The organism is Klebsiella sp. RHBSTW-00484, assembly GCF_013705725.1.
GTDB lineage: Bacteria > Pseudomonadota > Gammaproteobacteria > Enterobacterales > Enterobacteriaceae > Klebsiella.
The window spans coordinates 2,922,402-3,037,744 of record NZ_CP055481.1; the positions used below are offsets into that span (position 1 = coordinate 2,922,402).

At 54.7% G+C, this 115,343-nt stretch carries 101 protein-coding genes, 4 pseudogenes and 1 riboswitch (2 of these 106 cut by a window edge); of the genes and pseudogenes, 56 read left to right on the plus strand and 49 right to left on the minus strand.

The features are described 5' to 3' along the window. Positions 1–366, plus strand: the 3' portion of a protein-coding gene (locus HV213_RS13925) for a hypothetical protein (RefSeq protein WP_181486113.1). The gene continues 312 nt to the left of window position 1, outside the view; the window shows 366 of its 678 coding nt (coding positions 313–678); its start codon lies off the left edge, out of view; the stop codon is at positions 364–366. A 40-nt stretch (positions 367–406) separates the two neighbouring features. Here the strand turns inward: HV213_RS13925 and HV213_RS13930 are convergent, their stop codons facing one another. Beyond that, entirely contained in the window at positions 407–1,606 is a 1,200-nt protein-coding gene (locus tag HV213_RS13930) for a sugar transporter (protein ID WP_112214275.1), read from the minus strand. A gap of 205 nt (positions 1,607–1,811) precedes the next feature. Between HV213_RS13930 and HV213_RS13935 the strand changes: the two genes are divergently transcribed. Further along, positions 1,812–2,603, plus strand: coding sequence for a PhzF family phenazine biosynthesis protein (locus tag HV213_RS13935; RefSeq protein ID WP_181486114.1), 792 nt, complete (start codon positions 1,812–1,814; stop codon positions 2,601–2,603). Between the two features lie 9 nt (positions 2,604–2,612). Continuing rightward, entirely contained in the window at positions 2,613–3,401 is a 789-nt protein-coding gene (locus HV213_RS13940; protein ID WP_181486115.1) for a PhzF family phenazine biosynthesis protein, read from the plus strand. Positions 3,402–3,681: 280 nt separating this feature from the next. Here HV213_RS13940 and HV213_RS13945 read toward each other — a convergent pair whose 3' ends face one another. The 6 genes from HV213_RS13945 to HV213_RS13970 all read right to left on the minus strand — a co-directional run bounded on the left by HV213_RS13945 (position 3,682) and on the right by HV213_RS13970 (position 9,744). Continuing rightward, a complete protein-coding gene (locus HV213_RS13945) occupies positions 3,682–4,962 on the minus strand; it encodes an SLC13 family permease (RefSeq protein ID WP_181486116.1) in 1,281 nt (426 codons plus the stop codon). A 16-nt stretch (positions 4,963–4,978) separates the two neighbouring features. Further along, on the minus strand, positions 4,979–5,449 hold the full coding sequence (locus HV213_RS13950) for a NanQ anomerase/TabA/YiaL family protein (protein ID WP_181486117.1): 471 nt from the start codon (positions 5,447–5,449) through the stop codon (positions 4,979–4,981). Next, entirely contained in the window at positions 5,446–6,621 is a 1,176-nt protein-coding gene (locus HV213_RS13955) for a sialidase family protein (protein WP_181486118.1), read from the minus strand. The genes HV213_RS13950 and HV213_RS13955 overlap by 4 nt, the downstream gene beginning before the upstream one ends. A gap of 30 nt (positions 6,622–6,651) precedes the next feature. Beyond that, positions 6,652–7,413 (minus strand): TerC family protein, encoded by a 762-nt coding sequence (locus HV213_RS13960; protein ID WP_181486119.1) that lies wholly within the window; start codon positions 7,411–7,413, stop codon positions 6,652–6,654. Positions 7,414–7,694: 281 nt separating this feature from the next. Beyond that, on the minus strand, positions 7,695–8,579 hold the full coding sequence (locus tag HV213_RS13965; protein ID WP_181486120.1) for a dihydrodipicolinate synthase family protein: 885 nt from the start codon (positions 8,577–8,579) through the stop codon (positions 7,695–7,697). A gap of 19 nt (positions 8,580–8,598) precedes the next feature. Next, a complete protein-coding gene (locus HV213_RS13970; RefSeq protein ID WP_181486121.1) occupies positions 8,599–9,744 on the minus strand; it encodes an iron-containing alcohol dehydrogenase in 1,146 nt (381 codons plus the stop codon). A 176-nt stretch (positions 9,745–9,920) separates the two neighbouring features. Between HV213_RS13970 and dtnK the strand changes: the two genes are divergently transcribed. The 3 genes from dtnK to HV213_RS13985 are packed head-to-tail and all read left to right on the plus strand — an operon-like array spanning position 9,921 to position 12,901. Next, positions 9,921–11,159, plus strand: coding sequence for a D-threonate kinase (dtnK, locus tag HV213_RS13975; RefSeq protein WP_181486122.1), 1,239 nt, complete (start codon positions 9,921–9,923; stop codon positions 11,157–11,159). Then, on the plus strand, positions 11,152–12,138 hold the full coding sequence (locus tag HV213_RS13980; RefSeq protein WP_181486123.1) for a D-threonate 4-phosphate dehydrogenase: 987 nt from the start codon (positions 11,152–11,154) through the stop codon (positions 12,136–12,138). Before dtnK ends, HV213_RS13980 begins: the two co-directional genes overlap by 8 nt. 1 nt (position 12,139) lies before the next feature. Next, positions 12,140–12,901, plus strand: coding sequence for a DeoR/GlpR family DNA-binding transcription regulator (locus tag HV213_RS13985; protein ID WP_181486124.1), 762 nt, complete (start codon positions 12,140–12,142; stop codon positions 12,899–12,901). Positions 12,902–12,914: 13 nt separating this feature from the next. Here the strand turns inward: HV213_RS13985 and HV213_RS13990 are convergent, their stop codons facing one another. After that, on the minus strand, positions 12,915–13,859 hold the full coding sequence (locus tag HV213_RS13990; RefSeq protein ID WP_181486414.1) for an L-lactate dehydrogenase: 945 nt from the start codon (positions 13,857–13,859) through the stop codon (positions 12,915–12,917). 145 nt (positions 13,860–14,004) lie between these two features. Here HV213_RS13990 and HV213_RS13995 point away from each other — a divergent pair, with 145 nt between their 5' ends. Next, complete coding sequence (locus HV213_RS13995) at positions 14,005–14,487, plus strand: GNAT family N-acetyltransferase (RefSeq protein WP_181486125.1); 483 nt, start codon at positions 14,005–14,007, stop codon at positions 14,485–14,487. On the opposite strand, the gene ptrR is transcribed toward HV213_RS13995, so the two are convergent. Further along, entirely contained in the window at positions 14,441–15,319 is an 879-nt protein-coding gene (ptrR, locus tag HV213_RS14000) for a putrescine utilization regulator PtrR (RefSeq protein ID WP_142513863.1), read from the minus strand. The genes HV213_RS13995 and ptrR overlap by 47 nt on opposite strands. Positions 15,320–15,424: 105 nt before the next feature. On the opposite strand from ptrR, the gene sad reads away from it, so the two are divergent. From sad to HV213_RS14045, 8 genes and pseudogenes are all read left to right on the plus strand, one after another. Beyond that, complete coding sequence (gene sad / locus HV213_RS14005) at positions 15,425–16,810, plus strand: succinate-semialdehyde dehydrogenase (RefSeq protein WP_181486126.1); 1,386 nt, start codon at positions 15,425–15,427, stop codon at positions 16,808–16,810. Positions 16,811–17,171: 361 nt separating this feature from the next. Continuing rightward, positions 17,172–18,173 (plus strand): MsnO8 family LLM class oxidoreductase, encoded by a 1,002-nt coding sequence (locus HV213_RS14010; RefSeq protein WP_181486127.1) that lies wholly within the window; start codon positions 17,172–17,174, stop codon positions 18,171–18,173. Continuing rightward, a complete protein-coding gene (locus HV213_RS14015; RefSeq protein ID WP_181486128.1) occupies positions 18,170–19,291 on the plus strand; it encodes an amidohydrolase in 1,122 nt (373 codons plus the stop codon). Before HV213_RS14010 ends, HV213_RS14015 begins: the two co-directional genes overlap by 4 nt. A 24-nt stretch (positions 19,292–19,315) precedes the next feature. After that, a pseudogene (locus HV213_RS33245) lies at positions 19,316–21,580 on the plus strand (NtaA/DmoA family FMN-dependent monooxygenase). Between the two features lie 11 nt (positions 21,581–21,591). After that, a complete protein-coding gene (locus HV213_RS14030) occupies positions 21,592–22,101 on the plus strand; it encodes a GNAT family N-acetyltransferase (RefSeq protein ID WP_181486131.1) in 510 nt (169 codons plus the stop codon). 9 nt (positions 22,102–22,110) lie between these two features. Beyond that, entirely contained in the window at positions 22,111–23,037 is a 927-nt protein-coding gene (locus HV213_RS14035; RefSeq protein WP_181486132.1) for an amino acid ABC transporter permease, read from the plus strand. After that, complete coding sequence (locus HV213_RS14040) at positions 23,021–23,800, plus strand: amino acid ABC transporter ATP-binding protein (RefSeq protein ID WP_181486133.1); 780 nt, start codon at positions 23,021–23,023, stop codon at positions 23,798–23,800. Before HV213_RS14035 ends, HV213_RS14040 begins: the two co-directional genes overlap by 17 nt. Further along, positions 23,797–24,690 carry an ABC transporter substrate-binding protein gene (locus HV213_RS14045; RefSeq protein ID WP_181486134.1) on the plus strand — a complete coding sequence of 298 codons (894 nt, stop codon included), beginning with the start codon at positions 23,797–23,799 and terminating at the stop codon, positions 24,688–24,690. Before HV213_RS14040 ends, HV213_RS14045 begins: the two co-directional genes overlap by 4 nt. 65 nt (positions 24,691–24,755) lie before the next feature. Here the strand turns inward: HV213_RS14045 and HV213_RS14050 are convergent, their stop codons facing one another. Further along, on the minus strand, positions 24,756–26,066 hold the full coding sequence (locus HV213_RS14050; RefSeq protein ID WP_181486135.1) for an MFS transporter: 1,311 nt from the start codon (positions 26,064–26,066) through the stop codon (positions 24,756–24,758). A 186-nt stretch (positions 26,067–26,252) separates the two neighbouring features. Further along, positions 26,253–27,449, minus strand: a complete 1,197-nt coding sequence (locus HV213_RS14055; RefSeq protein ID WP_112214251.1) for an L-talarate/galactarate dehydratase — start codon at positions 27,447–27,449, stop codon at positions 26,253–26,255. Positions 27,450–27,752: 303 nt separating this feature from the next. Here HV213_RS14055 and HV213_RS14060 point away from each other — a divergent pair, with 303 nt between their 5' ends. Then, complete coding sequence (locus HV213_RS14060; RefSeq protein ID WP_181486136.1) at positions 27,753–28,757, plus strand: LacI family DNA-binding transcriptional regulator; 1,005 nt, start codon at positions 27,753–27,755, stop codon at positions 28,755–28,757. A gap of 91 nt (positions 28,758–28,848) precedes the next feature. Further along, complete coding sequence (gene pptA / locus HV213_RS14065) at positions 28,849–29,076, plus strand: tautomerase PptA (RefSeq protein ID WP_142465925.1); 228 nt, start codon at positions 28,849–28,851, stop codon at positions 29,074–29,076. Between the two features lie 130 nt (positions 29,077–29,206). Here pptA and HV213_RS14070 read toward each other — a convergent pair whose 3' ends face one another. Genes HV213_RS14070 through HV213_RS14080 form a run of 3 tightly spaced genes read right to left on the minus strand, consistent with a single transcriptional unit; the run spans position 29,207 to position 33,833 of the window. Further along, positions 29,207–30,811, minus strand: a complete 1,605-nt coding sequence (locus tag HV213_RS14070) for a carbohydrate porin (protein WP_181486138.1) — start codon at positions 30,809–30,811, stop codon at positions 29,207–29,209. A 42-nt stretch (positions 30,812–30,853) separates the two neighbouring features. Beyond that, on the minus strand, positions 30,854–32,236 hold the full coding sequence (locus HV213_RS14075; protein ID WP_181486139.1) for a glycoside-pentoside-hexuronide (GPH):cation symporter: 1,383 nt from the start codon (positions 32,234–32,236) through the stop codon (positions 30,854–30,856). Between the two features lie 25 nt (positions 32,237–32,261). Next, positions 32,262–33,833 carry an alpha-L-rhamnosidase-related protein gene (locus HV213_RS14080; RefSeq protein ID WP_181486140.1) on the minus strand — a complete coding sequence of 524 codons (1,572 nt, stop codon included), beginning with the start codon at positions 33,831–33,833 and terminating at the stop codon, positions 32,262–32,264. A gap of 203 nt (positions 33,834–34,036) precedes the next feature. Between HV213_RS14080 and HV213_RS14085 the strand changes: the two genes are divergently transcribed. Continuing rightward, positions 34,037–34,861, plus strand: a complete 825-nt coding sequence (locus HV213_RS14085; RefSeq protein WP_181486141.1) for a helix-turn-helix domain-containing protein — start codon at positions 34,037–34,039, stop codon at positions 34,859–34,861. Positions 34,862–34,869: 8 nt separating this feature from the next. Here the strand turns inward: HV213_RS14085 and HV213_RS14090 are convergent, their stop codons facing one another. Both HV213_RS14090 and HV213_RS14095 read right to left on the minus strand, forming a co-directional pair. Next, positions 34,870–35,388 (minus strand): ClbS/DfsB family four-helix bundle protein, encoded by a 519-nt coding sequence (locus tag HV213_RS14090; RefSeq protein ID WP_181486142.1) that lies wholly within the window; start codon positions 35,386–35,388, stop codon positions 34,870–34,872. Positions 35,389–35,602: 214 nt separating this feature from the next. Next, positions 35,603–36,184, minus strand: coding sequence for a flavin reductase family protein (locus tag HV213_RS14095; RefSeq protein ID WP_181486143.1), 582 nt, complete (start codon positions 36,182–36,184; stop codon positions 35,603–35,605). A gap of 336 nt (positions 36,185–36,520) precedes the next feature. Between HV213_RS14095 and HV213_RS14100 the strand changes: the two genes are divergently transcribed. From HV213_RS14100 to HV213_RS14120, 5 genes are all read left to right on the plus strand, one after another. Next, positions 36,521–37,225 carry an ABC transporter ATP-binding protein gene (locus HV213_RS14100; protein ID WP_181486415.1) on the plus strand — a complete coding sequence of 235 codons (705 nt, stop codon included), beginning with the start codon at positions 36,521–36,523 and terminating at the stop codon, positions 37,223–37,225. Next, complete coding sequence (locus tag HV213_RS14105; protein WP_181486144.1) at positions 37,222–38,190, plus strand: ABC transporter substrate-binding protein; 969 nt, start codon at positions 37,222–37,224, stop codon at positions 38,188–38,190. The genes HV213_RS14100 and HV213_RS14105 overlap by 4 nt, the downstream gene beginning before the upstream one ends. A gap of 176 nt (positions 38,191–38,366) precedes the next feature. Continuing rightward, positions 38,367–40,022, plus strand: a complete 1,656-nt coding sequence (locus tag HV213_RS14110) for an ABC transporter permease (RefSeq protein ID WP_181486145.1) — start codon at positions 38,367–38,369, stop codon at positions 40,020–40,022. Positions 40,023–40,098: 76 nt separating this feature from the next. After that, positions 40,099–40,944: an N-hydroxyarylamine O-acetyltransferase gene (nhoA, locus tag HV213_RS14115; protein WP_139538192.1), complete on the plus strand. Its 846-nt coding sequence runs from the start codon at positions 40,099–40,101 to the stop codon at positions 40,942–40,944. A gap of 250 nt (positions 40,945–41,194) precedes the next feature. Then, positions 41,195–42,157, plus strand: a complete 963-nt coding sequence (locus HV213_RS14120; RefSeq protein ID WP_197975051.1) for an IS110 family RNA-guided transposase — start codon at positions 41,195–41,197, stop codon at positions 42,155–42,157. 126 nt (positions 42,158–42,283) lie between these two features. Here HV213_RS14120 and narI read toward each other — a convergent pair whose 3' ends face one another. The 6 genes from narI to HV213_RS14150 form a co-directional block, all read right to left on the minus strand. After that, entirely contained in the window at positions 42,284–42,964 is a 681-nt protein-coding gene (narI, locus tag HV213_RS14125) for a respiratory nitrate reductase subunit gamma (protein WP_110276573.1), read from the minus strand. After that, a complete protein-coding gene (gene narW / locus HV213_RS14130; protein WP_181486146.1) occupies positions 42,961–43,656 on the minus strand; it encodes a nitrate reductase molybdenum cofactor assembly chaperone in 696 nt (231 codons plus the stop codon). Before narW ends, narI begins: the two co-directional genes overlap by 4 nt. After that, positions 43,656–45,200: a nitrate reductase subunit beta gene (narH, locus tag HV213_RS14135; RefSeq protein ID WP_181486147.1), complete on the minus strand. Its 1,545-nt coding sequence runs from the start codon at positions 45,198–45,200 to the stop codon at positions 43,656–43,658. Before narH ends, narW begins: the two co-directional genes overlap by 1 nt. Then, positions 45,197–48,937, minus strand: coding sequence for a nitrate reductase subunit alpha (locus tag HV213_RS14140; RefSeq protein WP_181486148.1), 3,741 nt, complete (start codon positions 48,935–48,937; stop codon positions 45,197–45,199). Before HV213_RS14140 ends, narH begins: the two co-directional genes overlap by 4 nt. Before the next feature lie 137 nt (positions 48,938–49,074). Continuing rightward, positions 49,075–50,463: a NarK family nitrate/nitrite MFS transporter gene (locus HV213_RS14145; RefSeq protein ID WP_181486149.1), complete on the minus strand. Its 1,389-nt coding sequence runs from the start codon at positions 50,461–50,463 to the stop codon at positions 49,075–49,077. Between the two features lie 188 nt (positions 50,464–50,651). Further along, positions 50,652–51,227 carry a TetR family transcriptional regulator gene (locus HV213_RS14150; RefSeq protein WP_181486150.1) on the minus strand — a complete coding sequence of 192 codons (576 nt, stop codon included), beginning with the start codon at positions 51,225–51,227 and terminating at the stop codon, positions 50,652–50,654. Positions 51,228–51,346: 119 nt separating this feature from the next. Between HV213_RS14150 and HV213_RS14155 the strand changes: the two genes are divergently transcribed. Both HV213_RS14155 and HV213_RS33250 read left to right on the plus strand, forming a co-directional pair. Then, a complete protein-coding gene (locus HV213_RS14155) occupies positions 51,347–52,837 on the plus strand; it encodes an MFS transporter (RefSeq protein ID WP_181486151.1) in 1,491 nt (496 codons plus the stop codon). 168 nt (positions 52,838–53,005) lie between these two features. Further along, on the plus strand, positions 53,006–54,286 hold the full coding sequence (locus tag HV213_RS33250; RefSeq protein ID WP_228288613.1) for a lysozyme inhibitor LprI family protein: 1,281 nt from the start codon (positions 53,006–53,008) through the stop codon (positions 54,284–54,286). Between the two features lie 41 nt (positions 54,287–54,327). Here HV213_RS33250 and yddG read toward each other — a convergent pair whose 3' ends face one another. Beyond that, the gene (yddG, locus tag HV213_RS14165; RefSeq protein WP_181486152.1) at positions 54,328–55,206 is read right to left on the minus strand and encodes an aromatic amino acid DMT transporter YddG; all 879 of its coding nucleotides are present in this window, start codon (positions 55,204–55,206) and stop codon (positions 54,328–54,330) included. Positions 55,207–55,577: 371 nt separating this feature from the next. Here yddG and fdnG point away from each other — a divergent pair, with 371 nt between their 5' ends. From fdnG to fdnI, 3 genes are read left to right on the plus strand one after another with little or no spacing between them, the layout of a single operon-like run. Next, entirely contained in the window at positions 55,578–58,625 is a 3,048-nt protein-coding gene (fdnG, locus tag HV213_RS14170) for a formate dehydrogenase-N subunit alpha (RefSeq protein WP_181486153.1), read from the plus strand. Positions 58,626–58,636: 11 nt separating this feature from the next. Next, positions 58,637–59,521, plus strand: a complete 885-nt coding sequence (gene fdxH, locus HV213_RS14175) for a formate dehydrogenase subunit beta (protein WP_181486154.1) — start codon at positions 58,637–58,639, stop codon at positions 59,519–59,521. Beyond that, a complete protein-coding gene (fdnI, locus tag HV213_RS14180; protein WP_181486416.1) occupies positions 59,514–60,170 on the plus strand; it encodes a formate dehydrogenase-N subunit gamma in 657 nt (218 codons plus the stop codon). Before fdxH ends, fdnI begins: the two co-directional genes overlap by 8 nt. Positions 60,171–60,212: 42 nt before the next feature. On the opposite strand, the gene HV213_RS14185 is transcribed toward fdnI, so the two are convergent. The 4 genes from HV213_RS14185 to HV213_RS14200 form a co-directional block, all read right to left on the minus strand. After that, positions 60,213–60,536: a CcdB family protein gene (locus tag HV213_RS14185; protein WP_181486155.1), complete on the minus strand. Its 324-nt coding sequence runs from the start codon at positions 60,534–60,536 to the stop codon at positions 60,213–60,215. Further along, entirely contained in the window at positions 60,536–60,709 is a 174-nt protein-coding gene (locus tag HV213_RS14190; RefSeq protein ID WP_181486156.1) for a type II toxin-antitoxin system CcdA family antitoxin, read from the minus strand. The genes HV213_RS14185 and HV213_RS14190 overlap by 1 nt, the downstream gene beginning before the upstream one ends. 199 nt (positions 60,710–60,908) lie before the next feature. Continuing rightward, entirely contained in the window at positions 60,909–61,727 is an 819-nt protein-coding gene (gene ppk2 / locus HV213_RS14195; protein ID WP_181486157.1) for a polyphosphate kinase 2, read from the minus strand. Between the two features lie 107 nt (positions 61,728–61,834). After that, on the minus strand, positions 61,835–62,272 hold the full coding sequence (locus tag HV213_RS14200; protein ID WP_181486158.1) for a VOC family protein: 438 nt from the start codon (positions 62,270–62,272) through the stop codon (positions 61,835–61,837). Between the two features lie 265 nt (positions 62,273–62,537). On the opposite strand from HV213_RS14200, the gene araJ reads away from it, so the two are divergent. Beyond that, complete coding sequence (araJ, locus tag HV213_RS14205) at positions 62,538–63,689, plus strand: MFS transporter AraJ (protein ID WP_181486159.1); 1,152 nt, start codon at positions 62,538–62,540, stop codon at positions 63,687–63,689. Between the two features lie 15 nt (positions 63,690–63,704). Here the strand turns inward: araJ and HV213_RS14210 are convergent, their stop codons facing one another. The 6 genes from HV213_RS14210 to HV213_RS14235 are packed head-to-tail and all read right to left on the minus strand — an operon-like array spanning position 63,705 to position 70,818. Continuing rightward, on the minus strand, positions 63,705–64,796 hold the full coding sequence (locus HV213_RS14210) for an alkylhydroperoxidase domain protein (RefSeq protein ID WP_181486160.1): 1,092 nt from the start codon (positions 64,794–64,796) through the stop codon (positions 63,705–63,707). Between the two features lie 9 nt (positions 64,797–64,805). Then, the gene (locus HV213_RS14215; RefSeq protein WP_181486161.1) at positions 64,806–65,795 is read right to left on the minus strand and encodes a putative FMN-dependent luciferase-like monooxygenase; all 990 of its coding nucleotides are present in this window, start codon (positions 65,793–65,795) and stop codon (positions 64,806–64,808) included. Next, positions 65,792–67,396 (minus strand): dipeptide ABC transporter ATP-binding protein, encoded by a 1,605-nt coding sequence (locus tag HV213_RS14220; protein WP_181486162.1) that lies wholly within the window; start codon positions 67,394–67,396, stop codon positions 65,792–65,794. The genes HV213_RS14215 and HV213_RS14220 overlap by 4 nt, the downstream gene beginning before the upstream one ends. Next, positions 67,393–68,244 carry an ABC transporter permease gene (locus HV213_RS14225; protein ID WP_181486163.1) on the minus strand — a complete coding sequence of 284 codons (852 nt, stop codon included), beginning with the start codon at positions 68,242–68,244 and terminating at the stop codon, positions 67,393–67,395. The genes HV213_RS14220 and HV213_RS14225 overlap by 4 nt, the downstream gene beginning before the upstream one ends. Continuing rightward, complete coding sequence (locus tag HV213_RS14230) at positions 68,241–69,185, minus strand: ABC transporter permease (protein ID WP_181486164.1); 945 nt, start codon at positions 69,183–69,185, stop codon at positions 68,241–68,243. The genes HV213_RS14225 and HV213_RS14230 overlap by 4 nt, the downstream gene beginning before the upstream one ends. Positions 69,186–69,195: 10 nt before the next feature. Then, the gene (locus tag HV213_RS14235; protein ID WP_181486165.1) at positions 69,196–70,818 is read right to left on the minus strand and encodes a TIGR04028 family ABC transporter substrate-binding protein; all 1,623 of its coding nucleotides are present in this window, start codon (positions 70,816–70,818) and stop codon (positions 69,196–69,198) included. Between the two features lie 663 nt (positions 70,819–71,481). On the opposite strand from HV213_RS14235, the pseudogene HV213_RS33730 reads away from it, so the two are divergent. The 4 genes and pseudogenes from HV213_RS33730 to HV213_RS14255 form a co-directional block, all read left to right on the plus strand. Further along, a pseudogene (locus HV213_RS33730) lies at positions 71,482–71,562 on the plus strand (RHS repeat-associated core domain-containing protein); the annotation flags it as partial. Between the two features lie 344 nt (positions 71,563–71,906). After that, entirely contained in the window at positions 71,907–72,473 is a 567-nt protein-coding gene (locus HV213_RS14245; RefSeq protein ID WP_181486167.1) for a hypothetical protein, read from the plus strand. A gap of 224 nt (positions 72,474–72,697) precedes the next feature. Then, positions 72,698–73,222 carry an RHS repeat-associated core domain-containing protein gene (locus tag HV213_RS14250; RefSeq protein WP_228288614.1) on the plus strand — a complete coding sequence of 175 codons (525 nt, stop codon included), beginning with the start codon at positions 72,698–72,700 and terminating at the stop codon, positions 73,220–73,222. Positions 73,223–73,225: 3 nt separating this feature from the next. After that, positions 73,226–73,681, plus strand: a complete 456-nt coding sequence (locus HV213_RS14255; protein WP_181486168.1) for a hypothetical protein — start codon at positions 73,226–73,228, stop codon at positions 73,679–73,681. A gap of 41 nt (positions 73,682–73,722) precedes the next feature. Here the strand turns inward: HV213_RS14255 and HV213_RS33255 are convergent, their stop codons facing one another. Continuing rightward, entirely contained in the window at positions 73,723–73,827 is a 105-nt protein-coding gene (locus HV213_RS33255) for a SymE family type I addiction module toxin (RefSeq protein WP_228288615.1), read from the minus strand. Between the two features lie 922 nt (positions 73,828–74,749). On the opposite strand from HV213_RS33255, the gene HV213_RS14265 reads away from it, so the two are divergent. After that, positions 74,750–75,349 carry an inorganic diphosphatase gene (locus HV213_RS14265; RefSeq protein ID WP_181486169.1) on the plus strand — a complete coding sequence of 200 codons (600 nt, stop codon included), beginning with the start codon at positions 74,750–74,752 and terminating at the stop codon, positions 75,347–75,349. 200 nt (positions 75,350–75,549) lie between these two features. Next, positions 75,550–76,503: a bifunctional helix-turn-helix transcriptional regulator/GNAT family N-acetyltransferase gene (locus HV213_RS14270; RefSeq protein WP_181486170.1), complete on the plus strand. Its 954-nt coding sequence runs from the start codon at positions 75,550–75,552 to the stop codon at positions 76,501–76,503. Positions 76,504–76,553: 50 nt separating this feature from the next. Here HV213_RS14270 and HV213_RS14275 read toward each other — a convergent pair. After that, positions 76,554–78,193, minus strand: a pseudogene (locus HV213_RS14275) (ABC-F family ATP-binding cassette domain-containing protein). Between the two features lie 315 nt (positions 78,194–78,508). Next, a complete protein-coding gene (locus HV213_RS14280) occupies positions 78,509–79,441 on the minus strand; it encodes a DMT family transporter (protein ID WP_197975061.1) in 933 nt (310 codons plus the stop codon). Positions 79,442–79,562: 121 nt separating this feature from the next. Here HV213_RS14280 and HV213_RS14285 point away from each other — a divergent pair, with 121 nt between their 5' ends. Beyond that, complete coding sequence (locus tag HV213_RS14285) at positions 79,563–80,954, plus strand: aminotransferase-like domain-containing protein (RefSeq protein WP_327021800.1); 1,392 nt, start codon at positions 79,563–79,565, stop codon at positions 80,952–80,954. A 59-nt stretch (positions 80,955–81,013) separates the two neighbouring features. Here the strand turns inward: HV213_RS14285 and HV213_RS14290 are convergent, their stop codons facing one another. After that, positions 81,014–82,711 (minus strand): NAD-dependent malic enzyme, encoded by a 1,698-nt coding sequence (locus tag HV213_RS14290; protein ID WP_181486173.1) that lies wholly within the window; start codon positions 82,709–82,711, stop codon positions 81,014–81,016. Positions 82,712–82,895: 184 nt separating this feature from the next. Next, positions 82,896–83,036, minus strand: a complete 141-nt coding sequence (gene sra, locus HV213_RS14295; RefSeq protein WP_181486174.1) for a stationary-phase-induced ribosome-associated protein — start codon at positions 83,034–83,036, stop codon at positions 82,896–82,898. A 129-nt stretch (positions 83,037–83,165) separates the two neighbouring features. On the opposite strand from sra, the gene HV213_RS33575 reads away from it, so the two are divergent. Next, positions 83,166–83,297, plus strand: a complete 132-nt coding sequence (locus HV213_RS33575; protein WP_327021801.1) for a hypothetical protein — start codon at positions 83,166–83,168, stop codon at positions 83,295–83,297. 6 nt (positions 83,298–83,303) lie between these two features. Here the strand turns inward: HV213_RS33575 and HV213_RS14300 are convergent, their stop codons facing one another. Beyond that, positions 83,304–84,155, minus strand: a complete 852-nt coding sequence (locus tag HV213_RS14300) for a Vmh family MBL fold metallo-hydrolase (protein WP_181486175.1) — start codon at positions 84,153–84,155, stop codon at positions 83,304–83,306. A 114-nt stretch (positions 84,156–84,269) separates the two neighbouring features. On the opposite strand from HV213_RS14300, the gene HV213_RS14305 reads away from it, so the two are divergent. The 6 genes from HV213_RS14305 (at position 84,270) to HV213_RS14330 (ending at position 91,080) form a co-directional block, all read left to right on the plus strand. Further along, a complete protein-coding gene (locus HV213_RS14305) occupies positions 84,270–85,175 on the plus strand; it encodes a LysR family transcriptional regulator (protein ID WP_181486417.1) in 906 nt (301 codons plus the stop codon). Further along, positions 85,172–85,660 (plus strand): GNAT family N-acetyltransferase, encoded by a 489-nt coding sequence (locus HV213_RS14310; protein WP_181486176.1) that lies wholly within the window; start codon positions 85,172–85,174, stop codon positions 85,658–85,660. The genes HV213_RS14305 and HV213_RS14310 overlap by 4 nt, the downstream gene beginning before the upstream one ends. A 72-nt stretch (positions 85,661–85,732) precedes the next feature. After that, a complete protein-coding gene (locus tag HV213_RS14315; RefSeq protein ID WP_181486177.1) occupies positions 85,733–86,164 on the plus strand; it encodes an OsmC family protein in 432 nt (143 codons plus the stop codon). A gap of 114 nt (positions 86,165–86,278) precedes the next feature. After that, the gene (locus HV213_RS14320) at positions 86,279–87,148 is read left to right on the plus strand and encodes an oxygenase MpaB family protein (protein ID WP_181486178.1); all 870 of its coding nucleotides are present in this window, start codon (positions 86,279–86,281) and stop codon (positions 87,146–87,148) included. 196 nt (positions 87,149–87,344) lie between these two features. After that, positions 87,345–88,265, plus strand: coding sequence for a cation diffusion facilitator family transporter (locus tag HV213_RS14325; protein ID WP_181486179.1), 921 nt, complete (start codon positions 87,345–87,347; stop codon positions 88,263–88,265). 514 nt (positions 88,266–88,779) lie between these two features. Further along, on the plus strand, positions 88,780–91,080 hold the full coding sequence (locus HV213_RS14330; protein WP_181486180.1) for an FdhF/YdeP family oxidoreductase: 2,301 nt from the start codon (positions 88,780–88,782) through the stop codon (positions 91,078–91,080). 43 nt (positions 91,081–91,123) lie between these two features. On the opposite strand, the gene HV213_RS14335 is transcribed toward HV213_RS14330, so the two are convergent. Next, positions 91,124–91,741, minus strand: coding sequence for a LysE family translocator (locus HV213_RS14335; RefSeq protein WP_181486181.1), 618 nt, complete (start codon positions 91,739–91,741; stop codon positions 91,124–91,126). Between the two features lie 85 nt (positions 91,742–91,826). After that, positions 91,827–92,627 (minus strand): annotated as a pseudogene (locus HV213_RS33580) (AraC family transcriptional regulator). Between the two features lie 163 nt (positions 92,628–92,790). Here HV213_RS33580 and HV213_RS14345 point away from each other — a divergent pair. Further along, entirely contained in the window at positions 92,791–93,684 is an 894-nt protein-coding gene (locus tag HV213_RS14345; RefSeq protein ID WP_181486182.1) for a LysR family transcriptional regulator, read from the plus strand. On the opposite strand, the gene HV213_RS14350 is transcribed toward HV213_RS14345, so the two are convergent. The 3 genes from HV213_RS14350 to HV213_RS14360 all read right to left on the minus strand — a co-directional run bounded on the left by HV213_RS14350 (position 93,681) and on the right by HV213_RS14360 (position 96,445). Beyond that, entirely contained in the window at positions 93,681–94,289 is a 609-nt protein-coding gene (locus HV213_RS14350) for a class I SAM-dependent methyltransferase (RefSeq protein WP_181486183.1), read from the minus strand. The two genes, HV213_RS14345 and HV213_RS14350, sit on opposite strands and share 4 nt — an antisense overlap. Positions 94,290–94,393: 104 nt before the next feature. Continuing rightward, positions 94,394–95,803, minus strand: a complete 1,410-nt coding sequence (locus HV213_RS14355) for an MFS transporter (RefSeq protein WP_181486184.1) — start codon at positions 95,801–95,803, stop codon at positions 94,394–94,396. A 387-nt stretch (positions 95,804–96,190) separates the two neighbouring features. After that, positions 96,191–96,445, minus strand: a complete 255-nt coding sequence (locus HV213_RS14360) for a hypothetical protein (protein ID WP_181486185.1) — start codon at positions 96,443–96,445, stop codon at positions 96,191–96,193. Positions 96,446–96,606: 161 nt separating this feature from the next. On the opposite strand from HV213_RS14360, the gene mgtA reads away from it, so the two are divergent. From mgtA to mgtU, 3 genes are read left to right on the plus strand one after another with little or no spacing between them, the layout of a single operon-like run. Next, entirely contained in the window at positions 96,607–99,339 is a 2,733-nt protein-coding gene (gene mgtA / locus HV213_RS14365; RefSeq protein ID WP_181486186.1) for a magnesium-translocating P-type ATPase, read from the plus strand. A gap of 18 nt (positions 99,340–99,357) precedes the next feature. After that, positions 99,358–99,450, plus strand: a complete 93-nt coding sequence (gene mgtR, locus HV213_RS14370) for a protein MgtR (RefSeq protein WP_110276517.1) — start codon at positions 99,358–99,360, stop codon at positions 99,448–99,450. A gap of 10 nt (positions 99,451–99,460) precedes the next feature. After that, positions 99,461–99,547, plus strand: a complete 87-nt coding sequence (mgtU, locus tag HV213_RS33735) for a magnesium transporter protection protein MgtU (RefSeq protein WP_369685506.1) — start codon at positions 99,461–99,463, stop codon at positions 99,545–99,547. A gap of 34 nt (positions 99,548–99,581) precedes the next feature. On the opposite strand, the gene HV213_RS14375 is transcribed toward mgtU, so the two are convergent. From HV213_RS14375 to HV213_RS14385, 3 genes are all read right to left on the minus strand, one after another. Next, entirely contained in the window at positions 99,582–100,592 is a 1,011-nt protein-coding gene (locus tag HV213_RS14375; RefSeq protein ID WP_181486187.1) for an ABC transporter substrate-binding protein, read from the minus strand. Positions 100,593–100,600: 8 nt separating this feature from the next. Next, entirely contained in the window at positions 100,601–102,730 is a 2,130-nt protein-coding gene (locus HV213_RS14380) for a TonB-dependent receptor (protein WP_181486188.1), read from the minus strand. Positions 102,731–102,996: 266 nt separating this feature from the next. Further along, on the minus strand, positions 102,997–103,869 hold the full coding sequence (locus HV213_RS14385; RefSeq protein ID WP_181486189.1) for an arginase family protein: 873 nt from the start codon (positions 103,867–103,869) through the stop codon (positions 102,997–102,999). A 149-nt stretch (positions 103,870–104,018) separates the two neighbouring features. Here HV213_RS14385 and HV213_RS14390 point away from each other — a divergent pair, with 149 nt between their 5' ends. After that, the gene (locus HV213_RS14390; protein WP_181486190.1) at positions 104,019–104,600 is read left to right on the plus strand and encodes a TetR/AcrR family transcriptional regulator; all 582 of its coding nucleotides are present in this window, start codon (positions 104,019–104,021) and stop codon (positions 104,598–104,600) included. 63 nt (positions 104,601–104,663) lie between these two features. Here the strand turns inward: HV213_RS14390 and katG are convergent, their stop codons facing one another. Both katG and HV213_RS14400 read right to left on the minus strand, forming a co-directional pair. Further along, complete coding sequence (katG, locus tag HV213_RS14395) at positions 104,664–106,841, minus strand: catalase/peroxidase HPI (RefSeq protein WP_181486191.1); 2,178 nt, start codon at positions 106,839–106,841, stop codon at positions 104,664–104,666. Positions 106,842–107,106: 265 nt separating this feature from the next. Continuing rightward, positions 107,107–108,039, minus strand: coding sequence for a LysR family transcriptional regulator (locus HV213_RS14400; protein ID WP_181486192.1), 933 nt, complete (start codon positions 108,037–108,039; stop codon positions 107,107–107,109). Between the two features lie 99 nt (positions 108,040–108,138). On the opposite strand from HV213_RS14400, the gene HV213_RS14405 reads away from it, so the two are divergent. The 8 genes from HV213_RS14405 to HV213_RS14440 form a co-directional block, all read left to right on the plus strand. After that, positions 108,139–108,573, plus strand: coding sequence for a DMT family transporter (locus tag HV213_RS14405; protein ID WP_181486193.1), 435 nt, complete (start codon positions 108,139–108,141; stop codon positions 108,571–108,573). A gap of 9 nt (positions 108,574–108,582) precedes the next feature. Beyond that, the gene (locus HV213_RS14410) at positions 108,583–109,044 is read left to right on the plus strand and encodes a DMT family transporter (protein ID WP_181486194.1); all 462 of its coding nucleotides are present in this window, start codon (positions 108,583–108,585) and stop codon (positions 109,042–109,044) included. Between the two features lie 59 nt (positions 109,045–109,103). Further along, a riboswitch (ZMP/ZTP riboswitch) is annotated at positions 109,104–109,183 on the plus strand. A gap of 19 nt (positions 109,184–109,202) precedes the next feature. Continuing rightward, a complete protein-coding gene (locus HV213_RS14415) occupies positions 109,203–109,835 on the plus strand; it encodes a LysE family translocator (RefSeq protein WP_181486195.1) in 633 nt (210 codons plus the stop codon). 215 nt (positions 109,836–110,050) lie between these two features. Beyond that, positions 110,051–111,970, plus strand: coding sequence for a penicillin-binding protein 2 (gene mrdA, locus HV213_RS14420; protein WP_181486196.1), 1,920 nt, complete (start codon positions 110,051–110,053; stop codon positions 111,968–111,970). Between the two features lie 104 nt (positions 111,971–112,074). Then, positions 112,075–112,812 carry a glutamine amidotransferase gene (locus tag HV213_RS14425; RefSeq protein ID WP_181486197.1) on the plus strand — a complete coding sequence of 246 codons (738 nt, stop codon included), beginning with the start codon at positions 112,075–112,077 and terminating at the stop codon, positions 112,810–112,812. Positions 112,813–112,951: 139 nt separating this feature from the next. Then, a complete protein-coding gene (locus HV213_RS14430) occupies positions 112,952–113,944 on the plus strand; it encodes an alpha/beta fold hydrolase (protein ID WP_181486198.1) in 993 nt (330 codons plus the stop codon). An 81-nt stretch (positions 113,945–114,025) separates the two neighbouring features. Beyond that, positions 114,026–114,766 (plus strand): response regulator, encoded by a 741-nt coding sequence (locus tag HV213_RS14435; protein ID WP_181486199.1) that lies wholly within the window; start codon positions 114,026–114,028, stop codon positions 114,764–114,766. Then, positions 114,763–115,343, plus strand: the beginning of a protein-coding gene (locus HV213_RS14440) for an ATP-binding protein (RefSeq protein WP_181486200.1). 763 nt of this gene lie beyond the right edge of the window; 581 of the gene's 1,344 nt are visible here — the first part of the coding sequence; the start codon lies at positions 114,763–114,765; the stop codon falls past the right edge of the window. The genes HV213_RS14435 and HV213_RS14440 overlap by 4 nt, the downstream gene beginning before the upstream one ends.

A 115,343-nucleotide genomic window follows, 5' to 3' on the forward strand; every position in this document is an offset into this window, starting at 1 on the left:
TTTGGCGATACTTACTATAAAAACGATCTTTACAATGCGCTGGTAATATCAACGGATACTAGTTTTACAGTCGCACAATCGCTAACTATGAGCGTCGCGTTATATGTGGATTTGTTTCCCGCGCTGGCAATTCAAGGCACGCCTAATACGCTCTACTACTTTGATTTAACGCAGGTGAGATACTTTTTAACGGTAACAAATCTTACGTCAGGTGCGGTGCTACCCAATATGATTATGCAGGCCAGCTTTTATGCAACGTCTTCTTTGGCCGCAACTATGACGACGCCAGTGATGCTGGTTTTCAGCCCAGGGGTGACGAATCTTCAGTATGAACTGGGCGGAAACCTGATATTTAGCAAAAAATAAACCGGGCTGTTTTACCAACCCGGTTTGTTCATTCTGGCCATCAAGAATGATGCGGTTGCTGATCTTCCAGTGAGACCGGCCAGCGGCGGAAAATCATCACCGCCCACACCAGCGCCACGAGGGCCGGGATTGCGCCGACATAGCCAATTGACGCCATCGACAGATGAGTACTGACCTGGCTGCCGACCAGCGCGCCCGCGCCGATACCAATATTAAAGATTCCCGAGAACAACGACATCGCCACATCGGTGGCATCCGGTGCCAGCGCCAGCACTTTCACCTGCATCCCAAGGCCGATAATCATGATTGCCACGCCCCAGAAGACGCTGAGCAGCATCAGGTGATTGGCATTATGCGATGCCGGTAACAGCAGTAACAGACACGCCAACAGCAGGCCAATTGCGGCGTTAATCAAGCCGGATGCGTGGCGGTTGCCAAGCTTACCAAACAGGATACTGCCGACAATGCCCGCACCACCGAGGGTCAGCAGCAGCACGGTGGCGAAATTACCGCTTAAACCAGCGACCGTCTGAATGAACGGTTCAATATAGCTGTAGGCGGTGTAGTGCGCGGTCACCACAATCACCGTCAGTAAATAAATGCTGAGCAGCGCCGGGCGACGGAACAGTACTGGCAGACTTTTTAACGAACCGGAATGCTCGCTCGGCAGTTTTGGCAGCAGTTTGATCAGGCAAGCCATGGTTATCAGCGCGCCCACCCCAATGACCAGGAAGGTGGTACGCCAGCCAAAATATTGCCCGACGATGCGCCCAATCGGGATACCAAAGACCATCGCCAGCGCGGTACCGGTGGCAATCAAGCTCAAAGCCTGAGCGCGTTTACCTGCAGGGGCCATACGGATAGCCAGCGCCGAGGTAATTGACCAGAACACCGCATGGGCGAAAGCGATGCCAATACGGCTGATGACCAGAACGTTAAAGTTCCATGCCAGAAACGACAGCACGTGGCTGGCAATGAACAGAATAAACAGGCCAACCAGCAGACGACGGCGCTCCATCTTGCTGGTCAACAGCATAAAGGGCAGCGACATCAGGCCGACGACCCAGGCGTAGATGGTCAGCATGATCCCGACCTGTGCCGTTTCCATGCCAAAACTGTCGGCGATATCCGACAGCAGGCCCACGGGCGCAAATTCGGTGGTATTAAAGATAAATGCCGCAATCGCAAGCGTGACTACGCGAAGCCACGCGACCTTGCGTGAAACCGTGTCTGTAATCATAAGTTCAGGGCTGGTTACTAAGAGGAAAGAAGTGGCACGATCTTAAAACGATTGCTGCTGAAAATACAATCATTTTGTGACGTGTGTCTCATTTTTGTTTTGGTAGGGTAAAAGGCGCTAACAGATTAATTTCTCTATAGAACGTGTGCATTTACTGCATTTATGTCATGTTATCGATAAGTAAAAAAAATGAAAGGACAGGATTATGCAGGAAATTAACTTTTATCTGGTCGATGCGTTCAGCGACCACAACTTTGGCGGCAATGCGGCGGCAGTTTGCCCGCTCACCGAATGGTTGCCGGACGAAACGTTGTTGAAAATGGCGCAGCAGCACAATCAGTCGGAAACTGCGTTTTTTGTCCGTACTGATGAAGGATATGAGCTGCGTTGGTTTACCACCTTGCATGAAATTAATCTCTGCGGCCACGCGACGCTGGCAGCTTCGCACGTCATCTTTGAGTACCTCGACCATCCGTCATCGACAATTGTCTTTAGTACCCGTTTTGTTGGCGAGCTCCGCGTGACGCGCAGCGGCGACTGGCTGACCCTGGATTTCCCTGCCTGGGCGACGACGGTCGTCGAACAGCCGCCAGCGGACCTGCTTGCCGGTCTGGGGCTAAGCGAAGCGCAGGAAGTACGCGTGGCTCGCGATTACCTGGTGATCTTACGCGATCGTCAGCAGGTAGAATCGGTACAACCGGATATGCACCAGCTTCAGCGCCTGGGTAAAATGATTTGTATTAGCGCCGCAGATGATGAGTATGATTTTGTCAGCCGCTTCTTCTGCCCGGGGGAGTCGCTGTGGGAAGACCCGGTGACCGGCTCGACGCATAGCATGTTGATCCCGTATTGGGGCGAGAAGCTCGGTAAAATGGAGATGCAGGCGCGGCAGGTATCCGCTCGCGGCGGCGATCTACGCTGCCAGTGGCAGGGCGACCGGGTGCTGATTGGCGGCCAGGCGACAACCTATTTAATCGGTACGATAACGCTGCGTTAAGGAGAACCGATGACAGAGGTTCCTGTATATCTGGTTGCGGCTTTTAGCAAACAGCCTTTTGCTGGTAACCCGGCAGCGGTATGTCTGCTTGACGAATGGTTGCCGGATGAGTTGCTGTTGAAAATGGCTCAGCAGCATAATCAGTCTGAAACCGCATTTGTGGTCCGCGAGAGCGATGGTTTTGCGCTGCGCTGGTTTACCACTCGTAACGAGGTCAATCTCTGCGGGCACGCCACGCTTGCCAGCGCACACGTGATTTTTCATCACCTGGATTTTCCCGACGCGGTGATTCACTTCGCCACGGCTTCCGGTCTGTTGACCGTGAGTCGTGACGGCGATTGGCTGACCCTGGATTTCCCCGCCGGCGAAACTGAAGAGTGCGAGCCGCCAGCCGATATGCTCTCCGCGTTAGGGATCGATAGCTATCTGCATGCCCGCAAGGGGCGCGCCTGGCTTATCGAACTGGCCTCTCGAGAACAGGTTGCCGCCGTGCGGCCGAACATTTCCTCGATGATCCCCGGCGAGCATAAGGTGACCATTACCGCCGTAGGTGATGGCAATTATGATTTTGTCAGCCGTTTTTTCTCCCCTGGCGAAGCAGTATGGGAAGATCCGGTGACCGGCTCGGCGCATACCATGCTCATTCCTTACTGGAGCGTGAAGCTTGGCAAAACCCAAATGCTGGCGCGGCAGATTTCCGCGCGCGGCGGTGATATTCGCTGCGAGCTGCAAGGGGAAAGAGTATTAATGAGCGGTCAGGCGGTGTCGTATTTAAGCGGCGCCATTATGCTGCGCTAAATAAGCGATAGCGGGTGATGAAAATAAGACGGGATCGGCACATAAATTATACCGATCCCGCGCCCGTAGGGGTTACGGGCAAAAGAGTGCTGCGTACTCAACGAAAAACCAGAGCCACTAGCGGGTGTTATACCCTAAATAATTCGAGTTGCAGGAAGGCGGCAAGTGAGCGAATCCCCGGGAGCTTACTCAGGTAAGTGACTGGGGTGAACGAATGCGGCCAACGCACATGCAACTTGAAGTATGACGGGTATATACGACAACTGCTCTTATTTGATAATTACATCGGAAATATCACGATAGCGCCGACGCATAATGCCAGAATACGAATTAAGTACATCGGCACGGAGAATATCCAGAACTCTGGCAGCTTATATTTTCCCATTCCCAGTATCATCGCCGGCATACCGTCAATTGGCATATAGCCGCCGTTCCAACCTGAGATCACCACAGCAATGGCGGCAGCGGTCGGGTTGAGGCCGAGGCTGGTACAGGCGGCGATAGCAATAGGCGCGAAGATATACACCGAACCCATGTTGGAGCCGGTAAAGGTGGAGCAGGTACTGGTCAGCAGAGCAAAGATAAAAATAAACAGGAACGGCGAAACGTTAGCGCCGAGAACGCCTGCTACCGCATCACCCACCATCGCCGTAAAGCCGGTGCCGGCCAGCGCATCGGCGACGCCGATAACCCCCGCCATCATCAGAATAACCGGCGCGCCCATATGATCGCGCACCTCTTTGAAGTCGACGACGTTAATCATCATCACAAAAGCGGCGGCAAGACCCGGAACCACATAGGCAATATTACCCAACTGATTCATCAGCATCATACCGACAACGCTGATGGCAAATGCCCCCACGGTGCAGTACTCTTTCCACGCGGGCAGGGTGACGACTTCCTCTTCCCGTACCGACATCGCTTCCTCAGACGCATCGGCAATCGGGTGATCGGGTAAAAAACGATACGAGATCAGGCACCAGGCCAGAAACGCCAGCGACATCACCAGATTCACCAGCGCGAATTTCACCATCGAAACCTCTTCGGTGATTCCTGCTGTTTGCAGCACGGTGGCGGTGACGCCAAAAAGCAGCGCGACGTTAATCGGAATTAATGGATGGTTGGTCGCAAATCCCAACGGCATCATCAGCTTCGAGGTCGGTAGCTTTTTGCTGTAAGGGATTGTCGAAACCAGCGACAGAATCAGCACGTAGTAGCCGGTTGAACCGGTACCCGCCAGACTCGCGCCAATCATCACAATCACCAGCAACAGCGCATAGCTCTTGTAGCTGCCTTTATTGACCAGGCTCACCATAGAGGATTTCACGTTGCCGATGAGGCGCGTTTTCTGGAGCGCCGCCATCACCACCATAAACCCGGCGATCATAATCACGCTGGAGTTCACAAAACCGGCAAAGGCCTGCTGAACGTTTGATAGCCCGGTCACCACCAGTAAAAGACAGGCGAGCAGCGGTGGTGCGCCAAAGGCCATCTTGTCCGACATGATCAACACGATCATCAGCACCAGGATGCCCAGCGCCAGAATCATTTCCATTGTCATTTTTCTATCTCCTTATTTACCCTTCCAGCATTTCACGCGGCACTTTAAAGACCGCTTTGCGCACCGTGGCTGGCGCGTCAACCGCGCACAGCGCCTGATGGGGCTCGCCAGGCAGGAAGACTGCAAAATCACCGGCACGCAGGGTGATGGCTACCGGATGCTGGCAATCACGGGCGATAAACAGATCCGGTTTGCGCTCTTCATCGTCATCCTGCGCGACGCAGAGCATTCCCGCGTTAATCACCTCGCAGCCCGACAGCATCACCTGAATATCGGCCCATTGATGGTGATATTCGGTGTGGCGCTGTGCGGCAGGTTGGGTATGCGCCTCGCCGATATTGCAAAACCAGCCACAACCCTCCGGTTGCCAGCGTCCGTCTTCCCTGGCGCTTAGCGCCTGTAACGAAGCGTCCGGGTGCGACAATATTTGCCACAGCGCGGGGGGAAGCCCTGCCAGCGGCAGGGCGCCAAGATTTCCGACGATCATCGGGCGGACTCCTTCACCCATTGCGGGGAAACGTGCACGTATTTAATCGCCTGACGGAACCAGGTGTAGGCAATGTGCAGCGAACCGTCCGCGCCTTGCTTGATGCTCGGGTAGGAGAACTCGCGGTTACGTTTATCCAGCGAGTTATTGGTCATGCAGTAGCCGTCACCTTCATCGAGGTTACGCTGCCACGGCCAGGTTTTACCGCCATCGGCAGAGATAGCCACGGTCATCGGCGCACGCGGTGCGCCCCAGAAAGCGGTGCGGCCATTGGTGGCTTCCGGCTCTTTGCGGCTGTTATCGCCATCGTCGATTTCATCGTAAAGCGACGCACGACGTTCCAGCGCCCCGGCTGCGCTCATGTGGTTAAACACCAGTGCCAGTTCGCCGCTGGCAAGAGTGGTCACCTGGATCGAGGAGTTGTTGTTAGGCAGCTCGGTCGGTTCCGGTACTGACCAGCTTTCGCCATGGTCTACCGACTGGCTGTAGTAGATATTGTCGGCCCAGCGGCTGCGGAATAGTGCGACAAGCGTGCCGCCTGGCAGGGCGGTGATATTCATATGCACGCAGCCGAGGCTTTGCGGTACTTCGACGTCGCGCCAGGTTTTGCCCTGGTCGGAGGAAATTTTGACGGCGCTGATATCATCGTTGCCAACCCATTTTTCGCCCGGCTGAGTGCGGCAATAAAACACCGGTAGCAGCCAGTTGCCGTTCTCCAGCACCGTAATCGGCTGGCGAATAAAAGTACCGGGTTTGTCGAGTAGGGTGGCAATCTCGCCCCAGGTCTGGCCCAGGTCGGTCGACTGGCGATAACGCACGATGGCGGTGTCCTGGTTGCCGGAGATCTGCGCGGTCCACAGCAGCCACAGCACGTTATCCGGAGCCAGGAACAGTACCGGGTTCTGCTCGGAGCGGCTGGCATCAGTGGACAGTTTCACCGCATCGCTCCACTGACGGCTTTCCGGGAGCAGGCGCGAGCCCCAAACGGAGATGTCGGCAACGCCTTCCTGGGTACCGCCAAACCACACGCACATCAGCGAGCCATCCGGCAGCGGCAGCAGGTTAGCTGCATGGTTTTGCGGGCAAGATGACGGCAGCATCGCGGTTTCCACACGCGCATCTTGTTCATGCTGACAAATCATCCCGTCACGAATTGCGGTTACTACAGACATATTCATACTCCATTATTATTCAGTAGGGTTTTATTTATTGAGCTGTAATGAGTCGTAAGCTTCATCCTGCTGCGAAGCCTTAATGATTTTTTTAGTGCGAACGATATTTAATGTTTCTACGGTCAGGGAGAAGAAAATAGCAAAATAGAGATATCCCTTCGCAATATGGACTTCCAGGCTATCGGCAACCAATAATGCGCCGACCAGCAACAAAAAGGTTAATGCCAGCATTTTCATGGTTGGCGTGTTATTGACAAAATCACCAATGGTTTTAGCGGCGAACATCATTATGCCCACGGCAATAATCACGGCGGTAATCATGATGAAAATATGTTGTGACAAACCGACAGCGGTGATCACAGAGTCCAGGCTGAAGACAATATCCAGCAGCATGATCTGAACGATAGCGCCTGCCAGCGAGATCTGGCCCTGGCTGCCGCCATGCGACTCCTCTTCCTGCATCAGTTCGCCGCGGATCTCCTGCAGCGATTTGTAAATAAGGAAACAACCGCCAACAAATAAAATGATTGTGCGAACTGAAACGACAAAATTCGCAATGGTAAATAGCGGAACCGTAATGTGCGCAAGCCAGGCAATCGACACCAGCAATAACACGCGCATTACCATCGCGCCGCCTAATCCCAACTTTCGGGCCATATTTTGCTGATGTGGCGGAAGTTTTGCCACCACCAGCGAGAGGAAAATAATATTATCGACCCCGAGAATAATTTCCAGAAAGGTGAGCGTAACCAGCGTCAACCATATTTCAGGGTCAAGCATCCATATAAACATTTAAAATATCCCTTACGCTACGATACCCGTCATACTTCAAGCTGCATGTGCGTTGGCTGCACTCGCTCATCCCAGTCACTTACTCCAGTAAGCTCCTGGAGATTTGCTCTCTTGCCGCGTGATTCGCCCCTACGGGACTCACCCTTTTAGGGCCAGCGCAAGCGCTGTTCAAAACGGTTAACCGTTTTGTCCTGCAACTCGAATTATTTAGGGTATATAATCTTGAATCTTGTCGGTGCTGCTTTTCGTTTAAAACAGCACCGGAGTTATTTCTGTTATCGTCAGGAAATATATTTAGCAATAACCTGTTTAATTTGCTCACACTGCGCTGGCGTAAAGCTGACCGCATAGCGGCTATCGCCAACCTCATGGCCCATCAGCTGCAATGCTTTTTTCACTGCTGCCGGGGAGAACGCCACTTTATAAAGATCGGTACGTAGTCCGGTCACGCTCTCCTGAGCCAGGCGGGAGCCGTCAACATCGCCCGCGTTAAAGTTTGCCCAGATGGCGTTGATCTCTTTCGGCGCGACGTTGGCCAGCCCGGAAATACAGGCGGAACAGCCGTCAACGAAGCCCTGGTGGATCAGCGAGTCAGGACCGTTCAGCACGTTGAAATCGGCAATATCCTGCACCGCATCAAGGAAGCCCTTCAGGCTTTCGTAGCTGCCAGCGCTATCTTTGACGCCGATAATGTTCGGGTGTTTTGCCAGCGTGCGCGCGGTCTGCGGTTCGATGGTGTTGCCAGTACGTGCCGGAATGTTGTAGAGAAATACCGGAACGCTCAGGTCGTCAGCGATGGCGGTGTAGTGGCTGATAAGCTCATCTTGCTTCAGCGGCACAAACCACGGCGTGATCACCGAAACCGCATCGACGCCCAGCTTTTCAATCTGCTTACCCAAACGAATGGTTTCGCGAGTCGACACTTCGCCAATATGCGCCACCACGTGGGCGCGCCCGGCCACTTCTTCAACGCAGGCTTTGGCAACCGCGACTTTTTCCGCTTCATTCAACACAAAAAACTCGCCGTTGGTACCGCCGCAAAAAATACCGTTTCCTGCGGCGAGCTGACGTTGGACCTGCTGCTTCAGCGCCGGAATATTCACTGCGCCATCGGCGGTAAAAGGGGTCACAATGGCGGTCAGTACGCCAGTAATTGCATTGCTCATTCTCATTTCTTCCCTGGTGTTATTGTTCTGGAAATAGGGTGCGATAAACCGCCTGGACCTGATCCTGGCTCACGCTGCACGGCGCGTTATTCATTAAACGTTTGACGTTAAGCGCCGCTTCGCTCAGCTCAATGATGCTCTCCTGCGGTACGCCCAGCGCGGCAAGGTTATCCGGTAGCTGCAGGCGTTTTACTAGTGCGGCAAGCCACTCAACCAGCGCATGAGATTTCTCTTCCTCGCTGAGGGTCTGGTCGGCGTCGGGGATCAAATCCCAGACTTGCGCAAACTTCGCTACCGCGTGCGGACGCACCACCTTCATACAAGGTGCCAGCAGGATGGCGTTAGCCACGCCGTGCGGCAGGTGGTATTTGCCGCCAAGCGGATAGGAGAGGGCGTGGACCAGATGGGTGCCCGCATGGTTAATTGCCACGCCGCCATAATATGAGGCCCACAGCATTTCCAGCTTCGCGGTCAGATTCTGCGGCTCGGTCACCGAAAGCTCGATATTGCGTACCAGTTTGCGCAGGCCAATCAGCGCCGCGTTATCGCTAACCGGGTTAGCGACGGTTGAGGTAAAGCACTCAATCAGGTGGCACAGTGCGTCAATGCCGGTCGAAGAGGCGATATGCGCGGGCATGCTGGTGGTCAGTTCCGGCAGCAGGGCAACATAATCCGGCAGCAAAACCGGCGAGATAATCCCCACCTTGGTGTTCTGTTCCGGGATCGCCAGGATCGCGTTCGGCGTGGCTTCCGAGCCGGTGCCCGCCGTGGCAGGAATTAACAGCGACATCACTTTTTGCTGCGGCTTTTCACCTGCCAGCAGCGCGTCCAGCCCCGGCGAGCAAGGATGCAGCAAAACGGAGAGCAGTTTGGTCACGTCGAGGACGCTACCTCCGCCGATACCGACCACTAATTCCGGCTGACTTGCGCCAACGAGGTTCTGGATCTGCGCCATATCATGCTGGCTCGGCTCGGCAGGGACCGCATCAATCACCTGTACCTGACGTCCTTCACCTTCCAGAATCGCGCGGATTTGCTGAGCAGCGTCAAGTTTGCCGACGTTGGCGTCGGTGATCAGCAAAATGCGCTGTTTACCTGCCAGCAACGGAACCAGGGCAGTAAACGCGCCCGCGCCGCTAATCACAGTGCTGTTAATGGTTGCCACTTCCTTTCTCCTGTCTTATGAATGATTAAATTTAATCATCCGTTATTCGGGTCACTCACATTGTGGGTGAAGTTATAATTTATACGGCGGTTTAATAACTTGAGCTTGCTCACATTTAATCAATTGTGATTGAATATAATCATAAACAGTTTCGAACAGCGAGAAAAGGGAAAACGATGGGCAGCGGTGATAACAAGGTGCTGGTGCTGGCAGATGACTTTACCGGTGCCAATGACGCAGGGGTTAGCCTGGCGGAGACTGGAATGCGGGCGGAAGTGGCGTTCAGCGCCAGCTATCAGGGAGAAGCGCAGGCGCTGATCCTCAATAGCGATAGCCGTGCGCAGCCCGCTGTAGAGGCGGCGCGGCGGGTCACGCATTTACTACAGGCGGTTTTGCCGCGTTTGCAGCCGCGCTGGACGGTAAAAAAAATCGACTCCACGCTGCGCGGGAATCTTGGCGCAGAACTGGACGCAGCAATGACGGCGCTCAACTGCCCGATCGCGGTGCTGGCTCCTGCCTTCCCGGCGGCAGGTCGGGTGACGCGGCAGGGTAAGTGCTATGTGCACGGCTTGCCGGTTGATGAGACTGAGTTTGCAACTGACCCGAAAACGCCGGTTAGCAGTGCTGATATCGCCACCGTGGTGGCACAGCAAAGCAATGCGCGCTGTTCACGGGTGACGGTCGATACGCTGGGGGCTGCGCTGGCGCAAACCGTAAACGCAGCAAGCGTGCTGATCGTGGATGCAGAAGAGAACGCCCAACTGGACGCCATTATCGCGGCAGTGGCTGAATCTACGCAGCGGGTGCTGCTGGTGGGGTCTGCCGGGCTGTGCGACGCTCTGGCGCGAAACCTGGCCACCGCGCCGCACGGGCCGCTGCTGGCGGTCGTTGGCTCGATGAGTGAAATCGCTCAACAGCAAGTCGCATGCCTTGAGAAGCATCCTCGCATCACACGGGTAGAAATTGATGTCGCCATGGCCTTTGGCGGCGACGCAACGGCAGATGCCCGGCGCATTGCCGCGGTGTTGAGCGAAAACAATCATTGTGTGGTTACCACTCGTCCCGATAGCGAGGCGCGAAAGGGGATTGAAGCCCTGTGCCAACGGCATGGGGTCGATCGCACTTCCCTCGGCGAGCGTATTTGCGCTTATCTGGCGCGCGTCAGCGAACTGGCCATCGCGCAAAGTCAGCCGGGAGCGCTCTATTTATCCGGCGGTGATGTGGCTATCGCCGTCGCGCAGGCTCTGGGAGCCAGCGGATTTCATATTACAGGTCGCGTGGCGCAGTGCGTGCCGTACGGCAATTTTCTGGGTAGTAGCTGGCAACGGCCGGTAATGACCAAGGCAGGCGGATTCGGAACACAAACCACCCTGCTGGAAGTCGTGAACTTTATTGAGGAGAAAATGAGTGACTAACATCATTGCGGTAACGATGGGAGACCCGGCAGGCATTGGCCCGGAAATTATTATCAAATCCCTGGTTGAGGGGAAACTGAACGGCGCACCGGTTGTGGTGGTGGGCTGCGCGCAGACGCTGCGGCGGATCCTGGCGATGGAGATCACTCCGCGCGCCGAGTTGCGAATCATTGATAATCCCGGACAGGCACAGTTTAGCCCCGGCACCATTAACGTTATCGACGAACCGCTGGCCGACCCGGAAGGGTTACGCGTCGGGGAAGTGCAGGCGCAGGCGGGCGATTTGGCCTACCGTTGCATCAAGCGCGCGACCGAACTGGCGATGGCCGGTGAGGTTTTTGCGATTGCTACCGCGCCGTTGAACAAAGAAGCGCTGCACCTGGCAGGACACAATTTCCCGGGGCATACCGAGATGCTGGCCCATCTGACGCAGACCAAAGATTACGCGATGGTGCTGTATACCGATAAGCTCAAAGTTATCCATATTTCCACCCACGTCGCGCTGCGCAAGTTTCTCGATACCCTGAACCAGCCGCGAGTCGAAACGGTGATTGGTATCGCCGATAGCTTCCTGCGTCGGGTTGGCTTTAGCAATCCGCGCATTGCCGTCGCAGGCGTTAACCCGCACGCCGGGGAAAACGGTCTGTTTGGTGATGAAGAGATTCGTATCGTCGGCCCGGCCGTTGAAGCGATGAAAGCCAAAGGGTTGAACGTGACCGGCCCATGCCCGCCGGATACGGTATTTATGCAGTGCCACGAGGGACTGTTTGATATGGTGGTGGCGATGTATCACGATCAGGGGCACATTCCGCTAAAACTGCTCGGGTTTTATGATGGGGTGAATATCACTGCCGGACTGCCGTTTATTCGTACATCCGCAGACCACGGCACGGCGTTTGATATTGCCTGGACAGGTAAAGCTAAGTCTGACAGCATGGCTACCTCTATTGAGCTCGCCATGCAAATAGCACAGGAATAACATGAAGGGATATAACCGGTTAGAGCAGATTATGGATTATCTGAAGAGCCATAATCTGGTGACAGTGGATCAGCTCGTGGCGGTGACCAACGCGTCGCCGGCAACGATTCGCCGCGATCTGATTAAACTCGATCAGGAAGGGGTGATTAGCCGTACTCATGGCGGCGTGACCCTTAACCGGTTTATTCCTTCCCAGCCGACGACGCAGGAAAAATCCCAGCGTAGCCTGCAGGAAAAATACGCCATCGCCAGCGCGGCGGCGGCGTTAGTCAAGGCCGGGGATGCCATTGTCCTCGATGCCGGGACGACGATGATTGAACTCGCTCGGCAAATTACTCATCTGCCGCTGCGAGTAATCACCAGCGATCTGCATATCGCTCTGTTTTTATCCGAATTCAAGCAAATCGAAGTGACCATTATCGGCGGGCGTATTGACGACAGCAGCCAGTCCTGCATTGGTGAACACGGTCGCCGACTGCTGCAAAACATCTGGCCCGATCTGGCTTTTGTCAGCTGCAATGGCTGGGATCTGGAGAAAGGCGTCACTTCGCCAACAGAAGAAAAAGCGGCGCTCAAGCGCGATTTAATCGCCAATGCCCGGCGGCGAATTCTGCTGGCGGACAGCTCGAAATACGGTGCCTGGTCGCTGTTCAACATCACTCATCTCGATTCGTTAACCGATATCATCACTGATGATCACCTGCCGGAAGAGACGCGCGAGATGTTAGCGCATATTCATCCCCGACTGCTCATTGCTGACTAGCCGGGAGCGCGGATTACGGCAAACGGGCGATATTGGCTTTAATCACCTCAATAGAGTGGCGGAATTTCTCCGCTTCGTCGTCGGCTAATTGCAACTCAATAATCTGCTGCACGCCGCTTTGCGTCAGCACCGCAGGAACGCCCGCCGCCGCGCCGCTCACGCCATACTCGCCATCAAGAATGCACGACACCGCCAGCGCACGATGGCTGCCGGTGAAAATATTGCGGCAGATCTCAGCGATGGTCCCGGCAACGCCATATTCGGTGCAGCCTTTACCCGAATAAATTTCAAACCCCAGCTTGCGCACTTTTTCGGCAATCAGCTCCCGGTCCAGCGCTTTGCCGGTATGTTTTTGATAAACGTCACCGATGGCTGAACCGTAGACCGCCGAGTGCGACCATACCGGAAACTGGGTATCGCCATGTTCGCCGAGGATAAAGGCATCGATACTTTGCGCGCCGATGTCCAGCTCCTGGGCCAGCACCCGGCGCAGGCGAGTGGTATCCAGCCAGACGCCGGTGCCCAGTACCTGATTACGCGGCAGGCCTGAAAGTTGCCACACCTGCCAGGTGATAATGTCGCAAGGGTTAGTGGCAATCAGAAAGATGCCGTTGAAGCCGCCGTTCATCATCTGCGGGACGATACTTTTGACGATTTTCGCCGTGTTGGTCAGTTCGTCCAGGCGCGTCTGGCCCGGTTTGAGAGCGCCGCCGGAAACGGTGATCACCGCGATATCGACATCGGCGCAGTCGCCGGCTTCCCGTGTGGATATCGTCATCATTCCCGGCATGTAAGCAGCTGCATCACTGAGGTCCTGAGCGTGGGCTTCGGCGCGGGCTTTGTTCAGATCAACGAGGATCAGCTCCTCGCAGATATTCTGGTTCAACAGGGCATAGGCCGCAGAGGCGCCGACGTTTCCGGCCCCGATAATCATCACCTTACGCGCTTTGGTATTCATCATTTTTTCCTGATAACAGACATCGTGCCGCAAAATTACTGCGCCTCAAGGGGTTAGCGCAAGAGGGGGCGGGAGCTATAAGTTAAAGCTATGGCGGTTCAGCGTACGCCTCGCGTTACAGTGCGCTTAAAAAAGGAGCTTATTTATGTATACCATCGCCGCGACCCCGCTGGACCACCCGGAATTGAACGCCTTGATCGCCCAACTGGACGTCTACCAGCAGGCGCTTTATCCGGCCGAAAGCAACCATCTGATAGATCTTAGTGCGCTGCCGCCTGAATCGGTGATTGCGCTGCTGATCCGCGACCCTCAACAGCAGGCTGTTGGCTGTGGGGCAATTGTGCTGGGGGAGGAGGGCTTTGGTGAGATGAAGCGGGTATTTATCGACCCGACCCATCGCGGTCAGCAGCTTGGCGAGAAACTGCTGGCGGCGCTGGAAGAAGAGGCTTTACGGCGCGAGTGCCACACCGTGCGTCTGGAGACCGGCATCCATCAGCATGCGGCCGTGGCGTTATATACCCGTAATGGCTATCAGACCCGCAGCGCCTTCGCGCCGTATCAGCCGGACCCGTTAAGCATCTTTATGGAGAAACTGCTGCTTGTCGATCTTCGTTCAGCAGTTCTATAAACGCTTCAAGTTGACGGGTTTTCGCCCCGCGACGCCACACCAGACAGGTCGTTAGCCATCGCCACTCTTCGGCCAGCGGCCAGGCGGAGACCTGCTGATGGCCTGGCATGCTCTCCAGCATGCTGCGCGGGATCAGCGCCAGCCCGGCCCCAGTAATCACGCAAGCCAGCATCCCGTGATAGGACTCCATTTCGTGAATTCGACCCGGCGTGGCGCGATCGGCATGGAACCAGCTTTCAAAATGACGTCGATAGGAACAGTTGGCGCGAAACGCGTAGACGCTGGCTCCGTTCACTTCGCTGGCACGAGCAATGGGCGGGTGGCCCATTGGTGCTACGATCATCATCTCTTCCGGGAACACCGGTAACCCTTCAAGCCCCGGATGTACCACCGGACCGTCAACAAAGGCCGCGCTAAGATTGCCTTCAAGTACGCCGTCGATCATGGTGCCGGAGGGGCCGGTGGAGAGGGCAAGATGAATCTTTGGGTAGCGCTGATTAAAGTGCGCCAGCGTAGTAGGGATGCGCACGGCGGCGGTACTTTCCAGCGAACCGAGCGAAAACAGCCCCTGGGGTTCATCCCCGGCAACCACCATGCGTGCCTCATCAACGAGAGCCAGAATTTGCTGACTATAGCGTAAAAAACTGTGCCCGGCGGGCGACAGGCGCAGGCGCTGGTTTTCGCGGATAAACAACTCGACGCCGAGATCTGCCTCCAGTTGGCGAATACGGGTCGTCAGGTTTGACGGCACGCGATGTACCTTTTGCGCGGCCTGAGTGATGCTGCCGGTAATAGCGACGGCGTTGAACATCTCGAGTTGGGTCAGATCCATAGCATTCTCTTTTTGTGAAAATGTTGCTTAATATTATTCATTTTTAATGAACGGTAGGGTAAGCCAGAATAAGGTCACTTCGCAATCAACACAGAGAGAAAAACGATGAATTTATCTGCAACTCATGCGGTTTCCGTGAATCCGACGACAGGTGAAATGGTGTCGTCTCTGCCGTGGGCGACCGAACAGCAAGTCGATTCAGCGATTGCCCTTGCGGACCAGGGTTATCGCCAGTGGCGCAACGTCAGCGTGGCGAACCGCGCGGCGGCGCTGCGTAACGTCGGCAGCGCGATGCGTATCCGCGCTGAAGAGTTGGCGCAAATGATTAGCCTTGAGATGGGCAAGCCGATTGCCCAGGCGCGCGGCGAAGTCGCTAAATCAGCCAATCTTTGCGACTGGTATGCCGAGCATGGTCCGGCGATGCTTAGTACCGAAGCGACTCTGGTTGAAGACAATAAAGCGGTGATTGAATTCCGCCCGATGGGTCCCATTCTGGCTATCATGCCGTGGAACTTCCCGGTGTGGCAGGTGCTGCGCGGTGCGGTACCGATTCTGCTGGCAGGTAACAGCTATTTGCTCAAACATGCGCCGAACGTGATGGGCAGCGCGGCGATAATGGGTGAGATCTTCGCACAAGCGGGCGTCCCGGCTGGCGTGTTTGGTTGGGTTAATGCTACCAACGACGGCGTTTCACAGATTATTAACGATTCGCGTATTGCCGCCGTGACCGTCACCGGCAGCGTGCGGGCCGGGAAGGCTATTGGCGCGCAGGCCGGTGCGGCGTTGAAAAAATGCGTGCTGGAGCTGGGTGGCTCCGATCCGTTTATCGTGCTGAACGACGCCGACCTCGACGAGGCGGTAAAAGCCGCGGTGATTGGTCGTTATCAGAATACCGGGCAGGTCTGCGCCGCCGCAAAACGCTTTATCGTTGAAGCGGGGATTGTTGACGCCTTTACGCAGAAATTCGTCGCCGCCGTCGCCGCGCTGAAAATGGGCGATCCGCGCGATGAGCAGAACTATGTTGGGCCAATGGCGCGCTTCGACCTGCGCGATGAGCTGCATGAGCAGGTGCTTGCAACCTTAAAAGAAGGCGCAACGCTGTTGCTGGGTGCGGAGAAAATCGAAGGTGCGGGTAACTACTATGCGCCAACGGTGCTGGGGAACGTCACCGCCGAGATGACCGGTTTTCGTCAGGAGCTGTTTGGCCCGGTGGCGACCATCACCGAAGCACGAGACGCCGACCACGCACTGGCGCTGGCAAACGATAGCGAGTTTGGCCTCTCTGCGACGGTTTATACCACCAGCGAGGAGCAGGCTCAGCGTTTCGCCAGTGAGCTGGAGTGCGGCGGAGTGTTTATCAACGGCTACTGCGCCAGCGATGCCCGCGTGGCGTTCGGCGGGGTGAAGAAAAGCGGATTTGGTCGTGAGCTATCCCACTTCGGCCTGCACGAATTCTGCAACGTGCAAACCGTCTGGAAAGATCGTCGCTAACCTCCAGAAAACCCCCGGCTCGCGCTGCGCTCAGCCGGGCTACGGGTTCACAATCGCCTGTGGACCGGTAGTCCAGACAGGTGCGCCAGCACCGCCTCCGGGAAAACAGATTGCAATGTTGCTGCAGATATCTCCCCCGGCTCGCACTGAGCTCAGCCGGGGTACGGGTTCACAATCGCCTGTGGACCGGTAGCCCGGACAGGTGCGCCAGCACCGCCTCCGGGAGCTTTTGACCTTTCCCAATGGTACTCCGTACCCCCGCATATCTAATTTCCGGCAGAGCACATGTAAATAAATTGTTTCTCAGCGGCCGCGACCGCTTCTAATAATGCAGACATGTTAATTCACATGAGCCTGCTAAATGTCTTATCGAATCAGTATCCTGGATAAAAGCCCGCTGGCAGCCGGGGAAACGGCAGCACAGGCGCTAGCGCGTACATTAACGCTTGCGCAACAGGCGGAAGCCTGGGGCTATCACCGTTTCTGGATTGCCGAACACCACAATACCGACCAGCTCGCGAGCCCGTCGCCGGAGCTGGCGATCGCCTGGATCCTCGGACAAACCCGTAAAATTCGCGTCGGCTCTGGCGGCGTCATGCTGCAACACTACAGCCCGTACAAAGTGGCGGAAAATTTCAATATGCTCGCCGCCATTGCGCCGGGGCGCGTTGATCTTGGCGTCGGCAAAGCACCCGGCGGCCTGCCGCTCTCCACTCGCGCTTTACAACAAGGGCTTAATCCACAGGAAAAAGGCTCATTCGCTGATCAACTTGCGCAACTGGATAACTGGCTATCGCTAACCGATGCCGATGGTGAAGAGAGCGTGCGCGCCACGCCGATCCCGCCGCGTCGTGCCGATGGCTTTCTCCTGGGAGCCAGCCTTGAGAGCGCACAGCTGGCGGCACAGCTTGACTGGAACTTTGTCTTTGCCGCTCATCTCAACGGCGATAAAAATCTGCTGCGCGACGTGCTGACTCGCTGGCGTGAACTCAGCCGTCGCGAGGCGATTGTCGCGGTTCAGGTGGTGGTCGCTGAAGATGCCGCCACGGCAACCGAACTGGCGAAACAGGTAGAAGTGTGGGGCGTTGAGCTGGAAAACGGCCAGCGGGTGAGCGTTGGCAGCGAAGCGCAGGCGGCGGCGTTTGCCCGTCAGGCGGGCAGCAGGCCAACGCGTATTGCCCGCCGGGAATCTGCCGTGTTGTTTGGTACCGCGGAAGAGGTGAAAGCGCAGCTCGATGCGCTCCAGTCCGCCTGGAACATTGACGAATTTATTATCGACACCCCCATTACCGACGGCGCGGCGCGTCTTAACTCCTTACGCCTGCTGGCCCAGGCGCATCTGAGCGCGGAGGTGCAGCCATGAGCTTTGACGAGCAGTTAATTCGCTGGCGGCGCGAGCTGCACCAGTTCCCGGAACTCTCGTTGCAGGAAGTCGACACCACTGCGCGTATTCGCGACTGGCTGCAAAGCGGTGGTATCAACTTGCTGCCTTATGATCTGAAAACCGGCGCGGTCGCCGAAGTCGGTTCCGGCGATAAGGTGATTGCTCTGCGTGCCGATATCGACGCATTGCCCATTGAAGAGGCAACCAGCGTAGCGTTTCGCTCGCAAAATGCCGGGGTGATGCACGCCTGTGGGCATGATATCCATACCAGCGTTATTCTTGGCGCGGCCCTTTTGCTTAAACAACGCGAAGCGCAGCTTGCGGGACGAGTCCGCATTCTGTTCCAGCCAGCGGAGGAAAACTTCGGCGGCGCGAAGACCCTGATCCGCGCGGGCGTGCTGGAGGGCGTATCGGCGATTTTCGGTATGCATAATGAGCCGGGCCTGCCGGTCGGTGAATTCGCCACCCGTGGCGGCGCGTTTTACGCCAACGTCGATCGCTTTGTGTTTAAGGTGACCGGTAAAGGTGCGCACGCCGCACGGCCCCATGAAGGCAAAGACGCTATCCTGCTGGCCAGCCAGCTAGTCACTCTGCTGCAAAGCGTTGCCAGCCGCGAAGTGAATACCCTTGATTCCGTGGTGCTTAGCGTGACGCGTATTCAGGGCGGCAATACCTGGAACGTGCTGCCGGAAAGCGTTGAGCTGGAAGGGACGCTGCGCACCCACAGCAGCGAAGTTCAACAGCGGGTAAAAGCCCGGGTTAGCGAAATCGCCGCCGGGTTCGCCAGCGCCTTCGGCGCGCAGATCGACGTGTTCTGGTATTCCGGTCCGACCGCACTGGTGAATGACGAACGCTGGGCTGCCTTTGCCAGCGACGTGGCCGATAAATCTGGCTACCGCACGCACCATGCGGATTTACACCTCGGCGGTGAAGACTTTGCCGTTTATCTCCAGCATATCCCCGGCGCGTTTGTCAGCATCGGCAGCGCCAGCGAATTTGGTCTCCACCATCCGGCGTTTAATCCGGATGAGCGTTTAATTGCCCCGGCGGCGCACTATTTTGCCCGCCTGGCGGAACAGGCACTTCAACAACTGTAGATTTTGACAAGGGAAGGGTTAACGATGTCTGAACAACGGCAACTGCGCATTGGCACGATATTACATGGCGCATCGGGAAATATGTCAGCATGGCGTCATCCGGCTGCGCTGGCGGACGCCAGTATTAATTTCGATTTTGTTAAGCAAACGGCGCTAAAAGCGGAAGAGGGCAAGCTAGACTTTATTTTTGTTGCCGACGGTTTATATATTAATGAAAAATCGATCCCACATTTTTTAAATCGCTTCGAACCGCTGACGGTATTATCCACCCTGGCGGCGGTGACTTCGCATTTAGGCCTGGTTGGTACTCTGTCGACCTCCTACAGCGAACCCTTTACCACCGCGCGCCAGTTTGCCAGTCTCGACCACCTGAGCGGCGGTCGCGCAGGCTGGAACGTGGTGACCTCGCCGCTGGAAGGCTCAGCGAAAAACTTCTCCCGTGCGCAGCACCCGGACCATGCCCTGCGCTATCGCATCGCCGATGAATATTTGCAGGTGGTGAAAGGGCTATGGGACTCCTGGGAACAGGATGCTTTTGTGCGTAATAAACAGAGCGGGCAGTTTTTTGATAAAAATAAGCTGCACACTCTCGACCACCACGGCGATTTCTTTAAAGTCGCCGGGCCGCTGAATATTGCCCGCACGCCGCAGGGGCGTCCGATTATCTTTCAGGCCGGTGCCTCCGATGACGGTAAAAAGCTGGCGGCGACCCATGCTGATGCTATTTTCACCCATCAGGAATCGCTGGCGGAAGCACAGGCTTTTTATCGCGATGTGAAAAGCCAGCTTGCGGCGCATGGTCGTCATGAGAATACGCTACATATTTTCCAGGGCGTCAGCGTGATTGTGGGCGATAGCGCCGAAGACGTGGAACAGCAATATCAAACCACCGCCGCGCTGGTATCAATTGACGATGCGCTGAATTATCTCGGTCGCTATTTCGAGCACCACGACTTTGCCCAGTATCCGCTGGATGAACCCTTCCCGGATATCGGCGACCTCGGGCAGAACAGCTTTCGCAGCACCACTGATGAGATTAAACGCAACGCCCGCGAGCGCAGCCTGACCCTACGCCAGGTGGCGCTGGAAGCCGCCAGCCCGCGCCCGCGTTTTGCCGGGACCGCCGAAGAGGTGGCCGATGGTTTGCAACTGTGGTTTGAACAGCGGGCGGCGGACGGTTTTATTATCCAGGGCGGCACGCCGGATACCTTCCCGCGCTTTGTGGATCAGGTGGTGCCGATTCTTCAGCAGCGTGGGTTATTTCGCCACGACTATCCCGGCACCACGTTGCGCGAAAGCTTAGGGCTGGCTGAGCCCGTGAATCAATTCCAAAAACAATAATAGAGAACACTCGCTATGCAGAAAAAATCATTCTTACTGGCGCTTGCGCTGGCCGTTAGCACCTCATCGTGGGCGCAGAACGTCAATATCAACGGCACCGGCGTGAGCCTGGAAGCCAACAAAACGCCGATTCATACGGCGAAAAACCCGCAGGCCATCGCGCAGTTGCCGAAAGGCCTTCACCTGGCCGTGCCGGGCAAACTGACCGTCGCGGTGGCGGCGCTAAACTCGCCGCCGCTGACCGTTTTCTCCGACGATAACAAAACCCTGCTCGGCAGCGAGGTGGATATCGCCCGCCTGGTGGCCGATAGCCTCGGGCTGGAGCTGAACGTGGTCCCCACCTCTTGGGAAGACTGGCCGCTCGGCGTCGCCTCCGGCAAATATGATGCCGCAGTCAGCAATATTACCGTCACCAAAGAGCGCAAAGAGAAGTTCGACTTTGCCACCTACCGCAAGGATTCGCTCGGCTTTTACGTGAAGAGCACCAGCCCGCTGAACAAAATTGAAAAAGCGGAGGATATCGCCGGGCTGCGGATCATCGTCGGATCCGGCACCAATCAGGAAGCGATCCTGCTGGCGTGGAATGCGGAAAACGTCAAGAAAGGGCTGAAGCCGTTTACCCCGGTGTATACCAAAGATGATGCCGCCCAGACACTGGCGCTGCAATCCGGGCGTGCAGATGCGTTCTTCGGTCCGAACGTTATTGGCGCGTGGAAAGCAGCGCTGACCGGCAAAACCAAACTGGTGGGTAGCGTTGACGGCGGCTGGCCGAAGGCGGCGCATATCGCGGTAACGGTGAAAAAAGGCAGCGGCCTGGTAGAGCCAGTACAGACGGCGCTGAACGGCGCAATTCAGAGCGGCGACTACGCCAAAGTGCTGAACCGCTGGGGCGAAGGGGTGGAGAGCATTCCACAATCTGAAATTAACCCGGCCGGACTTGGCGACTAACAGGAGGCGTTATGCGCGATATCTTCCGCGATGTGTCTCCGGAAACGCCGGAGCTACAGCCGATAATTGAGGGGCTGTTTGGCGAATACGCCTCGCGTTACGGTGATTATTTTTCCCGTGATGCCGAAGTCGAGCTGACCGAGTGGTACCTGGCTCCGCAGGGGCTATTTATTGTGCTGGAGCGCGACGGCGAAATTATTGCCACCGGTGCGTATAAGCCAAAAGATGCCAGTACCGCAGAAATCAAGCGGATCTGGACCCATCGAGGTCTGCGCCAGCAAGGACTGGCGGGGAAAGTTGTGCAAGAGCTGGAGCGCCGGGCGTTGCTTGCAGGCTATAGCCACATCTACCTGACCACCGGTTTTCGTCAACCGGAAGCGGTACGGCTCTACCTGAGCCAGGGCTATGAGGCGCAGTTTGACCTCAATCGCGACCCGGAAGAGTACAGCCTGCCGCCGTTTGATGGTCGGCTGCGCTTCACGAAAGCGCTGGCGGTCAGCGCGCTAAGCCAGAGCGCTTAAGGAGCCAATATGCATAACCCGGAAACGATTAAGGTTGTCCCCGCACGCTATCCGCTGCGGGCGGTTGGCGCGGTGCTGGCGCTGCTGGCGCTGGCAGTGGTCATTCAGTCCGTTGCTTTTAACCCGCGCTGGGAGTGGGGCGTCTTTGCCCGCTGGTTCTTTGACCCGGTGATCCTCGAAGGGTTGGGGCAGACGCTGCTGCTGACTTTACTCGGTACGGTGCTGAGCGTCATTTTAGGCGGACTGCTGGCGCTGGCCCGACTCTCCAGCTCATGGCTGCTGAGCAGCCTCGCCTGGGGTTATATCTGGCTGTTCCGCTCGCTGCCGCTGATCGTGGTGCTGATTATTCTCTACAACTTCTCTTATCTCTACGACACGCTGTCGATTGGCATTCCGTTCACCGGCATTAGCTGGGCCAGCTATGAAACCATCAACGTACTGGGGCAGTTTTCCACCGCCGTGGTTGGGCTAACGCTGGTGCAGAGCGCTTACACCGCCGAAATTATTCGCGGAGGCTTCCTTGGCGTCGATCACGGTCAATATGAAGCTGCGGCGGCGCTGGGGCTTCCGGCCAGCCGTCGCACCCTGCGCATTATTCTGCCGCAGGCGCTGCGCACTATTTTACCGGCCGGTTTTAACGAAATTATTAGCCTCGCCAAAGGAACGGCGATGGTCTACGTGCTGGCGATGCCGGAGCTGTTCTACACCATCCAGATGATCTACAACCGCACTCAGGAAGTGATCCCGCTGCTAATGGTTGGGGCCGCCTGGTATCTGGTGATCACCAGCGTGCTGTCGCTGATTCAGTATCTGGTCGAACGCGGCCTGGCACGCAGCGAACGCCGTTCAGCGGTCAATAGTGCACGCAGCAGCCGTCGCGTTGAACCCGTTCGTCGCCCACAACCGCAGGAGCCCGTTCATGCCCAACTCTCATAATGGTCATATTTCCATTACCGGCGTCAGCAAATATTTCGGTCGCCATAAAGCGCTCGATGACGTGTCGCTGGAAATTAAACCTGGCACGGTCACGGTGATCCTTGGGCCGTCCGGTTCGGGAAAATCGACGCTGTTGCGGGCGATTAATCACCTGGAGCGTGTCGATGAAGGCTTTATCCAGATTGATGGAGACTATATTGGCTACCGTCGTAAAGGCGATAAGCTGTATGAATTGAAAGAGAAAGATATCCTTCGTCAGCGGGTTAACGTCGGTTACGTGTTTCAGAACTTCAATCTGTTCCCGCACCTGACGGTGCTGGAAAATCTGATTGAAGCGCCCATCGCCCATAAACAGGTAACCCGCAAAGAGGCCATTGAACGCGCCTATGAACTGCTGGATGTCGTGGGGCTGCGCAATAAAGCCGACGCCTGGTCACGGCACCTTTCCGGCGGTCAGCAGCAGCGCATCGCCATTGCCCGCGCGCTGGCGCTCAAACCGCGAGTGATTCTGTTTGATGAACCGACCTCCGCGCTCGATCCCGAGCTGGTGGGGGAAGTGCTGGATGTGATTAAAAAACTGGCGCGCTCCGGTACCACTCTTGTTGTGGTGACCCATGAAATCGGCTTTGCCAAAGAAGTGGCGGATCAGGTGGTGTTTATGGTCGACGGCAAGATTGTCGAGCAGGGCAGCAGCGATGAGGTGCTCAACCATCCGCAGCATCAGCGCACGCGGCAATTTTTATCGAGGGTACTACCGGCATGAGAAATGGATTTTTTGCCCTGACACTTTTCACTCTGTCTGCTGGTACGCAGGCGGCAATCGACCTGCGCGCCAATGAGCAGCCGCTGCCGGTGACGCGCGATGAACAGGCAATCGCGAAGATCCCGGTAAACTATCGGTTCGTTGAACCTGGAACGTTGACGGTCGCTATTTCAGCGCTCAATTCGCCGCCTCTGGCGCTGCTGGCCAGCGATAACCGCACGCGTATCGGTAGCGATCCGGATATCGCCAGGCTGCTGGCCGGGAGTCTTGGGTTGAAGCTGAAGCTGGTCCCCACCGCCTGGGAGGACTGGCCGCTGGGGATCACCTCCGGGCGCTACGACGTGGCGCTGGTCAATATTGCGGTGACCGAGCAGCGTAAAGAGAAGTTTGATTTTGCCACCTACCGCGTCGACTCGCTGGCGTTTTCCGTGAAATCCACCAGCGATATCGCCCGTGTAAACGGTCCGGCGGATCTTTCCGGCAAAAAGGTGATTGTCGGTTCCGGGACCAATCAAGAACGAATTCTACTTGGCTGGAATGCCGAAAACGAAGCCGCCGGGCGCAAACCGGCGCTGCCCGTCTACTTGACCGATGACGCTTCCGGCAACCTCTATATTCAGTCCGGGCGGGCGGATGTGTTCTTTGGTCCTCAGTCGGTGGCGGCTTACAAAGCGGCGCTAAGCGGCAAAACTAAAGTCGTGGGGCTGGGGCCGAAAAAAGCTTACGTCGCCACTACCACCAAAAAAGGCAACGGACTGGTCTTTGCGCTTCAGGCCGCGCTGGATGGCGCTATTGCTCGCGGAGAGTACCAGAAGGTGCTGGCTCGCTGGGGCGAGCAGGGCGAAGAGGTGGCGCAATCGCAGGTTAATCCGCCGGGGATAACTTACTAAAAAAACCGCTGTTCCGCAGGAGTGTGATGCGAAACAGCGGGGGCGAATTCTCGCCAGGTCTTAAATTAAGCGGTACGCGGGGTCAGGGTCAGGCGGTCCAATGGCCCGACGATAAACAGATAGGAGAACAGGCCCAGCACGCCCATGGAACCGACGTACAGGATGGCGTAATCAAACGACTGGGTTTTAGCAAGGATCACCCCAATGACCAGCGGGGTGATGATGCTTGCCAGGTTGCCGCACATGTTGAATACGCCGCCCGCGATGCCGAGCATCTCTTTTGGCGAGGTGTCGCTGAGCACGCACCAGCCCAGGTTGCCAAAGCCCTTAGCAAAGAATGCCAGGCTCATGGCAGCGATCACCACCACTTCTGAAGAGGTGTAGTTGGCGACGACAATCACGCAGGAGAGCAGCATGCCGCAGATCACCGGTAGCTTGCGGGCGGTGGTCAGGCTGTAGCCGCGCTTCAGCAACCAGTCCGAGAACACGCCGCCCAGCAGGCCTCCGATAAATCCGGCAATCGCCGGGATACTGGCGACAAAACCAACCTTGAGGATCGACATACCTTTGGCCTGGTAGAGGTAGGTTGGAAACCAGGTGAGGAAGAACCAGGTAATCGACGTGACGCAGAACTGACCGATATAGACCCCGATCATCATGCGGTTGACGCAAACGCTTTTAATTTGCGCAAGGGTTAATTTCTGCTGTGTTTTTTTGCTGCCTAATTCCGGCTCGCCGCCTCCTTCACGAATATAATCGAGCTCCTGCTGATTTATTGCTGGATGATGTAACGGGTCTCTGACCTTAATCAGCCAGAATATCCCCAGCACGACGCCAATAGCGCCAATATAATAAAAGACATAGTGCCAGCTGAGATTGTGCAGAATAATCGTCATCAACGGCGTAATAATGCCCAGTGAAATATACTGCGCGGCTTGATAAACCGAAGTCACGAATCCACGTTCTTTATTCGGGAACCACTGAACGCTTAAGCGACTGTTGGCGGGAAAGGCTGGTGCTTCGATGGCACCCATCATCAGACGCAGGATCACCAGGACTACCAGCGGGCTGGCGAACATAAAGATAGTGCCCTGGAACATCGTTACCACTGACCAGCCGATCAGCGCGCAGCCGTAGACCAGACGCGAGCCATATTTATCCAGCAGCCAGCCGCCGGGTATTTGCATAATAACGTAGGAGATACCAAATACCGAAAAGGCCAGACCCATTGCCTCCGGGTCAAAACCTAACTCTTTACTCATAATTGGCGCGACGACGGACAGCGTTGCCCGGTCAGCATAATTAAATACGGTGGCCAGAAATAAAAATAATAATATACCGTAACGCACGTTGCTGCGTTTTATTTGCTGTTGCATTTTAATCAACTCCTTTGCAGGGTTGTGTATTTTGGGTACAGCCAAAAAGAGGTTTTTCCCCGGCAGGGCTACGGGTTTTCAGTCGTCTGCGGGCCGGTAGCCCGGACAGATGCACAGCATCGCCTCCGGGAAAATGTTGTTTTCTCCCGGCGCGGCGCTTGATGCGCCGTCATCCGGGAAAATCGATTATGGGCGTTTACCAAACTCGCAGCTTTGCTGGGTCCAGCGGCGGGCCTGTTCGCTCAGGGTAAAGCCGAGACCGTGGCGCTCAGAAACCCACATCCGGCCATCGCGTAGCTCAAGCTGCTCATTAAATAGCGGATTCAGCCACTCGAAGTGCTCCAGCCACGGCTCCAGCGGATAGGCGGCGGCAAGGTGCAGGTGGACTTCCATCGCAAAGTGCGGAGCCAGCTTACGGCCATGCTTCGCCGCCAGGTCCATAATCTTCAGGAACGGAGAGATCCCGCCAACGCGTGGGGCATCTGGCTGCACAAAGTCGCTGGCATTACCGAGGATCAACTGTTCATGTTCGCGGAAGCTGGTCAGCATCTCACCGGTCGCAATTGGCGTATCCAGCGCGGCGGCGAGCTGCGCGTGGCCTTCGACATCGTAAGCATCCAGCGGCTCTTCAATCCAGATAAGATTGAACTGCTCCATTTTGCGTCCCATACGGATGGCGGTTTCGCGATCCCACTGCTGGTTGGCGTCCACCATCAGCGGGAAATCATCGCCCAGCACTTCGCGCACCGCCGTCAGGCGACGGATATCTTCAGCCGTGTTTGGCTGGCCAACTTTCAGCTTGATCCCACCAATGCCGTTTTCACGGGAGATAGCGACATTTTTCAGCACCTGATCCAGTGGCGTATGCAGGAAGCCGCCGGAGGTGTTGTAGCACTGCACGGAATCGCGATGCGAGCCGAGCAGTTTCGCCAATGGTAACCCGGCGCGTTTGGCTTTCATGTCCCACAGCGCAATATCGATAGGGGAGATGGCCTGCACCGCCATACCGCTACGACCAACCGAAGCACCAGCCCATAGCAGTTTGGTGTAGATCTTGTCGATATCGTTCGGGTCTTCACCGAGCAGGTTATCGGCAATCTCTTTGGCGTGGGCGTAAATGCCCTGGCCGCCTGCACGCTTGGAATAGCTAAAGCCAACCCCTTCAAAACCGTCGCGGGAGCGGATTTCGGCAATGATAATCGCCACTTCGGTCAGCGGTTTTTGCCGTCCGGTGAGGACCTTGGCATCGCTGACGGGGGTCGCCAGCGGCAGGAAGGCCAGCGACAGTTTGACGTGTTCAATGCGATCGCCGGTTTCAGCGGCGGTTTTGACGCCGGAAGCTTTGGCGTAAGTCACGGACTCGGAATTAGCGCTAGAGGTCATGGTAAGTTCCTTTTGGATTAAAAATGTTTGCGCTAACATTTTTAATCCTGATTTTGTTTTTGTGCCACGACGTTGATTTTAATTTGTACAAATGATCACAATTAACGGTTCTTAATGGTAAAATTATGCAATGCATATCACGTTCCGAAGAGATTTGTGAATATTCACAATGCATAATGATAGCGATAACATTTTATTTTGCAGGCCGTTGATTCTATTGAGGATGCGCGGGAGCAGGCTGGCAATTGCGTAGGGCTTCATCAATAATGCCCACAACAAACGACTCAACACGGGGACTTAGTCGTGAAAAGCAGAAAACCGACGCGTGCACCGACGCTGGATGATGTTGCCCGTACCGCCGGGCTGTCGTCGATGACGGTCAGTCGGGCGCTGAATACGCCGCAGCTGGTCAGGCCGAAAACGGTAGAAAAGGTGATGCAGGCGGTGCAGGCCACGGGCTATATCACCAACGCGCTGGCCGGTGGCCTGGCGTCACGGCGCAGTAAACTGGTTGCGGTGGTGGTACCGCAAATCAACAACAATATGTTTGTCGATACCATCCAGGCGCTGAGCGATACCCTGGCGGCGCGCGGTTACCATATGCTGCTGTGCGTGGCGGGCTACAGTCGGCAGACCGAAGCCGAGCTGGTGGCAACCCTGCTTTCGCGACGCCCGGACGGCGTGGTGTTGACCGGGATCCAGCACGCTCCGGCGCTAAAGAAAACCATTCTTAATGCCGCCACGCCGGTGGTGGAAATTTGGGATTTGACCCCGACGCCGCTGGATATGCTGGTGGGCTTTTCCCATGAAAAAGTGGGCGAGACCATCGGCGAGTACTTGCTGGAAAAAGGCTATCGTCGTCCGGGACTGCTGTGGGCAGGGGACTCGCGTGCGACGTTGCGTAAACAGGGGCTGTGCGCCCGGCTGGCTAAAAATGGCCTTGATGATGTACCGCAGGTTGAAGTACCGCTTCCGGCGTCGCTGGCGCTGGGACGCAGCGGGCTGGCTGAGCTGCTCGATTCCTCCGAGTTTGACGTCATTGTTTGCAGCTCCGATACCCTGGCGCAGGGGGCGATTATGGAAGCCGAAAGCCGCGGTCTGCGCGTACCGGAAGACCTGGCGGTGATCGGCTTTGGCGATCTGGATTTCGCCGCCAGCAACCGTCCTGCGATTACCACCGTCAGCGTTGACCGCCACGCCATCGGTGAGCAGGCGGCAACTTTGTTAGCCGACCGCATCGAAGGCAGCGGAGAAGAAGAGGTGATTGTTGATATCGGCTTTCACCTGGTGGTGCGGGAGTCGGCGTAGATTTGTTAAAGGGGGAATGGGGTATTGCAGAGCAATGTTAAGGCCCCCCGGTCTGTGATAGCTTTATCGTTCTGACAATAAGGAGCCTGCTATGCCACACGTAGATATTAAATGTTTTCCCCGCGATCTGAATGATGAACAAAAAACGGCGCTGGCCGCCGATATTACCGAAGTGTTGGTTCGCCATCTGAGCAGTAAAGACAGCTCGGTGAGCGTGGCCCTCAAGCAGATTGAACCGAGCGACTGGCAGCAGGTCTGGGACAGCGAAATCGCCCCGCAGATGGAGCAGTTGATTAAGAAACCGGGTTACAGTATGTAACTGCGCTTCCTTCCCGGAGGCGATGCTGCGCATCTGTCCGGGCTACCCACCTTCAGCCGTCTGTGAACCTGTAGCCCGGGCCAGGCGCTTTGCGCCGCGCCCGGGGGGAAGACCGCACCGTGCTGCTGTATCAGAACCAAATCTCCGTCTGCACGCCGAAGTTCCAGTTACCGCCGGCGGTAAAGCCTTTGCTGCCGAAATCGTCGTTAATCGCGTAACGATCCAGGTCTTTATCCCAGTTCATCCACGTCACGAAGAAACGGATCTCCGGGCGCGCTTTAATATCAAACACATCGCCCACTTTGAACGTCGGGGCGAAAGTCAGCTTATAAAAATCGCCGCTCACCGCCTGGTATTGATGTACGCCGTCGTTGTAACGATAGCTTCTCCCGTTTGGATTGAGGTCCATATACTGCCAGGAAGCCTCATACAACAGGGCGAAGTTGCGGGTGATCCCCTGAGACACCCGCAGGTTGAAGGTGGCCCAATCATAACGGTCGCCATCGCGGTAGCGGTCTTCGCTGTGCTGGGCGATAACCGATGGAGCCAACTGCCAGTTTTTCCCCAGCGGCAAAATTCCGTATGATGCAAAGCGCAAGGATTTTGCATTCTCGGTGAGATCGCCATCGCTGCCGGGCTGACGTGCTTCGGCCCCAAGGCCGCCGCCGTACTGTAAGGCGCTTTCGGATACCCCCGGTGCCAGGCCGTAGAACTGCTGCTTATCGTGATAAGCCAGCATCGCGTAATAACCGCTCTTCGCCGTATTATCGCTACGCAGGGCATAGCTACCGGTGGTCGAGGTGTTATCCTTCAGGTCATCGTTGCCCTGGGCAGTCATCGCCGTGGTCATCAGCTGCCAGTTTTTCCAGAAGTGGTTCGCCGTGAACATCAGGTTCTGAATATCGTTGTCTTCGTAGTTATCGCTACCCAGATCGCCGAAGTTACGTGCATAAACCGAGTAATCACCGCGCAGATGGCTGCCCCAGGCCACGTCGTTGATGCCGCCGCCGGTACCACCAAGGAACATAATGTCGCTATCGGTAAAGTGAATATCGAAGTTATCGCGGTCGAAACGCTTGCCCGCCCAGATGGAGGCGCTCTTAAACGGCCCGGAAAAATCAGCGAAGTTGCCCATTTCAACGTACAGCTGGCGTACGTTAAGGTGGTGGCTGTCGTTATCCTGCACCCACGGGTCCGGATTGGTCGCGCCATCGGCGAGCATGGTTTTAAAGTGCGCCCATGACCCGTCGCTGAAGGTCATTTTCTTGCCGAAACTCAACTCCACATAGTTATCTTTTTCATTGCCGAGACGGCCAACGTGGGCATCGCCATTGAGCGAACTGGCCGGGGAGATCCCAGGACCGCCGCGCGCGCCTTTACCGTGGCTATCAACCAGCATCCCGGAACGGGCGTAAGCGTTAAATTCAAAGCCGTCGGTAAGGCTGGATTTTGCCAGCTGTTTGTCGGTGGCCTGCTGTTTTTGCTCGGTCGCTGCGGTGCGCTGGCTCAGGCCCTGTACCTGTTTTTCCGCTGCCGCCGCGCGCTGTTCTGCGGCGCTGGTGCGTTGTTCAGCCTGCTGTGCCCGACGGTTGGCTTCTCCCGCTTCTTGCTCCGCATGATTAAGCCGGGCCTCCAGCTGCGCCAGCCGTTGTTCGATGGTGAGAGGCGCTGCACTCGCGCCCCAGGCCGAAAAAAGGGCGCAGCAAACCGCTGCGCTAATCAAAGAGATACGCATACGAATCCTTATTTTTCCAGAAGTAGTGCGGTGTTGTACGCCTTACAGGGCGTGGTTTTCTCCAGATACCGACGAAGTGTCCGACGGTGCGCGGCGTCCGGCGTCGAGGTCGGCGCGGATCTGCTCGTACTGGTCGTCCAGGCGATAGAAGCGACCAATCCACAGCATCGAGGCGACAATCAGCAGTGCCGGAATGTAGAGATAACAGGCTTTAATCGCCAGCATCGCGCTGTCGCTTTGCGCCTGGTTGGCGATATAGCCGCCGGAAGAGAGCAGCACGCCGGTAATCGCCCCCGCGCCTGCCATGGCGACTTTGCCGAGGAATCCGTTGATCGAGGTTAAAATCCCGGCGGTATTGATACCGGTTTTCCATACCCCGTAATCCACAGGGTCGGCCTGCATCGAGAAGTAGATCGCCGTGCGTTGCCCTGCGCCAAGCGACAGCACGACGGCACCGGCAATGAGCCCCCAGCTGTTGACGCCCGCCGCCATCATCATGCCCATACCGATAAGGTTAATCGCGCTGGCAATCAGATAAACGTGGCGTTTTTTCATGCGGCTGGCGAGCAGCGGCACGGTGAGGGTGCCGAGTAGTGGAACAAAAGTGGAGATCCCGGCAACGATCGCCGTCAGATCGTTATTGCCGACGTAATAGTGGAAGAAGTAAACCAGCGCCCCGGTCTGGAAGAAGAACGCACCCCACATCAGGAAAATATTAATGGCGAACACAAACCACGGACGGTTGGCGCGCAGGCTGACCCAGGCGCGTTTTAAGGTCATGCGTTCCTGAGTAATGCTGATATTTTCTTTGACGTTACGAAAACTCACCAGCAGGAAAAAGGTGGCAATCACGCCGAAAATCACCGCGGTATAGAAGAAACCGTGTTCCTGATTACCTTTGCCCAGCGCGCCGACGAGCGGTAGGGTAGCGACCGCAACAATCGTCGCCCCAAGCGATCCCAGCAGAATACGCACCGCTGACAGGGTCGTGCGCTCCCGCGAATCGTTCGTCAGAAACGGCAGCATCGCGCAGAACGGAATGTTGACGATGGTGTAGAGAAACGACAGGCACAGATAGGTGATAAACGCATAAATCAGCTTACCGGTGGTGCCGAAATCGGGCACGTAGAAGGCCAGAATACACAACAGCCCAAAAGGCACTGCACCAATCAACAAGTACGGACGACAGCGACCCCAGCGGGTGGTGGTGTTGTCGATAACCAGCCCCATCAGTACGTCGGCAACGCCATCTACCAGACGCGTGACGAGGAACATCAGGCCGACATAATAGGCAGGAAGGCCCATCACGTCGGTGTAAAAGAACATCAGATAAAGAGAAATCATCTGCCACACGAGGTTGCAGGAGAGGTCAGCGATGCCGTAGCCAACGCGCTGCCGCCACAGGGTAAAAGTTGTTTCTGCCATAAAATGAACTCGCTAATCGTTGTTGTTAAAGTCCGTACTGGCGAATAAACCAGGCCGGGGTACAGCTCCACGCATGGCAATAACTGTTTATCAGTTTGCTGCCATAAGGGGAAAACTCAGGGCGCGCCGGGTCAAAAATTTCCCAAAAGGTGTCAGCGCCGTAATCGACCATTGCGCCCCAGTAGGCTTTGATCTGCGCAATCGCCTCCTCGCGCAGCCCGCACTGCAAGAGGGCGGCGATATAGTGGTGGCGCAGATAGGGCGTGTTCATGGCGATAGCGGGGGGATTTTTCTCCAGGTTACGCATAATCTCCTGGCGCTGCTGAGGAGTACCGATTTCCGCCAGTACCAGCCAGATTTGCGAAGCCCACGAGACCTGTCGATGTGCGCCGCTAACGTAAAAGCCTTGCTGTTGGTCCCAGAGTTCACTTAGTGCCGCCGCTTTGAGCTGCTGTAAGCGGGTTTTGTAAGTTGCCGCGAGTTCAGGCTCAAAGCGTTCAGCCAGCCAGATGGCACGTTGCAGGCAGTAAATCAGCACTCCTTGTGCGGAGGCCTGTTTATTCAGCGACTCTTGCCAGTCGATAAATACCCACCAGTCGTCGCTATCGCGCACAAGGCCTGAGTCGTCGCAGCGGGTTAGCGCCAGTTCAATCTGACGCTTAGCCGTGGGCCACAACTCGTGAGCGGTGGCAATATCCTCAGCGCTTTGCAGATAGTTGTAGAGAACATCGACAAAAAACAGGGAGTAATCAAACAGGAAGGTGTCATCAGCAATGACATCCGGCTGGACGAAAACGTTGGCCGACACCATGCCATCTTCACGGGTATGCCCGGCGAAAAGGTACAGACAGCGACGCACAAGATCGTGTCGGGCAAAGGTGACATCGTTAACCAGCGCCTGCAGGCGTAAATCGCCGAGCCACAGGCGGCGATCACGTTTGGGGCCGTCTTCGAAGACTTCCTGCATGCAGTTTTGCAGAGTCAGAACGGCAATCTGGTCGATCTCTTGCAGTTGCGGATCGGCGGAGATGCTCGCTGGACAAGTTTGGGTAGCCGAGGTCACTGCGTTCACCTGTATCTGGTCGAAACGCAAGCGGAATTTACTCGATACCGCTTTGACCTCGATTTTCAGGAAGCGGAAGCAGTAGCGGCGCGGCAGGTCAAGCTCTGCGGGCAGTACGTCAAGCCACAGATCCTGCTGCTGTAGCCAACTGCTGCTGAGCCAGCCCTGGTATTCGCTGAAGGGTTCGCAGACTTCGCTGAGAGTTTCGCCAAAGGTGAGTTGCAGGTGTGCGGGGGCGTCCGGCGGGCTTCCTGCGCTCTGGCAGAGCAAATGCAGGTAGCCGACGTAGTGGCTGCCAAAATCGATGATAACGCTATCGCCGCTGGTCAGTTCGCGCTGATAAAAGGCCTCCAGGGTACTCACCGTTTCGGCACGCCAGCCAAATAGCGCGCGGGAGTCGGCCCGGGCTTCTATCACGGCGACAGGCGGGTGTAGTTCGCTGCGCAGCGCGGGCCGGAGCGCCTCAGCGGTGCGTAAAAAATCCTGGTGACGGGTCATCTTGACCTGAGAATTATGCTGAATAGCCTGTGACATACTGCGTCCTCTGTGTTTATTTGAGTGCAGCATAAGATGCCGCTGCCTGCGGCAACCACTCTGGCAATGCCAAAGCGTTTGAGAAAATGGCAATGATGGTGGGATGGGGAGGTTGGCGATCACAATTCCATAAATCTTGCTCGTGACGACCGCCAAAATGCATTATCTTGCCACTGCGCCGTATGCCGTTTTGGACTTAATAAATGATGATGTTGACCGTTGAGTATTATTTCACCCATCCGCAAGATAAGCTGGGGATGTACGCCAGCGACCCGGAAGATAATAGCCATGAGCATAGTCACGAGTTTGCCGAACTGGTGATTGTTGAAGAGGGACACGGTTTACACGTTATTAATGGTCGGCCTTTATATATTCAACAGGGCGATGTTTTTTACGTTCAACCGGGCGATGTGCATTATTATGATGAGCTGGGGACGCTTAAGCTGATTAATGTGTTAATTAATCCGCTGGTTGAGTTTCGATATTTACAGCATCTTGATGCATTATTACAGACGTTCTCGGCGCAGCAGGCTTCTTGCTACGGTTGGCTGGCCCCGGATACCCGTCATATCTGCCGGGAGCTGGTTGAAAAGATATTCTCGGCTGAATGCCAGCAGGCTGAAAATAGCGCACTGCGCGAAGCTGCGTTTTTCCAGCTTGTTACCACCATTTTGCATGCGGAATCAGAGGCCGAATATAGCAATACAAAGTATAAGCTACATAAGTTGCTTACCTGGTTACAGGAGCACTGTTTTGAGGAACATAATTGGCAGCAATTGGCGGAGAAATTTCATCTGACTACGCGAACCGCTTTTCGCCATATTAAAGAGGCCACCGGGCTGACGCCGGATAATTATTTAAAACGCCTGCGCTTAGTTTCGGCCCGCGTAAAATTACGCGAAACCGATATGACGATTACAGAAGTGGCTTATTTATGCGGTTTCGCGAACAGTAACCACTTCACCACCTTATATAAAAAAGTGTTTGGCCTGACCCCTAGCGAAGACCGGCGTCGTTTGCTGCGCTGAGACAAAGATTATGTCAACGGCACATTTTGTTCCTTTGCCCATTTGCGCAAACGACCACAGGCGTTGGCATAAGGTGACGAGGTGTTGAAGGAGATCATCCGCCCCAGCGTCCATTTGCCATACCACGGTTGGCCGTAAAGCGTGTTGTCATCCCGCGCTTCGATGCAGGCGACAATCTGCTGTTTCGCCTGATGCAGGGCAGTAAGCAGAGCAGGGTAATTCAGCGATGGATAATCGGCATAGAACTTCTGCGCCAGTAGTCCGAGCTGGTTCCATTTAAAGCCGGTTTCCGGGAAGTCGATAGGCTGCCGGCTTTCGTCAAGAGTTATCCATTTGAGCACCAGTTCATTCCATCCCAGCAGATAGCAGACCAGATCGCGAACGCTCATCATCGTACCCTGTGCGTGACCAGCCAGAGTCTTTTCGTCCGTTTTATCTTCGGGAATATGTGCCAGGTAATCGGCCAATTTAGCGAAGTTTTTTTCGATGGCTGCCAGTAGCTGATCCTGGGTTTGCGGTACGCTCATAGTGAGTTCCTTTCTAAGTGACATGATTCCCCGGAGGCGATGCTACGCATCTGTCCGGGCTACCGGTCTTCAGACGTCTGCGAGCCCGTAGCCCGGGCCAGGCGCTTTGCGCCGCCCCCGGGAAGAAGAGCGCAGGGTGTTGCCGAATTATCCCGGAGGCGATGCTGCATATCTGTCCGGGCTACCGTTCTCAACAATCTGCGGTCGGCAAGGTTTACTCTTCTGGGGTATTAGCCTGTACGTGGCGACCGCTGGCGACAAAATTGCCGGTGCCGAGATGATGCAGTGTATTGATCTTATCTTCGTCGAACTGCCAGCGACCGGTAACAAACGCGCGCTCATCGGCAGCGGCGGAAACCACCTCGCCAAACAGGGTATCGTACTGCTCCTGGGCCGCGGTTGGCGGCAGCAGGCGGCACTCCATCCACGCCAGACATTTCTCTTCAATCAGCGGCAAACCCAGCACCGGGCCTTGCACCACCGGAATGCCATAAGCGTTAAATTTATCCTCATCGCGCCCGCTGATGCTGCCGACCGCGTAGGTCCAGCTTGCGGCCTCCACGCCGGGGACGACGATGCCGAAGGTGCCGTTGCGCTCAATAATTTCCCGCGTCCAGGCGCTTTTATCCACCACGATAGCCAGCCTCGGCGGCGCGAACTCCACCGGCATCGACCACGCGGCGGCCATGACGTTACGGCGTTGAGACTGGGCGTCATAGCTGGTTATCAGAATGGTCGGGCCATGATTAAGCAGGCGACTGGCGTACTGGAGTTCCACGTGGCGAAAACGGCTCATATGCGTTCCTTGGTAAATGGGTCTGATGCCTGACCACACGTTAATCCGCAATGAAAATGTAATCAATACGTCATACAGGCTCCCTATAGTCGGCACCGCGATACCCTAAATAATTCGAGTTGCAGGCAGGCGGCAAGTGAGCGAATCCCCTGGAGCTTACTTTGGTAAGTGACTGGGGTGAACGAATGCGGCCAACGCACATGCAACTTGAAGTATGACGGGTAAAAGTCCCAAAGAGGATCACAATATGTTAGCTCCCCTGAATTTATCTCAGGTGAGCGCGGCCCGGCGGATGTTGACCGCGGGTAGAGCATCGCTTTCCCAATGGAGAGGGCGATAATGCGCGCGCTTACCAGCATTAAACTCGACGGCGTTTCCTTCGCCTTCGGCACTCATACCGTTCTTAATCAGATCAGTCTGCATATCGACGCGGGCAGCATCGTTGCGCTGCTGGGGCCTTCGGGCTGCGGCAAAAGCACGCTGCTGCGCTTGCTCGCTGGGCTAACCGTACCTGCTTGCGGTGAAATTCACTTCGGCGATCGTCTGGTGGCGAAAACCGGCTGGGGAATGCCCCCGGAACAGCGCGATCTCGGTATGGTCTTTCAGGATTATGCTCTGTGGCCGCATATGACTGCCGCGCAGAACGTGGCTTTTCCGCTGCGTATGCGCGGTGTAGCGCGTCACGAACGGCAAAAGCGCGTCGAGGAGGCGCTGGCGATGGTCGGTCTCAACGGCTTTGCTGACCGCAAACCGTCGGGGCTTTCCGGCGGTCAGCAGCAGCGCGTCGCCCTGGCCCGCGCCATTGTGGCAGAACCCCGCGTGCTGCTGTTTGATGAGCCGCTCTCCAACCTCGACAGCGAACTGCGCGAGTCGCTATGCGTGGAGATGAGCCGCCTGCTGCGCCAGTTGGGTATTACAGCCGTCTACGTCACCCACGACCGTCGTGAAGCCGAGCTGCTGGCAGACAAGATTGTGCATTTATCTGCGGGCAGCATTGCCGCCGTCCGCGCCGTTACTTCATCCTCAGGGGAACCCGCATGAAAACCGTTATGACCATTAAGACAGGAGTTGCGCTCGCGATTATGTTATCGACCACCATGATCTCCAGCGCCCACGCGCTGACCGTATACACCGCCGGTCCGGGCTCTCTGGCGAAAAGTCTCGCCAGCGGCTATGAGAAGAAAACCGGGGTGAAGGTGAATATTTTCCAGGCCACTACCGGCAAGGTGATGGCGCGTCTTGAAGCCGAACAGGCGAACCCGCAGGCGGACGTGCTGATCTCAGCTTCCTGGGACACGGCGGAGGATTTGCATAACCGCGGCTGGCTACTGGCGTATCAGAGTGCTAATGCCAATAAGGTTCCGGCGAATCTGAAATCCGCTGATTACGTCGCTCAGGGTATTTCGGCGCTGGGGATCGTCTGGAACACCAAAAGCGGCACACCGGAGCCGAAAGAGTGGCGCGACCTGACCGAAGCCGCGTTCAAAGATAAAGTCACCACGCCGGACCCGGCGCTCTCCGGCGCGTCGCTGGATTTGCTGATCGGGTTACAGAATGGCATGGGTGATAAAGCCTGGGCGCTGTTTGACGACCTGAAAAAGAACGGCATGGTGGTCAGCGGGCCGAATGCCCAGGCGGTAACGCCGGTGATGCAGGGGGCAAAAGCGGCGGTCTTCGGCGCGGTGGACTATGTCTCTTACGGCAATATTCATCAGGGTGAATCGCTGAAGGTGATTTTCCCGGCCAGCGGTACGGTTATTGCGCCGCGTCCAATGATGATCCTCAAAACCAGCCAGCATGCAGACGATGCCAAAGCTTTTGTTGACTATGTCCTGTCGCCGGAAGGCCAGACGCTGGTCGCCGATGCCTGGTTAATGCCCGCCCGTAGCGATGTTAAGGCTAAGCGTCCGCTGCTCAATGAGCTGAAAATTCTGCCGACCACCAGCGATGGCAACAGCGAACGTAGCGCGGTCCTTTCACGTTTTAATTCGCTCTTCGCGCAGTAAACCGATTTCCCCGGGTTGCGAAACGTTGCTCGGCCAATGTAGCCCAGTCATACAGTAGCGCAATCGGGAAGATGCAACGCTGAGGCATCAGGGCCCGGCGCATCTCCCGGAGGCGGCGCTGGCGCACCTGTCCGGGCTGCCGGATCGCAGACGGGGATCGTTTCCAGGAAAAGACCGTGAAACAGAAACTTATTTCGACGGGAACGCTAACGGCGCTGCTGGTGCTGGTGGCGTTACCGCTCTTTTTTATCGTCCTACAGGCGATATTCCCCCAGTTTAGCGCCGGTTCGCTGGGCGGCGCGTTTAGCGGCGTATCGACGTTGATTGCCGACCCGCAACTGCCGACGATGCTTGGCGGCACCCTATGGGTGGCCTGCGGCGTGGCGCTGATGAGCGTGATTATCGGTTTGCCGCTGGGCGTGCTGCGCGGATTGTTTAATTTACCGTTACCCCGCCTGTGGGATCTGCTATTTCTGATCCCCTTTCTTACGCCACCGTATATTGCCGCGCTGTCATGGATGCTGGTACTGCAAAGCAACGGCTATCTGCAACAGCTGACCGGCTGGGATCTGAACGATCTGCTGTTCAGCCGCAGCGGGATTGTGCTGGTGATGACCCTCAACATCTTCCCGGTAGTCTATTTTGCGGTCTCGCGCAGCCTGCTGGCGAGCGGTCAGCGGCTGGCGATAGTGGCGCGGGTGCACGGAGCCAGCGCCTGGCGGGCGTTCTGGCATATCACGCTGCCGATGCTTTCTCCGGCGCTGGCGGCGGGGATGCTGCTGGCGTTTACCCTCGCCATTGAAGAGTACGGCGTTCCGGCGGCGCTCGGTTCACGGGCGGGGCTGGTGATGCTCACCGTCGGGATAGAGAAAAAACTCGCCGACTGGCCTATCGACCTGCCGGGCGCGTCGCTGCTGTCATTGCTGCTGATTGCGGTAGCGCTGCTGGCCTGGTGGCTGCAAAAGCGGCTGGTTGGCGATAAAGAAGTGACCAGCGTAACCGGCAAGCCGGGAGAGAATAGCGGGGCGGATTTAGGCTGGCTGACGCTTCCGGCGGTGTTGTTTATGGCGGGCATCGGCGGGCTGGCTGTGCTGCTGCCGGGGGCATCGATGGTGCTGACCAGCCTGATGGGGACGCTGTCGGGTGGTATTCATGCCGACAATTTTACCTTCAGGCATTTCGAAGCGCTGTTTGCCCAGCAGGGCGATGCGCTGTCGGCGCTGGGGACCAGCCTTTCGCTGGCGCTGGCTTCAGCGTTGATCGTCGGTTTGGTCGGTATGCTCGCCGCCTGGCTGGTATTGGTGCAGAAAATCAGGGGGAGTGCGATTGTCGATGCATTATCGCTGATGCCAGCAGCGCTGCCGGGCGTGGTGGTCGGCGTTGGGCTGATTCTGCTGTGGAATCAGCCGTTCTGGCCGGTTTCTCCCTATAACACCTGGTTTATGCTGCTGCTTTCTTATTGCTGTCTGCTGCTACCGTGGCCGGTGCGCTATGTCGGCAGCGCGCTGCGCCAACTCGGTAATAATCTTGAACCGGCGGCGCGGGTGCATGGCGCTACGCCATTGCAGGCGCTACGTTTGATCGTTCTGCCGCTGGTGTTTCCGGCGCAGCTGGCGGCGATGCTGATGGTGTTTGCCGTGGCTTCCCGCGAGCTCGTGACCTCGCTGCTGCTGGCTCCAGCGGGGACGCAAACCGTGGCGGTGTTTATCTGGCGTCAGTTTGAGCAGGGCTCGGTAGGGCAAGGGATGGCAATGGCTTCCCTGACGCTATTTACTGGCCTGGCTTTAATGCTCAGCGCGCTGGCGTTGATGCAGCGGGGCACGCGTGAATAAAGACGAACGCACGAAATCGCTGGTCTGGTGGGAAAAACAGGCTATAAATATCGGACACCGATTGCTGGAGGCATTGATGAGTCCATTTTTAAGCGCCTATTTTTCTCGTCTGGGCTGGACGGGAACCCCTGAAGTATCGATTAACACCTTGCGCGAACTGCATATCCACCATAACGGCGCGATCCCGTTTGAGAACCTGGATGTGTTGCTGCCCAGAGAGATGCATCTCGACGATCGGACGCTGGAAGATAAGCTGATTCATGGCCGTCGCGGCGGTTACTGCTTTGAACAAAATGGTCTGCTGGAGAGAGCGCTGCGCGAGATTGGCTTTAACGTGCGCAGCCTGCTGGGACGGGTGGTGTTGGCGAACCCGCCGCATATGCCGCCGCGCACTCATCGGCTGCTGCTGGTGGAAGTTGAGGGCGAACGCTGGATTGCCGATGTCGGCTTTGGCGGTCAGACCCTGACCGCGCCGATTCGGCTGCTGGCGGATGTTGAACAAACCACGCCGCACGGTGAGTATCGCCTGATTTATGAAGGGGATGAATGGGCGCTGCAGTTCAGCCATCACGGTCACTGGCAGTCGATGTACCATTTTGATTTGGGTCGTCAGTACGCTTCTGACTACGTGATGGGCAATTTCTGGTCGGCGCACTGGCCGCAGTCGCACTTCCGTCACCATCTGCTGATGTGTCGCCATTTACCGGACGGAGGCAAGATGACGTTAACCAATTTCCACTTTACCCATTGGGATAAAAACCATGTGGTCGAAAAGCTGGACTTACCGGACGTTCCCGCGCTGTACGAAGCGTTGCAAACACGTTTCGGCCTCGGCGTTGACGATGCGAAATATGGCTTTAGCGAAGCGGAGTTAGCGGCGGTGATGGCGGCGTTTGATACGCATCCGGAGGCGGGGAAGTAGGTTTTGACGTTTTACCCTCACCCTAACCCTTATGTCTTGACCTTCTCCGTTCCGGCGGAGAAGATCCCCGACTGATCATCGGGAGGTTACCGGTGAGCATCACCCAGCCCTGGAGCCCCTGAGCCCGCGGGAGAGATTATGCCCCGGTAACCTGTTTCCCTGTCGCCTCAAGACCGAACGGTATCCTGTGCCCTGAGCACCCACATATAAGGATGGTCCGGCGATAATATTCATAAGGTTACGGAGTACCATGATGAATCTTGTCCCTGTCGGCGTTGATATCGCCAAACTCAAATTCGACGTTGCTGTCCTGCTGCCAAACCAGAAGTACAAAACCAAAAAATTCGCCAATACCCCAGCCGGATGCCGCGAATTTCTGAACTGGCTGGCGCGTTTTGGTCACTGTCATGTCTGCATGGAGGCAACAGGTTGCTACAGCACTGAACTGGCCACCCTGCTGGCCGATAATGGCTGCTGCGTCAGCCTTGAAAACCCGGCACGTATCCATGCGTTCGCAAACACTGAACTGACCCGCAATAAAACGGACAAAAGCGACGCGGCGCTGATAGCGCGCTACTGCGCTCTGTATCAGCCGGCCCCCTGGCATCCTGCGCCGCTGAGCGAACGACAACTGACGGCTCTGGTACGCCACCTGCGTAACCTGGAAGAGATGCGTCAGATGGAGATGAACCGCCTTGAGGCAGCAGATGAAGTCATCGTTCCTTCCCTGAATGAACACGTTACGATGCTGGATGAGCTGATTGAAGAAACCCGCAATAAAATCAACCGGCATATCGATGATAACCCAGACCTGAAGCGGGACCGGGAGCTACTGAAAAGTATCCCCGGAATAGGAGACATGCTGAGTGTGAGCCTGCTGGCGTTCGCAGGAAATCTGCGACGGTTCAGCAACAGCAAGGCACTGGTGGCGTATGCTGGTTTGAATCCTCGTCGTTGTGAGTCAGGGATGTGGAAAGGGAAAAGCAGGCTGTCGAAAGTGGGCCATGCAGAGCTGCGTAGCGCACTGTATATGCCAGCGGTAGTGGCAGGAAGATGCAATAAGGTGGTGAAAAACCTGATGGAAAGGCTTGCAGCCCGGGGTAAGACAGGGAAAGAGCGAGTGTGTGCAGGAATGAGGAAATTACTGCAGCTGGCTTATGGTGTGGTGAAATCCGGGCATGAATTTAACGCTGAAATACCACTTGCAGGATAACCGGCAAGACGGTATCTCTCCCTGGAAGGGAGAGGGGATCGTACGGTGCGGAGTTTGAGTTCTGCGCCGGTCTGCCTTTCTCCCTCTCCCCGCATTTGGGGAGAGGGTCGGGGTGAGGGGAAAGGCTCAACGCCTTGAACGTACCACCTGATAGCGGCGGGTGAAATACTCCACCGGGGCGCTCCAGACGTGAACCAGGCGGGTGAAGGGAAATATCAGGAAGATGGTCATCCCAAGCACCAAATGGACACGATAAATCCACGCCACGCCGTCAAGATGCGCCGACGCGCCGCCGTGGAAAGTCACGACCGCCTGCGCCCAGTCCACCAGTTTTAGCATTTCGCTACCGTCCGGGTGCTGCGCGGAGAACGGAATCGTCGTCAGGCCGAGCGCGCACTGAATCAGCAGAATGCTCAGAATCAGGATATCCGCGGTAGTGGAGGTGGCGCGAATGCGCGGATTCGTCAGACGACGAACCAGCAGCCCGATACCGCCGACCAACGTCAGCACACCGCAAACCCCGCCAAGGATCATCGCCATCAGCTGCTTCTGCGACATCGGCAGGAACCATGAGTAGACCCAGTGTGGCGTCAACATGCCGAAGAGATGGCCGAAGAAGATCCCGAGAATGCCGATATGGAACAGGTTCGACCAAAGCACCATCCCGCGCTTATCCAGCATCTGGCTTGACGAGGCGCGCCAGGTGTACTGTCCGTAATCGTAGCGCAGCCAACTGCCGATAAGGAAAACCGTGCCGCAGAGATAGGGGTAAATATCGTAAAAGAAGACGTTAAGGTACTGTATCATTTCGGGCCTCCGGCACGGACGTCGACATACTGCGGTGCCACGTCCTGGCTAAAGCGTCGTTGATAAGACTGCATTGGGGAGCTGTCGCAGGCGGTGGCGTTATCTTCGATAAACTTCACCTGCTCCTCTTCCCACACTGCATCCAGCGCCTGGCGGGTATCGTCACGCTTTTCTCCCGCCACCTGCTTCGTGACACTGTCACTATTTAACTGACTATCAGCCAGCGACAGCAGTTCGTCAAACAGCCGATAGTATTCGCACTCCCTTTGCTTAAGCCGTCCGCCGAGCAGCGCCAGAATCGGCGCGACGTTCTGTATGCCTTCGCGGGCTTCGTTCTCCGGTAAGATGCTCAGATACTCCAGATAGAGCGGCAGGTGGTCCGGCAGTTCACGGCTGCTTAGCTGCAAACCGGCCTGTTCATACTGGCCCATTAAATCAACCATCGCCTGGCCGCGATCGCGGGATTCGGCGTGGACGTGTTCGAACAGCAGCAGCGAAGTAGCACGCCCGCGCTCGAACACTTCGCACCATTCGGCCTGTCGGTCGAGGAGCTTCGCCGCCAGCAGCGGCCCGACGAAAGGCAGCAGCGCCGGAGCATCGGCGCTGACCAGCGTCAGCGCCTCCTCACTGTTCTCCCACAGCACCTCGTCCGGATACTCCAGCAGCAGGCCGATGACTTTGAGGATCTGCATTATTCTCCCTCCCCGTGTTTGCGCACGCCACCGATGTCAATGGCGTCGATGCGCCGACTGTTGAAGAGGTTGAACTTGGTATCCGACCCATGGCAGCCATCGCCGAAGGTGAAGCCGCAGCCGTTTTTCTCCGGGAAAGCGTCTTCCGCCATTTCGCGGTGGCTGGTCGGGATCACAAAGCGGTCTTCGTAGTTGGCTATCGCCAGATAGCGGTACATGTCTTCAACCTGTTCCACGCTTAAGCCGACTTCTTCGATGGCGCGGGTATCGGTGACGCCTTCCACTGTCTGGGAGCGTTTGTAGTGGCGCATCGCCATCATGCGTTTCAGGGCACGCAGCACCGGGCCTGTATCGCCCGCACTGAGCAGATTGGCGAGGTATTGCACCGGAATGCGCAGGCTTTCTACCGCCGGGAGAATATTGCCGTTGTTCGGCAGGCCGCCGGCGTCGGCCACCGACTGAATCGGCGACAGCGGCGGCACGTACCAGACCATCGGCAGGGTGCGGTATTCCGGATGCAGCGGCAGGGCCAGCTTCCAGTCCATCGCCAGCTTGTAGACCGGGGATTTCTGCGCTGCGTCAATCACGTTATGCGGAATGCCTTGCTTCAACGCCTCTTCGATCACCGCCGGGTCGTGCGGATCAAGGAACACGTCGCACTGGCGTTCGTAGAGATCGGTTTCATGTTCGGTGCTGGCCGCTTCTTCGATGCGGTCCGCGTCATACAGCAGCACCCCGAGGTAACGGATGCGCCCGACGCAGGTTTCGGAGCAGACCGTCGGTTGTCCGGATTCGATACGCGGGTAGCAGAAGATGCATTTCTCCGACTTGCCGCTTTTCCAGTTAAAGTAGATTTTTTTGTACGGACAGCCGCTGATGCACAGTCGCCAGCCGCGGCATTTGTCCTGGTCGATCAGTACGATACCGTCTTCTTCACGCTTGTAGATGGCGCCGCTCGGGCAGGTGGCGATACAGCTTGGGTTGAGACAGTGTTCGCACAGGCGCGGCAGATACATCATGAAGGTGTTTTCGAACTGACCGTACATCTCCTTTTGCATTGCGGCAAAGTTCTGGTCGTGGGCACGCTTTTCAAACTCGCCGCCGAGCAGCTCTTCCCAGTTCGGGCCCCATTCAATCTTGTTCATACGCTGGCCGCTGATCAGCGAACGCGGGCGGGCGGTGGGCAGATGTTTACCTTCAGCCGCATTGTGCAGGTGTTGGTAGTCGTAGGTGAACGGTTCGTAATAGTCGTCAATGCCCGGAATCAGCGGGTTGGCAAAGATTTTAGACAGTACGCCGACACGGTTGCCGAGACGCGGAGTGAGCTTGCCGGTAATGCTGCGAACCCAACCGCCTTGCCATGCCTCCTGATCTTCCCAGTTTTTCGGATAGCCGATGCCGGGCTTGGTTTCGACGTTGTTAAACCACGCGTATTCCATCCCTTCACGGCTGCTCCAGACGTTCTTGCAGGTAACCGAGCAGGTGTGGCAGCCGATGCATTTGTCGAGATTAAGAACCATGCCGACCTGTGAGCGTATTTTCATTTTTTCGCCTCCTGTACCTGATCGCGACCTTCGTCATCCAGCCAGTCAATATTTTTCATTTTGCGGATCATGATGAACTCATCGCGGTTGGAGCCGACGGTGCCGTAATAGTTAAAACCGTAGGCCAGTTGGGCATAGCCGCCGATCATATGCGTCGGTTTCGGACACACGCGGGTGACCGAGTTATGGATCCCGCCGCGCCGCCCGGTGACTTCCGAGCCTGGAATATTCATCAGGCGTTCCTGAGCGTGATACATCATGGTCATGCCCGGCGGTACGCGCTGGCTGACTACCGCACGGGCGGTGAGCGCACCGTTGGCGTTAAAGGCTTCAATCCAGTCGTTATCCTCAATGCCCAGCTCTTTGGCGTCGGTTTCGCTAATCCATACAATCGGCCCGCCGCGCGACAAGGTCAGCATCAGCAGGTTTTCACTGTAGGTGGAGTGGATGCCCCATTTCTGGTGCGGCGTCAGGAAGTTAAGCGCTTTCTCCGGGAATCCGTTAGGGGGGATCTCCTTCATATGGCTGACGCTTCGGGTGTCGATTGGCGGGCGATAGGCCACCAGGCTTTCACCAAAGGCGCGCATCCAGGGATGATCCTGATACAGCTGCTGGCGACCGGACAGCGTACGCCAGGGGATCAGTTCATGAACGTTGGTGTAGCTGGCGTTATATGAAACATGCTCGCTTTCCAGGCCTGACCAGGTCGGGCTGGAGATAATCTTGCGCGGCTGGGCCTGAATATCGCGAAAGCGGATTTTTTCATCCTCTTTATTCAGCGCCAGATGGGTATGTTCACGCCCGGTAAATTCGCCGAGCGCCTGCCAGGCTTTCACCGCCACCTGACCGTTGGTTTCCGGGGCGAGAGAGAGGATGACTTCCGAGGCGTCAATGGCGCTATCAATGCGCGGACGGCCTTTCGCCGGGCCATCGAGCTTGACGTAGTTAAGCTTGCCGAGGAAATCGACCTCGCTCTGGGTGTTCCACGAAATGCCTTTGCCGCCGTTGCCCAGCTTGTCGAGCAGCGGGCCGAGAGAGGTGAAACGCTCGTAGGTGGCCGGATAGTCACGTTCAACGACGGCAATCGACGGGGCGGTTTTTCCGGGGATTAAATCGCATTCGCCCTTGCGCCAGTCGAGTACGTCAAAGGGTTGCGACAGCTCCGCCGGGGAGTCGTGCTGCAGCGGCACCAGCACCACATCGGTCTCTTTGTCGAGATGACCGATGCAGACTTCGGAGAAGGTTTTGGCGATATCTTTATAGATTTCCCAGTCACTTTTCGCCTCCCACGCCGGGTCAACGGCGGCGGAGAGCGGGTGGATAAACGGATGCATATCCGAGGTGTTCATATCGTCTTTTTCGTACCAGGTGGCGGTCGGCAGGACGATATCGGAGAAAAGGCAGGTGCTGGACATGCGAAAATCGAGGGTCACCAGCAGGTCGAGCTTGCCCTCGATGGCGGCGGTCTGCCACTCCACCTCTTCGGGCTTCACGTCATCGGTTGCTCCCAGCTCATCGCCCTGAATCCCGCTGTCGGTACCCAGCAGATATTTAAGCATGTACTCGTGGCCCTTGCCGGAGGAGCCCAGCAGGTTAGAGCGCCAGATAAATAGGTTGCGCGGGTGGTTTTTGCCGTTATCCGGCTGCTCGCAGGCAAAGCGAATATCGCCGGACTTTAGCGCCTGAGCGGTAAAGTCGGCCGGGGAAAGACCTGCGGCGGCGGCCTGCTGTTTGATGGTGAGCGGGTTGACGCCCAGCTGCGGCGCAGAGGGGAGCCAGCCCATACGCTCGGCGCGCACGTTAAAGTCGATCAAGTGACCGCTAAATTTGCTGGCGTCCGCCAGCGGCGATAACAATTCCTGGGCGGTAAGTTTTTCATAGCGCCACTGGCAGGCGTGATTGTAGAAATAAGAAGTGCTGTTCATCTGGCGCGGCGGGCGGTTCCAGTCGAGGGCGAACGCCAGCGGTAGCCAGCCGGTTTGCGGGCGCAGCTTCTCCTGGCCGACGTAGTGCGACCAGCCGCCGCCGCTCTGACCAACGCAGCCGCAGAACACCAGCATATTGATCATCCCGCGGTAGTTCATATCCATGTGATACCAGTGGTTGACACCGGCTCCGAGGATAATCATCGAGCGACCGTGGGTTTTATGTGCGGTATCGGCGAATTCCAGGGCGATCTGCTCGATATGTTGGCGCGGTACGCCGGTGATCTGCTCGGCCCACGCCGGGGTATAGGCTTTCACTTCAGCAAAATCTTTTGCCGCGTTGGCGTCCTCTAAGCCGCGATCGAGTCCGTAGTTGGCGAGGATCAGGTCATAAACGCTCACTACCAAGCCAGTTTCGCCATTGGCCAATGGCAGCTGTTTGACCGGGAGCTGATGAATCGTCACTGGATCTTGTTTGACGCTACGAAAGTGCGGATTTTCGTTACCGCCGAAGTAGGGGAAACCAACCGAAACGACGCTATCGCGGCTGTCCAGCAGCGACAACGTTAATTCGGTCTCTTGCCCGGCAGCCCGCTGCTCAAGATTCCATTTACCTTTTTCACCCCAGCGGAAGCCAATTGAACCGTTAGGCGCGACCAGCTCGCCTGCGCTGTTATACGCCACGGTTTTCCATTCCGGATTGTTGCTTTCGCCCAGCCCGTCAACCAGATCGGAAGCCCGTACCATACGCCCCGGCACGTAGCTACCATCTTCGCGCGGGTCGAGCATCACCAGCATCGGCATATCGGTATAGGTGCGACAATAGTTGAGGAAGTAATCGCTGGGGTTATCAAGGTGAAACGCTTTAAGGATCACGTGCCCCATCGCCATTGCCAGCGCGCTGTCGGTACCCTGTTTTGGGGCCAGCCACTGATCGCAAAGCTTGGCGACTTCCGAATAATCCGGGGTAATGGCGATGGTTTTTGTGCCCTTGTAACGGACTTCGGTAAAGAAGTGGGCGTCCGGCGTGCGGGTCTGCGGGACGTTGGAACCCCAGGCGATAATGTAGCTGGAGTTGTACCAGTCGGCGGATTCCGGGACATCGGTTTGCTCGCCCCAGGTCATTGGCGATGCGGGAGGCAGATCGCAATACCAGTCGTAGAAGCTCAGGCAGGTGCCGCCAAGCAGCGACAGGTAACGGGTACCGGCGGCGTAAGAGACCATCGACATCGCCGGGATCGGCGAGAAGCCAGCGACGCGGTCCGGGCCGTAGTTTTTAATCGTCCAGACGTTGGCGGCGGCAATCAGCTGGTTCAGTTCTTTCCAGCTGGAGCGGATAAACCCCCCTTTACCGCGCACCTGTTTGTAGCTGAGGGTTTTGACCGGGTCCTGCATGATACTGTCCCAGGCCAGCACCGGATCCGGATGCTGAGCCAGCGCCTCGCGCCATAGCTCGATCAGCCGCTTGCGCGCCAGCGGATACTTCAGGCGGTTAGCGCTGTAAAGATACCAGGAGTAGCTTGCACCACGCGGGCAGCCGCGGGGTTCGTGGTTGGGCAGGTCCGGGCGGGTGCGTGGGTAGTCGGTTTGCTGAGTTTCCCAGGTGACCAGCCCGTTCTTAACGTAAATCTTCCAGCTGCATGAGCCCGTACAGTTTACGCCGTGCGTTGAGCGGACAATCTTGTCGAACTGCCAGCGCTGACGGTAGCTATCTTCCCAGTCGCGGTTGGTGTTGTACACCTGACCGTGACCGTTGGCAAAGGTCTCGCCTTTCTGCTTAAAGTAGCGAAAGCGATCCAGTAGTTTACTCATGACATTTCTCCTGCTTCGATAATGTACGGCATCGTGCCATTGCCGGATGGCGATGCTTGCGCATCTTATCCGGCCTACAAGATCGCTCGATCCCGTAGGCCGGATAAGGCGTTAGCCGCCATCCGGCAAATTTCTCGTTATTTTTTTGCCGGTGTGCGTCGGCCATAGACCAACCACGTCACCAGCACACACACGACGTAGAAGACAAAGAACACTTTCATCGCCCCGACCGGAGAGCCGGTCATCGCCAGCGACGTACCGAAGGCTTTCGGGATAAAGAAGCCGCCAATCGCGCCGATGGCCGAGATAAACCCGAGCGCCGCCGCGGTATCGGTCACCGCTTCATGCTGGGCCTGTTCGTCGCTGCCGCCGCGCTTCTTAACGCTCTCGATAGTGATCTGACGGAAAATTACGGCGATCATCTGGAAGGTGGAGCCGCTGCCGAGACCGGCGGTCAGAAACAGCCCCATAAACACCACGTAAAAGGCGAGGAAGCTGCCGGAACCGGAGCCAGGCAGGGTGAGGAACAGCAGGCCGGTAAATAGCGCCATCAGGATAAAGTTGATCAGGGTGACCCGGACGCCGCCGAGACGGTCGGAGATAATGCCGCCGAATGAACGCGCCAGCGCGCCGATAAAGGGTCCGAAGAAGGCCAGCTTAAGAATATTGACGTCCGGAAACTGCGTTTTCGCCAGCATTGCAAAGCCGGCAGAAAAGCCGATAAAAGAACCAAACGTCGCCAGATATAACAGGCTTAACAGCCACATATGCGGGCGCTTCAGGACCGGGAGCTGATCGCGAACCGAAGCCTTTGAGCTGGCGATATCGTTCATGCCCACCCAGGCAGCAATGGTGGCGATGACCAGCAGCGGTACCCAGATAATAGCCGCGTTGCTTAGCGCGAGGATGGAGCCATCTTCCTGGGGAACTCCGTGAACGCCGAGGAACGCGAATATCGGCAGGAAGATCACCGCCGGAGCAATCATCTGCATCACGCTGACGCCGAGGTTGCCGAGCCCGCCGTTCACCCCCAGCGCGCTGCCCTGTTTGGCTTTGGGAAAGAAAAAGCTGATATTTCCCATGCTGGAAGCAAAGTTGGCACCAGCAAAACCGCACAGCAGGGCAATGGTGATAAATACCCAAAATGGAGTAGCGGTATTTTGAATAGCAATTCCCAGCCAGATGCAGGGCACCACCAGAATAATCGTGCTTAATACTGTCCAGTAGCGCCCGCCAAATATAGGCACCATAAAGGAGTAGGGTACGCGTAATATTGCTCCGGAAAGTGAAGGCAGGGCGGTTAATAAAAAGAGTTGATCGGTGGTGAAATTAAATCCGACTTTATTGAGATTGACCGCGACGGCACTAAATAACATCCACACGCAAAAGGCGAGTAGCAGACAAGCCACGGAAATGCAAAGATTCCTCCGCGCTATTTTCTTGCCCTTATTTTCCCAGAATGCCGCGTTTTCTGGTTTCCACTCTTTTAAAAGGTAATGATTCTTCTTCTCATTTTCTGTCGACATATTGCCCTCGAATGAACAGTATTCAGTGAAAAGAATAAATAAGTAAAAACAGTAAATTAAGAAAATACTGTATGCAGAGGTGGTTTTTTTATCCGTTGTAATGATTGAAGAATAGATAAGAAAAGCGCGTCATAAGAAGACGCGCGAATAATCGGGGGGGATTATTTGTTACAGAATGTAACGTTGAATTAAAATAACTCCATCGATATATAATGGTTTATATAACGGTTGAAGGTGGCATCATCAATTTCCTGCATCCCCAACGCGTAAATACCATCGAGGCCGCAGACCAGGGCGATCAGCCGCCAGGCGATACTTTCCGCGTTGTCCTTGGGCTGAAACTCACCCGCCTCGATTCCGCCCAGGATAATCTTCAGCGTCTCTTCATGCCACATGCTCATGGTTAACAGGTATGCGCCTTTGATATCGCTGTCGCTGTCGGCCAGCAGCTGTGCTTCGCGCCATAAGCGAATATAGGGCTCAAGCCTGCCGTCATCGCTCCCGACCATTGAAAACAGGCGCTCGCGCCAGCTGGCATCATTGCTGACCAGCGGCATATCGAGCATTTCTCGGATCAGGCGCACAAAGGTATGGGCTTTTAATTCGCCAGTGGAAGTGAAGTGGTGATGCAACTGCCCGGCGGCAACGCCAGCCTCAGCCGCTATCTGGCGGACGGTCATCGCGCCCAGTCCGCCTCTTAGCGCCACGCGCATGGCTGCCAGAACAATGACTTCCCGACGCGCATCGCGATTTAAATAGCTCATAACGTTCCGTGACCCCTGTTTTTTTGGCGATAGTAACAAAAAGTTGGACACTCGTTCAACATTGCGGCAGGATCGCCATCCTGGACAAATGTCCAATTTCAACATTGAGGAAAAGTAGTATGTCTCGGCAATGGTTGACGCTGATGGCGATTTTGTTGGTTTATATTCCGGTGGCGATTGACGCCACGGTACTGCACGTGGCTGCGCCGACGCTAAGCGTGGCGCTGGGAACCAGCGGCAATGAGCTGCTGTGGATTATTGATATCTATTCGCTGGTGATGGCCGGTATGGTGCTGCCGATGGGCGCGCTGGGCGATAAAATCGGCTTCAAACGGCTGCTGCTGCTCGGTAGCGGTATTTTTGGCGCGGCATCGCTGGCGGCGGCGTTTTCACCCACGGCAGCGACGCTCATTGCTTCCCGCGCGCTGTTAGCGGTAGGGGCCGCGATGATCGTCCCGGCAACGCTCGCCGGGATCCGTAGCACCTTTTCGGAAGCCCGCCATCGTAACATGGCGCTCGGCCTGTGGGCGGCGGTCGGTTCCGGCGGTGCGGCATTTGGCCCGCTGGTTGGCGGCATGCTGCTGGAGCATTTCTATTGGGGCTCGGTATTCCTGATCAACGTACCGATTGTGCTGGTGGTGATGGCGATTAATGCCAAAGTGGTCCCACGCCAGCCTGCGCGGCGCGAACAACCGCTCAATTTATTCCAGGCGTTGATCCTTATTGCCGCCATATTGATGCTGGTATTTAGCGCCAAAACGGCGCTGAAAGGGCAAATGGCGCTGTGGATAACCGGGCTGGTGGCGATTGCTGGCGCAGCGATGCTGACCTGGTTTGTGCGTAAACAGCTCTCGGCGGCACGCCCAATGGTCGATATGCGTCTGTTTACCCACCGCATTATTTTAAGTGGTGTGATGATGGCGATGACGGCGCTGATCACCCTGGTCGGTTTCGAGCTGCTGATGGCGCAGGAACTCCAGTTTGTGCATAACAAAACGCCTTTTGAGGCCGGGTTATTTATGCTGCCAGTGATGGTAGCGAGCGGGTTTAGCGGGCCGATTGCCGGGATGCTGGTGTCACGATTAGGGCTGCGCGAGGTGGCGACCGGCGGCATGTTGCTGAGCGCCCTGAGCTTCCTCGGCCTGTCGATGACCGATTTCAGCACTCAGCAGTGGCAGGCCTGGGGGCTGATGACGCTGCTGGGCTTCAGCGTCGCCAGCGCGTTGCTCGCCTCCAGCTCAGCGATTATGGCTGCCGCGCCGAAGGAGAAAGCCGCAGCGGCAGGAGCCATTGAAACCATGGCCTACGAGCTGGGTGCAGGCCTGGGGATTGCGCTATTTGGCCTGATCCTGACTCGTAGCTACACGTCGTCAATTATTCTGCCGACGGGCGTGGACGGCGCGGCGGCAGAGCAGGCGTCATCATCGATTAGCGAGGCGATTAAGCTGGCGCAGTCGATGCCCGCCATTCCGGCGCAAAGTCTGATTGAGGCGGCGAAGACGGCGTTTATCAGCTCGCACAGCATCGTGCTGGCGACGGCCGGCGTCCTGCTTTTACTGCTGACGGCAGGTATCTGGCGCAGCCTGGCGAAAGCGCCGGAATTGAATTAATTTCTTTTGCCGGAGTTATTCTCCGGCTTTTATTCATCCAATCTTCTTTATTTTTTCTGATTCTTCTATGTGGAGATGCGTTGTGCTGTCGTTTACCACCTGAGTATGTTAATTAATGTTCCGGATACCGTATGAGAAAGTGGCAGAGAAAGGTAAAAGGAATTCACAATGATACTGACGTGCTTTAGTCGTAACGCAAAAAAGTTAACCTGCGGTGCTGGGTTATTTATAGCATCGCTTCCGGTATATGCTGCAGGGTTTGATTGTTCAGCTCAAAATCTTAATAAGACAGAATTAACGATATGTAATGATACTTATCTTTCAAGTGTGGATAATGTTTTAAACCTGTTTTTTACTTCGGCACTTAATAATAGCATTAATCACGGCACATTGTTCAGGGAACAGCGCCAATGGGTGAAAGAAAGAAATCAGTGTGGGGATGATATTTCTTGTATAAAAGAAAAGTATGTTGCCAGAAATAAAGACTTAACCGCGATTTTACCTTTTCGGAACGTCGATGACGTTTTTGATCGTGATGGCGATTTGCTCGACCCGCCCATGGCGCAGAATTTGCAAAATAAAAACGGTTTTACCATTACCGAGGATCGCTGGCGGGTTAAGGTAATCGTACCAGAATGGGTTATCTCATCACGGAATTATAAACTGGATGACTCTGACTGGCGAGTGCTGACGCACAGAGTGGTGAACGGTGATCTGGTTATCTATTTTCTTGTCTCCGGAAGAGAGAACGATAAGCAGGTAAACAATATTATTCGCGTTGAAAACGGCTGGAAGTCACTGATTGTTGCTCATTACGAATATTCATACCGTGACGATGTGATGATTAAATACGACCCCGGCAGTACGGATAGTATCGTCTATTCCATTCTTCAACGCCCCGATCCAGAGCTGGTCGATAGCACCGATTATACGGTAGAGACTTACACTCTTGATCCCACCAGTGGCAAGGTGGAAAAAACGCAGAGCACCACGCGCAGCGAGGCAAGCTTAAAAAAAGAGGCATGGGTGGGCTACTGCGAAACTCAGGAGTGCACCAGTCGGGTAGCGTCTCCGGATGGGAAATGGCGCCTGGCGTCGCGCGATGATTATGACGAAGGGATGTTCTATTTCCCGGCAGACAGGCCGGATCAGGGGATTAATGTATTTCTGGCGCAGGGGGATACTTCAAAGGGTAATGATTTCGGATATATGCGCAACTATGCCTGGGGCGATGAGAATTCATTTTATTTTGATAACGACGGCGGTTATGCCTGCATCTGGAAAACAGACATTAAAAATAAAACCACTCAGCGTATATTACCGGTGGAAGGGATGTTGCAGCCTTACTATCTGAATTATAACGATGAGGATATGGTCGTTGCCTCATACCGCTCTTATTCGGAACGAGATAAAAAGCACCATTACGAGATTTATATCGCTAAAAAATAAAGTCCCGATGGCGGCGAAAGATATCCGCCGCCACGGGCAGCTTAGCGCCGGGTCGCCTGCCAGCAGAGCAGGGACCCGATGCACACCATCCCGGCACCCTGCCAGAATGACCACGACAGCGCGGCGCTCAGCAGGACCGCCGCCAACGCCGACGAGAGTACCGGGGTAAAGTAAGAAGCCGCAGCCAAAAGGCTAACATTACCGTGCAGGATCCCGACGTTCCACGCCGCATAGCCCAACCCCAGCGCGATCGAAAGGGTGATAAGTTTAATGATCACCGGCCAGCTAAAGACCATCGGTGGCTGCTCGCTGAACAGGAATTTCAGCCACAGGGTCAGGGCGGTGAGCAGGACAAACAGAGTAATGCCGTTTTTGCCTTTTGCGTATTTGGCGGTGACCGTGCAGTAGGCCGCCCAGATAAACGCGCCGACAAAGGCCAGAATATAGCTCAGTGGACTGGAGACTACGTTGCTGATTATTTCATCGATATTCAGACCGTGCTCACCGCCTAATACCCAGGTAACGCCAAATAACGCCAGTAACAATCCGGGGATCACCAGCCAGCTGCTTTTTTGCCCGTTAAACAAGATGGCGAATAAAATCGTCAGGCTGGGCCACAGGTAATTGACCATTCCTACTTCAATCGCCTGCTGGCGGGTTCCGGCTAATCCTACCGACAGCGCCAGGCAAATTTCATAGCTGACGAACAGCAGGCTACCTGCCAGTAAGTAGGGACGGGGGATTTGGCGTATTTGCGGGAAGCCGACGGTAAAGATCAGCAAAATACCGCTCAGACTGTAGATCATCGCCGCGCCGCCCACCGGGCCAAGCCCTTCACTAACGCCGCGTATCAACCCGACCATCGTACTCCAGAGAATAATGGCGGCGAATCCAATCAGCGTAGCTCTCTTCTTTTCCATATTTAACCTGATATTGCTTCAAATGCAGTCGGGTTTTATAACACTTTTTATTGGCTTCAGGGGGATATTTTACTTAACGCTTAATACTAATGGGGTAATGAATTTCGACGTTCCTGACTATTAAGGGGGCATGCGTTTTGGACATTGATTTGACGCAAATAAAACAGGGGGATTACTGTTAGTTTCCCTCCACGATGAATAAGAACCTATCCCATTAGGCTATTTTATTCGCCATTTTGTCGCTGGGCAGTGCTCAAAATCCTCACGTACTCTGTGTACGCTCCGGTTTCTGCGCGCAGTCCAACGCCAAACTGACTTCAACAATTACGCCTACTGGGATAGGCCCAGAACATCCCGCATGGAGGGGAATAATGGACGTCAGCCGCAGAAAGTTTTTTAAAATCTGCGCAGGCGGTATGGCCGGAACAACAGTTGCTGCATTGGGTTTTGCACCCAAAATGGCGCTGGCTCAGGCGCGCAACTATAAATTGCTGCGTGCGAAAGAGATCCGCAACACCTGCACATACTGTTCCGTGGGCTGCGGGCTATTAATGTATAGCCTGGGCGACGGCGCGAAAAACGCGAAAGAATCGATTTACCATATTGAAGGGGACTCCGATCACCCGGTTAGCCGCGGTGCGCTATGCCCGAAAGGCGCGGGTCTGCTGGACTACGTCCATAGCGAAAACCGTCTGCGCTATCCGCAATACCGTGCGCCGGGTTCAGATAAATGGCAGCGTATCTCCTGGGATGAGGCATTTACCCGCATCGCTAAACTGATGAAAGCCGACCGCGACGCCAACTTTATCGAGAAAAACGAACAGGGCGTCCCGGTGAATCGTTGGCTCTCCACCGGGATGCTGTGCGCCTCGGCGGCCAGTAATGAGACCGGTATGCTGACGCAGAAGTTTGTGCGATCTCTCGGCATGCTGGCGGTAGATAACCAGGCGCGCGTCTGACACGGACCAACGGTAGCAAGTCTTGCTCCAACATTTGGTCGCGGTGCGATGACCAACCACTGGGTTGATATCAAAAACGCTAACGTCGTGGTGGTGATGGGCGGTAACGCCGCTGAAGCCCATCCGGTGGGATTCCGCTGGGCGATGGAAGCAAAAAACAACAACGATGCGACGCTTATCGTCGTCGACCCGCGCTTTACGCGCACGGCGTCGGTGGCTGATATCTATGCGCCGATTCGCTCTGGTACCGACATTACTTTCCTGTCGGGCGTTCTGCTGTACCTGATTCAAAATAACAAAATCAATGCGGAGTACGTTAAACACTACACCAACGCTAACCTGCTGATTCGTGAAGATTTCGGTTTTGAGGATGGCCTGTTCAGCGGCTACGATGCTGAAAAACGTCAGTACGATAAATCTTCGTGGAACTATCAGTTCGACGAAAACGGCTACGCCATGCGCGATGAAACTCTGCAACATCCTCGCTGCGTGTGGAACCTGCTGAAACAGCACGTTTCCCGCTATACGCCAGAGGTGGTGGAGAACATCTGCGGCACGCCGAAAGCCGATTTCCTCAAAGTGTGCGAAGTGCTGGCCTCTACCAGCGCAGCGGACAGAACCACCACCTTCCTGTACGCGCTGGGCTGGACGCAGCATACCGTTGGGGCGCAGAACATCCGCACCATGGCGATGATCCAGCTGCTGCTTGGCAATATGGGCATGGCGGGCGGCGGCGTGAACGCGCTGCGTGGTCACTCCAATATCCAGGGATTAACCGACTTAGGTCTGCTCTCGACCAGTCTGACTGGTTATCTGACGCTGCCATCTGAAAAACAGACGAGCCTGCAAAGCTACCTGGCGGCGAATACACCAAAAGCAACGCTTGCCGATCAGGTGAACTACTGGAGCAACTATCCGAAGTTCTTCGTCAGCCTGATGAAATCCTTCTATGGCGACGCGGCGCAGAAAGAGAACGACTGGGGCTTTAACTGGTTACCTAAGTGGGACCAGGCTTACGACGTTATCAAGTATTTCAATATGATGGATAACGGCAAAGTCACCGGCTATATCTGCCAGGGTTTTAACCCGGTGGCTTCGTTCCCGGACAAAAACAAAGTTGTCCGCAGTCTGAGCAAACTGAAGTACATGGTGGTTATCGATCCGCTGGTCACCGAAACATCGACCTTCTGGCAAAACCACGGCGAGTCTAACGACGTCGATTCCGCCGCGATTCAGACTGAAGTATTCCGTCTGCCGTCCACCTGCTTTGCCGAAGAAGATGGCTCGATCGCCAACTCCGGGCGCTGGTTGCAGTGGCACTGGAAAGGTCAGGATGCGCCGGGCGAAGCGCGTAACGACGGCGAAATTCTGGCCGGTATTTACCACCGTCTGCGTGAGATGTATCGCACTGAAGGCGGCAAAGGCGTCGAACCGCTGCTGAAGATGGGCTGGAACTACAAACAGCCGGATCATCCGGAGTCGGAAGAGATCGCCAAAGAGAACAACGGCTATGCACTGGAAGATCTATACGACGCCAACGGTGTGCTGCTGGCGAAGAAAGGCCAACTGCTGAACAGCTTCGCGCTGCTGCGTGATGACGGTAGCACCGCTTCGTCTTGCTGGATCTACACCGGGAGCTGGACCGAACAGGGCAACCAGATGGCCAACCGCGATAACGCTGACCCGTCAGGGCTTGGCAATACGCTGGGCTGGGCATGGGCGTGGCCGCTCAACCGCCGCGTGCTGTATAACCGCGCCTCGGCGGATATCAACGGTAAACCGTGGGATGCGAAACGGATGCTGATCCAGTGGAACGGTAGCAAGTGGGTCGGGAATGATATTCCGGACTTCAATACCGCGCCGCCGGGCAGTAAAACCGGGCCGTTTATCATGCAGCAGGAAGGTCTTGGCCGCCTGTTTGCGCTGGATAAGCTGGCTGAAGGGCCGTTCCCTGAGCACTACGAGCCGATGGAAACGCCGCTGGGTACCAACCCGCTGCATCCGAACGTCATCTCCAGTCCGGTGGTGCGCTTGTATGAAGAAGATGCCCTGCGTTTAGGTAAGAAGGACAAGTTCCCGTACGTCGGTACCACTTATCGTCTGACCGAGCATTTCCATACCTGGACTAAGCATGCGCTGCTCAATTCGATTGCGCAGCCAGAACAGTTTGTCGAAATCAGCGAAGGTCTGGCGAGCGCGAAGGGGATTGCCAATGGCGATCGGGTGACGGTCAGCAGCAAGCGCGGCTTTATTCGCGCGGTGGCCGTGGTAACCCGCCGTCTGCAAACGCTCAACGTTAATGGTCAGCAGGTGGAAACCGTCGGGATCCCGCTGCACTGGGGTTTTGAAGGCGTGGCCCGCAAAGGTTACATCGCCAATACCCTGACGCCGAACGTGGGTGATTCCAACTCGCAAACGCCGGAGTACAAGGCGTTTCTGGTCAACATCGAGAAAGCGTAAGGAGCGAATGAATGGCGATGGAAACTCAGGACATCATTAAACGCTCCGCCACCAACCCGATCACGCCCGCGCCGCGCGCGCGGGATTTTAAGGCGGAAGTGGCAAAGCTGATTGATGTCTCCTCCTGCGTGGGCTGCAAAGCCTGCCAGGTGGCCTGTTCCGAGTGGAACGATATCCGCGATGACGTTGGGCACTGCGTCGGGGTTTACGATAACCCCGCCGATCTCAGCGCTAAGTCCTGGACGGTGATGCGTTTTAGCGAAACCGAGCAGAACGGCAAGCTGGAGTGGCTGATTCGTAAAGATGGCTGTATGCACTGTGAGGATCCGGGCTGCCTGAAGGCTTGCCCGTCTGCCGGGGCGATTATTCAGTACGCTAACGGTATCGTCGACTTCCAGCAGGAGAACTGCATCGGCTGCGGCTACTGCATCGCAGGGTGTCCATTTAACGTCCCGCGCCTCAACAAAGAGGATAACCGGGTCTATAAATGCACGCTGTGCGTTGACCGGGTCAGCGTCGGCCAGGAACCGGCCTGTGTGAAGACTTGCCCAACCGGTGCTATCCATTTCGGCACCAAGAAAGAGATGCTGGAAGTGGCGCATGAGCGGGTAGAAAAGCTGAAGAAACGCGGCTATCCGCACGCTGGCGTTTACAACCCGCCGGGCGTCGGGGGTACGCATGTGATGTACGTACTGCATCATGCCGATCGGCCGGAGTTGTACCATAACCTGCCGAAAGAGCCGCAGATCGATACCTCTATCAATCTGTGGAAAGGGGCGTTGAAGCCGCTTTCCGCCATCGGTTTTGTCGCCACCTTTGCCGGGCTGATTTATCACTACATCGGGATTGGGCCGAACAAGGAAGTGGATGACGATGAGGAGGAGCATGATGAGTAAATCGAAAATGATTGTGCGCACGAAGTTTATCGACCGCGCCTGTCACTGGACGGTGGTGATTTGCTTCTTTCTGGTCTCGCTATCGGGAATTTCGTTTTTCTTCCCGACCCTGCAATGGCTGACCGAAACCTTCGGTACGCCGCAGATGGGACGTATTCTGCATCCGTTCTTTGGCGTGCTGATTTTCGTCGCCCTGATGTTTATGTTCGTGCGTTTCGTCCATCACAATATCCCCGATAAACAGGATATTCCGTGGCTGAAGGGAATTGTCGAGGTACTGAAGGGCAACGAACATAAAGTAGCGCGGGTGGGGAAATATAACGCCGGGCAGAAAATGATGTTCTGGACCATTATGAGCATGATTTTTGTCCTGCTGGTGACCGGGGTGATTATCTGGCGGCCTTATTTTGCCCACTATTTCCCGATTCAGGTGATTCGCTATAGCCTGCTGATTCACGCGACCTCGGCGATTATTCTTATCCATGCGATTCTGATCCATATGTATATGGCATTCTGGGTTAAAGGATCGATTAAAGGAATGATCGAAGGGAAGGTGAGCCGCCGCTGGGCGAAGAAGCATCACCCGCGCTGGTATCGCGACGTGGAGCGTATGGAAGCGAAGAAAGAAAGTCGTGAAGGGCTGAAGTAAGCCTTAGCTATGGTTCCCCGCTCCGGTGATTACGGAGCGGGTCTACGTGTTAGTGATGAGCGCATCAATTGCGGAAATGACGGTGGTTCTTTCTTTACGTAAATTACAGACTAAATACTTTTCATCCAACCTCTGTTTCGCCACGCTGGTTATTCCAGGTGTGTTGAGGAATAGCTTCTGAAACTCGAGGTTTATTAGTGGCGCGGCGGCGTGATAATGACCTGCCATGTGCATATGATGACTTAGTGGAAGAATTAACCTCGACGATAAATCATCATAGTAATCATGTTGGATCACCATAAGATAAGGTAGTAATTCATTTGTCCTCGAGGATGGATTACGATAAACATCAAATTGTGCGGCCATTAAATCCCTCCGAAAAACGGGTCTTCCGACAGTAAACCGGCGCGTGCGGTAAATTCATTCATGGCTTTTATGAATTCCCGGTTCTGCTGGCGGATTTCCGCATCAACAATGGATTGCTGCTGATAGGGCTGCTTAACCGTTACAATATGCTGATTGGCCTGTTTTTTGTTCATCGCGTTGCTTTTCATTAATAGACTCTTTTCTGTTGATAGCCTTATTATCACTCCACCAAACTTAGAAATAAACGCTATTATTAACTTTGTTTTTTATTTTGCGAGACGGCTTCCAGCGTAAAGCAACAGAATGAAATATTAACGGTTATCGTAATACCCCTCTGCACAGGGAGAACTCTGCGCAGAGGTGAGGGAAAAATTAATATTTTTCAGCAATAAAGCGGAAGGGGAAATTGGTTGCTTTGACTTTGCCTATTTTGCGTTTTGGTAAGGTAACGTGTTCCACGGGCAGAGACTCATAGGGTATTTGTGAAAGCAAATGGGTAATAATATTCAGGCGCACGCGTTTCTTATCCTCCGAGCGAGCAACAAACCACGGCGCCCAGGCAGTATCCGTGGCGGCAAACATCGCATCGCGGGCTTCGGTATAGTCGTCCCAGCGGTTGAAAGACTTAATATCCATCGGCGAGAGCTTCCAGATTTTGCGTCCGTCGTCGATCCGGTCGCGCAGACGGCGCTCTTGCTCTTGCGGGGTTACCTCCAGCCAGTATTTAAGCAAGATGATCCCGGACTCCACCATGCCACGCTCCACCATTGGCGCGCCTTCGAGAAACTTTTGCACCTCTTCGGGGGTACAAAACCCCATCACGCGTTCAACGCCAGCGCGGTTGTACCAACTGCGGTCGAAAATCACAATCTCGCCAGCGGCGGGTAGATGCTTGATATAGCGCTGGAAATAGAGCTGACTCTTTTCGCGCTCGGTTGGCGAAGGTAAGGCGACGACGCGGAAAATTCGCGGACTGACTCGCTCGGTTATCGCTTTGATTGTACCGCCTTTACCGGCGCCGTCGCGGCCTTCAAAGACGATGCACACCTTCAGCCCTTTATGCACCACCCAGCGCTGTAACTTCACCAGATCAACGTGTAGCCGACGCAATGCCTTTTCATACTCTTTATTATCGAGCGGAGCGACCTTCATGGCCGTATCGGACGCTTTGCCGCTGTTTTTTTTACCCATCTCGATTCTCCGTGCTGCCGTGATATCTCTTTGAAGTGTAATCGTTGAGCGGCAAGGCGGCGGGAAATATTGCCCGTTATGATACGGCCGGGCGACCGTGTCGTCGTTCAGGCAGGAAGCCCGCCATTGATGACCTGAAGGCCGACCTGTTGCCCCCATGAAAGCTCGAGGGTATTGCCGTCAGGGTCTGCGAAGAAGGCGAAATACCCGACCGGATCGCCCGCCTGTTCAGGTTCCCGGCGTAAGACGCCTTCGCGTCGCGCCTCGACGACTTTGTTGTCAATCTCCTGCCGGGTGGCGCAGGCGACGCCGAGGTGGCCGAAGGGACCCAGCGGAGTATCGGCCGGTTGGTCGCTCTGCACCAACACCAGCGCGAAGGGGCGGGTACGGTCGCTGAGCCATGCCACCTTACGCGCTGAGGGCAAGTCAGGCTCGCGCTGGTGGATAACCGTCATTGCGGTATAACGAGTATAAAAATCAATGCTGCTTGCCAGGCAGCGAACGGTAAAAGCGACATGGGTGAAGCCGACATCAACAGGTTGCATGCTTTTCTCACTCTGTGAATTGCTGAGGGAGGACACTCTACAACCTTAAGTTAAGTTGAGATCAAGGGGGCGTTTAACCGTTTGAGCCCACTGATTTTTATAGCGGGTCGCTGGTATTTAAACCATTTTCACGCGGCCCGTCCGGGCTTCGCATGAACGAATCGAGCTGTTATATGGATAAAACCCCCGCCGCGCGTTTTTATCTGGTTTGCTGGTGCTGAATAGTCAATAATGCCGGCCGTCTTTTCACTCCTGTAACAGATGTATGAAAAAAACAATTTTTTCATTGGCGCTGGGCACCTTCGGACTCGGCATGGCGGAATTTGGCATTATGGGCGTATTACCTGAAATCGCTCATGATGTCGGCATATCCATTCCCGCCGCAGGCAATATGATCTCTTATTATGCTTTTGGCGTGGTCATCGGCGCGCCGATTATGGCGTTATTCTCCAGCCGCTTTTCGTTAAAGTCGGTCATGCTGTTTTTGGTGGCCCTTTGCGTTATCGGCAATGCCATATTTACCTTGTCCGCCAGCTATTCGATGCTGGCGCTGGGTCGCCTGATCTCCGGCTTCCCGCACGGTGCATTTTTCGGCGTGGGGGCCATCATCCTGTCGAAAACCGCTCCGCCGGGGAAGGTTACTGCGGCGGTAGCGGGGATGATCGCCGGGATGACGGTCGCCAATTTACTGGGGGTTCCCGCCGGGACCTGGCTTGGACACCAGTTCAGCTGGCGCTATACCTTTTTGGCGATTGCGGTATTTGACGTTGCGGTTCTGGTCTCTATTGCCTGGTGGATTCCCACGCTGTTTGATAAATCAACGGCGCGCTTGAGCGAGCAATTCCATTTTTTGAAATCTCCCGCACCGTGGCTTATTTTTGCCGCCACCATGTTTGGTAATGCCGGGGTATTTGCGTGGTTTAGCTATATTAAGCCGTTTATGATTAACGTTTCCGGTTTTGGCGAGAGTGCCGTCATATTTATTATGATGCTGGTGGGCCTGGGAATGGTATTAGGCAATTTGTTCAGCGGTAAAGTTTCCGTTCGCTATAGCCCGTTACGTATTGCCGCCGTCACGGATGGGATTATTGTCGCCACTTTATTATTGATATTTCTGTTCGGTGAAAATAAAGCTGCATCATTAGCGCTGGCGTTTATTTGCTGCGCAGCGCTTTTTGCCCTGGCAGCGCCACTGCAAATTCTGCTGCTGCAAAATGCCAAAGGCGGCGAGATGCTGGGGGCGGCGGGAGGGCAAATCGCCTTTAATCTCGGCAGCGCCATTGGGGCGCTGTTCGGTGGGATGGTGGTGACGGCCGGTTTTGGCTGGAGTTCCGTTGCTTTACCGGCCGCGCTACTCTCGTTTTTGGCACTCAGTTCGCTGCTGATTTATGCCCGCTATCAGCAGCGTTTGGTCTGATTGATTCCGTCGTGATTACGCCTGCCACGGCTCGCCGAGGGTTAACATTAAACGGTTAGCCCAGGCGAAAAAGGCCGCCGATTGCAGCAAATCCAGCTGTGCCAGCGTATCCAGTCCCTGTTGTTCAATTGCCGTCAGGTGGCGGGTGGCGAGCGCTGGAGGGGTAACGGAAATCGCGGCGGCGAAATCGATTTGCGCCTGCCAGCGCGGCGTCTGCCCGTCGCTCAGCTTTTCTCCCGGCGTCACTGCCAGCAGCGTTTCAACTGCCGTTTCATCTTTCGCCAGCTGTGCGGCCTTGCGAGCGTGCACCGAGGCGCAGTAGATGCAACCGTTGATTTTGCTCGCTACCGTCGCCGCCAGTTCTCGTTCAGCACGAGGCAGGCCGCCGGGGGTATAGAAAATCCCTTTATCGGTTAATGTGCGCTGTTCCAGTACCGGTTGGTTGCGCGCCAGCAGGCGGAAATAGGGCGAATCGCTATGACCGAATTTCGCCAGCAGCGCTTGTTCATCCGGCGTAAATTCCGCCAGCGGTTTGGCATCCAGCCACGGCTCCCAATGCAGCTCATCGCGGGTGAAATGTACCGGCGCACTCTTACCGCTGACGGTCTGCGGCGCGGTGTGCCAGAAGCCCGCTACCACCGGAGTTTCCGCGACGGCGGTGGGTTTTCCGTTAAGCAGGCGTAGCCCATTGACCAGCCGACTCTGGAAGCTGACGAAGGCGATAAGCTGAGCAAGCGTCACAATACCGCGCAGGCTCCATCTGGCGCGGATCAAGGCCTCCAGCGCCGACGGTGTGGCTTCCACCGGGGTAAATGTTAACAGTCGGGCGAAGGCCAGCGCCGGGGTCAGTCGAGGTGACGTGGGGTCGGCAATGCCAAAACCGGCATAGTGGGCGGCCAGCGCATCGGCCTGGTGCAGTTTCGCCACCTTTGCAGCAATGGCAAAACGCTCGTCCAGCGGAAAATCGTTATCCTGCTGACTAAACAGCACTTCGTAACTTCCCTGCGCGTGGCGGGTTGCTGCCTCGCGCACAGCGCGCGCCGCCGCTAAAGCGGAATCCGGGGCAATCTCTGCCAGTTCAGCCAAAATATCCTGACTTAACGTCATGGTGACTCCTTATCGTATCTGCGGGGCAATATGCTGAGCGATCAGCTCAATGGAACGAAGCGTGTCGCGGTGCGACGGTTCAATGGAGTGCACCTGAAACGAAATATCAGTGACCCGCGATAGCGCGCTATCCTGCGCCAGCGAAGCGGCAACGTGCTCTGCGTCGCCAACGTGGGCGTCAAGCTGGGATAAATAATCAGTGACAGTGTCACCAATGATCTCATGACCTGCGGCCCGATGCTGCGCGGCCTGCTGGCGTAAACCGGGTTCCGCTACTTCCAGCGCATACGCCTGACTATCGGCGACGAACGCCGTACGCGAGGCGAGTATTCGTGGCTCAACGCCTGCAGGCAGCGCTGCAAGGTAAGCATCAATAATTGGATTTTGAATAGCATCCAGCGGCAGCGTGGGTTGTCCTGATGGGCGCGGTTGCGTTCGCGAGAGCATTAATCCGTGCCCGGACTGAGCCGCGCGAACGGCGCCTTCAATGGAAAATGTCGCAATCCAGATGCGTTTGGCAAGCTGCGGCGCCTGAGGGTAAAGATGGTTATCCGGATGCGATAGCGAATCGCCGCGCCAGGCGCTTTGGATCAAATGCAAATGCTCGCTAAATACCGTGCTGCGCTGATCGATTGTCAGTCCGAAGGGCAGGAACGAGGTGGGGGTTCCGCCTGAGCCGAAGCCCACTTCCAGCCGACCATCAGCTAGCAGATCCAGCACTGCGGCATCCTCGGCTACCCGCAGCGGGTTTTCCATCGGCAGGGTGATAATGGCGGTTCCCAGACGAATGTGCTCGGTATGCGCCGCCACGTGGGCGAGAAACACCAGCGGCGACGGCAGACCGCCTTCATATTCATGAAAATGGTGCTGGGCAATCCAGGCGCTATCGAACCCCAGGCGCTCGGCGTGGCGAATTTGCTCGGTTGCCAGCCGATAGCGCTCTTTCGACGTGGCGTTATCTAACAGGCGGGTGAAAAATCCCAGTCGTTTGCGGGTCATGCGACCTCCTTGCTCGGCGATGAAAACCAGGGAATAGCGGCGATAAGCTCGCGGGTATAGTCATGCTGTGGGGCGGCAAACAGTCGGCTGACTTCGCCGTGTTCAACCACCCGGCCAGCCCGCAGTACCGTGACGCTGTGGGCGATACGGCGTACCGTCGCTAAATCATGAGTAATAAACAGATAGGTCAGCCCGAGCTGTTGTTGAAGCTGTTGCAGCAGGGCCAGAATTTGCGCCTGTACGGTGATGTCCAGTGCGGACGTTGCCTCATCCAGCACGAGGATCGTCGGCTCAAGGATTAAGGCGCGGGCGATGGCGACCCGCTGGCGCTGGCCGCCGGAAAGTTCCCGGGCGGTGCGCGAGAGCAGTTCCGGGGCTAACGCCACGCGGGCGGCGACCGTTTCCACGCGTTGACGTCTTGCTTCGACATTCAGACGGTCAAAGTTTTTTAACGGCTCCTCAATAATCTCAAATAGCGTTTGTCGCGGATCCAGTGAGGCAAAGGGGTTCTGGTAGACGAACTGGATTTTGCGTCGTAGCTGGCGCAGAGCCTCGCGACTGAGATGCCCGGCATCAATACCATCGATAGAGATGTGACCAATATCAGCCTTTTCAAACCCCAACAGGATCCGCGCGAGGGTGGTTTTGCCGGAACCGGACTCGCCAACCAGCGCATGAGTGCTGCCGCGTTTAACCTCGAAACTCACCGCGTCCAGCGCTTGTAAATATGAATGACCCAATGAGAAACGTTTGCTGATGCCCTCAACGCGAATTGCCGGGGTCGCCAGGATACGTCCGGAGGTTGGGGCTATGGCCTGCGTCGATCCCTGGAGATCGCTGAGCAACTGGCGGGTATAGGCATGCTGCGGCGTGCGCACCACATCGCCGGTTGCGCCTTGCTCCTGAATCTCTCCGTGGCGGAAGACCAGCAGGCGGTCGGCGCGTTCTGCCGCCAGCGCCAGGTCGTGAGTGACAAACAGTACCGCCGTGCCGGACTCCCTGCGTAATGTATCGAGCAGGTCAAGAATGCGTTTTTGTACCGTGACGTCCAGGGCGCTGGTTGGCTCATCGGCAATGATTAAATCAGGCTTCAGGGCGATAGCGATAGCAATCAGTACCCGCTGCTTCATACCGCCTGAAAGCTGATGGGGGTACTGATCAAAGCGTTGTTCCGGGTGGCTCAAACCGACTTTAGTCAGCAGCGCCAGCACCTGCTCTTTGCGCTCCGCGGCGCTACTTTTTTGATGCAGGCGCAGGATCTCACCCACCTGCGTGCCGATCGTTTTGACCGGGTTAAGGGAGTTTCCCGGATCTTGCGGGACCAGGCTAATCCGCGCACCGCGCAGGCTATCGAGGCGCTTTGCAGACCAGTTGCTGATATCCTCACCGTTAATGCTGATACGCCCGCTATCCCGGCGCGCGTTATCTGCCAGCAGGCCAATAATCGCCTGAGCGGTAGTGGTTTTTCCGGAGCCGGATTCCCCGACGAACGCCAGCATTTCGCCGCGTTTAACGTTAAAACTGACGTTGTGCACCACTTCGCGCCATTCACGCTGTGAACGATAGCTAATACGCAGGTTCTCTACGGTTAAAACATTCATCGGCGTTCTCCGCTAAATTGCTGGCTAATGCGGTTGGCGGCAAGCACGACGGCGACGACCGCAATGCCGGGAAGGGTGGTTAACCACCAGGCTGTGGAGAGGTAGTTGCGGCCTTCGGCGATCAGTAATCCCCACTCTGGTACCGGCGGCGGCGTGCCGTAGCCGAGAAAGCTGAGGGTCGAGAGCGCGAGAATCGCCTGACCGAACTGAAGGGTGGCGAAGGCCAGAACGGCGGTGAGTGAGTTGGGCAGAATATGCCTCCAGAAGACGGCGAAAAAGGTGCCGCCGCTGCCGTATGCGGCTTCAACGAAATCGCTGTGGCGTACGCGCACCACTTCCGCTCGCGCCAGACGGGCAAAGCTGGCTATCGCCGCGATGCCCACCGCCACGGCAGCGTTGAGCGTGCCGAAGCCGAGGAGGATAATGACCGTGAGCGACAGTAATAAAGAGGGGATCGCCAGCAGAACATCGACCAGGCGCATAACCACCGATTCAACACGTCCCGCTAGCGCCCCGGCTAACGTGCCCAGCGCGGTACCGACGATCAGGCCAATCGCCACCGCCGCCAGCGCGGCACAAAGCGAATGCACTGCGCCGTAGACAATTCGGCTCCAGAGATCGCGGCCCAACTGGTCGGTTCCCAGCCAGTGACCGGCCTGCGGAGCTAAACGCTGTGCGCCGGGAAAACCTTCCAACGGGTTATAAGCGGTAAACAACTGCGGGGCTGTAGCCATCAATATGGCAACGCTCATCACCGTCCAGGCTAGCAGTAAACCGGGCTGCAAGCGCAGCGAGCGCCAGTTTGTCGTTCTGCGACGAGCAGCGGTGGCGTAATCAACCAGGCTCATACTGCACCTCCGATAACGGTTTTCAGGCGCGGATCGAACAGTGGCATCAGCAGATCGACCAGCAGATTAATTAGCACGAAGCCAAGGGCGGAAATCATCACCACCGCCTGAAGCACGGCAATATCCTGATTGTTAACGGCCTGTTGGGTCAGCAAACCGAGTCCACCGCGCCCAAACACGGTTTCGGTAATCAGCGCTCCGGCGATCAGTTCCCCCAACAGCAGACCCGCAATATTGAGCACCGGCAGCAGGGCGTTGCCGATGACGTGCCGCCACAGGACGCCGGTCTCACTCATTCCTTTGGCGCGGGCGACGGCGACAAACGGCAGCGCGGCGACCTGATCCAGACTGCGCATCAGGATTTGCGCCAGCGGGGCCGAAATCGGTATTGCGACGGCGACGATCGGCAGGATCAGGCCTTCAATCGGACCCGGATTAATAACCGGGATCCAACGCAGCTGGAACGAGAAAAGTTGAATCAGGGCTATCCCCAGCCAAAACGTCGGCAGCGAGATAAACAGCACCGGCAGTGATTGTAGAGAGTTGCTCAACCAGCGCAGGCCCGGCAGCCGTGAAGCAAAGGCGAGGGCGAAAGCCAGCAATACCGCCAGCACAAAGGCGGGCAACGCCAGGCTTAACGTCTCCGGCAGATTGCTGGCGATAAGCGCGCTGACCGACATGCCCGCCTGTAGCGAATAGCCAAAATCTCCCTGCAACATGGCGAACAGAGTATGAAAATACTGTTTCCACAAAGGGCTGTCGGCACCATAGGCGATACGCATTTCGGCGATTTGCTCAGGGCTGAGTCCGAGGTCCGGATTCTGAAACTTGATCAGTACAGCATCCCCCGGCAGCACCTGTAGCAGCACGAAAGAAAGGGTAAACGCCGCCCACAGCACCAGTAATCCCTGGCCTGAACGCCGTAGAAGATAGTGGCTCATCGCATGCTCCTTAGTGCTTTTCCAGCCACGCGCCGTAGAACGACGGGCGGCCTACCGCTTCAAAGCTGACGCCTTTGACCCACGGCGCGCCGGCAAAGACCTGAGGTTCTTCAAAAATGGGGATCACGTAGGCGTTATCGAGCAGATAGCGCTGGGCATCACCGGTTAGCTGGAGACGTTTTTGCGGTTCGACTTCGGCAGAAATGGCGGTCAAAAGCGTGTTGAGTTTATCGTCGCGGAAGCTTTGTACCTTGTCGCTGGAGCCGCCTTTTTGCAGCAGCGCGTCGCGGTTATTGGGGAAGAACATGCTTTTGACCACGTCCGGGTCGGCGCGACCCACTTCAGATACGGTGAGCGGGGTTTTCTGCGGGTCGAGGTTATCCAGCGTATGGCTGCCGGCATCACCGGCTTTTACCGCCAGCGCGACGCCAACCTGACGCCACTGCTGGGCGATCAGTTGCAATACTTCCTTGTTTTGCGGCTGCGGCAGCGATTCATAGACGGTTAATGCCAGGCGCTGCCCATCCTTCACCCGAATGCCGTCGGCGGCCGGTTTCCAGCCAGCGTCATCAAGCAGTTGTTTTGCTTTGGCCTGATCGAACGCCAGTTTATCGCTGAGATTAACGTAGCCCGCCGCCGTGGTGGAGATGACGGAGGTGGCCTGCGGATAGTTGGCGGAGAACAGGGTTTCAACTACCTGTTTGGCGTTGGTGGCATGCAGCAGCGCCTGACGGACGCGCAGATCGGCGACCAGCGGGTTATCCGGGCGGAAGCTAAGGCTGTCGTTAACACCGCGCGTCGGAGCTGCATAGATTTTAAAGCCCTGATCGGTCGCTTGTTTTTCATCATAGGCCTGGACCTGGCGGATAAAATCGGCCTGGCCTGCTAATAGCGCGCCAATGCGCACGCTGTCTTCCGGCGTCACGATATAGGTTATGCCGTCGAGATTCGCAGGCCCCTGCTGGGCAAGGTTTTTTGGCCCCCATTGATAATCTTTACGCGCCACCAGGGTGAGTTCGCGCCCCGGCTTTTCATCTTTAACGGTAAACGGCCCGGAGCCAATAATATGGCGGGCGTCGCCCAGCTCTTCAAAATTACGTGCGAGGGTGCTGATAGAGACCAGCCCGGAGCCAATAGTGGCGGTGCCCTGCAGAAATCCCGGTGACGGTTTTTTAAAGTAAAATTTGACCGTCAATGGGTCGATAACTTCGCTGTGGTCGTAGTTATTAATCACTTCAGAAACCGGCAGGCGATGCGTTTTATTTCCCAGACCGTAGGTGTCGAAGTTTTTAGCTACCGCATTGGCATCCAGTGGCGTGCCGTCAGAGAACGTGACGCCAGGGCGAATCTTAAAGGTATATTCGGTTTTATCGGCGTTAGCACTCCAGCTTTCGGCAATCCACGGTTCGACTTGTAATGTTTCCGGGTTTTGCCAGGTGAGCTTATCGGTTATTTGATTGAGAATACCGCCGTTGGGATAGAACCCTCCGGCTGGCGGATAAAGGTTGGTATGCGGTTGCTGCTCCAGATAAATTAGCGTGCCGCCTTTAACCGGCGCGTCGGCGGCCCACACGGAAAAGGTACCGGTTAAAAAAAGTGCCGCCAGCGCGAGCAGGCGAAAACGGGTTTGCATGGTGAATTCCTTTGTTATCTATTGTGTTGCCATCATCGGGCGCGCGTTTTGACAAAGGAAATAAGGATTTACGCTAAGCATTTGCATAAAAAGCATTTATACCCGTCATACTTCAAGTTGCATGTGCGTTGGCTGTATTTTCTCTTTTGTCGTCTGGATTATTTGGTAATTGGCATTTAACTGGTGAAATAAATCTGATCAGATCTGATCGTTGGATTGTTATATACGTACCCGTTTAAATAAGCGTTCAGAAAGATTCAATAACTTTCCCTGCTTATTATTCCTTAATTTTTATTTAGTACGCTAAAAATGACGTTCTGTTCTGCCTTGTTACCATCGGAATATATCCCCGTGCAAACCAGCCCTGTCTGGTCTCAAATTCTGCCTCAGCCAACAACCCTTAGAGAGCAGCCTCGGGCTGCGTGAGTACCCTATGGGTATAGTTAGTATGGCAGATACTGACAGAGCGACCTTAATAACATTATGCATATTGTCTATAACATTTTGTGGTTAACATACTGATTAGATAGTAAAATAATCATTGTGCAGATAGTTTAATTTATCAGGGTGTGGCGGTAGCGTATGAACTATGATGCGGTGGTTTCTGGAGTGTACGAACAGAATCGATAGTATGAACAACCGAGCGGGTAGATTTGTTGTGCGGATCCGATAGGGTTAATGGGGGGAATAAACCTCTACCAATATGCACCGAATCCGTTAAGCTGGATCGACCCGCTTGGTTTACAGCGACTTTGTGCATTCGGGAATAAAAGTGGTCCGAAAGGTATTCGTGAGAGTGACTTAGCCCCTAATGAGCACGGTTTACTTCCATCACAGACTGGGAAGGCCCGGCCTCAAGGTAAATCAGTAACGAGAACACCTCAAGAGTCTAAATTAAAAGGCCATTATCACTCATTACCTGAGGATGTTAAAATGCCGGATGGGTTGGATATTAAACATGATGGTCGTGATATGCCTGGGGGATATATGTCACCAGGTCATTCTACGATATACCCAACCAGAGATATGACTCCAGATGAGTTCAATGTTCTATTTAATTCATTGCCATGGGAGTATGGTGGTAGGATATGAATGATTTCTTAGAAAAATTTATTGATATTGAGAATGATATTAATAAAGAAACGAGGTTTTTTATCCAATCTGTTCAACGGAAAGGTATCACTTGGGCGGAATATGAATCCCAAGAAATGATTCTAAATGGATATTATTATAGAGTACGTAATCTTTTATCTGAGTATGATCCTGATTTGATTGTGCTATTGTATTCCGATGATGCTGAAATTAGAAGGATATCTTTGAAGGTCATTAAAGATGGATTGGTGGATTTATCGTCTTCAAACATGGCTATTGAAAAGCTAATATATATTTCTATCGTTGGTAACGAAGAGGAAAAAAGATTAGCAAAAGATATTATAGTCTTTAGGGAATGGTTTGTTAGGTGTGAGCAATTGACTGAGAAGATTGTTTCTAAATTATACCATCAAAACATTGACTATTATTTATATAAGGATATTGGTGAGTTTCTTCTTATTACAAAAAATATACCATTGCTGATAAGTCATATTAAAATAGGTATGAATAGTAAAGATGAGGAAATTTTTGAATTAGCAAGTGAATATTCTAATATAGTGTAAATTGTATGAATAATGTATAGTTATGGAAGGTCTTTACGTAATTAACTTTTATGGCTGCGATGTGTCTGGAGTATGATATTTTTGTGTTTAACCTACTGATTAGATAGTAAAATAGGTATTGTGCAGATAGCTTAGTTTATCAGGGTGTGCGGTAGCATATGAATTATGACTCAGTAATTTCAGGAAAGTATGAACGAAACCGGTAGTATGATCCGCCGATAGAGTTGATTCGTTGCCCTGACCCGATAGGGCTGGCGGGGGGGATAAATACGTATGCTTATGTACATAACCCGAACAGCTTTATAGATCCGCTGGGGCTGGCTGGGTGTAGCGTAGGAAAAGTAACTGGCGATATTAAAACTCTGAGGGAAAAAATCCGTTTAGCTAGAAATGGCGATGTTTCCGCTCAAGCAGAAATAGCGTACGCCAAGTACATGAGAAGCAAAGGCAATCATGTTCATTTTAACACCCCGCCTAATCGTTCAGTATCAATGGCTGACTTTACTATTAATGGAGTGCAAGTTGATACTAAACTTCTTAGTGGTATAGGTGGCAATGCGGCTAAAAACGTAACAAAAGGTGTAAAACAGGTTGGTGATAATGGAATTGTTCAAGTCATCAGAAGTTCAGACTCGAAAAACACATTGGGCCAATTTGAAGAGTTCTTCGGTGGATTTAAGCCTAATAATCCATCAGTGACGGTTGATGTAATAGATCAATCTGTATTGGCACCATTCTGGAAATTTTAGATCATGATAACTAAATCAAATATTCTAATAGATTATAAAAGTAAAAGTGAGCTGGAGGAAAATTTAAAGAAATTGACCTCTTGCTTTGATATTGATTTCTCTATTTCAGAGTATGACTATTTCAATATTGACGAATATAAAGAGTATGTAAAAGACAAAGAAAACTACGTTCATGATGACATAAGATTTATTGACACTTTAAGTGATGTTGATTTTTTATATGAAATAGAGTTGGGAACATCTCTTTCATCGATTGAAAGTAATTATCTCCCTGTATTAACTGATTTTATTGCTCAGTCGTTGTCATTTAAATTACGTTGCAATACAATAAGTGGGTTTAATTCACTGAATGGCGAGGAAGGATGCCCTGTAACATATTTTTCAAATGGGAGGGATGTTATAAGTTTTGCAGATTATGACTCATCAATATGGAAAAAAGTAACTTGGATTAAATCATAACATTTAAAGCCGGGAAGCTCCTTTCTGGATCTTCCCATTTTTTACCTATTGCCATGCCAACATATTACCCTGCCGACTTGAATCACCACCTTGCCGGGCATCACGCTGATCGTCAGTGGTTGCCCGGTCAGGCCGCACTGTGTCAATCAGCCCACGCCAGATGCAGTTCGCCGTTATCCCGTATCCAGTCCACCCGGATATGGGGAGACATCTATATCTCAATCAGGTTGTATCTACATTACCATTTGATTTACAATTGTTTTGTGCAGATAAAACTATCAAGGTAGAGCGGTACGTAAGTACTACGATGCAAAGCCTTGGGTTAATTACAGACGAAATTGATGTTACGATCCGCAGACAGGCTGTTACCTGACGCCGGACCCGATAGATACCGTCTTGGCTCTCATTTGGCAAGCAGCATATTTGCATCAAAGGGCTGGCGGGGGGATTAAACCTCTACCAATATGCGCCTAATCCGCTGTCATGGATCGATCCGCTTGGATTAAGTAAATTCGCTCCCAAAGATCCTGGGCTAGCTGAATTGATAGAGGCAATTGAATCAAAACTACCAGGCACTGTGAAACAAGTTGAAATCGGAATCGCCAGACCTAATGGACTTTGTATACTGACTTAGATATTGTAACTGATACCCATGTTATTCAGGTTAAAACTGGTGACGGCAAAGGAGGTGAGATTATCAGGATCTACCCCACTTGATTTATCATGGTAGTATGCTGATTTATATCATAATGAAATTTAGGCCATTACGAAAAGCTGGGTAATAAATAATTTCCGGCTTTTTTGTTATTTGATCTCCGCTACATCCCGTTGTCGCTCCTGTTGCGATTAATAACCGGAACATCCCCGGTGTTATTCAGCGTCTGGTAATTAATCGATAGTGTCAGGGCGTTGTCTTTAATTGCACTATCGGCCCGTAGGTTTAATCATTCATCGGTGGAAGAGTCTATATCTCCGTCATCGTAATGAAAAATTAACGTCATATTTTATTCATCTAAGCCCTTTATCGTGTTGTTTTTCAATTTCTTATAACGATAGAGCGACAATACAATGCATCTGGTAAAAACTATCCTTGCCGCAGGTCTTCTGTTTACTGCTGCCGCTCAGGCGCAAAACGTTCTGGATTTTCCGCAGCCGAAAAACAATCCCGAAGAGTTTTATGCAGTAACTGAAATTCCGGCGGGCGGTATTATTAAATATGAGACGGACGCCAAAACCGGTTTTCTGATTGCCGACCGTTTTCAGTCAATGCCGGTGGCCTATCCGGCTAACTATGGTTCGTTGACCCAGTCGCTGGCGGGAGACGGTGACCCGTTGGACGTGGTGTTTTATACCCGTGCGCCAATGGCTCCGGGAACGCTGATCAAGCTGCGCGCGATTGGCGTGCTGAAGATGATTGATGGCGGCGAGAAGGACGACAAAATTATTGCCGTTCCGGCGAGTAAAATCGATCCGACCTACGATGACATCAAAAACGTGAGCGACCTGCCAAAAATTGAGCAGGAGCGCCTGGAGGCGTTCTTTCGGGTTTACAAACAGCTGCCGGATGGCCGCAAAAAAGTAGAGCTGAACGGGTTTAACGATGCCGCCGCCACGAAGCAGGAGATTAAAGCGGCATGGGACGCCTGGAAAGAGAAAAATCCACAATAGATGAATAAACAGGCACCATCCGGTGCCTGTCGATTTTTCTGCGTAGTACCAATATTCGTGTAGATAAATACGCCAGTATTCAGGCAATCAGCCCTGCCATGATGCTGGAGCATCTGCCGTACGTCCAGCATCACCCATTGACAGCATATGTAAGAAGATGGTTGTATCATGCAACCATTTATTAAATCAGCTGAACTGAAATGACGATATCCTCGCTTGTTGATGAAATTCGAACCGCCTCCCGCCTGATGGTGCGCGAGCTGGGCTTTATGAATACCACGCTTGCCGCCACGGATTATTCACCTTCTGCGGTCCACACTTTACTTGAAATCTCGGTTCGCGGCGCCATGACGGCTGCTCAGTTGGTTCAGATTCTGGGTCTTGAAAAATCGAGCGTCAGCCGAATGCTTTCCCGACTGCTTGCAGCCGGAGAGCTACAGGAAAAACCCGCTACTCACGATGGGCGTTTTAAGCAGCTTGAGTTAACAGCAAAAGGCGTGGCCACCGTCAGCAAAATTCACGCCTACGGAGCAATGCGGGTCGTTAATGCGCTGGCGTATTTGACCGACGACCAAAAACAAAACGTTGCACAGGGCCTCACAACCTGGGCTTACGCGCTAGAAAAATGCCGTGATGCTGAGGCCGTCGCCCCGGAAAAAGAGATCAGCATCCTCACGGGTTATCGACCGGGCATGATTGGCCGCATTGCGCAGATGCACGGTGAATATTATGCAAAGCATTATGAATTTGGTCACTTTTTCGAGGGGAAGGTCGCCAGCGGGCTGGCGGAGTTTTCTGGTCGTCTTGATACGCCGTGCAACCAGATTTGGCTGGCGGTGCAGGGCGAGAGGATTGTCGGGTCGGTGGCGATTGACGGTCAGGATCTCGGTAATAATGAGGCGCATCTGCGTTGGTTTATTCTTGACGATAGCTGTCGGGGGAGCGGAATCGGCAGACGTCTTTTGAGCGAAGCTATGGCCTTTTGTGACGGTCAGGATTTTTCGACAGTGCAGTTGTGGACGTTCAGCGGACTGAATGCCGCGCGCAGGCTTTATGAATCCTTTGGATTCACACTTCATAAAGAGTGGCAGGGGGATCAGTGGGGCAGAATGATGACTGAACAGCAGTTTACTCGGGTAAAGCAGTCGACATAATCACAATAAATAATCCCCCGGCGCAGTTATTTCACGCCGGGGGAAAACTATTAACTTAACACTGTGTTGATGGTGGCAATCTCCTCACGCCATTGCGCTTGCAACTGCGGTTTTTGATGTTTTGGCCTACGGGTCAGATCGTCAGCCAACAGTTGCTCCAGCATGACTAGCCGTTCCAGCAGCGTATCGTTATCCTCTTCAGGTTCGATGGTGAGTGCTGTCGCGGTCTGCGCCATCGGGCGACGAACGGCGGCGCGCAGATTTTCATAGACTTCATCGGCGCTGTTCCATTCGCTAAGCCCGTGTTCATCAATAAGCCAGAAGCGGTTGCAACTGTTGTCGATTAATTGCCGGTCATGACTGACTAACAGCAGACCGCCGGGATAATCGCGCAGCGTTTCTGCCAGCGCCGCTTTGCCATCAATATCTAAATGGTTCGTTGGTTCATCCAGCAACAACAGGCTATAGCAGGCCAGCGACAGGCCAACAAACAGCAGTCGAGAACGTTCGCCACCGCTTAGGGTACTTACTCTTTGCCCGTGACGCACCCAGTTGAATCCGGCGGAAATCAGCGCTCGCTTGCGCACTTCCGGTGCCGGTTCAAAAGCCTCCAGTGCCTCAAGAAGAGTGAAGTCATCGGCAAGCTGATGCAGGGTCTGGTCGTAATAACCCGGCTTCAGTCGCGGATGCAGACGTAAACCGTGCTCCGTTGTGTTCTGTTGCATATGCCGCCACAGCAGACGCAGTAGTGAGGATTTACCGCAGCCGTTGCGCCCCATAATCGCCACCCGGTCGCCGCTTTTCAGGCGAGCCAGGCCCGCAGCGCGTCGCCGTACAGCGCCAGCCGCCATGGCGTTCCGGCGGTCAGATCGGTTTGGTTCTCCTTCAGGCGCTGTACCTGTTTCTCCATCTGCTTGGCTTTGCGCGAGAGATCTTCGTTATCGTACGTCCGGCCCCAGATAGCTAATCGTTTGGCACTGGCGGCGACGCGGTCGATCTCTTTTTGCTCCGCTTTATGACGCAGCGCGTCGCTGGCGTCCTGCTCTTCCAGCGCCTGACGGGCGGCGCTACAGGGCAGGGAGAAGGCGTGCAAGGTGTTGTCACGCAAGATCCAACTCGCATTAGTTACAGCATCCAATAACGGGTTGTCATGCGACACCAGAACGAAACTCCCCTGCCAGGTTTGCAAGAAGCTTTCCAGCCACAGGAGGGTTGGCAGATCGAGATGGTTTCCCGGTTCATCCAGTAGCAGCAGATCCGGTTGCTGAATCAGCGCCCTGGCGAGCAGTAGTCGGGTATGCTGACCACCGCTCAGGGTTGACGCCTGCTGTTGAGTTTCCGCTGGCGTAAAGCCCATCTCCGCCAGCAGTCGTTCCGCTTGCCAGCGCTGACTTTCGCGATCGACAGCAGTGAGTTTTGCCAGCACAACGTCTAGCAGGGGCTGTGCTAATAGCGTACCCGGGAGATGTTGTTCTACGCGCGCCATCAGGCAATGATTAGCCAGCGCCACGTTACCTGAAGTGGGGGACAGCGTGCCGTCGAGCACCTGTAGCAGGGTACTTTTTCCGCAGCCGTTATAGCCAATCAGGCCAATGCGGTCGCCTTTTTTCAGGGTAAAGGAGAGGTTGGTGAACAGCGGGCCAAACGCCGTATCAACATGAAGAGATTGTGCAGTTAGTAATGTGCTCATTGTGAACTTACTCAAGAGTTACAGGCATAGAAATGCCTCGTCAAACATCGCTGACGATAACCCGGTAAGCCCGAGGGAAGGGATTTAGTCTTTGGTTTCTTCGCTCAAGCTGAAGTTATCGCAGCACGATACCGATAACGCTTGAGCTGGTGCGATCGCCAAATGCACGTGAAAAAAACATTTCACAGTACGACATGGGATCCTCCTTTTCTATTCAGTTAGTTGATGGGTGCAGGCAGTGTAGGGGGAGAAAGGGTTTTTGGCTAGGGGTGAATAAAGATAATAGCCGTCTTATCGTTATATGTAGACGTATACTCACCTTTCCCTACATTTAAGCTGGCTTAGCAGTTTCTCTATAGGGAATTTGGTGATTGCAAATCCGACAAGCAATAATGCGGTAAATATGACAAGCTCGATTGAAATGAGGGTTCCTTCATACCACGCGCCAATAGCGATGGCAAAAACAGGAAAGATAATGAAGATGAATGACAGTATTATGGGATTCAGCTTTTTGAGCAGAAAAAAGTACACAATGAACCCGCCTGGTGAAGCAGCCAGACCAAGATACAATAACGCCGCCCAAGATCTTTCGCTCACGGTAAAAATGTCAGGTTGCTCACTTAAGAATCCGGCAATAAGGAGCCCTATGCCAGCGATTCCAATAGGCAATGTATTAAAGGTGATAACACCAATTCTGGCATTTCGTCGTTTAGTGACGATATAGACTAAAGCATGCATTATAGCGGCAGCTAATATCGCTACTACGCCAGTCCACTCCGTATAACTTAAATGCAACCCCTGCGAGCGAATAATCATAAATAAGCTAAAAAAACCAATTATTATGCCAATGAATTGTGATGGCAATACTCGCTCATTTAAAAAAAGACAGGAGAACAATAAAATAAATACGGGCATTGTGCTGAATAACAGCGAGCTTAGTCCGGATGAAACATATTGCTCGCCATAGTTCAAAAGATAATATGGCACACAAAAATAGCTAACGGTAACAAATATAAAGAAAGTGCGATGCTGACGTGGGAAAAATAATGGTTCCCGACGCATTATGGCAAAAAATAAAAAGAGGGGGAATGCAATAACAAACCTGATCCCCGCAGCGGTCAGGGGTGGCACGCTTTCAACGGCGATCTTAATCCCGAGCCATGTTGTTCCCCAACTAAAACACACCATGACGAAGAGAATAATAGTCAACAATTGTTGCCAGCGATTTCTGCTTGCTATTATGTCCATAGAAATTATCAACCTCATTATGGGTTTGTATTAATCGAAGAATAACCGTTATAGTGATGCCATGCGACTGGATAAAAGGATGCGATGAAAAATTATGGCAGTCAAAGGAAAAATTGACACCGTGTCAATAATAAAGACATTTATGGTTGAAGGCTCGGGAGTAAAATATAAATTGCTCGCTCAGGGAATTGAGTCGGCTATTCGTGATGGAAGTATTGCCCCTGGAACAAAACTGCCGCCGCATCGCATCCTTGCAGATAAAATTGGCGTGACCGCAGGTACCGTAAGTCGGGCCTATAGTGAACTTGAACGGATGGGCTGGGTTGTTGCGCGGACAGGCGACGGTACTTTCGTGTGCGAAAAAAACCAGACACGACCTCAGGATAGCGGTTTTCGTAATTTTGTGGATCGTCCTGATATTCAAAATGATATGAGTCGGAATATGTATATTCCCGGCCCTGAAGCAGAAATGCTGGCACAGAGCTTACGCAAACTGGCTGATGATTCCGTGTGTTTGCAGGAGTTGATGTGTTACACCCCGGAAGTTGGGCTGCTGCGTCATAGAGAATCGGGAGCTAAATGGCTCTCTTATGGCGAGTTTCAAGTCAGTTCTCAGCAGGTGATTTGCGTCAATGGTAGTCAGCATGGCTTGCTTGTGGTGCTGATGGCGACCCTCCGTTCAGGAGACACGCTGGTGACAGAGAATCTGACTTATCCAGGGCTTATCAGTGCCGCACGGCATCTGGGTATCCGGGTTCTCGGCCTGGATATGGATGACGAAGGTCTGTTGCCGGAATCTCTTGAGGAGGTCTGTCGGAGAAATCGTGTCGCCGCACTATACTGCACGCCAACTCTCCAGAACCCTACAACTGCAGTGATGTCAAAAGCCCGGCGTCTGAACATCGCCCGTATATGTCGTGAAAAAAACCTTATTGTTATTGAAGATGAAACGCATGCAGCATTGCTGCCCCAGCGCCCACTTCCGATTAGCCACTTTGTGCCGGAGCGGGGGATCCTGATTGGTGGGATGAGCAAAACCGTATCGGCTGGATTGCGCGTTGGTTATGTTTGTGCGCCGGCCACGATGGTGGGTCGAATTTCTGCCGCCGTGCGTAATTCATGCTGGATGGCAACACCGTTAATGCTGGAGCTTGCCAGTCGGTGGATTGAAAGCGGCACTGCGCAGGAGATGCTGATGCAGCAGAGCGATGAAATTAAGCGACGCCAGTCAATGATCGTCGATCTTCTTCAGCCCCTTTATTACCGCACGCATTCCAGTAGTCCGCATTTCTGGATAGAGGTACCTGCGCCATGGCAGGCGGACGACATTGAACGAAGTTTGCGTGAACAGGGGCATCTTGTTTCCACTGCGCAGAATTTCAGTATCGGTCGGGGAGCGTTAGCGCAATATCTACGCATTAGCGTAAGCAATTCACCGAATAGCGATCGGGCGCTGCGTGCAGGGGTTATCGCGGCGGTTGGAATGCTACAACATGGGCCGAATAGTGGTTAATGGCACGTTGACGAAAAGAGAACGCCGGGCCTCAACGTCAGACCCGGGAATGCTATAGGTTAAATAGACGTACGGCGATAATTCCGGTATTCCGGCTGCCAGAAGTTATCGGCAATCGCCTGCAGCAGCGCTTCCGCTGACGTTTTCACCGCCACGCCTTGCTCCTGGGCGATTTTGCCCACCGCAAAGGCAATAGCCCTTGAGACAGTCTGAATATCCTTCAGCTCCGGCAGAACCGGACCCTCACCGTTATTAACCAGCGGTGAGTGTTTCGCGAGAGTCTCGCTGGCGGCCATCAGCATCTCGTCGGTGACGCGGGATGCGCCGGAAGCAATAACGCCAAGCCCGATTCCTGGGAAAATATAGGAGTTATTGCACTGGGCGATAACGTACTGCTTGCCTTTGAGCGTCACCGGCGCGAACGGACTGCCGGTGGCGACCAGCGCTTCGCCGTCGGTCCAGCTAAGGATATTCTGCGGCGTTGCTTCCACGCGGGAAGTTGGGTTCGACAGCGGCATCACGATCGGCCGCGGGCAGTGCTTATGCATCTCGCGGATTATCTCTTCGGTGAACAGCCCCGGCTGACCGGAAACGCCGATCAGAATATCTGGTTTGACGTTGCGTACCACGTCAAGCAGCGACAGCACATCGTTAGTGGTATCCCACCCTTGCAGAGACTCGCGCTTTTGCACCAGTTTGCTCTGGAACGGCAGCAGGTTCGGCATCGCGTCGGTCAGCAGACCAAAACGGTCAACCATAAATACGCGTTTACGGGCCTCTTCTTCGCTTAAACCTTCACGTTGAATCTGCGCCACGATCTGCTCAGCGATACCGCAGCCTGCGGAACCGGCACCAAGGAAAACAATTTTCTGCTCGCTCAACTGGCTGCCCGCGCCGCGGCTGGCGGCAATTAGCGTGCCGACGGTCACTGAAGCGGTACCCTGAATATCGTCGTTAAACGAGCAAACTTCATTGCGGTAACGGTTAAGCAGCGGCATGGCGTTTTTCTGCGCGAAGTCTTCGAACTGCAGCAGCACATCCGGCCAGCGGGCTTTTATCGCCTGAATAACGTCATCAACGAACTGGTAATACTCGTCGTCGGTGATACGCGGGTGACGCCAGCCCATATACAGCGGATCATCGAGTAATTGCTGATTGTTGGTACCGACATCCAGCACTATCGGCAGGGTGTAGGCTGGGCTGATGCCGCCGCAGGTGGTGTAGAGCGAGAGCTTACCGATAGGAATGCCCATCCCGCCAATACCCTGGTCGCCGAGACCGAGAATACGCTCGCCATCGGTCACGACGATCACTTTGACGTTATGGTTCGGCACGTTTTGCAGGATATCGTCGAGGTTATTACGGTTCTGATAAGAGATAAAAACGCCACGGGCGCGACGATAGATCTCAGAGAAACGTTCGCAGGCAGCACCTACCGTCGGAGTGTAAATAACCGGCATCATCTCATCGAGGTGGTTGCCCACCAGGCGGTAGAACAGCGTTTCGTTGGTATCCTGGATGTTGCGCAGATAAATATGCTTGTCGATCTCGGTCTTAAATCCCTGATACTGGATCCACGCGCGTTCGGCTTGTTCTTCGATGGTTTCGACCACTTCTGGCAGCAGTCCCAGCAGGTTAAAACTGCTGCGCTCTTCCATGCTGAAGGCGCTACCTTTGTTGAGTAACGGAAACTCAAGGAGAACGGGACCTGCGTAAGGGATGTAAAGAGAACGGTTTTTCTTATGAGTGAATTGCATCGCACTAACTCCTTGGTGATCGCTTCAGCCCAGGCGCGGCGACAGGCGAGGGGCTGGCAGGGAATTGCAGCGGGCAGAGTATAGAGCAGATGGCATCAAAGAAGGGTAAACATGCAGTCGATAGTCTTAAAAAAACACCATCCTGCATGCAGGACGGTGTTTCTATCATCACTCAGCTGAAAAATTAATCACCGCGGCGTTTGCGACCGGTAGCATGGATGTGGTTTAGCGTGGTTTCCGCATCGCCTTCCAGCAGCACTTTTTTCTGCTGGGAAAGCTTATAGTTCAGACCGAGAAGATGACGTGCCTGATGGTTCGATTTCATTCTTACTCCTTTATCCTGTTCTGGTTTCAAGGACAAGCCCGATGTAAATCGGACGAAATTTAACCCTAAGTACGCCGCCCATTTTTGGTGCGGCGATAATCAGCGTGGTGCATATTGTCAGGATTAGCAATGTTGCCGCGACAGATTAAGAACAGTCTCTTTTGGATTGCGGATAGCGCTATCTATCAGCTATTGCCCGGCGGCGCTTCGCTTGCGCGGGCCTACACCAGCCGCCATCCGGCACAAATACCCCTACAATAGCCAGAACTACCACTTCATCTCGCCGGTATTCACTTTGGCGCTCAGCTCCAGCGAGCTCTCTTCTGCGAGCCCCGGCCAGCGCTGCTTCATCGCCTTAATCACGCCAGCGGAATCTTTATGATCCTTTAACGACTGCTCAAACTGCGTCAGGTAATCGCGGGTGAAGACAATCGCGCGGTCACCTGCTGGCGGCGTGCCAAGATAGTGGCCCGGAATCACCTGCTGCGGATGCAGTGAAGCCATTTCGTTGAGCGTATTAACCCACTGCTGGCGGCTTTCGACGCTTTGTGTGTCCGCCGTCCAGACGTGCATTCCCCATGCCACGCCGGTTCCGCCGAGAATCGCCTTATTCGCCGGGATCCACACGAAAGCGGCGTAGTTCTGCGGCTGGCGGATTTCGACCTTTTCACCATCGATGGTGAACGTGTTGGCTTCGATGACCTGTGGCACATAAACCTGCTTCGGCGCACCGTCCTTCATCTGCGGGCCCCAGTACGCCAGTTTGGCTTCTTTGGTAGCATTAATATGTTTGACCACTTCAGCGGTCGCAACCACTTTGGCTTGCGGGAACGCTTTGACCAGCGGCTCAAGGCCAAAATAGAAATCCGGATCGCCGGAGGTGATCACGATACGAGTCAGTTTCTTACCACTTTTTTGAACCATCTCGACCAGCTTCTCACCATCCTTCACGCTGAACTGGGCATCGAACAGTACCGCTTCATGCGGGCCGGTGGCGAGGGTGGAGTTGACGGCAAAAATGCCGTTTTCCTGTGGGTTGTAGGTTTGCAGCGTCAAAGGCGCAGCCAGTACAGTGGTGCTGAACAGGGTGGTAGCGATGGCAAGGACAGATGATTTCATGCGCGTTTTCTCTTTATCAGGTGAATGAATGCTATTTTACGCATTTCATGATTTGCGAATATTCCTGAAAAAAGAGATGCTGAGTTTCATAAATCGTGCAGATGGAATCGAATGATGGATCGGGTGATCGCCGCTCAGGTGTATATACGTATTTGTGAACTGGGGAGTTTGAGCGCCGCCGCACGAGCGTTGGGGATGTCGCGCCCGATGGTCAGCCGCTATCTTGAGCAGATGGAGCAGTGGGCCGGAACCCGGCTGGTACACCGTTCAACCCGTAAGCTGACGCTAACCTCCGCCGGGGAAAAGGTACTGCAAAAAACGCGCACGCTCACGCAACTGTCGGATGAAATCGCCGGACAAACCGAGCGCGCGGTCCCCAGCGGTACGCTGCGCGTAGCCTGCGCGCACTTCACCGCTATGCAGCTCATTTCTCCGCTGTTGCCCGATTTTCTTGCCCGTTATCCGCAGCTTCGCCTTGAGCTGGACATCAATAATCATCCGGTGAGCCTGATTGGTGAACGGATTGACGTTGCGATCCGCATCACCGATAACCCGGAGCCGGGAGCTATCGCTCGTCGTCTTGGTGTTTGCCGTTCGGTGCTGTGCGCTTCTCCGCGTTGGCTACAGCAGAATGGACCACTGCACACGCCGGATGATTTATCTCGTCACAATTGCCTGCATTACAGCCATTTCGCCAGTCAGAGCTGGCAGTTTACTGATCCACAAGGCGATAGCGTGGCGGTGGCGGTTTCCGGTAATCTCAGTGCCGGGATCTCCTCTCTCTTGCTGGAGGCGGCTGTGGCCGGTTGTGGCATCGCGATGCTTCCGGAGCTGGAGGCGCAGCGGGCGCTTAACGGCGGGGCGCTAAGGCAGGTTTTACCGGCTTATCAGCCAAAAGCGCTAAGCGTGTATGGGATTTATCTCTCACGCGATTATCAGCCCAGCGCGCTGCCACTGTTTCTGGAAGAGATTCAGCAACGACTGGCGCAACCCACGGATCTTAAAGGAGTAAATGGATGATTTTGTTTCGCCCCATGTGCGAGGATGAGTACCCGGCTTACCTCGATTATTTTATCCCCGATTACGCGGCGGAAATTGCCGCAAACTACGGGCTTTCGCCGTCGGCGGCTTTAGCTCAGGCACAGCGGGAAATCGCCGAAGATTTACCCGATGGCGTTAACACCGGCGGCCAGGTTCTGCTCTGTTTACTCAATCATGTTGAGGGCGTGGAAACCCGAATTGGCTATCTCTGGTATAAACCGGACGTGAAAATGCGCTCTGCGTTTATCTGTGATTTCTATATTTCCCCCATTTTTCAAGGGCAGGGATTGGGCAAGCTGGCGATGACCGCTTTTGAACGTGAACTTGCCAGCAAAGGGTTTATGCAAATTAAACTGCGCGTCGCCGGGGATAATCAACGCGCTCGCCATGTCTACGAAGCCACCGGATTTCGCGTTACCGGCATTAATATGAGCAAAAATATCCCGTTGGATTCGTCTGATTAAAGGATAGTGCGCTGCCTGAAAGAGAAATGGCTTCTATACTTTATTTCTTTAATGTCAAAAAGGAGCGATATCATGGCAATCCATAAGAAAGGTCAGGCGCATTGGGAAGGGGATCTGAAAAGCGGTAAAGGAACTGTCTCCACCGAGAGCGGCGCGCTGAACCAGCAACCTTATGGCTTTAACACCCGCTTCGAAGGCGTGAAGGGGACCAACCCGGAAGAGCTGATCGGCGCGGCCCATGCGGCCTGTTTTTCGATGGCGCTGTCGTTGATGCTCAGCGAGGAGAGCTATACCGCAACCTCAATTGATACCGTGGCTGTGGTGACGCTGGACAAATCCGGCGGCGGTTTTGCGATTACCAAAATCGCGCTGCAGAGCAAAATTGTGCTGCCAGGCATCGAGGCCGATGTGTTTGACGGCATCATTCAAAAAGCGAAAGCCGGTTGCCCGGTTTCGCAGGTGCTTAATGCTGAGATAAGCCTCGACTATCAGCTTAATCCATAATTCCCCGCTGCCCGCATCAGGCGGGCACTCCCTCCTTTAACGCCACGGCTGGCAAATGTCACTTGCGTAGATTAATGCTATCTTTTCCGCTTACGGAAAGGAGCAAGTAACGCAATGGCCAGTGTACGCACAATGATTGAAGCTCAGGTTTTGGGCTTAACCGGCATGGCGCTCAAAGAGATCGATTTTGAACACCCTAAAGGCGAGCCGGGGCTGTTTGGCCCGCAGTCGGCCATCTGGCAGGTTCATGGGGATTTCACGTCCATGCTGTGCGGCGGGGTCAGCGCGTTGCTATTGCAGATGCTGCATCCTCTGGCGCTGGCAGGCGTCTGGGATCACTCGAACTTCCGCGAAGATATTTTTGGTCGCCTGCGCCGCACCAGCCAGTTTATTTCCGCCACCACCTTTGGTACCACTGTCGACGCCGAGCGGCTGATCGCCAAAGTGCAGGGGATTCATCTGCGCGTGAGCGGTCAGGATAAAGACGGTACGCCTTATCAGGCCAGCGATCCCGCACTGCTCACCTGGGTTCACGTCGCCGAATGCAGCAGCTTTATGGCTTCCCATTTGCGTTACAAACGGACCGTCGTCAGCGCTGCCCGGCAGGAACAGTATTATCAGGAAGCCGCCGAAATCGCCCGCCGTCTGGGGGCACGCGACATCCCGGTCACGCCGCGGCAGGTTGCCGATTATTTGCAGGATATGCGACCAGTGCTGCGCTGCGACGAACGCACGCAGGAAGTGGCTAACGTGCTGTTATCAACGCGGTTGCCGGGCCGCCTGAGTCAGCCGGTCGGGCGGATGATGATGCGCGCCGGTATCGACCTGCTGCCATCCTGGGCGCAGGAGAAGCTTAATTTGCCGATGAGCGCAATGCAGCGACATAGTGCGCGAATGACCGTACACGGTGTGGCTCGCGTCCTGCGCGCTTCGGTACGCAATGGCGCTTATCATTGCGCGATGAGACGGATGAATGAATATTAATTATTCGGGAGTGCGAAGCGTTGCATAAATATAGCTAAGGCTATTATTGTTGAGACTATATTTTATAAAAAAAATTATTCGCATTTAAATATTGACGGTATTATAAAAATTTAAATATTGGCTTAACGGCAGCATGTTGTTCAGGAAAAATTAAAAAAAATCGTGTACGTTGTCTCTCTTTCAATAGAGGTGTTCAATGACGATGAAAACTCAGGTTGATGATAAATATCATCAGCGTTCCACGGTCGCACGTAAAAGTACGCTAATCAGCGTGGTGGTAAATCTTTTTCTATCCAGCCTCCAGGTGCTGGTAGGGATATTTTCCGGCTCACAGGGTTTGATAGCCGATGGGATTCACTCCTTTTCCGATCTGATCGCTGATTTTGTGGTTCTGCTAGCCAATAAAAAAAGCCGCAAGCCTTCGGATAGCGATCACCATTATGGCCACTGGCGTTATGAGAATGGTGCTTCAATGGTGATTGGCGCACTGTTGTTGCTCGTTGGGTTGGGTATGCTGTGGTCTGCTTGCAACAAACTGCTGCACCCCGAATCCATTCAGGATGTTCATATCATCGCCCTGTGGGTCGCTCTTGCCGCGCTGGTCGCCAAAGAAGTTTTATTTCGCTATATGCTGGCGGTGGCGAAGCGAATTCAGTCTTCGATGCTGATTGCCAATGCCTGGCACGCTCGTTCCGACGCTGCATCGTCGGTGGTGGTGGCGGTTGGTATTATCGGTAACCTTGCCGGGTTCGTATGGCTTGACCCGGTTGCCGCGCTGGTTGTCGGCGTGCTGGTCACCCGCATGGGGTACTCGTTTGCCATTGATTCACTGCATGACTTAATGGATCGCGCTGTGGATAGTGATACCGAACAGCAGATACAAACGACTATTCTGGCGACGCCCGGCGTCATCGCACTGCATGACCTGAAAACCCGCCGCGCCGGGGATTTAATCCTGGTGGATGTACACGTTGAGGTGGCGGGGAATTTGTCCGTTGTTGAAGGGCATGATATTGCGCTATCGGCCCGCTCGCGGGTATTAAAAAATCATAACGTACTTAATATGATGGTTCATGTCGACCCCTGCCAGCCGGTAATTAAGCCTATTCTAACTTAGCCAAAGGGGTAATTTTATTTTCATTCTGTCCTCATGGATTTTTTATTTTCAGCGCAAGATGACCGACGGAATAAAAAGGGGCCAAGATTCAGCCGCTATTTTTCATCGCTGATCAAGAGCGGATCTGGCGTATCGTCGTGTATTTGAACAATATAACAACCCCGTCTGGCTAATAACCCTAAATAATTCGAGTTGCAGGACAATACACTAGTGCTTGTCCTGGGACTCGATAGTGGAAGACCTGTTTGGCACCACAGCTAACGATCTGCCACTTAAGGCGATGTGGTCGCTCGTTATTACAATTTGGCCTGACTGAGCAAATGAAACTGTATGTTTATTAATCGTTAAATAAGTTAAATCTAATGCGTGATAGATAACATTGATTATACAGTTGCCGCCCTGATTGTTATGCTTTCGTTAACAAGACGCCCGTTATACTTGCTGGTTGCGGGCGATAAGAAATAATGCGGCGCGTCACCTGCAATCCGCCGCCGAAAGCGTATCAGGAGTCAATATGAGTAACAAAAGACGCGTCGTTCCGGGCGTCCATCCCTATGATGGTCCGGCGGGAGGCTGGGGAGCATTAAAAGCCACCGCCATCGCCGTTCGCACGCAAATGGATGCGCTTGATGCCCCCGCAACGCTACTGCGCACCAACCAGCCGGATGGTTTTGATTGCCCCGGCTGCGCCTGGCCGGACAAAGAGCATAAATCGACGTTTCAATTCTGCGAAAACGGCGCGAAAGCGGTCACCTGGGAAGCCACCAGCAAACGCGTCACTGCGGAGTTTTTGGCGGCCAACACCGTCACTTCGCTGCTGGCGAAGAGCGATTTCGAACTGGAAGGCTACGGGCGCTTAACCCAGCCTTTGGTTTACGATAAGGGCAGCGATACGCTACGTCCGCTCGCCTGGGAAGAGGCGTTTGCCCGCATCGGCGAAATCCTCAGCGCGATGCAACCCAACGAAGTGGAATTCTACACCTCCGGGCGCGCTTCCAATGAAGTCGCTTACTTATTCCAGCTGTTTGCCCGCGAATTTGGCACCAATAACTTCCCGGACTGCTCCAATATGTGCCACGAATCGACCAGCGTCGGCCTGCCGCAGTCTATTGGCATCGGTAAAGGCACGGTTTCGCTGGATGATTTTGAGAAAACTGAACTGGTTATCTCCATCGGTCATAACCCCGGCACCAACCATCCGCGCATGATGGGCACGCTGCACGAACTGGCGCGCCGTGGTGTCCCGATCATTGTTTTCAACCCGCTAAAAGAGCGGGCGCTCGAACGCTTCGCCGATCCGCAGAACGTTATAGAGATGGCGACCTACAGCTCGACCAACATCGCCTCCACTTATTTCCAGGTTAAAGCGGGCGGCGATGCGGCGGCGTTAAAGGGCATTGCGAAGGCGCTGCTGCGGTTGGAAGAAGAACAGGGCGAAGTACTGGATCGGGAGTTTATCGCCGAACATACCCTGGGCTTCACTGACTTTGCGCAGGATCTGCACGCCACAAGCTGGCCGGATATTGAACGCGAGTCGGGCCTGACGCGCGACAGTCTTGAACGCGTGGCGCTGGCTTATGCCAAATCGAACGCCACCATTATTACCTACGGGATGGGCATCACCCAGCATAACAAGGGCACTTCGAACGTACGCCTGATTGCCGATCTGCTGTTGATGCGCGGCAATATCGGTAAGCCAGGGGCCGGGATCTGCCCGCTGCGCGGCCACTCCAACGTGCAGGGCAACCGCACCGTGGGCATTACCGAAAAACCGAGCGCCCAGTTCCTTGCCAACCTGCAACGGGTGTTCGGTTTCACGCCGCCGCAGGAGCATGGCCACGATGCGGTAAAAGCGCTACAGGCGATGATCGACGGTGAAGCGAAAGCACTGCTGTGCCTTGGCGGTAACTTCGCGGTGGCGATGCCGGATCACGAGCGCGCTTTCCCGGCGGTGCGAAGTCTGGATCTAAGCGTGCATATTGGCACCAAGCTTAACCGCTCGCATCTGTTGGTGGCGAAAGAGACCTTTATTCTGCCGTGTCTGGGGCGTACCGAGCTGGATATCCAGCAGACGGGGCGTCAGTCGATTACCGTGGAAGATTCGATGTCGATGGTTCATGCCTCGTCGGGCAAGCTAAAACCGGGTTCACCGCAGTTGCGCTCTGAACCGGCGATTGTTGCCGCGATGGCCATGGCGACCCTGCCGGAGAGTAAAATTGACTGGCTGGGACTGGTCGCCGATTACGACAAGATCCGCGATCTGATCGAGCAGACTATTCCCGGTTTTGATGATTACAACCAGCGTATTCGCCATCCCGGCGGCTTTCGAATGCCGCTACCACCAACAGAACGTATCTGGCCGACGCCGACCGGCAAAGCGATGTTCTCGGTTTTCCACGGCGTGCACGAAAACCAGCAAGTTGATGGTGACGATGTGATGCGTCTGGTTACGCTGCGTAGCCACGATCAGTACAACACCACGATTTACGCCATGGACGACCGTTACCGCGGCGTCTTTGGACGTCGCGATGTGCTGTTTATGAATGAGCAGGATATGGCGGAGCAGGGGTTCGAGCACGGCGACCGGGTGGATATTCGCTCCGCGCTGCCGGGTAATCACCAGCGGCTGGATGATATCACGCTGGTCGCCTACAGCATTGCGCCGGGCACCGTCGCGGCTTACTATCCCGAAGCTAACGTCCTGGTGCCACTGGATTATCTCGATAAAGAGAGCGGTACGCCCTCTTATAAATCGGCGCCTGTTCGCTTGACGCTACGCTCGAAAGAGATCCGTACGCTGGAAGGGATTCGTTAGGTCAATATTCGCCCACGGCGTATTTACCGCCGTGGGCGCTCCGCTACTTTTGCGCCAGAATAAGCTTGATACCCAGCCCGACAAACCCGGCGGCAAAGCTCACTCTGAGCCCCTGTAAGACCCTGGGGCGCGTTAGCACATATCCGCGCATCGCCGCTGAAAATGCGCCATAGAGCATGAAAATTAGCAGCGTCATCAGCATAAATATTCCGCTTAATATCAGCATCTCCTTGATCGGGGAAGCCGAGTTGCTGTGGATAAACTGCGGCAAAAAGGCGAGAAAAAAGAGCGGCAGCTTGGGGTTAAGCAGATTGATCAGGATAGCGTGGGTAATCACCTGGAGTAGATTGCGTCTCTCGCCGTTTTCCACGCTCAGGCTACTGCGCTGGGTGAGGGTGGCCCACGCCAGATACAGCAGCCAGGCGACGCCCGCATATTTCACCAGTTCGAATGCGCCGGGCGTGCTGTGGAGAATCGCCGCGAGCCCGGTTATCGCCGCAAGCATATGCGGAATAATGCCCAGCGTGCAGCCGAAGGCCGCGGCAAAACTCATGCGCCTTCCCGCCGATAAACCGGTGGCGATGGTGTAAAGCGTCCCGGTGCCGGGGGCGATAACCACAATAAGTGAAGTCAGAAGAAACTCAGGGCTGATTAACGACATAACGTAGTTCCTGGCGTAAAAAATAGAAGGCCTGAGTATTTATGAAAGCGTCGCGTCGGTATTGAACAAAATTGCACTCCGCCAGCTAACGGAGCGCCTGATAGCGTCCTGGCGTCATGGCAAACTGTTTTTGAAAGGCTCGGGTGAGATGGCTTTGATCGGCAAAACCGGCCATCAGTGCGGTGTCAGCGGGTGAATGGCCAGCAGCTAACAGACGGCGTGCCAGCCGCACGCGGGACTGTATCAGGTAGGCGTGCGGCGTGATGCCGGTTTCGCGAGCGAAGCCGCGGATCAATTGAAAGCGGCTGATACCGCTCAGGGCGGCGAGAACGTCGAGAGAGATTTTCTCTTCAGGGGCATCATCAATATATTATCTGGCCAGCGCAACAGCCGGAGAGTCGCATTTATCAGGCGACCTGGTGCAGAGATGAAAACGGGTGACCCGCATCAGGCATTGCAGCAGCGCCTCTTCCATTGCAATATCGTCGGTCACAAGGGCGGTAATCTCGCTAAAAAGCCGTTGCATAAGCCCGCGCAACTGCGGGTCCTCAACGACCGGGCGCAGGAGAATATCTTCGGCCTTCCTCTCTCCCTGAAATTCGCCAGCAACCCGTTCAGGGTTGAGATAAACCATCTGCCAGCTGCGGTGGCCATCCAGCGGAATGCCATCGTGCATCTCCCCCGGGTTGACCATAATGATATTTCCGGCGGCGGCCTCGATTTTACCAAGATGGCTCCACGAGCGCTGTGCGCCCTGAGAGAAAATGCCGATACCGAATTGATCGTGCGAATGGCGCGAAAAGCTCTGTTCCGTGACTAACGACATGGCTTCCAGCCCCGGCAGAGTTAGCCGGTGCTGCTGAACGTGATGAAGGCGAGTTTTCAACGGTTTCTCCTGCCAGTGCATGGCATGAGTGTAGCCCTGTGAACGCGGGACCAGCAACAGCCGAACGGCGCTTGAATTTCGTCAACGCTGCACATAACATTTAACTAACATTTTCTGCTGTGTTTACAGCACAATGAGAAAGCGCAAACACACTGGATAACTGATGGATATCAAACAGCTTAAATATCTGATTGCGCTCGACCGGACGCGTCATTTCGGCCAGGCCGCGGCGGCCTGTCATATCACTCAGCCCACGCTTTCTATGCGTATTCGCAACCTTGAAGAAGAACTTAATTTGACGCTGATCCAGCGTGGGCAGCGGTTTGAGGGATTTACCCCGGAAGGGGAACGTATTCTGGCGTGGGCACGAGCGCTGCTGGCAGCGCACGACGGGCTGGAAGCGGAGGCGGCGATTTGTCGCGGGCAGATGGTAGGTCAGTTAAGAGTCGGAATGGTGCCTTTAGCCAGTCTTAATCCGATGCAACTGATAAAACCGCTGGCGGATAAATACCCAGAGCTACAGTTCAGCCTGCTATCGATGACTTCGGAGCAGATCATCGATGGTGTCAGCCGCAACCAGCTGGACCTGGGGATCTGCTATCTGCATCACGTCGATAGCCAATTGTTTAACGTGCTCTGGCTGCCAGATACCCGTATGGGTCTGCTGCACGATAAGCGGCATTTTCAGTTCGACGACGCGATCCCTGACTGGGAGACGCTGGCCGCGCTGCCGCTTGGGTTTCTGACCAAGGGTATGTATTACCGTGAATCAATTGAAATGAGTTTTAAAGCCAAAGGGCTGGCGCCAAAGTACGTTTTTGAAAGCGACTCCACTTTTCAAATTATTCAGGCGGTGCAGGCCGGGATCTGCTGCGCGATTATGCCGCTCAATAACGGTCTTGAAGCGTTAAGTGATAACCTGGAAATTCTGCCAATGACGGAGACGGAGGTCGATTCGATGCTGGCGCTGATTATGCGTAACAAAGAGCCGGTGTCGTCGCTGGCGGAAAAATGTTTTGCCGATGCGCAGCGGATTTTTGGCGAGTCGGTAAGCTAGCCGCGCTTAGCCGCCAGCCAGACCGTGCGGCCACCGCACTGCGGGTCCTCCACGCTATGTTTCACCACCTTAAAAGCATATTGTTGCAGCAATGCCTGATACTCCTCCGATGCCAGGCTCGAGTGGTAAAGCGGCTCGCCAGCAAACAGCCCGATCGCCTCGCCGTTGCTGGTACCGGTATTAAACATCAACGCCGCACCGTCATCAGCATGGGTGGCGAAGAGGCTAAACATCCTGCGCTGATCGGTCCGCGGAAGATGGAAAAAACTGTCCCACGCCAGCACGCCATCAAACTTTTCTGTTAGCGCCAGTTCGCGCATATCTCCGGTTAACCAGCGGCTGGCGGGGAATTTCTGCTGACACAGGGCAATCATTGACGGCGAAGCATCAACACCCGTCACGCGAAAACCCTGGCTGAGCAGATATTCGGCAATCGGCGAGGCATTGCCACAGCCAATATCCAGGATTGCTCCTCCAGGCTTGATGATGCTAAGAAATCTGTCCAGCCACGGCTTTTCAAACAGGCTGGTAGAGCGCAGGGTCTGAAACGTGGCCCACTGCTTTTCATACAGCGCGACGATGTTTTTTGCTGAAGGATGATCCATTTTTTCCTACCTGATTAGCGACTACTCGCTCTTAGCCTGCCATCTGCGACTGGGTAAATTTAAGCCTGACGTGTGTTCTGTCAGGCATTAAGTGGCGCTCGCTATCAGATATCTTCCAGACTAATTCCCCGGGTTTTTGGACCAAAAATTCCCACTGACAGCATCACCATCAGCATACTGGCGACGATAAAGCTGATGACGCCTGGCGTACCGGCATATTGCAAAATAATGCCGATCAGAATACTGGTGATCGCCGTCGACAGGCGGCTGAAGGAGTAGCAGAAACCTACCGCCCGTGCGCGAATACGGGTCGGGAACACTTCAGCCTGATAGGCGTGGTAGCTGATGGTCAGCCAGGCGTTGGACCAGGTGATCATAAATCCGCAAATTACCAGCAGCGCCGGGCTGTTTTGTAGCGCAAACAGGGTGCCGAACACCACGGTCATCAGCGCCGAGAGAACTATCTGCCATTTGTTTTCGAAGCGATGTACAAAGCGGGTGCAGAAAAGGCAGCCAATCGGGTAGGCCAGCGTAATAAAGAACGCATACAGCAGGCTATGGGTGATGCTTGCCCCCTGGCCGGAAAGCAGCGCGGGCAGCCAGTTACCAAAACCAAAGAAGCCGATTGCCTGGAAGAAGTTCATCACCATCAGCATGATGGTGCGTTTGCGGTACTGCGGAGCCCAGATCTCTTTGAAAGCACCCATTTTGCGCTGAGACGGTTGTTTTTCGACATGGTGGCGAGGGGAAGGAGAAACGCCGCAGCGCTGTTCCATTTCGCACATCACCTCGTGCGCCTCTTCATGACGGCCTTTTTCATCCAGCCAGCGCGCTGACTCCGGCAGCTTTTTGCGAATAACCCAAATTACCAGGGAGCAAAGAGCACCGAAGATAATCACCCAGCGCCAGCCGGTGAGGCCGAAAAGGGTGATCGGCACCAGCATCCATGACATCAGCGCCACCGCAGGTACCGATAAAAACTGGATAAAGAAAGCGAAAGCGAAGGCTTTGTTGCGCAGATGCGTCGGTACCCATTCGCTTAAATAGGTGTCGATGGTTACCAGCTCAATACCGAGGCCGATCCCGACCAGAAAGCGGCAGAAAATTACCCCTTCGGCGCTGTTCTGCAACGCCATAATCAATGAAAAAATGCCGTACCAGGCGAGGGCAAACATAAAGGTGTGGCGTCGCCCCAGTTTATCCGCCAGCGGTGCAAGCAGGCTGGCACCGATAAACAGCCCCAGAAAGGTGGATGAGGCGAAAGCCGCCTGGTCGGAGATACCAAAGATGCCGTTCTCGCCAGTATGGAAAATATCCTCTGCCAGCAGTCCGGTACTGATATACCCGGTCTGAAAAAGATCGTACAGTTCGAAGAAGCCGCCCAGCGCCAGCAGGGTGATAAAAGACCACAGGCCGATGGAGGCGGGCAGCGCATCGATACGAGCGGTTAAGCTGGCGTGGGCTTGTTCTGGGGAGGCGAACGTGGCGTCGCCCAGAACCTGGGTGGTAGACATATTATTATTTTCCTCAGATAAAATGTTTGCCTGCTAATGTTAATTGATTGTTAATAGTTTTAAATTTTTAATCGCTTCTCTTAACGACGCTGTGCAGCGGAAAATGTTGATGAAATGTGAAAGTGTTCGTGAATACGCTGGTTTTAAGCGAAACAGGCGGCAGGATTTGAAGCAAACCACCGGGGGAAGCGGAATGGGGGCCTGAGTTCTTTTTCTGTAACGTCAAATGATCAAATAATTTTAGCTATTAGATAATTCTAAACAAACCATCACCAGAGCGACATTTTAACTTTACTCAAATAGTTGAGTGACTATAATGAGCACAAATTCAATCAGGAGAAATATGTTGGACAGTCACCCTTACTTAAACATCAAGGCAAGCTGACGCTATTTCTTCTGCGCTGCTTGCCACCCGGCGGGCAGCAATCCTTCTGTTATTGACGATTGCATCCCATATAAAGTAAACGCAGCGCTGCTGCGAGGATAATCGTTATGTTCATGTTTAAAAACACGCTGTTTCCTCCACCACATCTTCGACGCTAATCGCCTGTCAGGGCGAGGTTTTGTCGCGTTATCGTTAAAATTGGCAGTTTTTTTCTTCCCGTAAAACGGAAGGATGCTTGCTGCTTTTTTATATTTCACTAACGCTTTCTTAATTCAATTACCCTGCGAATGATCGCATAAGGAGGGAATGATGGATATTCCCATAGGCCTAAAGTAATACGCGCTTAATAGCAAAAGAAATACATTATGCATAGATATTTTATGCAGGGACAAACACGTTTTAAATTTGGGGAACAATCATGACTGACATGAAAATAGAAAACCGGAAAGTAAACCGGTCTGCGTCAGAAAATGATAAGCAGCATAAAAAGAGCTTCGCAATTGAGACTGAGGCGTTTAACAGCCCGGACCATACGCTGGCGCGGCTAAACAGCAGCCGTCAGGGGCTGACAACGGAAGATGCCTTTGAGCGGCTTGAGGATTATGGCCGCAATGAGGTTGCGCATGAACAGGCACCTCCGGCGCTGATCCAACTTCTGCAGGCATTCAATAACCCGTTTATCTATGTCCTGATGGCGCTGGCCGCCGTCAGCTTTGTGACCGATTACTGGCTACCGCTGCGTAACGGCGAAGAGACCGATCTGACCGGAATTATCATTATTGTGACGATGGTCAGTCTGAGCGGGTTATTGCGTTTCTGGCAGGAGTTTCGCACCAACAAGGCGGCACAGGCGCTGAAATCGATGGTTCGCACTACCGCCACGGTGCTGCGTCGCGGGCCGGGCAATATCGGTCCGGTTCAGGAAGAAATTCCTATTGAAGAACTGGTGCCGGGCGATGTGATTTTCCTCGCAGCGGGCGACCTGGTTCCTGCGGACGTTCGCCTGCTGGAGTCTCGGGACCTGTTTGTCAGCCAGTCGATTCTCAGCGGCGAGTCGCTACCGGTTGAGAAATATGACGTGATGGCCAGCGTCTCCGGCAAGGACAGCGATCGGTTACCTTCGCCGAACAAGGATAAAAGCCTGCTTGAGCTGGGCAACATCTGCCTGATGGGTACCAACGTCACCAGCGGCAGGGCGCAGGCGGTCGTTGTGGCGACCGGAAACCGCACCTGGTTTGGTTCACTGGCGAAATCCATCGTTGGAACCCGTACCCAGACGGCGTTCGATCGCGGAGTGAACAGCGTCAGTTGGCTGCTGATCCGCTTTATGCTGGTGATGGTGCCTATTGTGTTGCTGATCAACGGATTCAGCAAAGGCGACTGGGTCGAGGCGTCATTGTTCGCCCTGGCGGTCGCGGTGGGCCTGACGCCGGAAATGCTGCCGATGATCGTCAGTTCAAACTTAGCGAAAGGCGCTATCGCCATGTCGCGACGCAAAGTGATCGTCAAGCGTCTGAACGCCATTCAGAACTTTGGCGCGATGGACGTATTGTGCACCGATAAAACCGGTACCCTGACCCAGGACAATATCATTCTTGAGCATCATCTCGATGTGAGTGGTGCCGAGAGCGACAGGGTGCTGACCCTGGCGTGGCTGAACAGCAGCAGCCAAAGCGGCGCGCGTAACCTGATGGACAGAGCGGTGCTGCGTTTTGGCGAAGGGCGGGTTTCCCCCTCGACGAAAGAACGCTTTATGAAGCTCGATGAACTGCCGTTCGACTTTGTGCGTCGCCGTGTGTCGGTTTCGGTAGAAGATGTGCGTCATGGCGACAAAAGCCTGATCTGCAAGGGCGCAGTCGAAGAGATGCTGATGGTGGCGACGCATCTGCGCGAAGGCGATAAGGTGGTTGCGCTGGATGAAACCCGCCGCGATCTGCTGTTAGCCAAAACTGAGGACTACAACGCTCAGGGTTTCCGCGTGTTGCTGCTGGCGACCCGTAAGCTGGATGATGCGGCTCTGACAACTCCGCTCAGTACTGCCGATGAGCAGGGATTGACGGTCGAAGGAATGTTGACCTTCCTCGACCCGCCGAAAGAGAGCGCGGGAAAAGCGATTACCGCGCTGCGTGATAACGGCGTAGCGGTGAAAGTGTTAACCGGCGATAACCCGGTGGTGACGGCGCGTATTTGCCTTGAAGTAGGGATTGATGCGCACGACATTTTGACCGGGGCGCAGATCGAAGCGATGACGGATAACGAACTGGAGCGCGAAGTAGAAAAGCGCGCGGTGTTCGCCAAACTGACGCCGCTACAGAAATCACGCATTCTGAAAACATTGCAGAAAAACGGCCATACCGTTGGCTTCCTCGGTGATGGTATTAACGATGCCCCGGCGCTGCGTGACGCTGATGTGGGGATCTCCGTCGATAGCGCGGCGGATATCGCCAAAGAGGCTTCCGATATCATCCTGCTGGAAAAAGATTTGATGGTGCTGGAAGAGGGCGTCATCAAGGGGCGTGAGACCTTCGGCAATATTATTAAGTACCTGAATATGACCGCCAGCTCTAACTTCGGCAACGTCTTTTCGGTGCTGGTCGCGAGCGCGTTTATCCCGTTCCTGCCGATGCTGGCGATCCATCTGTTGATCCAGAATCTAATGTACGATCTGTCCCAGCTGTCGCTGCCGTGGGACAAGATGGACAAAGAGTTTCTGCGCAAACCGCGTAAGTGGGATGCGAAAAACATCGGTCGCTTTATGCTGTGGATTGGCCCGACGTCGTCCATCTTCGATATCTCCACTTTTGCGCTGATGTGGTATGTGTTTGCGGCGAATAATGTCGAAGCGCAGGCGCTGTTCCAGTCCGGCTGGTTTATCGAAGGGTTGCTGTCGCAGACGCTGGTTGTGCATATGCTGAGAACGCAGAAGATCCCGTTTATCCAGAGCCGCGCCACGCTGCCGGTTCTGCTGACTACAGTGCTGATTATGGCGCTGGGTATCTATATCCCGTTCTCGCCGCTGGGGGCGATGGTGGGATTAGAGCCGCTGCCGCTGAGCTACTTCCCGTGGCTGGTTGCCACGCTGCTGAGCTACTGCCTGGTGGCGCAAGGGATGAAGCGCTTCTATATCAAACGGTTTGGTGAGTGGTTCTGATGAAAAGGAGGTGTCGAGATGAATCGTTCTCCGGACAACCTCATCGCGCTGATGTTTTTCCTGGTGGGTTTACTGGTGCTGCTGTTGGCCATCCGGCAAATCGTAGAGTGAGGGGAAGATAATGCGAAAAACTCCGCTGGATAACGTGTTTATTCGGGTGGTGATGATTGCGGTCATCATTATTTTGCTGACTATCTGGATAAGATAAAAGGAACCCCGGGCCTGTGGCCTGGGGTTTTGACTTACTGTTGCGGCGGTAGCGCCTGTAAAATCCGCCCAGCCTCTTTCTCATTAAGCGGATAATCAAAAAAGCGCTGATAGAAATCACGGGTGACGCTCACCATATCAACATTGGCGAAGCCCTGTGGATGAAACAGCTTTGCTGCCCACTGAATTTGCAATGCGCTTTCGGTGCCATAACGATCCCACGGGAAAACGCCTGACGGATTCTGCACCACCTTACCGTTTTTCACCGCCTTCAGGCTGGCGAAAAGCCCGGCCCAAGGGGATGTCTGCCAGTCGCCGCTGCCGGGGCCGAGGATAATAATATCCGGCTGCCAGGCCAGCACTTTTTCCGGCGAAACCTCCTGCATGTTGCCATTAATCTCCTCTGCGACGTTTTGACCTCCCGCCAGGCGGATCCAGGTGTCAATCAGCGTATGGCTGCCGTCAACTTTGAGCGGCTTCAGCGATTGAATATGCAGTACTCGTGGGCGTTCATTGTCACTGAGTGATGCTGTTTTTTGCCAAACGCTATCAATAACTGATTGAAGATATTGATTATATTCGCTTGCTCGCGTCAACGCCTGTTCGCTACCAATCACCTGCGCGGTGGTGGTTAACGAGTGCTGTAGCGAAGGATAGTCGGTAAAACGCATCTCCATAACCGGCAGGCCCGCCTGGCGAAACGCCGCGGCGTCACCGTTATCTTTCGCGACAAATACCACCTGGGCTCCCTGAGCGAGCAGTGCCTCGCTGGTGAAGTGCGGCCCGCGAGCGATCAGTGCCTGATGCAGCTTCGGCGCAATATGGAACATCCACGGGCGCGCGTCAGGGCGGTTGACGGTAGCGACAATTTTGTCGCCCACTCCCAGCGTCATCAGCAGCGAATGGTGGGCGTACCAGCCTTCGGCAATCCTGTCCACGCTGTCGGGAAGGGTCACGTTGTGTCCGGCATCGTCGGTCACCTGACGGGAAGCCAGCGCCGGGAAGGCCAGAAAAGCGCAGAGTAAACCAGCAGCTAATTTTTTCATTGGGCTCCTTAGAAGTTGAACTGCACTGAGACCGTCGCTTCACGCGGCGCGCCTAATTGCGCGCTAGCGTATCCCGCACCGGTATAGCCGGTTAACGCGCCGGGAACGATATTGGCCCAGTAGTGACGATTGGTGATGTTAGTGACTGCTAACCTAAAGGTGGTGTCGGTATTGAACAACCGGGTGCGATAGTTGCTGCCGAGATCGACGGTGGTATAGCTGCCGACCCAGCTGTCGTTGGCGTTATCGGTCGCGCGGCGGCCAACGTAATGAATGTTGCCATTCACGTCGAGGCCCGGCAGCTGCTGGATGCTGTAAACCGCCAGCATGTTGGCGGTGAAGCGCGGCAAACCAACGACCTGTTTATCATCCGCGTTGGCGCTTGAGGTATCATGCAGGCGTGGGTCAAGCCAGGTCGCACCGCCAAACAGGCGCAGATTACGGGTGACGTGACCATCGGCCATCAGCTCGATCCCGCGGTTTTTCTGCGTACCGTCCTGAGCGAAATCGCCGTTGCTGTTGGTATAAGCAAACGGACGTTCAGCCTGAAATAGCGCGGTGCTTAGCAGCAAATCCTGTGTCGGGGCATATTTGGCACCGATTTCAATCTGGTGGCTGCGGTAGGGGTCGAGCACTTCACCGGCATTATTAGCACCGGTTGGCGCGCTATCGCCTTGCTGCATGCTGTTGGCCCAGGTGGTATAGAGGGTGACGTTATCAATCGGTTTATACATCAGGCTGGCGGAGCCGCTGACGCCGTTATCATCGCTTTTGCTGCTGCGCTGGCTGCTTTTGTTATAGTTGCTGACGGTAAACAGGTTTTCGCTGCCGGAAAGCAGCAGGCTCCACTGCGGGTTAAAGGTCAGCGTATCGCTCAGCAGAAACACGTGCTGGGTGGTAGTGGCTGAATGATAGCGGTCGGTAAAATCAGGATAATTTGGGCGCTCAAACGTCGGATTATCGTTCAGCGAGGAACTGCCCAGCGTCTGGGTGCCGCCGCTGCGCGGGTTATAGTTTTTCCACACAAAACCGCGCATGCCGAACGCCAGATCGTGCTGTAGCCAGCCGGTCTCCACGCTGCCGGTGAGGTTCGCCAGATAGCTGTTGATCGTAAAACGGCTGGCGGCAGAGTTGGCAGTCGTGGTGGTGTAGTTGCCTTTATTATCGGTGAGCGTATTGGTGACGGCGGTGGATTCGCGATCGGCAATCTGACGCAGCACGCCAACATCCAGCAGCCAGTTGCCGTCAAAGTCATGTTTGATATGCAGGCTACCGGTGGTGGTGGTGTCATCATTCCCGGCGTAATACTGGCCATATTTGTCTTTCGTTGGGTCCAATGCCGACGGGAAATGGGTGCCTTTGGCGAGAGCAAAGCTGCCGGGCATCCCTTTTTGATAGAAGTGATAGTAGCTGAAGTTGCTCTCAAGCACGGTTTTATCGGTCAGCTGAAAATCCAGCGCCAGCCCGGCATACTGATTGCGCTGGCGGCTGCCGTGGGTATAGCCGCTGCCGTCCTGATCCATCAGGTTGAGACGATATTTAACCCGGTCACCAGCATCCAGTGGTCCGCTCAGATCCAGCGCTGCGTTGGAACCCGAACCCGTGCCGCCACCGACGGTTACCCGACGCAGCGGAACATCGGTTGGCCGCTTTGATACCAGGTTAAACATCCCCGCTGGGTTAGCCGGCCCGTACAGCGCGCCCGCCATACCGTTCAACACCTCGATACGCTGGAACTGCTCCGCCGGGTATTCGGTGGTTGAGACCACGTTAAGGCCGTCAATCATACTGTTTTGTACTACGCTACCCTGCATGCCGCGGGTTTGCGGGCGCACGCCTTCGCCCTGTACGGAAGGCATATAGCGGTAAACGTCTTTAACGCTGCCGAGCTGCTGCTGGCGAATCAGAGAATCCGACATGGTTTGTACCGCCCACGGTACATCGAGAAGCTTGCGTTTGCCGAGGTTACCCAGCGTCGCCTGCTTTTGTGCAGCAGGGGTATTGTCATCAAGAGATTCTGCGTTGGCCTGCGGCGCGGCGCTGACCACCATGGTTTCTTCGGCATGGGCGGTAATCGCCATAAACAATGAGGTGCAGGGAATAACCCCGGTCAATAAAGCGAGTTTCGTTAAGCGCATGAGTTTTAATTTCAGACTGGTGAAAGTGGAATGAGGCGAGAGCGACTCACGTCTCCGTCTGAAGGGTACGAATTATAATTGTATGATGATTAAGGGTAGGGATGATCGCTGTATATGTCAATATATAACGATTGGTGTCAATCATTAAGCGTTGCCAGATTCCGTTATTCAGAGTTCTTATTTAATTGATTATTCAATGAATTTCATGACGGTATCCCCATCAGGGAGTAGGCCGTGTTCCCCTGAGGATATCAGGGGAACGGCAATCATTTGAGAAGTGGTAATTCGGCAAGCATCTGCTTAAGGTTTATTGCGTCCCAGGGCAGATGTTCCGCGACGGTAAGCCCTACAGGAGCGGCCAGCGCGCAGGCCTGATTAACTAAGGTAACCACCTCGGGCATTGTCAGTTTACCCTCAGCCACATCACCAAAATCGTGTTCCCCGCGTCCCGGTCTGGCGAAGAGCACCGAGCGGAATAGCTCGGGGTTAAGCACATCAAGGTCAAGATGGACAGCCAGATATTCAATACCTTCGCGGGTTATCCAGTCACTTACCGCCTGAGCGCCGTCTCTCACCGCTTGCGGATCGCAGGTCGCGATAGCGTGGTCGGCAAGAAACTGTGCTTCATATTCCAGCGGGCTGTGAATACCGGCAATCATCGCCTTAAGCGGCGATAGAGGCGTTTTAACGTCGCGAGTCAGCTCGTTGTCGCCCACGCCCATCAGCGCGCCAAGAACGTGAGCATGAGAGTGCGGATATTGTGCCGGGGTCATCACGTCCGGGTGCGAGTCAATCCACAGGATGCCAAGTTTATCGCCATATTTCTCAGTGAGATAAGCGAACGGCGCCAGTGAGACCAGACAATCGCCACCCAGCGTCACAATGGTTTGTGGACGGTGCGCGGCGATTTTCTCCTGCGCATCACGCAACTGGGCAACAACCTGGCGACGTCCCACAATCCCGTTTTCATTCACCAGCGGTTTATCGGATGGCGGCGTGACGGCGACTTCAGCAACCGGCCCCTGCGATGCGGGAGCCAGCCAGGCAAGAAGCTGGGAACCAAAATAGTAGGGCGCGTTGTTGCCGCCTTGCCATTGCGGGAAGATCAGACGGAGATTATCGTGAGTTGAGTGAGTCATGAAGTCCTCGGTTCAGATGTGAATACAAAAATGAACGAACGTTCATTCACTCTATCTCTCAGCTGAAGTTTGCGCAAGTATCACGGTACAACGTCTAGCCAGTCCCGCGCAAAAGAGGCTAAAATCGCCCATCGCTGGAGGTTGTAAAAATGTCAAAAGATTCAGAAACGTACCATAAACTGATCGTCGCGGCGGCGGCCTGCTTTGCTGAAAAGGGCTTTAACACCACCAGCGTGCGGGAGATTGCTCAGCGTGCAGGGATTAGCCTCGGGGCGATGTATACCTATTTCAAAGGCAAAGATGAGCTGATTGAAGCGATCATCTTTGAAGAGCAGAAATCAGCGCTGGCAAAGCATCAGGAGCAGTTTCACGGCTCCTGCTTTGAGCAGATTTGCAGTCTCGCGACCTCGTGCATAGAGGAAGTGGGCTATCCGTCATCTCATCAACTGTGGGTGGAGATCATTGCGGAGTCGGCCAGAAAGGAGCATCTGCGCGCGGCTTTTTCTGCCAGCGACAAGGTTATGCGCGAGGGCGTGGCCGACATTATCCGCAAAGGCGTCGCAGCTGGAGAGTTTAGTCCACTTGTTGACGCGGAAGAGGCCACAATGACCATTTTCGCGCTTATTGATGGCTTCATTGGCCGCAAAGCGATAAACCCTGCGTTTAACGTTAAAACAGATGTGCGGAATTTTACGGTGATCATGGCGAGTATTTTGCAAAAGTTGCCGTGAACCGACTGATGGAAATAGGGCGAGAGAGAACCCCGACAGGCGCGAAGCCCGTCGGGGAAGGGATTACAGATCGAAGCGATCCAGATTCATCACTTTGGTCCATGCTGCCACGAAATCGGTGACAAATTTCTGCTGCGCATCGCTGCTGGCATAAACTTCCGCCAGCGCACGAAGCACGGAGTTGGAACCAAATACCAGATCAACGCGGGTCGCAGTGTATTTTTCTTCGCCGCTCTTACGGTCACGACCGACAAACAGCTCAGATTGCTCGTCCACGGCTTTCCAGACGGTGCCCATACTGAGCAGATTGGCGAAGAAATCATTGCTCAACACGCCCACACGGTCGGTAAACACGCCGTGCTGGCTGCCATCAAAGTTCGCTCCCAGCGCACGCAGACCACCGACCAGAACGGTCATTTCCGGAGCCGTCAGGGTTAGCTGCTGTGCTTTATCGATCAGCAAGGTCTCTGTTGAAACACCGCCTTCAACGCGACGATAGTTACGGAAGCCATCGGCCAATGGTTGCAACAGGTCCATCGCTTCAACATCGGTCTGATCCTGACGCGCATCAACGCGGCCAGGCGCAAACGGTACGTTTACCCGTACGCCCGCAGCGGCAGCGGCTTGCTCAATACCAACTACGCCTGCCAGCACGATGATATCGGCCAATGACGCTTTGCCCGACGCTTTCTGAATCGCTTGTAGCGTCGGCAGAACGCGGGAGGCAATGGTGTTGACTGTCCAGGATTTCTGCGGCTCCAGCGCCAGACGCGCGCCGTTGGCACCGCCGCGCTTATCGCCACCACGGAAGGTGGACGCTGATGCCCAGGCAACGGAAACCAGTTCACTGACCGACAGGCCTGCCTCGGCAATGGCGGTTTTCAGCGTGGCGATATCGGCAGGGGTCGGAGCGTGGATGGCTGCCGGTAACGGGTCTTGCCAGATCAGGTCTTCTTTCGGTACTTCCGGGCCCATGTAACGGGATTTCGGCCCCATATCGCGGTGGATCAGTTTGAACCACGCGCGGGCAAAGGCTTCGTTAAAGGCCTGCGGATCGTTAAGGAAACGGCGGGAAATCTTATCGAATTCCGGGTCGAAGCGCAGCGTCAGGTCGGTGACCAGCATCGTCGGCTTACGTTTTTTATCCGGATTAAACGGGTCAGGAATAATCTCCGGAGCGTCCTGCGCTTCAAACTGAATTGCGCCAGCCGGGCTGCGGGTCTGTACCCACTCATATTTGTACAGGTTTTCGAAGAAGTAGTTGCTCCACTGGGTCGGGGTTTGCGTCCAGACCACTTCCAGGCCGGAGGTGATGGCATCCGCGCCCGCACCGCTGCCGTAGCTGTTCGCCCAGCCTAGGCCCTGTGCTTCGATTGGTGCCGCTTCCGGCTCGGCGCCAACGTGGGTGGTCACTGCGGAACCGTGCGTTTTACCCAGCGTATGGCCCCCGGCGATCAGCGCGACGATCTCTTCATCGTCCATCGCCATATTGCCAAAGGTGGCGCGAATCGCAGAGGCTGCGGAGAGCGGGTCACCGCTGGCGTTAGGCCCTTCCGGGTTAACGTAGATCAGACCCATCTCGGTGGCGCCAATGGCTTGCTTATTCAGGCTTTCCGGATGGCGATGCGCCAGCCACTCGGTTTCGTTCCCCCAGTCAACATCCAGATCAGGTTCCCACACATCTTCACGACCGGCACCGAAACCAAAGGTACGGAAACCGGAGTTTTCCAGCGCCACGTTGCCTGCGAGCATATACAGGTCGGCCCAGGAAATTTTCTGACCATATTTCTGTTTCACCGGCCATAGCAGGCGACGGGCTTTATCCAGGCTGACGTTATCTGGCCAGGAGTTCAGCGGCGCAAAGCGCTGCTGACCACGGCCCGCGCCGCCGCGTCCGTCAACGGTACGGTAAGTACCGGCGCCGTGCCAGGCCATACGAATAAACAACCCAATATAGCTGCCCCAGTCTGCTGGCCACCACTCCTGCGAGTCGGTCAACACGGCGCGGATATCGGCTTTCAGCGCTGAATAGTCGAGTTTTTTGAATTCTTCCCGGTAGTTAAAATTTTCACCCAGCGGGTTCGATCGATTGGAGTGCTGATTTAGCAGGTCCACACGTAGTTGGTTTGGCCACCAGTCGCGGTTGCCGGTACCACCACCGGCGCTCTGCGTTGGCGTTTCGGCGTGGAAAGGGCATTTCCCTGCCGATGGGGTGTTCGAAGGATCGTTTGACGTGCTCATATCAGGCTCCGTTTGCTTTTGTGAATGCCATTACGATATACACTGCTACCAATAAGCGATATTTGAATGAGTCTACGGATTTAATAGCTATTTCCGTTCAATTACTATTATAAAAACCGCGCAATTATTGTTGTTAAACGGTTGGTTATCAAAACCAGTGTAATAACCATAGTCGTAACAAAGGGGTAAAGGAAACGTTAAAGTGCTTTCGTCATCGCCGAATGCTAATTGTTTGAGTTATGACAATTTTAGTGCGTATAACCGCTTAGCGCTGCCAGTATAAAGGCGTACCAAAAGCGTCGATAAAATAGTCAATCACCGCGCGCACGTTTAGTGAGGGATGCCGGGCGTGAGGGTAAATGGCGGAAACCGGCGAAGGCGTACTGCTGATAGCGGCGGTATAATCGGTCATCAGTTTAATAAGCCTTCCTTCGCCAATCGCTTCATTCACCATCCAGTCGGGAAATAGCACCACGCCCATACCGCCCAGCGCAGAGGTTAGCAACGCATCGGCATTGTTTGAGGCCAGCTGCGGAGTTTGCGGATAGTGCACCCATTCTCCATCCGCAAGGCGGAACAGCCAGCGATTAGGTCCGTTTGAACCGCTGTAGACCAGCGTGTTGTGTTGGCGAAGATCCTCTGGCGTCTCCGGAATGCTGCGCCGTTGTAGATATTCCGGGGCTGCAACCAGGTAGTGGTGCTGCATACCAAGCACTCTGGCATGAACGCTGGAGTCCGGCAGGCTGCCGATACGAAAAATAACATCGGTAGCTTCACGGTGAGGGTCGATGAAGTCATCGGTCAGCGCCAGTTCAATTTGCATCTGCGGATACTGTTCCGTCAGGCCCGGCAGCCACGGCGCGATATGGCGCTGACCAAAATAGACCGGGGCGTTGATGCGCACCAGTCCACCAGGCTGGAGGCTCCGGTCCTGAAGATCGCGCCTGGCGGCGCTAAACTGTTCGCTGATGCTTCTGGCATGAGCGGCGAACAGGCGTCCGGCTTCGGTTGGCACCACTGCGCGGGTGTTTCGATAAAACAGCTGTTGACCGAGGGAATCCTCAAGCTGATGGATGACCCGCGACACCATAGAGGGAGAAACACCTTCCCGCCGTGCGACTACTGAAAAACTCTGGCTGTCGTAAACAGCGATAAATAGCTGTAGCGCCCGAAAATTCACATTGTCTGAATCACTCATTAATGCAATATCCGCAATAGTGTTTCCTTGATTGTATCGTTTTTTACATCACTCCGCTGCTTTATGCTCTGCCGCCTGATCAATAAGCGAGTAGCAACGATGCAGTTATTACTGATTTTTTTGGTGATTGTCGGCGGTATGGGATTGTCCGTTGAAGCCGGTCTTTTAGGGCCGCTGGCCGGGCAGGTAGGGGATTTATGGGCCACTTTCAGTATTTTTGGCGTTGGAACCGCGCTGACGTTTCTGCTGATGCTGCTGTTTGGCCCACGACAAAGCCCTTCATTTTTCTCCTTGCCGGGCTGGCAGCTCACCGGGGGCATTCTGGGGCCGATTTACGTCGTTATCTTAACCGTTGCCGTTCCGGTTATCGGTATCGCCATGACCATGATTGGCATTCTCGCCGGTCAGGTATGCAAAAGCCTGCTGATCGACCATTACGGATTGTTTGGCTCGCCAAAACGTAAAATTGATGGTCGGCGGCTTATCGCTCTGCTGTTTATCGTTGTCGCCCTGATTTTAATCGCCACAAGCTGAGGATATCTCATGAGTAGCATAATGATTTTGCTGGCGCTGGTTGGCGGCGCAATGTTGAGCATGCAGGCTGCGATCAATGGCCGGTTAGGCAACCAGGTTGGCGTATTCCGTAGTGCGTTTCTCACTTTTGCGGTAGGTGGAGTGATTACGGCGCTACTGATTTTTTACTTTGAACCCCGTCAGGCGGCTACGCTGCTGGATGTACCGAAATGGCAGCTTCTGGGCGCATTCTGCGGCGTGCCCTATATTGTGATTATGGTGCTGGCGGTACAGCGTATTGGCACCGCAACGGCCACGGTGGCGGTGATTTTTGGCCAACTGGCCATGAGTCTGCTGATTGATAACTTTGGCTGGCTGGGAAATGATGCCATCACTTTTTCGCCTGGACGGCTGGGGGCGATTATCTGCCTGGGGCTGGCGCTTTTCTTTATCTATCGCTCCAGTACGGCGAAAAAAGACAAAATCAGCTGAAAGATGGCGCCCACCTGTTCAGGTGAGTTGCCCCTCGCCGCCGAACACGACCATACTGTTCAGCACCATGTTACTGGCGCTTAAGACAGGTTACTGTTGGGGAACATGGTTTTAGCCGCCGCGCGCCTGGGCATCACTTCATTGACTGGAGATATGCTATGCCTGAGTTTTCGTCGTTGCTAACCTTTGCTCTTGTCGCCCTTGGTCTGGTACTGACGCCGGGGCCGAATATGATCTATCTGATTTCGCGCTCGATTTGCCAGGGAAGAAGGGCCGGGCTGGTTTCCCTGGGCGGTGTAGCGCTGGGTTTTGTGTTTTATATGCTGTGCGCCGCCTTCGGTATCAGCGCGCTGATCTTCGCCGTTCCCTATGCATATGACATTTTACGTATCAGCGGCGTCGCATATTTGCTGTATCTGGCCTGGCAGGCGGTGAAGCCGGGAGGCCGTTCGGTCTTTGCGGTGCGCGATCTGCCCGCAGATAGCGGCCGCAAACTGTTTTTGATGGGCTTTGTGACCAATCTGGCGAATCCAAAAATCGCCATTATGTATCTCTCTTTATTGCCGCAGTTTATTACGCCAGGACACGGCAGCATTCTCTCTCAGTCTTTGGTGCTGGGGTTTACCCAGGCAATAATTAGCGTAGCGGTCAATGCGCTGCTTGTGGTGCTGGCCGGGCAGGTTTCACAGTTTCTTGTTGGACGTCCTTTATGGCAACAGTTTCAGCGCTGGCTGATGGCGACTGTCCTGGCAGGGATGGCGGTAAAAATCGCCTTTGAGGCACGCAGGTAGCAGACGGCCTCTCTGTATGCGGGTAATGGATATTGACCTCTGTTGCGTTGCCAACAGAGGTTAATAGTGTGACGTTGTCACTTATTATCCCTCACATACTGATACATTTCTGCCAAATCATTAGCAACCTTTCGGTAGGGCTCCCGCGTCGATAACGCTATTCTTCCCCGCTTTTCCCTTTTCAGGCCCTTTGTAATCCAGGTAAATGACCGCTAATGTCCCTAATGAGAGATGAAATTCGCGACCACTCAGCGGAAGAGATGCTATTTATTCGCCGTGCTGTCATTGCTTTTCTACTGGTGGTGGTCTGCTTTGCCATACTGATTATTAACCTCTACCGCCTGCAGGTAGATCAGCACGACTTCTATCAAACTCGCTCAAATCAGAATGACATCAAAATGCTGCCCATTGCGCCGAGCCGGGGGCTGATTTTCGACCGCAACGGCATTCCGCTGGTGCAAAACATCACCCTGTACCGTTTACAGGTGATCCCGAGCAAAATCGCCGACATGACGGCGCTGCTGCAACAGCTCACGCCGATTGTTGATTTAACGCCCGAAGATATTGCTGATTTCCGCGACGACATGCACCACAACAGCCGCTACAAAGAGGTGACCTTAAAATCGGATCTCAGCGACGTGGAAGTGGCGCGCTTTGCGGTCAATGAATTTCATTTCCCCGGCGTCACCGTTGATAGCTATCAGCAGCGCGATTACCCGTATGGCGCGGAGTTGGCGCACGTTGTCGGTTATGTCTCGAAAATCAACGACAGTGACCTGCAAAAGCTGGCGAAAGCGGGCGAAGAAGAGAACTACGCCGCTGACCATAATATCGGCAAGCAGGGCATTGAAGGCTATTACGAGAAAGCGCTGCACGGCACCACGGGATATCAGGAAGTTGAGGTGGATAACCATGGCCGGGTGGTACGTCTGCTAAAAGAGGTGCCGCCGGTTGCCGGAAAGAACATTTACCTGACGCTGGATCTGCATTTGCAGCAGTATATCGAGTCGGTGCTGAAGGGGCAGCGTGCGGCGGTAGTAGCCGTTGATCCGCGCGACGGCGGGGTGCTGGCAATGGTCTCCAGCCCGAGCTATGACCCAAACCCATTTGTCAGAGGTATTGGCTATCAAGCCTACCGCTCGCTGCTCGATAATACTGACCGGCCGCTGATTAACCGGGTAACCCAGGGGCTGTATCCGCCCGCCTCAACGGTTAAACCCTATATGGCGCTGTCGGCGCTGTCGGCAGGGGTCATCACCCCAACAACTTCTTTCTTCGGCGCGCCGACCTGGACGTTACCCGGCACCCAGCGGCGCTATCGCGACTGGCTGAAGAGCGGTCACGGTATGCTTAACGTCACCAAAGCGATTGAAGAGTCGGCGGATACCTTTTTCTACCAGGTGGCGTTCGAAATGGGCATCGATCGTATCCATGAGTGGTTAAGCAAATTTGGCTATGGCCAATCAACCGGCATCGATCTTAACGAAGAGTACGCCGGAGTGTTGCCGAGCCGGGAATGGAAGCAACGGGTGCATAAAAAACCGTGGTATCAAGGGGACACTATCTCCGTCGGTATCGGCCAGGGCTACTGGATCGCCACGCCGATTCAGATGGTGAAAGCGCTGACTACGCTTATCAATAACGGCAAAGTGCAAAACCCGCATCTGCTTTACTCTATGAAGCAGGGCAATAAGGTCGAGCGCTATCAGCCGCCGCAAAATTTACCGCAGGTTGGCGACCCGCATTCACCGTATTGGGGAATCGTGCGCAACGGGATGTACGGCATGGCGAACCAGCCCAACGGCACGGGCTATAAGCTGTTTCATACCGCGTCGTATCAGATTGCGGCGAAATCCGGGACTTCGCAGGTCTTCAGCCTGAAGGCTAATCAGGTGTATAACGCCAAAATGATACCGGTACGCCTGCGCGATCATATTTTCTATACCCTGTTTGCGCCGTATCAGCATCCGAAGGTAGCGATGGCGCTGATTCTGGAAAACGGTGGCGGCGATGGGGTGGTTGCCGGGCCAACGGCACGCGCGATCCTCGACCATATTTTTGACCCGGCGAATACGCCAGCGGCGCAAGGTGCACAATCGACGGTGCCGCAGGTAGACAGCGCCGACGCGCAATAGGGCATTATTCACTCAGAGCATAAGCGTTAACGGATTGGTTATTTGCCGCCGTTAGCGCTTTTGCTCATAGTAGAGTTCTGTGTTGTTGTGAAAAAGGCGTTCTGATGTCGTTAAGCCGAAATACGCTACTTCTTATCCAGACCGGCACTCCGCCGGTTGAAATCTCCTCTGACCATGGCGATCTTCCCGTCTGGTTCGGTCATTTGCTCGCGCCGTGGCGCAATAAAATCAGCGTGGCGCGGGTGTTTGCCGGGGAACCGCTTCCCGCGCCGGATAGCCACACCGTGGCGGTGATCACCGGGTCCTGGGATATGGTGACCGAGCGCCTGCCATGGAGTGAAATGACCGCTGGGTGGATCCGCGACGCGATGGCTATTGAGATGCCGCTGTTTGGCGTTTGCTATGGGCATCAGCTTATGGCGCACGCCCTTGGTGGCGAGGTGGATTACCATCCTGCAGGGCGCGAAGCCGGAAGCAAAACCGTTACTCTCTCTGCGAATGGATTAACTGACAGGCTGCTGGCTGACCATCCGGCCCCCTTCAGCGCACATCTGACGCATATGCAAACCGTGACCCGACTGCCGCAAGGGGCGAAGGTGCTGGCCTCGTCCAGGCACGATCCGCACCAGATTGTTCGCTATGGCGAGCATGCCGTCTCCACGCAGTTCCACCCGGAAATCACTCCGGAAATTGCTCGATCGCTGATTGCGTATCGTCAGGCGGTACTGCGTAATGAGGGCGTTGACCCGGACAAACTGAGCCGTGAAGTCGAAGAGAGTCCTGTGGCATCGGCGATTTTGACTCGTTTTGTGGCTAACTATTTGCCGCCGGATAACGTCTGATTTTTCCGTTTTGTATCACCGTGTATCTGAGCGCAATGACGATACACGGTGCGACAAAATCCCCCCTCTGCGCGCACAGTGCAGATACATCGCGGTGTTGTGATAGGCCTGTCATCCAAACCATGAAGAGGCAACCATCATGAACACCACTTTTTTATCCCGTAAATATGCCGCCCTGGCGCTAATCTGCTCCTCACTGGTTTCCGCCAGCGTCTGCGCGGCGGAGGACAGCGCCGCCTTTAACGCTCTGCATCAGATACAGGCGGGCGATCTCAATATTGGCTATGTTGATATCGGCCCGCGCGACGGGCAAGCGGTGATCCTGCTACACGGCTGGCCTTATGATATTCAGAGCTACGCCGCCGTCGCCCCGGCGCTGGCGCAGAAGGGCTACCGGGTGATCGTGCCTTATCTGCGCGGTTACGGCACCACGCGCTTTATTTCAGCGAAAACGCCGCGCAACGGTCAGCCTTCGGCGATGGCGAAAGATATCGTCAATCTGATGGATGCCTTGCATATCAAACAGGCTGATTTTGCCGGTTTTGACTGGGGCGCACGTACGGCGGATATCGTAGCCGCGCTGTGGCCTGAGCGGGTGAAATCGCTGGTTTCGGTGAGCGGGTATCTGATTAGCAGCCAGCAAATTGGCGAAAAACCGCTGCCGCCGCAGGCCGAGCTGTCGTGGTGGTATCAGTTCTATTTTGCCACCCCGCGCGGTGAGGCGGGCTATCGGCAGAACACTCACGATTTTGCGAAGTTTATCTGGCATCAGGCTTCACCGGGCTGGCAGTTTAGCGATACGCAGTTTGCACAGAGCGCGCAGGCGCTGGATAACCCCGATCACGTGGCGGTGACCATTAGCAACTACCGCTGGCGCTTAGGGCTGGAGAAAGGCGAAGCGAAATACGCAAACTACGAGCAGAAACTGGCGGCTTTGCCGACTATTGGCGTTCCAACCATCACCATCGAAGGTGATAACAACGGTGCACCGCACCCGGCACCTGAAAGCTATCGCGCTAAATTTACTGGCAAATACGAGCATCGCGAATTCAAAGGCAATATCGGCCATAACCCGCCGCAGGAAGCCCCCCAGGCGTTCGTGCAGGCAGTTGTCGATGCCGATCATCTGTAACTGCTGCGCCGGGGTGTGAAGTTGCGCTTCCGGCGATAGCGCATATTCTCTTTGAGTGGCATTTTTTTACCGGAGCCTGCTTTGGAACGTATTGATCATATTCTGGTTGTTGATGATGACCGCGATATTCGTGAGCTGGTCACCGGTTATCTGGAAAAGTCGGGATATCGCGCGACGGGGGCCGCCAACGGCAAAGCGATGTGGGCGGTACTCAACGCGCATCAAGTGGACCTGATCGTTCTGGATCTGATGCTGCCCGGCGGCGACGGTTTAATTCTCTGTCGCCAACTGCGCAGCAACGGTCAGCAGGATATTCCGGTTCTGATGTTGACCGCGCGAACCGACGACAGCGACCGAATTCTGGGGCTTGAAATGGGTGCCGATGACTATCTGGTGAAGCCCTTTGTCGCTCGCGAGCTGCTGGCGCGCATCAAGGCCATTCTGCGCCGCACCCGGGCGCTGCCGCCAAATTTGCAGATTACCGAGGCCGGACGACTCATCGCCTTTGGCGGCTGGCTGCTGGATACCTCGGCAAGGCATCTGCTTGATGACAGCGGTACCATCGTTGCGCTAAGCGGTGCGGAATATCGGTTATTGCGGGTTTTCCTCGATCACCCGCAGCGGGTACTGAATCGCGATCAGCTGCTGAATTTGACGCAGGGAAGGGATGCCGAACTGTTCGAGCGCTCCATTGACCTGCTGGTGAGCCGTTTACGTCAGCGCCTGCGCGAAGATGCCCGCGAACCGGCCTATATCAAAACCGTCCGTAGCGAAGGCTATGTGCTCTCGGTTCCGGTGTCGATTCGCGAGGCCCGCGAATGAAGCTTTGGCCCGCATCGTTGCAGTCCCGACTGGTTGTGATGATTTTCCTCGCGCTGCTGCTGGCCAACGCCTTAACGCTATCTTTGTTACTTTATGAACGAATGAGCAGCGCCCGCAGCGTGATGCTGGGCAACCTCGAATACGATGTCGCCACCAGCGTGGCGATCCTTAATCGTCTTCCTGCCGCCGAACGCCCACAGTGGCTGGCGCGGCTGGCACGCGGTAACTATCGCTATCAGCTTACGGCGGGGCAAGGCGGCGACTATCCCACCAGCTGGCGGGTACGTGATGCGGTGCGGACATTGCAAGAAACGCTCGGCGGCACTTATCCGCTAAGCATTGTGGCGATCCCCGGTCCGCGCGAGCATATTCAGGCCCACGTCACGCTGCACGACGGCGCGCCGCTAACCATTGATTTGTGGCCGCGCCTGCCGGCGATCGCCCGTTGGCTACCCGTGGTACTGGCCGCACAATTCTTACTGTTGTTGTTTTGTGCCTGGTACGCCGTGCGTCAGGTGGTGCGCCCGATGACCCGTTTCACCCGCGCCATTGACCACCTCGAACCGGCAATGAATGT

Coding starts and splice junctions, on each gene's coding strand:
- HV213_RS13930 (WP_112214275.1), bottom strand. CDS start 1,606: ATGATTACAGACACGGTTTCACGCAAGGTCGCGTGGCTTCGCGTAGTC.
- HV213_RS13935 (WP_181486114.1), top strand. CDS start 1,812: ATGCAGGAAATTAACTTTTATCTGGTCGATGCGTTCAGCGACCACAAC.
- HV213_RS13940 (WP_181486115.1), top strand. CDS start 2,613: ATGACAGAGGTTCCTGTATATCTGGTTGCGGCTTTTAGCAAACAGCCT.
- HV213_RS13945 (WP_181486116.1), bottom strand. CDS start 4,962: ATGACAATGGAAATGATTCTGGCGCTGGGCATCCTGGTGCTGATGATC.
- HV213_RS13950 (WP_181486117.1), bottom strand. CDS start 5,449: ATGATCGTCGGAAATCTTGGCGCCCTGCCGCTGGCAGGGCTTCCCCCC.
- HV213_RS13955 (WP_181486118.1), bottom strand. CDS start 6,621: ATGTCTGTAGTAACCGCAATTCGTGACGGGATGATTTGTCAGCATGAA.
- HV213_RS13960 (WP_181486119.1), bottom strand. CDS start 7,413: ATGTTTATATGGATGCTTGACCCTGAAATATGGTTGACGCTGGTTACG.
- HV213_RS13965 (WP_181486120.1), bottom strand. CDS start 8,579: ATGAGCAATGCAATTACTGGCGTACTGACCGCCATTGTGACCCCTTTT.
- dtnK (WP_181486122.1), top strand. CDS start 9,921: ATGGGCAGCGGTGATAACAAGGTGCTGGTGCTGGCAGATGACTTTACC.
- HV213_RS13985 (WP_181486124.1), top strand. CDS start 12,140: ATGAAGGGATATAACCGGTTAGAGCAGATTATGGATTATCTGAAGAGC.
- HV213_RS13990 (WP_181486414.1), bottom strand. CDS start 13,859: ATGAATACCAAAGCGCGTAAGGTGATGATTATCGGGGCCGGAAACGTC.
- HV213_RS13995 (WP_181486125.1), top strand. CDS start 14,005: ATGTATACCATCGCCGCGACCCCGCTGGACCACCCGGAATTGAACGCC.
- ptrR (WP_142513863.1), bottom strand. CDS start 15,319: ATGGATCTGACCCAACTCGAGATGTTCAACGCCGTCGCTATTACCGGC.
- sad (WP_181486126.1), top strand. CDS start 15,425: ATGAATTTATCTGCAACTCATGCGGTTTCCGTGAATCCGACGACAGGT.
- HV213_RS14010 (WP_181486127.1), top strand. CDS start 17,172: ATGTCTTATCGAATCAGTATCCTGGATAAAAGCCCGCTGGCAGCCGGG.
- HV213_RS14015 (WP_181486128.1), top strand. CDS start 18,170: ATGAGCTTTGACGAGCAGTTAATTCGCTGGCGGCGCGAGCTGCACCAG.
- HV213_RS14030 (WP_181486131.1), top strand. CDS start 21,592: ATGCGCGATATCTTCCGCGATGTGTCTCCGGAAACGCCGGAGCTACAG.
- HV213_RS14035 (WP_181486132.1), top strand. CDS start 22,111: ATGCATAACCCGGAAACGATTAAGGTTGTCCCCGCACGCTATCCGCTG.
- HV213_RS14040 (WP_181486133.1), top strand. CDS start 23,021: ATGCCCAACTCTCATAATGGTCATATTTCCATTACCGGCGTCAGCAAA.
- HV213_RS14045 (WP_181486134.1), top strand. CDS start 23,797: ATGAGAAATGGATTTTTTGCCCTGACACTTTTCACTCTGTCTGCTGGT.
- HV213_RS14050 (WP_181486135.1), bottom strand. CDS start 26,066: ATGCAACAGCAAATAAAACGCAGCAACGTGCGTTACGGTATATTATTA.
- HV213_RS14055 (WP_112214251.1), bottom strand. CDS start 27,449: ATGACCTCTAGCGCTAATTCCGAGTCCGTGACTTACGCCAAAGCTTCC.
- pptA (WP_142465925.1), top strand. CDS start 28,849: ATGCCACACGTAGATATTAAATGTTTTCCCCGCGATCTGAATGATGAA.
- HV213_RS14070 (WP_181486138.1), bottom strand. CDS start 30,811: ATGCGTATCTCTTTGATTAGCGCAGCGGTTTGCTGCGCCCTTTTTTCG.
- HV213_RS14075 (WP_181486139.1), bottom strand. CDS start 32,236: ATGGCAGAAACAACTTTTACCCTGTGGCGGCAGCGCGTTGGCTACGGC.
- HV213_RS14080 (WP_181486140.1), bottom strand. CDS start 33,833: ATGTCACAGGCTATTCAGCATAATTCTCAGGTCAAGATGACCCGTCAC.
- HV213_RS14085 (WP_181486141.1), top strand. CDS start 34,037: ATGATGATGTTGACCGTTGAGTATTATTTCACCCATCCGCAAGATAAG.
- HV213_RS14090 (WP_181486142.1), bottom strand. CDS start 35,388: ATGAGCGTACCGCAAACCCAGGATCAGCTACTGGCAGCCATCGAAAAA.
- HV213_RS14095 (WP_181486143.1), bottom strand. CDS start 36,184: ATGAGCCGTTTTCGCCACGTGGAACTCCAGTACGCCAGTCGCCTGCTT.
- HV213_RS14105 (WP_181486144.1), top strand. CDS start 37,222: ATGAAAACCGTTATGACCATTAAGACAGGAGTTGCGCTCGCGATTATG.
- nhoA (WP_139538192.1), top strand. CDS start 40,099: ATGAGTCCATTTTTAAGCGCCTATTTTTCTCGTCTGGGCTGGACGGGA.
- HV213_RS14120 (WP_197975051.1), top strand. CDS start 41,195: ATGATGAATCTTGTCCCTGTCGGCGTTGATATCGCCAAACTCAAATTC.
- narI (WP_110276573.1), bottom strand. CDS start 42,964: ATGATACAGTACCTTAACGTCTTCTTTTACGATATTTACCCCTATCTC.
- narW (WP_181486146.1), bottom strand. CDS start 43,656: ATGCAGATCCTCAAAGTCATCGGCCTGCTGCTGGAGTATCCGGACGAG.
- narH (WP_181486147.1), bottom strand. CDS start 45,200: ATGAAAATACGCTCACAGGTCGGCATGGTTCTTAATCTCGACAAATGC.
- HV213_RS14140 (WP_181486148.1), bottom strand. CDS start 48,937: ATGAGTAAACTACTGGATCGCTTTCGCTACTTTAAGCAGAAAGGCGAG.
- HV213_RS14145 (WP_181486149.1), bottom strand. CDS start 50,463: ATGTCGACAGAAAATGAGAAGAAGAATCATTACCTTTTAAAAGAGTGG.
- HV213_RS14150 (WP_181486150.1), bottom strand. CDS start 51,227: ATGAGCTATTTAAATCGCGATGCGCGTCGGGAAGTCATTGTTCTGGCA.
- HV213_RS14155 (WP_181486151.1), top strand. CDS start 51,347: ATGTCTCGGCAATGGTTGACGCTGATGGCGATTTTGTTGGTTTATATT.
- HV213_RS33250 (WP_228288613.1), top strand. CDS start 53,006: ATGATACTGACGTGCTTTAGTCGTAACGCAAAAAAGTTAACCTGCGGT.
- yddG (WP_181486152.1), bottom strand. CDS start 55,206: ATGGAAAAGAAGAGAGCTACGCTGATTGGATTCGCCGCCATTATTCTC.
- fdxH (WP_181486154.1), top strand. CDS start 58,637: ATGGCGATGGAAACTCAGGACATCATTAAACGCTCCGCCACCAACCCG.
- fdnI (WP_181486416.1), top strand. CDS start 59,514: ATGAGTAAATCGAAAATGATTGTGCGCACGAAGTTTATCGACCGCGCC.
- HV213_RS14185 (WP_181486155.1), bottom strand. CDS start 60,536: ATGGCCGCACAATTTGATGTTTATCGTAATCCATCCTCGAGGACAAAT.
- HV213_RS14190 (WP_181486156.1), bottom strand. CDS start 60,709: ATGAACAAAAAACAGGCCAATCAGCATATTGTAACGGTTAAGCAGCCC.
- ppk2 (WP_181486157.1), bottom strand. CDS start 61,727: ATGGGTAAAAAAAACAGCGGCAAAGCGTCCGATACGGCCATGAAGGTC.
- HV213_RS14200 (WP_181486158.1), bottom strand. CDS start 62,272: ATGCAACCTGTTGATGTCGGCTTCACCCATGTCGCTTTTACCGTTCGC.
- araJ (WP_181486159.1), top strand. CDS start 62,538: ATGAAAAAAACAATTTTTTCATTGGCGCTGGGCACCTTCGGACTCGGC.
- HV213_RS14210 (WP_181486160.1), bottom strand. CDS start 64,796: ATGACGTTAAGTCAGGATATTTTGGCTGAACTGGCAGAGATTGCCCCG.
- HV213_RS14215 (WP_181486161.1), bottom strand. CDS start 65,795: ATGACCCGCAAACGACTGGGATTTTTCACCCGCCTGTTAGATAACGCC.
- HV213_RS14220 (WP_181486162.1), bottom strand. CDS start 67,396: ATGAATGTTTTAACCGTAGAGAACCTGCGTATTAGCTATCGTTCACAG.
- HV213_RS14225 (WP_181486163.1), bottom strand. CDS start 68,244: ATGAGCCTGGTTGATTACGCCACCGCTGCTCGTCGCAGAACGACAAAC.
- HV213_RS14230 (WP_181486164.1), bottom strand. CDS start 69,185: ATGAGCCACTATCTTCTACGGCGTTCAGGCCAGGGATTACTGGTGCTG.
- HV213_RS14235 (WP_181486165.1), bottom strand. CDS start 70,818: ATGCAAACCCGTTTTCGCCTGCTCGCGCTGGCGGCACTTTTTTTAACC.
- HV213_RS14245 (WP_181486167.1), top strand. CDS start 71,907: ATGAATGATTTCTTAGAAAAATTTATTGATATTGAGAATGATATTAAT.
- HV213_RS14255 (WP_181486168.1), top strand. CDS start 73,226: ATGATAACTAAATCAAATATTCTAATAGATTATAAAAGTAAAAGTGAG.
- HV213_RS14265 (WP_181486169.1), top strand. CDS start 74,750: ATGCATCTGGTAAAAACTATCCTTGCCGCAGGTCTTCTGTTTACTGCT.
- HV213_RS14270 (WP_181486170.1), top strand. CDS start 75,550: ATGACGATATCCTCGCTTGTTGATGAAATTCGAACCGCCTCCCGCCTG.
- HV213_RS14280 (WP_197975061.1), bottom strand. CDS start 79,441: ATGGACATAATAGCAAGCAGAAATCGCTGGCAACAATTGTTGACTATT.
- HV213_RS14290 (WP_181486173.1), bottom strand. CDS start 82,711: ATGCAATTCACTCATAAGAAAAACCGTTCTCTTTACATCCCTTACGCA.
- sra (WP_181486174.1), bottom strand. CDS start 83,036: ATGAAATCGAACCATCAGGCACGTCATCTTCTCGGTCTGAACTATAAG.
- HV213_RS33575 (WP_327021801.1), top strand. CDS start 83,166: ATGTTGCCGCGACAGATTAAGAACAGTCTCTTTTGGATTGCGGATAGC.
- HV213_RS14300 (WP_181486175.1), bottom strand. CDS start 84,155: ATGAAATCATCTGTCCTTGCCATCGCTACCACCCTGTTCAGCACCACT.
- HV213_RS14305 (WP_181486417.1), top strand. CDS start 84,270: ATGGATCGGGTGATCGCCGCTCAGGTGTATATACGTATTTGTGAACTG.
- HV213_RS14310 (WP_181486176.1), top strand. CDS start 85,172: ATGATTTTGTTTCGCCCCATGTGCGAGGATGAGTACCCGGCTTACCTC.
- HV213_RS14315 (WP_181486177.1), top strand. CDS start 85,733: ATGGCAATCCATAAGAAAGGTCAGGCGCATTGGGAAGGGGATCTGAAA.
- HV213_RS14320 (WP_181486178.1), top strand. CDS start 86,279: ATGGCCAGTGTACGCACAATGATTGAAGCTCAGGTTTTGGGCTTAACC.
- HV213_RS14325 (WP_181486179.1), top strand. CDS start 87,345: ATGACGATGAAAACTCAGGTTGATGATAAATATCATCAGCGTTCCACG.
- HV213_RS14330 (WP_181486180.1), top strand. CDS start 88,780: ATGAGTAACAAAAGACGCGTCGTTCCGGGCGTCCATCCCTATGATGGT.
- HV213_RS14335 (WP_181486181.1), bottom strand. CDS start 91,741: ATGTCGTTAATCAGCCCTGAGTTTCTTCTGACTTCACTTATTGTGGTT.
- HV213_RS14345 (WP_181486182.1), top strand. CDS start 92,791: ATGGATATCAAACAGCTTAAATATCTGATTGCGCTCGACCGGACGCGT.
- HV213_RS14350 (WP_181486183.1), bottom strand. CDS start 94,289: ATGGATCATCCTTCAGCAAAAAACATCGTCGCGCTGTATGAAAAGCAG.
- HV213_RS14355 (WP_181486184.1), bottom strand. CDS start 95,803: ATGTCTACCACCCAGGTTCTGGGCGACGCCACGTTCGCCTCCCCAGAA.
- mgtA (WP_181486186.1), top strand. CDS start 96,607: ATGACTGACATGAAAATAGAAAACCGGAAAGTAAACCGGTCTGCGTCA.
- mgtR (WP_110276517.1), top strand. CDS start 99,358: ATGAATCGTTCTCCGGACAACCTCATCGCGCTGATGTTTTTCCTGGTG.
- mgtU (WP_369685506.1), top strand. CDS start 99,461: ATGCGAAAAACTCCGCTGGATAACGTGTTTATTCGGGTGGTGATGATT.
- HV213_RS14375 (WP_181486187.1), bottom strand. CDS start 100,592: ATGAAAAAATTAGCTGCTGGTTTACTCTGCGCTTTTCTGGCCTTCCCG.
- HV213_RS14380 (WP_181486188.1), bottom strand. CDS start 102,730: ATGCGCTTAACGAAACTCGCTTTATTGACCGGGGTTATTCCCTGCACC.
- HV213_RS14385 (WP_181486189.1), bottom strand. CDS start 103,869: ATGACTCACTCAACTCACGATAATCTCCGTCTGATCTTCCCGCAATGG.
- HV213_RS14390 (WP_181486190.1), top strand. CDS start 104,019: ATGTCAAAAGATTCAGAAACGTACCATAAACTGATCGTCGCGGCGGCG.
- katG (WP_181486191.1), bottom strand. CDS start 106,841: ATGAGCACGTCAAACGATCCTTCGAACACCCCATCGGCAGGGAAATGC.
- HV213_RS14400 (WP_181486192.1), bottom strand. CDS start 108,039: ATGAGTGATTCAGACAATGTGAATTTTCGGGCGCTACAGCTATTTATC.
- HV213_RS14405 (WP_181486193.1), top strand. CDS start 108,139: ATGCAGTTATTACTGATTTTTTTGGTGATTGTCGGCGGTATGGGATTG.
- HV213_RS14410 (WP_181486194.1), top strand. CDS start 108,583: ATGAGTAGCATAATGATTTTGCTGGCGCTGGTTGGCGGCGCAATGTTG.
- HV213_RS14415 (WP_181486195.1), top strand. CDS start 109,203: ATGCCTGAGTTTTCGTCGTTGCTAACCTTTGCTCTTGTCGCCCTTGGT.
- mrdA (WP_181486196.1), top strand. CDS start 110,051: ATGTCCCTAATGAGAGATGAAATTCGCGACCACTCAGCGGAAGAGATG.
- HV213_RS14425 (WP_181486197.1), top strand. CDS start 112,075: ATGTCGTTAAGCCGAAATACGCTACTTCTTATCCAGACCGGCACTCCG.
- HV213_RS14430 (WP_181486198.1), top strand. CDS start 112,952: ATGAACACCACTTTTTTATCCCGTAAATATGCCGCCCTGGCGCTAATC.